This window comes from Aquabacter sp. DMC10 (assembly GCF_056314145.1).
In genome coordinates, this window is the sequence record NZ_JBQUYX010000003.1 from 453,185 (window position 1) to 568,527 (window position 115,343).

A 115,343-nucleotide genomic window follows, 5' to 3' on the forward strand; every position below is an offset into this window, starting at 1 on the left:
CCCACCTTCATCATCAAGACCATGGTGGTGCAGGCCGCCTGGCCCGGCGCCTCGGTGGAAGAGACGCTGAAGCAGGTGACCGAGCGCCTGGAGCGCAAGCTCCAGGAGGTGCCCAAGCTCGACTTCCTGCGCTCCTATACCAGCGCCGGCATGACCACCATCTTCGTCAACCTGAAGGGGTCCGCCACCGGCGCCGAGGTGCCGGACATCTGGTACCAGGTGCGCAAGTCCATCGGCGACATCCGGCACACCTTGCCGGCCGGCGTCATCGGGCCGGGCTTCAATGACGAGTTCGGCGACACCTTCGGCATCATCTATGGCTTCACCGCCGACGGCTTCACCCAGCGCGAATTGCGCGACTATGTGGAGGACATCCGCTCCAAGCTGCTCAACGTGCCCGACGTCTCCAAGATCGAGGTGATGGGCGCGCAGGACGAGCGGATCTTCATCGAGTTCAACGTCCAGGAGCTGGCGAGCCTGGGCATTGACCGCAGCGCCGTCATCGCCGCGCTCCAGGCGCAGAATGTGGTGCAGCCGGCGGGCACCATGGAGACCGGCGACGAGATCATCTCGCTGCGCGTCTCCGGCGGCTTTGCCAGCGAGCAGGACATTGCCGACGTGAATTTCGTCGCCAATGGCCGCCTGCTGCGCCTGCGCGACATCGCCACCGTCCGGCGGGGCTTTGCCGACCCGCCCCAGCCCTTGTTCCGCGTCAATGGCGTGCCCGCCATCGGACTTGGTATCGCCATGCGCGATGGCGGCGACATCCTGGCGCTGGGCCGCAACATCACCAAGGCCATGGCGGAGATCACCGCCGACCTGCCCATTGGCATCGAGCCGACGCTCGTGGCCGACCAGGCGGTGACGGTGGATGACTCCATCGCCGACTTCATGTCCTCCCTCTGGCAGGCGGTGGGCATCATCCTGGTCATCAGCTTCCTGAGTCTCGGCGTTCGGCCGGGCCTGGTGGTGGCGCTGTCCATCCCGCTCACGCTCGCTGTGGTGTTCGCGGTGATGGACCTCGTGAACATCGACATGCAGCGCATCTCGCTGGGCGCGCTCATCATCGCCCTGGCGCTGATGGTGGACGATGCCATGACCACCACGGACGCCATGCTGAACCGGCTCGCCGCCGGCGACAGCAAGGAGGCGGCGGCCACGTTCGCCTTCCGCACCTATGCCATCGCCATGCTGGCGGGCACCTTCGTCACCGTGGCGGGCTTCGTGCCCATCGGTTTTGCCGCCAGCTCGGCGGGCGAATACACCTTCTCCCTGTTCGCGGTGGTGACCATCGCGCTGCTGGTCTCCTGGGTGGTGGCGACCTTGTTCGCGCCGCTCCTGGGGGTGGCCATTCTCAAGGCGCCGAAGGCGGCAAAGCCCGTGGAGGGGCCGCCGGGGGGCCTGATGGGCCTCTATGCCCGCCTGCTCGACCTCGCGTTGCGCTTCCGCGTGGTGACGGTGGGCGGCACGGTGGCGCTCTTCGTCCTCTCCGTGCTGGCCTTGCCGTTGGTGCCGCGCCAGTTCTTCCCCTCGTCCGACCGACCGGAACTGCTGGTGGACCTCCGCCTGCCGCAGAACGCCTCCATCTATGCCAGCCAGACGCTGGCGGAGAAGTTCGACGAGATCCTGGAAGGCGACCCGGACGTGGAGCGCTGGAGCACCTATGTGGGGCGCGGCGCCATCCGCTTCTACCTGCCCCTCAATGTGCAATTGCCCAACGACTTCTTCGCCCAGGCGGTGATCGTGGCGAAGGACGTGGAGTCGCGCGAGCGCCTGCGCACCAAGCTGGAACGGGTGCTCGACACCGACTTCCCGCAGGTGGTGGGCCGCGTCTATCCGCTGGAACTGGGCCCGCCCGTGGGCTGGCCGGTGCAGTACCGGGTGAGCGGGCCGGACATCGAGAAGGTGCGCGCCATCTCGTTTGACCTTGCCCGCGTCATCGCCTCCGAGCCGCGCGCGGAGCGGGTGAATTACGACTGGATCGAGCCCACCCGCGAGGTGCGCATCGTGGTGGATCAGGACCAGGCCCGCATTCTCGGCCTCAACACCCAGGCGCTGGCGGGCGTGCTCAACACCGTCATGTCCGGCCGCCCGGTCACGCAGGTGCGCGACGACATCTATCTGGTGGACGTGGTGCTGCGCGCCACCGACGAGCAGCGCGTGTCGCTGGCCAACCTCTCCACCCTCCAGGTGCCCTTGCCCAGCGGGCGGACGGTGCCGCTCAGCCAGCTCGCCAGCTTTGAATATGTGCAGGACTATCCGGTGGTCTGGCGGCGCGACCGGGTGCCCACCCTCACCGTCCAGGCGGACGTGGTGCCCGGCGCCTTGCCCGACGAGGTGGTGGCGGCGCTTGCCGGAAAGATCGAAGGCCTGCAACGGAACCTGCCGCGCGGCTACCACATCGTGGTGGGCGGCACGGTGGAGGAGAGCGCCAAGTCGCAGGCGTCCGTGGTGGCGGTGGTGCCGCTGATGATCTTCATCATGCTCACCGTGCTCATGTTCCAGCTGAAAGGGTTCCAGCGCCTCGTCCTGGTGCTGTCGGTGGCTCCGCTGGGCCTCATCGGCGTGGTGGCGGCGCTGCTGGCCTCCGGCAAGCCCTTGGGCTTCGTGGCCATATTGGGCGTGCTGGCGCTGGTGGGCATGATCACCAAGAATGCGGTGATCCTGATCGGCCAGATCGAGGCGGAACGGGCCGCAGGCAAGAGCGTGCGGGAGGCGGTGACGGCGGCCAGCTGCTCCCGCTTCCGGCCCATCCTGCTCACCGCCGTGTCCACGGTGCTGGGCATGATCCCCATCGCGCCCACGGTGTTCTGGGGGCCCATGGCGTTTGCCATCATGGGCGGCCTGCTGGTGGGCACGCTGCTGACCCTGATCTTCCTGCCGGCCTTCTATGTGCTGTGGTTCGGCCCCGACCGGGGGCCAGACCAGGCGACGGATCCCGCGCCGGCCGGCGCCTGACGCGCGGGCGGCGGCGCCCTGAAGTGTGCCGCCGCAGTTCGGCTCAGGCCGTGACCGCGCTCAGGGCGATGCCGGCGACAATCAGCACCGAGCCGAGAATCTGGAAGGGGGACAGGCTCTCGCGCAGCAGGACGACGCTCGCCAGCGGAACGAGGGCGAAGGTCAGGGCCATGAAGGGATAGGCCATGGTGAGCGGCATGCGCTCGATGGCCAGCGCCCAGGACACGCTCGCCCCCACCGCGCAGGCGAACACGGACAGGACCCAGGGGTCCGTATACATGCTGATGAGATAGGCGATCCGGCCCCCACCCGTCGTGGGCGCCAGAGACAAGGCGCGCCATTTCATCATGATCTGGGCGTAGACGGTCAGCGCCAGCGTGGCGCCGATGAAGAAATACTTGTCCATATATCTCTCCGGGACGGCGCCAAATGTCTTTCCGGGGTGGCGCCATGCGCCGCACCGGATGCACTCTTGCCGCTCCCGCTGGCCGGTGACAAGGGCGCCCGCGCCCGCCGCCGGTGGTGCCGCGGCCATCCCGAGTGTCCTCCCGGGCCCTCGCCTGCCACGAAGGAACGGACATGAAGGAGATCGTGATCTTCGGTGCCGGCGAGATCGCGGCCCTGGCGGACTTCTATTTCACCCACGACTCGCCCCGGCGCGTGGCGGCCTTCACCGTGGACGCCGCCTTCGTGACCGGCGCCACCTATCTCGACCGCCCGCTGGTGCCGTTCGAGGAGGTGGCGAGCCACTATCCGCCGGAGCGCTTCGATCTCTTCGTGGCGGTGAGCTATGCCAAGCTGAATGGCGTGCGCAGCGCAAAGGTCGCCGCCGCCGGCGCCATGGGATACGAGCTGGCCAGCTATGTGAGCAGCCGGGCCACGGTCTTTCCCGACCTCGCGCATGGCCCGAACTGTTTCATCCTGGAAAACAACGTCATCCAGCCCTTCGCCCGCATCGGTGCCAATGTCACCCTTTGGAGCGGCAACCATATCGGCCACCATTCGACCATTGAGGACCATGTCTTCATGGCGTCCCACGTGGTGGTGTCCGGCGGGGTCCGCGTGGGCGAGGCGAGTTTTGTCGGGGTGAACGTGACGGTGCGCGACCATGTCATCATCGGCGCGCGCTGCGTGCTCGGTGCCGGGGCGCTGGTGCTGGAAGACCTGCCCCCCGGCAGCGTCGTCGCCCCCCGGGGCACGGAAGTGTCGCCGGTGCCGAGCCACCGACTGCGGAGGCTGTGATGGGAGAGCGAGCGGGCGTCTGGCGCAAGCTCGGGCAGATTGTTTCCGGTCCCGCCGGCGGTCATCCCGCGCTCGTCACGCATGCCGCGCTGCCCGTTCCCTATTCCTTGGGCGGGGACCTGGTGCGCATCTTCTACAGCGGCCGGGACGCGGCCAACCGCTCGTCGGTGGGCACGCTCATCCTGCGGCTGGGCGAAGAGCCTCGCCTGGAGGACCATTGCGCCGCCCCGGTGCTGACGCCGGGGAGCCGCGGTGCCTTCGACGATGCCGGCATCGGCGTGGGCTGCATCGTCCCGGGGGAGGATGAGGACCGACTTTATTACATGGGCTGGAACGTGGGCGGCGCCGTGCCCTGGCGCAACGCCATCGGCCTTGCGGTCGGCAGCGCGCGGGAGGGCCGGTTCGAGCGGGCCTTCCAGGGGCCGATCCTGGATCGCGGGCCGCTCGATCCCTTCAGCCTGTCCTATCCCTTTGTGCTGCGGCGCGGCCCTCAGGACTGGCGCATGTGGTACGGCACCCATCTCACATGGGGCGCCAGCCAGGCGGACATGAGCCACGCCATCCGCGCCGCCAGTTCCACCGACGGGCTCCATTGGCGCCCGGACCCGCAGATCTGCGTGCCGCCGCAGGGCGAGGAGATCGCCACCGTCCGCCCCACCGTGTTCCCGTCGGAGGATGGCGGCTTCCAGATGTATTTCGCGGCCCGCGGCCTGGATACGCCTTATGCCATCCGCCGCGCCCGGAGCCTGGACGGGCTGGCCTGGGACCGCTGCCCGGCCGGGATCGACGCCGATCCGGCGGGCTGGGAGGGCGGCGCCCTGACCTATCCGGCGGTGTTCGCGCAGGCGGGCCGGCTGTGGATGCTGTTCAACGGCCAGGGCTATGGCGCGGCAGGCTTCGGCCTTGCGGTGTGGGAGGGAGCCTGAACCTCTCGTCGCTTTCGCGCCTGTCCCTTATGTGCGTCCCGCTGCGCCCGGACATGTCAGGGCCGGCGCACCAGAACGGTGAACTCCCACAGCCCATAGTCCTGCAGCAGCGCCACATGGCGCCCGTAGCGGCGCATGCAATCCCCCAGCACGGCGGCGGGGTCGCCATAGAACAGGTCGGCGCGCCGCCGCTCGGGATCCGAGGCGAGGCTCAGCATGTTGAAGCCGAAGCCGCGTCGGCCGGCGGCATGCAGGGCGGCGATGGTGGCCTCCACATGATCCGCCCACTGTTCGGGCGTCGCCCCCCGGATGACGTTGAGGATGCCGCTGGCAATGGCATAGTCGGCGGCCCCTTCCGGCGCCGTGCCCACCACGAAGCGATGATCCTCCCCCTCGCCATGGAGCCGGCGCGCCGCCTCCACCATGGGCGCGGCCACATCGCAGCCCAGATAGGGGCCACGATGACCGGCGGCCCGCAGGACGGGCAGGAAGTCGCCATAGCCGCAGCCCACGTCCAGCACGCTGGCGTCGGGGTCTCCTCCGATCAGGCGCAGGAACTGATGATGGCGCAGGTGCTGGCCGGCGGCGTCCTTCCAGTCCACCCCGCGCGGCGTCGGACCGTGCGCGGCGAGCGTGCCGCTATAATAGTCGGCGATGGCCGGGATGATGGCCGGCGCGAGGCTCATGGCTCCCCCTCCTCGTCCGCCGGGATCTCCCGTGTGCGCTGCCCGGTGGCCGGGTCCACCCGGTAGAGGGCGCGCAGATGAGTGTAGGGTCGCCGCTTCACCTCCGAGAGGATATTGGCGATGTAGATGCCGAGGATGCCGAGGATCAGGGCCATCGCGCCGCCGAAGAACCACACGGACACCATCAGCGACGTGTAGCCGCTCACCCCGATGCCGTGGCTGAGATAGCGCACCACCAGATAGAGGATGAAGGCCACCGAGACCGTGCACACGGACAGGCCGAAATACAGAATGAGATAGAGCAGCCGGCTGGAGGTGGTGGTGATGTGCTTCACCGCCATGTCGATCTTGCGGCGCAGCGAATAGGTGCTGGGGGAAAGCGACAACTTGTCGATTTGCAGCGCGTGCTGGCGGAACCCGGTCAGCACCCACAAATGGGAAATCTGCATTTCCCGATCCCGATGCCGGACGAGGGCGCGCACATAGTCCCGCCGCATCAGCCGGGCGGTGACCACGTTGCGCGGCAGGGCCTGATCGCTCAGGGCCTCCACCAGGCTGAAATAGGCCGCCCCGGACACACGCTCGAACAGCCCGCCCCGCCGGCTGGCCTGGACGCCGAACACCACGTCCCAGCCGCCGGAGACCAGTTCGGCGTGAAAGCGCGTGAGCAGCTCTGGCGGCTCTTCCAGGTCGCAGTCGATGAGGAAGACCAGGTCGCCCCTGGCATGGGCAAGGCCCGTCATCATGGCCTTGTGGTGGCCGAAGTTCCGGGCAAGGTCGAGCACCACGACGCGTGGGTCGCCAGCCTGGATCTCCAAGGCGCGGGCGAGGCTGTCGTCGGGGGAGCCGTCATTCACGAAGATGAGTTCCACCGCGTCCGCAAATCCGGCGGCCGCCATGGCGCGGGCGTGAAACGCCGCCATGGCATCGGACGAGCGATAAAGCGTTGTGACAATGGAAAGCATCATGCCGTCGTACCGATCGACTTACGCAAGGTCGCCTGGCGTCTGGGTCCGGTCGCAGGGAGCCGCCTCGGCTGCGGTTTGCCGGCGGCTGCGGGCGCGACCATCGCCCGCACCCGGTCAGGCGGCCGGGGGGCGGCGCACATAGGTGGCGGCGTCATCGCCCATGTTGAGCAGCAGGTCGACGATGGAGACCCGCGGCTCGAAGGCGCCCCAGAGCTGCGGATAATCCAGGTAGCCGTCATAGGACATCCAGTGGACGCCAATGCCCCGCGCCTCGAAGGCCTCGGGCTTGAGATAGGCCTTCGCCGCCGGTCCGCTGAGATAGCCTGTGGCGCCCGCCGCCTCCGCCAGCCGCACCAGCCGCTCGGTGGGGTCCATCTGGTGCATGAGGTCGCGGTCGATCAGGTCGGTGCAGCGGCGGATGGGCATGGTGAAGCCCAGACGCGCGCAGATGGCCCGCAGGAGCATCTCGTTGATCTCGGACAGCAGGGGCGCGCGGGCGGCGCGGGCCAGCAGGTCGTCCAGCCAGCCGAAGACCGCGCCGTGGTGGGCCGCCCGCCGGTAGGCCAGGTCGATGCTGCGCCGGTGGGCGTCCGCCCATGCGGGGTCGGAGACCCGCGTCTCGTCGATGGCCTGGTGATAGAGGCCGCGCACCTCCACCGGCACGGTGAGCCAGATGGCGCCCGAGGCGGTCTTGATCTTGTTGCGATTGCGCCAGTCGCGCCGGGTATATTGGACGCTGTCCAGCAGAATGACCTCGTCGGCCATCCCCAGCATGTCGAAATAGCCGCGCCACGGCAGATAGTTGGATTGGGTGATGACGACCATGCGGTCCGGCTTGCCGCCGGCCCCGGCCTGCCCCGCGACAGGCCTATCCATGAAGCACCTCCGCCACCGCTGCCACCACCCGATCCTGGGCCTGCGCATCCAGTTGGGGATGCAGGGGCAGGCGGATCAGCCGCGCGGACAGGTCGTCGGTGTGCGGCAGCGCGCGGGGCGTGCGGCCGAGCCGCAGGCCGGCGGGGGAGGAATGCAGGGGCACGTAATGCATCACCGCATTGATGCCGCGCGCCGCCAGCCCCTCCAGCGCCGGGTCCCGATCCCCCGCGCGGGGGACCAGGATATAGTAGATGTGGCCATTGTGGGTGCACTCGTCCGGTACGATCGGCCGCCGCAGACGGCCCGCCTGTTCAAGCGGGGCCAGGGCGTCGTGGTAGCGATGCCAGCAGGCGAGGCGGGCGGCGGTGATGGCTGGCCCCGCCTCCAGCTGCGCCATGAGGAAGGCGGCGGTCAGGTCGCTGGGCAAGTAGGACGAGCCGATATCCACCCAGGTGTATTTGGCCACTTCGCCGCGCTGGAACTGCGCCCGGTTCGTGCCCTTCTCCCAGATGATCTCGGCCCGCTGCACCGCCTCGGGCCGGTTCACCACCAACGCGCCGCCTTCACCGGCGATCACATTCTTGGTCTCATGGAAGCTGAACGCGGCGAAGGCGCCGAACGTGCCCAGCGGCTGGCCGCGAAAGGCCGCGTGCATGGCCTGCGCCGCATCCTCCAGCACCACCAGGCCATGGTGTCGGGCGAGGTCCAGGATGCGATCCATCTGCGCCGCGACGCCCGCGTAATGGACGACGAAAATGGCCCGTGTGCGCGCGGTGATCGCGGCTTCCAGCGCGGCTTCATCCAGGTTCAGCGTATCCGGGCGGATGTCCACGAACACCGGCACGCCGCCCTTCAGCACCACCGCATTGGCCGTGCTGCTGAAGGTGAAGGAGGGCATGATGACTTCGTCGCCCGGCCCGATGCCCGCCAGGATCACCGACATTTCCAAGGCCGCCGTGCAGGAATGGGTCAGGAGGACGCGGGCGGCGTGCAATTGCGTTTCCAGAAGCGCCTGGCAGCGGCGGGTGAAGGCCCCGTTTCCCGACAGGTGCGCCCGTTCGAGCGCGCTCTGAATGAAGGCAAACTCATCGCCAACCAGCGTCGGGCGATTGAAGCTGACCGGAACTGCGTTTGCGTCGTGCAAGGCGCCCTCTTGATGGAGCGGAATGGCAGGTGCGTGGGCTTTGCCAGGTTGGCGTCGCAAAGCTACCGCACGTTGTACCAGTCTCTCCGCCCGGGCGGAATGGGCATGCACCGTGTAGATGACGATAATGCAGTTCAAACAATAACAATTACAATGAAGTGCATAATCGTTCGCGTATGTATTTTATAAGGTCATATGAACCTCATTTATCACAAATCGGAAATTGTGGAGATGTGGCGCCGTTGTTGCGATGTCGTTTCGGGCGGGTTGTAAGACGTCTGTGCGCCTATTTTTGGGTTGTGGCGGGGCATTTGCCTCACGGCCGAGCTTGCGCTGGCTTCGCGCCTGGAGCTTGGCTGGCATCATACACGTATACATTGCCGGCGTGATATGTTGCTCGTGAGCCATCCCGGTCCCAGGCGGGCAGGTTCGGCGCCACCATGACATACCATCGCACCCCACGCGCCTTCAGGAGGGCGAAGGCGTCCGTGATCTGCGCCGCCCCGTCCACCGCTGCGATGTCGGCGGCCCGGGCCTTGACCTCCGCCACGATGTCCGGGGCGCGCATCTCCAGGGCCTGGTCGATCCGGCCCGCATAGCAGGGCAGGTCGGTCATGCTCACCAGTTCCAAGGCCGGGCCGCGGAGCGGGGACAGGGCCGTGCCGCCGCCCGCCATCATCCGATCGCCCGGCGCCGCGTGGGCGCGCAGGAAGCTGGCGGCGGGCGGGATTCCGGGGTCCACGCGCGGGCCGTAGAAGGCATCGGCCCAGGCCATGGCGGGGCTCGGGCGCGCCGGGTCCACATGGCCATAGGCGAACAGGGTGGCGATTGTCGCCGCGCCCACGGCCAACGCGGCCCGCCGCGCCGGCCAGCCCGAAAAGAGCCCCGCCGCCCCGACCAGCCCCAGCAGGCGCACGGCGGTCCAGGTCGCCACCACCGCATACAGCAGCACGAAGTGGCGATGCTTATATTCGCTGAGATTGTTGTTGGCCGCCATCGGCGCCCAGAAGATCAGCACCAGATAGACCAGGCACATCAAGGCGGGCACATGGTCCGCCGCCCGCAGGCGACCGGCCCGCGCTTCGGCCCACATGGCGGCCGGGAGGGCCAGGGTCCACAAGCCCAGCGTGGCGGGCAGGAGCAGCGCACCGCCCATCAGCGTGCCGGCGACCGGGCCGAGGGCGACGATCTCCGCCGCGATGGCCGGCGGACCATTGGCGAAGGCGCTCGTGATGTAGGGAATCGGCTGGGCGAAGTTCAGCAGCCCCGGGCCGAGCCACCCCGCCACCAAGGCCACCGTCAGCCCGGCCGCCCCGGCGATGCCGCCCCAAAGGAGCCAACGGCCCTGGCGGGGCGGCAGCACCTCCAGCACGACGGCGGCCACCAGGCTCGGCGCCAGCAGAAGGAACATATGGGCGCGCACCATGACCAGCATCAGCGTCAGCAGGCCGGCCAGGAGCAAATGGCCCATGCGACGGTGCGCGAACCAGCCCAGCGCGCAGGCATAGGCCACCGCCGCCGTGCCGATGGCATAGGCCGAGCCGGGGGCGGTGAAGACCAGCCAGTGAAAGCCCAGGAAGCCGTTGGCCCCCCCATAATGCGAGGCATCGGGCAGAAAGATCACCAGCCAGACCGCCACCAGCGCGATGCCGATGCCTGCCAGCTCCGCCGCCAGCGCAACGAGCCCGCACAGGCCCACATACAGGCCGAGGGGCAGGAGGATCGCGGTCGCCAGCGCCAGGCCCGAAAGTCCGCTGACCTCGCTGAGCGCGGCGGGCAGCATGAACGGCCCGTAATGATAGAAAACCCGCGCCACCCCCGGCAGCATGATGTCCCCCGCCGAGACGGCCAAGGGGCTGCCGAAGGAGGCGATCACCGTGCCGTGGGCGAAATAATCCAGCCAGGTGGGCAACAGGCCCGTGCGCACCAGGGTGGGCTCGGCCTGGGCAAAGTCCCGGCAGAAGAAGGCGACCACCAGGGCCAGCGGGAGGGCTAGGGCGCCATCGGACCAGGACAAGGCGGGCGCCTGCCACCAGCGGCGGCCATGGACGAGCGCGGCCAGCAGGACCACCCCGCCCCATGCCAGGAAAGCGGATTGCGCCGACCATTGGAGCAGCATCGTCGGCACCAGCATGGCAAGGCTGGTGAGCGTCGTCCCCGCCACGAAGGCCGCCGGCAGCCAGGCCGCCAGCCGTCGGACGCCGAACGCCAGGAACAGCATCTCGCCCGCCAGCGTCAGGACGGCCGCGGCGAGCGGCGGGATCACCAGCACGCCCACCGTCAGGCGCGCGCCCGCCAGAAGCAACAAGGTGTCGATGAAGACCCCTGTGATGAGGGCGAAGACCACCCGGTGCCGTATCATTCCGCTTCCCATCTGCGCGGCCGGGCATCGCCAGCGTGCCGGTCTGTCCCGCGGCCGAACATGCCTTACCGCCTTGGCGCGGCGGTGCGGAAGAGGGGTTTTGCCGGATCATGGACGCGCCGCCCCAAGCTCCGCCCGAAGCCCCCCGGGGCGCCGCCCAAGGCGCCGCCCCAAGCGCTGCTCTAGCCGCCCCGTCACGCCCGTTCCGCCCTCTCGGCGGAGCGGCTGTACCCCCTAACCTCTGGCGGCGCCGGCAAAATTGCGGCGTGGGCGCATGGGGCTGCAGGACACGGAGCCGGCCGGCCCATTGTGCGCCACAAAGCCGCTCCCCGCCCCGGCGGGAATGGCACGCCGGGCTGCCTCCTTGGTAGCCCGGATGGAAAATTTATGGCTTAGCTGCTCGCCGATGAGTCTGGACAGAGCAGGGGGCGGGCGCCGCGCCGGCCGGCACCTGATCCAAGCCACGAGGCCGGCAATGTCCGGTGGGGGAACGACCGGGACCGCGAGGGCAGGGGGGAAGGCGGGGCCGGGATCGGCCGCGCCAACGCCGGGAAGGGGTTCGACATGCCAGACGCCTATATTTTCAGCCCGCCGCTGGACCGGCCGCCGGCCGTGGTCTCCCTGGCGCTCCAGGGCGGCGGCTCGCACGGGGCCTTCACCTGGGGCGTGCTGGATCGCCTGCTGGAGGAGCCGTGGCTGAGCTTCGACGGCATTTCCGGCACCTCCGCCGGGGCCATGAATGCGGCGGTGATGGCGGACGGCTTTGCCGCCGGCGGCGCGGAGGGCGCCCGCGCGGCGCTGGAGCGCTATTGGCGACGGGTGGCCGAGGCGGCGCGCTTCAGCCCGTTCCAGCGCACCCCGATGGACGTGGCCATGGGCCGCTGGACGCTGGACAATTCCCCGCTCTTCATCGCCATGGACATGATGTCCCGGCTGTTCTCCCCCTATGACCTCAATCCGGGCGGCACCAATCCGCTGCGGGCCATATTGGAGGAGATGATCGACTTCGAGCGGGTGAAGGCCGCGCCCTTGAAGCTCTTCATTACCGCCACCAATGTGCGCACCGGCCGGGTGCGCCTGTTCCGCAACGCGGACCTGACCCCCGAGGCGCTGCTGGCCTCCGCCTGCCTGCCCACCCTGTTCCAGGCGGTGGAGATCGACGGCGAGAGCTATTGGGATGGGGGCTATTCGGGCAATCCGACGCTGACCCCCCTGGTGCGGGAATGCCATTCGCCGGACACGCTCATCATCCCCATCAATCCCATCGAGCGGCCCGGCACGCCCCAGACCGCGCGGGACATCCTGAACCGCCTCAACGAGGTGTCGTTCAATTCCGTGGCGCTGAAGGAATTGCGCATGGCGGCCTTGCTGCGCAAGGCGGCGGACCCCGGCAGCGACGAGGGGCGCTGGTGGGCGGCGCTGCGCATCCACATGGTGCGCAACGACATCATGGGCACGCTCGGCTATTCCTCCAAGCTGAACGCGGAATGGGCCTTCCTGTCCATGCTGAAGGAAGAGGGACGGCGGGCGGCGGACACCTTCCTGCGCACCTTCGGCATGGATGTGGGCGTGCGCTCGACCCTGGACATCGACCAGTTGCTGGAAGGGGTGTGAGCGTGGGACTTCTGGGCATTCTGGCCGGCCTCGGCCTTCTCATCTTCCTGGCCTTCCGGGGCTGGAGCATCCTTCTCCTGGCGCCCATCGCGGGGCTTGTGGCGGCGGCCTTTTCGGGCGAACCGCTGCTCGCCTCCTGGACCCAGACCTTCATGCTGAACGCGGCGGGCTTTGTGGCCCAGTTCATGCCGCTGTTCCTGCTGGGCGCCCTGTTCGGCAAGCTGATGGAGGATTCCGGCTCGGTCGCCTCCATCGCCACCTATATGACGCGCACGCTCGGGCCGGAGCGGGCGATCCTCGCCGTGGTGCTGGCCGGGGCGGTGGTGACCTATGGCGGCGTCAGCCTGTTCGTCGCCTTCTTCGTGCTGGCGCCCATGGCCACCGCCCTGTTCCGTTCGGCGGGCGTGCCGCGCCGCCTGATGCCGGCGGCCATCGCGCTCGGCACTTCCACCTTCACCATGTCGGCCATGCCCGGCACGCCGTCCATCCAGAACGCCATTCCCATGCCCTTCTTCGGCACCACGCCGTTCGCGGCGCCGGGGCTCGGCATCATTGCTTCGGCCGTGATGCTGGCCTTCGGCATGTGGTGGCTGAAGCGGGCGGAAAATGTCGCCCGCGCCAAGGGCGAGGGCTTCGGCCCCACGGCGCTGGCCCCCGACGATGCCGCCGCCGAGCGGGCGGTGGAGGACCCCATCATTCGCGAACGCGCCACCACGGCGCGGGAGTTCGATCCCTCCGAGATCCACGCCTCCGACCACGCCTTGAAGGAGCCGCCCATCCTGTTCGCGGCCCTGCCCATCGTCGTGGTGATCGTGGTCAACCTGCTCATGTCCTTCGTCATCCTGCCGCGCCTGGATGTGGACTTCCTGCTCCAGGAGCGCTGGGGTGCCACCACCTTGTCGGCGGTGGGGGGCGTGTGGTCGGTTATGGTGGCGCTGCTGTGCGCCATCGTGGTGGTGGTGGCGCTGAACTTCCGCTCGGTGCCGGAATTGCGGGCCACCATGAGCGCGGGCGCCAACGCCTCCGTGCTGCCCATCTTCTCGGTGGCGAGCCTGGTGGGCTTCGGCGCCATCGTCGCCGCCTTGCCGGCCTTCGCCGATGTGCGGGACTGGGTGCTGTCCATTGGCGGCGGGCCGCTGGTGTCGCTGGCGGTGGCCACCAACATCCTGGCCGCGCTCACCGGCTCGGCCTCCGGCGGCCTGACCATCGCGCTGGATGCCCTCGGCCCCACTTATATGAAGCTGGCCGCCGCCATCGGCATGGACCCCTCCCTGCTGCACCGGGTGGCGGTGATCGGCTCGGGCACGCTGGACAGCCTGCCCCATAATGGCGCGGTGGTGACGCTGCTTTCCGTGTGCGGGGTCTCCCACAAGGAGGGCTATCTCGACATCGTCATGGCCGCCATCGTGGGCGCGGTGCTGGCGCTGGCGGTGGTGATCGGGCTCGGCACGGTGTTCGGCAGCTTCTGAGCGGACGGGGAGGGGGCCATGCGCAAGCTGATCGTGCGGCTGGTGCTGCTGAGCCGCTGGGCCATGGTGCCGCTCTTTGTCGGCCTCATCGCCGGGCTCGTCCTGCTGGTGGCGGCCTTCGCCATCCAGCTCTGGCAGTTCGCGTGGGCCTTGCCGTCCCTGACGGACACGCAGGTCATCATGGCCCTGCTCACCCTCATCGACCTCGCTTTGGTGGGCGGGCTGCTGGTGATCGTCATCTCCTCGGGCTACGAGAATTTCGTCGAGAAGATCGAGCAGGACGATGCCACCGGCTGGCCGGACTGGATGACCCGCATCACCTTTTCCGGCCTGAAGCTGAAGCTGTTCGCTTCCCTCATGGCCATCACCTCCATCACCCTGCTCAAAGCCATGATGCGGCTGGAAACCTCTGTCAGCGAGACGCAGGTCAAATGGCTGGTGGTGGCCAATATGGTCTTCATCGCCGGCTATGCGGTGCTGGCGCTGACCGACCGCTTCACCCGCGGCGGGGAGCAGGGATGAAGACGCTGTTCCTGCCCGGCGCCTCCGGGAGCGCGTCCTTCTGGCGTCCGGCCGCCGAGGCGGCGGGGGTGGAGGGGGTGTTCCTCTCCTGGCCGGGGCTGGGCGCCGAGCCGCCCGCGCCGGGGATTGAGGGGATTGATGACCTCGTCGCCCTGGCGGCGCGGGAGATCACCGAGCCGGTATTTCTGGTCGCCCAGTCCATGGGCGGGGTGGTGGCCATCCAGCTGGCGCTCGCCTTTCCCCATTTGGTGAAGGGCCTGGTGCTGGCGGTGACCTCCGGCGGCGTGCCGGTGGCCGATGTCGGCGGCTCGGACTGGCGCCCGGCCTATTTCGCCGCCTTTCCCGATGCGGCCCGCTGGATCGCCGATCCGGTGCCGGACCTGTCCGCGCAAATCCCCGCCATCACGGCGCCGGCCTTGCTCCTGTGGGGCGATGCCGATCACATCAGCCCGGTGGCGGTGGGCGCGCGGCTGGCGGCGCTCCTGCCGCAGGCGCGCCTGCGGGTGCTCTCGGGCGGCGGTCATGATCTGGCCTTGACCCATGCGGGCGAGGTGGGGAGGGAGATCAAGGCGCACCTCATGGCGGCGTTGCGTCCCCCCGGATTGGTCACGGGCGCCGATTGCGGCTAAGGGAGAGGCGTTGGCAGCACAAAGAGGGGCGACATGCCGGTCATTCTAGAGGTGTCGGGCCTCCTCACCTTCACGCTGGCCATCGTGGTCTATTTCCTCGGCGCCGGGCTCAACAAGGCGATCAAGCCACTCCAGCGCTGGAACATTCCCGAGGCGGTGACCGGCGGCCTCCTGGTGGCCGTGGCGACTTTGCTCGCCTATCGCGTGCTGGGCGTGGCTGTGACCTTCGACCTCGACGCCCGCGACATGCTGCTGCTCTACTTCTTCACCGGCATCGGCCTCAACGCCCGCTTTGCGGACCTCATTGCCGGCGGGCGGCCGCTGGTGATCCTGCTGCTGCTCACCCTCGTCTATCTCGGGCTCCAGAACGCCACGGCGCTCGGCGCCTCCGCCGTGCTGGGCCTGCCGGAAGGGGTGGCGCCGCTCTTGGGCTCGGTGTCGCTCATTGGCGGCCACGGCACCACCATCGCCTGGGCGCCGCTGCTCACAGAGCGTTTCGGCCTCACCAATGCGCTGGAGATCGGCATTGCCAGCGCCACGCTGGGCCTCGTCCTGGCGAGCCTCGTGGGCGGCCCCATTGCCGGCTTCCTCATCACCCGCTTCCGTCTGAAGGGCGAGGACAATGGCGGCCCCGAGGGCGGCCCGGTCATGGGCCTGTCGACGGAAAAGGCCGCGCCCAAGCCGCCCATCACCCATGTGGACGTGCTGAGCACGCTCTTGGTGCTCAACGTCGCCATCCTCATCGCCTTCGCGCTGGAGGAGGCAGTGCTCGCCACCGGGCTGAAGCTGCCTTTGTTCGTGGTGTGCCTGCTGGTGGCCATCGTGCTCACCAACCTCGTCCCCCGCGCCCTGCCGCGTCTGCCCTGGCCGACCCGCACGGCGGCCCTGGCGCTCATCTCCGACCTGTCGCTGAACGTGTTCCTGGCCATGTCGCTCATGAGCCTGCAATTGTGGACCCTGAGCGGGCTGGGCCTTGCGCTGGTGCTGGTGCTGGGCCTGCAGACCCTCGTGTCGGTGGTCTATATTCTCCTGGTGGTGTTCCCCGCCATGGGGCGGAATTATCAGGCGGCGGTGATCGCGGCGGGCTTCACCGGCATCAGCCTCGGCGCCACCCCCACCGCCATCGCCAACATGACGGCGGTGACCAAGGTGCACGGCCCCGCGCCCACCGCCTTCATCATCCTGCCTTTGGTGTCGGCCTTCTTCATCGACATCGCCAACGCGCTCGCCATCGGCTTCATGGTGCGCTGAGGCTGGGGACGGGATGCGCCCGCGCCCCGGATCGGCCCGATTTTGCCCGCACCTCCCCTTTGGGGCATAAGACATGCCCCTTTGTGAGAGGTTTCCATGGCCGCAGAACCCGTCCAGATCGCCCGCACCATCGCTCAGGAGATCGGCGCCACGCCGGCCCAGGTGAATGCGGCGGTGGGGCTCTTGGACGAGGGCGCCACCGTGCCCTTCATCGCCCGCTACCGCAAGGAAGTCACCGGCGGGCTCGACGACACCCAGCTGCGCACCCTGGAGGAGCGCCTCGCCTATCTGCGCGAACTGGAGGCGCGGCGGGCGAGCGTGCGCAATTCCATCGACAGCCAGGGCAAGCTCACCGACGATCTGGCCGCCCGCATCGCTGGCGCCACCACCAAGGCGGAGCTGGAGGACCTCTATCTCCCCTTCAAGCCCAAGCGCCGCACCAAGGCGCAGATCGCCCGCGAGCGCGGCCTGGAGCCGCTGGCCGATGCCATCCTCGCCGACCGCGCCAAGGTGCCGGCGGATCTGGCCTCAGCCTATCTCTCCGAGGAGGTGGCGGACGCCAAGGCGGCGCTGGAGGGCGCCCGCGATATCCTGGTGGAGCGCTTTTCGGAGAATGCCGACCTGGTGGGCCGCTTGCGCGCCCATATGAAGGCCAAGGCCGTGCTGCGCGCCAAGGTGATCGCCGGCAAGGAAGAGGCGGGCGCCAAGTTCCGCGACTATTTCGACCATTCCGAGCGCTGGTCCAGTGTCCCCAGCCACCGGGCGCTGGCCATGCTGCGCGGGCGCAATGAGGAGATGCTCACCCTCGATCTGGAGGTGGATGCGGACGATCCCTCGCCCGTGAAGCCGGTGGAGCGCATCATCGCCCAGGTGGTGGGCATCGCCCCCGCCGGCGGGCCGGGCGATGCCTTCCTGCGCGATGTGGCCCGCTGGGCCTGGCGGGTGAAGCTCTCCCTGCATCTGTCGGTCGAACTCATGGGCGAGATGACCGAGCGGGCGGAAGAGGAGGCCATCCGCGTCTTTGCCCGCAACCTGAAGGATTTGCTGCTGGCGGCCCCCGCCGGCTCGCGCGCCACCATGGGCCTTGATCCCGGCATCCGCACCGGCGTGAAGGTGGCGGTGGTGGATGGCACCGGCAAGCTGGTGGCCACCTCCACCATCTATCCCTTCCAGCCGCGCAACGATGTGGAGGGCGCGCAGGCGGAACTGGTGCGGCTCATCCGCGCCCATAATGTGGAGCTGATCGCCATCGGCAACGGCACCGCCAGCCGCGAGACCGAAAAGCTCACCGCCGACCTGCTCGGCCTGCTCCCCCCGCCCAAGCCGTTGAAGGTGGTGGTGAGCGAGGCCGGCGCCTCCGTCTATTCCGCCTCCGCCGTGGCGGCGGCGGAAATGCCGGACATTGACGTGTCGCTGCGCGGCGCCGTCTCCATCGCCCGCCGCCTCCAGGACCCGCTGGCGGAATTGGTGAAGATCGAGCCGAAATCCATCGGGGTCGGCCAATACCAGCACGACGTGGACCAGTCCCGCCTCGCCAAGGCGCTGGACGCCGTGGTGGAGGACGCGGTGAATGCGGTGGGCGTCGACCTCAACACCGCCTCGGCCTCTTTGCTGGCGCGCATTTCCGGCCTCGGCACGGCGCTGGCGGAGGCCATCGTCGCCCATCGCAACGCCAATGGCCCGTTCCGCACCCGCAAGCAATTGATGGACGTGCCGCGCTTGGGCGCCCGCACGTTCGAATTGTCCGCCGGCTTCCTGCGCATTCCCGATGGCGCCGAGCCGCTGGATGCCTCGTCCGTCCATCCCGAAGCCTATGGCCTCGCCAAGAAGATCGTCGCCGCCTGCGGGCGGGATTTGCGCACGCTCATGGGCGATGCCTCCACCCTCCAGGCGCTGGACCCTGCCGTCTTCGTGGACGACCGTTTCGGCCTGCCCACGGTGAAGGACATCCTGCGCGAACTGGAAAAGCCCGGCCGCGACCCGCGCCCGCAATTCAAGACCGCCACCTTCGCCGAGGGGGTGGAGAAGATTTCCGATCTGCGCCCCGGCATGGTGCTGGAAGGCACGGTGACGAACGTCGCCGCCTTCGGCGCCTTCGTGGACATCGGCGTCCATCAGGACGGGCTGGTGCACATTTCGGCGCTGGCGGACCGGTTCGTGAAGGACCCCCACGAGGTGGTGAAGGCCGGCGACGTGGTGAAGGTGCGCGTGGTGGAGGTGGATGCGCAGCGAAAGCGCATCGCCTTGTCCATGCGCAAGGAGGACGGCACCCGTCCCACTCCCGGCGGCGCGCGCACAGGCGAGCGGCCCATGCCGGCGAAGGGTGGTTCGGGCGGCCCCTCCGGCGGGCCCGGCAAGGGCCGTCCGCCTGCGGGTGCGCCGGGTCGGGGCGCGGAACCGGCGGGCGGGGCGCTCGCGGCCGCGCTGGCCGAAGCCATGAAGCGCCGGCAGAAATAGCCCTGCCGGTGGCCCGGTGGGGCGGGGGCGTTCGCAGCGCCCCGCGCCCCGATTCGCGGTCCGAGCAGGGCTGCCCCCCGCCGGCGGCGCCTTGACGGCGCGGCGGCGGACGGGCACACGGAGCGCAACCCAAACGTTCCCGGCTGCCGCATGCGGCCTTCGCCCGCGTCCGCGGCAGGAAAAGCACATGATCCGCACTCCGCTCATCACCGTCATGGTCCAGGCCGTCCGCAAGGCCGGCCGCGCCCTCGTCCGCGACTTCGGCGAGGTGGAGAATCTCCAGGTCTCCGCCAAGGGTCCCGCCAATTTCGTCTCCGCCGCCGACCGCAAGGCCGAGGACACGCTCTATGCGGAACTCTCCCGCGCCCGCCCCGGCTATGGCTTCCTCATGGAGGAGCGCGGCCGGGTGGAGGGCACGGACCCCATGAATGAGTGGGTCATCGACCCCCTCGACGGCACCACCAACTTCCTTCACGGCATTCCGCTCTTCGCCATCTCCGTGGCGCTGGTGCGCAATGGCGTTCCCTATGCGGGCGTCATCTTCAACCCCGTCACCGACGAGCTCTACATCGCCGAGAAGGGCCAGGGCGCCTATCTCAACGATCGCCGCCTGCGGGTGGCGGGGCGTCGGCTGCTGCGGGAATCGGTGGTGTGCTGCGGCCTGCCGCATCTGGGGCGCGGCGATCACCGCCAGTTCAACCGGGAACTGGCCGCCGTGCAGACGCAAGTGGCGGGCCTGCGCCGCACCGGCGCGGCCGCTTTGGATCTGGCCTGGGTGGCCTCCGGCCGCTTCGATGCCTTCTGGGAGCGCGACCTCTCCCCCTGGGACATGGCGGCCGGCATGATCCTGGTGCGCGAGGCGGGCGGCTATGTCTATGACCTCGACGGCGGCGACAAGGTGCTGGAAAAGGGCAGCGTGATCGCCGGCAACGAGGTGATCCACCGCGACCTGCTGGCCCTCCTCAAGGCCGCCTGAGGCGGATCGCCGGGCGCCTTCGCCCGGCGCCCGCCGTCTTTATCGGCGTTCCAAAGCGGCGCCGCATCCCGCGTCCATGCGCCCGCCACGGGTTCCTTTTGGGGCCGCGTGTGCCATAGTCCCTCCCGAACATGATCGTCCCGGGTCCAGGTTCCCCCGTCGCGGGCGGAACCTTGGCCGCCCTCCGGCCTTATGGACGGGAGGGAAAGTCCGGCCCCGCCGCGCGCCTTGCGCCGGTGGCGCGCGGGCCGGGATTTCAGGACCGGAAGGACGCGGGAGCATCCATGGCGCGCAACGTCGATCCTTTCCTCAAGGTCTCCTCCCCGCGCATCTTCCTGGTGCGCATCCTGATCTTCCTGGCGCTCTGCGTGGCCTTGGCGGCGGTGCTCTACCGGCAGATCCTCGACGCCTTCCTGAACAATCCCGGCCTCAACGGCGTGATTTTCGGCGTGCTGGCCATCGGCATCATCCTGGCCATCCGGCAGGTGGCGCGGCTGTTCCCGGAAGTGGAATGGGTGAATTCCTTCCGCCTCGCCGACCCCGGGCTGGCCGTCTCCCGCGCGCCCACCTTGCTCGCGCCCATGGCGGCGCTGCTCGGCGACCGCATGGGCCGCATGGCCATTTCCCAGGCCACCATGCGCTCCATTCTGGATTCCATCGGCACCCGCCTCGACGAGGCGCGGGACACGGCGCGCTATCTGACTGGCCTGCTCGTTTTCCTCGGCCTGCTCGGCACCTTCTGGGGCTTGCTGGAGACGGTATCCTCCATTGGCGGGGTGATCGGCGCGCTGGAGATCCAGCCGGACAGCGGCTCGGTGTTCGAGGAGATCAAGCGGGGCCTTGCCGCGCCCTTGGGCGGCATGGGCATTTCCTTCTCGTCCTCGCTCTTCGGCCTTGCCGGCTCGCTGGTGCTGGGCTTCCTGGACCTCCAGGCGGGCCAGGCGCAGAACCGCTTCTATACGGACCTGGAGGACTGGCTCTCCACCACCGTGCGCGACATTGGCGATGGCCCCGCCGGCCCGCCCGCGCCGGTGCCGGTAGCGCGGCACGCCGTGATCGCCCATCCCGAACTGCCCACTCTCGCTTTGCCGCCGCCGCCCGCCCTCGATGTGGAGCCGCTCGTGGTGGCCATCGAGCGGCTGGAGCGCACCATGACGGAGGCCGGTTCCCAGCGGGTGACCACCGCCATGGCGCATCTGGCCGAGAGCCTCCAGGGCCTCGTCACCCATATGCGCTCCGAACAGGCGCTCTTGAAGCAGATGATCGAGGTGCAGGGCGCCCAACAGCAGGAATTGCGCCGGGTGGTGGACCGGCTGGACCAGAGCATGGAGGCGTTCGAGAACGAGACCCACGGCAACAGGGGGGGCTGAGCCATGGCGCTCGGACGGCGCGGCCGCGACCGCACCATCGATTATTGGCCCGGCTTCGTGGACGCCCTGTCCACCCTGCTGCTGGTCTTCATCTTCCTGCTCTCCGTCTTCATGATCACCCAGTTCTTCCTGACGCAGGAAATGTCGGGCAAGGACACGGTGCTCCAGCGCCTGCAATCCCAGATCCGGCAATTGACCGAGCTTTTGTCCCTGGAGCGGGCCGCCAGCCAGGGCGCGGAAGGGGAATTGAGCACGCTGCGCGCGAACCTTGCCGCCACCGAGGCGGAGCGCGACCGGCTGCGCGGCCAGATCGCCACCGCCCCCGGCGCGCCCGACCCCTCCCGCGAGCAGGCGCTCTCCCGCGAGGTGGACATGCAGCGCGACGCGGCGGCGCGCGCGCTCTCCCAGGTGGAGCTTCTCAACCAGCAGATCGCCGCCTTGCGCCGGCAGATGGCGGCGCTGGAGGAGGCGCTCAACGTCGCCGAGAAGCGCGACCAGGAAAGCCAGGCCAAGGTCGCCGATCTCGGCCGCCGCCTGAATGTGGCGCTGGCCCAAAGGGTGCAGGAGCTGAGCCGCTTCCGCTCGGAATTCTTCGGCCGGCTGCGGGAGATCCTTGGCAACCGCCCGGATGTGCGCATCGTCGGCGACCGCTTCGTGTTCCAGTCGGAAATCTTCTTCGATCGCGGCTCGGCCACCTTGCGCCCGGAGGCGCTGGCCGCCCTCGATCCCCTGGCCTCGGCCATTCTTGAGCTGGAAAAGAAGATCCCCCCCGACATCAACTGGGCGCTTCGGGTGGACGGCCACACCGACAGCCGCCCCATCTCCACCCCGCAATTCCCCTCCAACTGGGAATTGTCCGCTGCCCGCGCCATCGCGGTGGTGCAATATCTCATCTCCAAGGGCATCCAGCCCCAACACCTCATCGCCGCCGGCTTCGGCGAATACCAGCCCCTCGACAGCGGCACCACCGACGACGCGCTCTCGCGCAACCGAAGGATTGAGCTGAAGCTGACGGAGCGGTGAGGGGATTGTCCCAGGGGAAGAGGTGCGCTTAGCTTGTGCTTGGCGCAATCCTGGGTTGGGCGGTGGATCATCTGTTCGTCGGGCTGGTGGACGACTTGGCTGCCGCGAAGCAGCGGTGTGGCTTTGATCGCCCGTCTGATCCTTATGGCCTCACGCCCTATGAGCGGCTGGCTTTGTGGGTCTGGTCCGCATCCGCTCATCCTGTCGGGGCGATGAATGCGCGCCTGCGGAAGGGACTTCCGATCCCGGAGACCGAGCGCGGCTTCTGCCGGCTTCTGATGGACGGCCTGGAGAAAATCCCGCCCATCCAAAAGCGCGTTTATCGCGGCGTTTGGGATGATGGTGTGTTGGGTCCAGTGCCGGAGCGTTTCGCACAAGGAACCGCGCACAGATTGGAATCGTTCACCAGCACCTCGCTCGATATCCAGGCGGCATATGCTGGCAACGTTTTGATGCTGATATCGTCCCTGACCGGCCGGCCGATCATGATGTACTCGGATGATCCTTTGGAACAGGAAGTCCTCTTCCTGCCGCGTACGCGTTTCGTGAGCGAGGGCGGTTGGGTCGGCGAGAAGGGCTATGTGATCGTCTTGCGAGAAGTGCTATGAAGGCGCGCATGGAACCGCATCGTCAGCAGCCCCGGAAGGCGGGGGCCGGTGAAGGGGAAGCAACCTCCCAGGCCCGCGTGAAGGCTGGCCACGCGGTTGTGGGCCTGGAGGCCACTGCTTACAAGCAGGCGGCCAAGCCCGCCCCCTCTGATCCCGTCCTCACGCCAGAGGAAGAAACCATCGCCCGCCGTTTCCTGGCCGAAGGCGGGGGCGAGGCCAAGACGCGCCTTCACAAGAAGATGCAAAGCGGCTTCTGAGCCGCACCCCATCACAGGCGCTTGCGCGCGCCTCTCCCAAATTGTGCCCGGCTCCAGAAGGGCGTAAACGCGAGGGCACGGCCCCGTGCCGCCCACCGTCTCGCAGGTTTCCCTTGAGCGCCGATCCCGCCCCCGCCCGCCCCGATGCGCTGCGTGATGCGCGGTTTCGCGCCTATCTCGCGGGACGGCTCGGCAGCAATCTGGTCACCCGCATGCAGGCGGTGGTGGTGGGCTGGCACATCTACGAGTTTTCCGGCGACCCGGTGGCGCTCGGTTATGTGGGCCTTGCCATGTTCGTGCCCATGGTGCTGCTGGGCCTCGTCATCGGCGATTGGGCGGACCGGGTGAGCCGCTCGCGCCTGCTCACCGTCTCCTCCATCATCATGTGCGGCGCCTCCTTCGGCTTCCTGCTGCTGGGGCTTCAAGGGGTGGAGCGGGTGGCGCCCTATATCGGGCTCACCGCTTTGTTTGGCGTGGGCGCGGCCTTCAACCGGGTGGCGCTGCCCGCCTTGCTGCCCCAGATCCTGCCACCCGAGCAATTGGCGGGCGGCGTGGCCTGGGCCTCCACCATCAGCCAGTTCGCGGTGATCGCCGGGCCGGCGGCGGCGGGGCTGCTGCTGCTGGCCGGGCGGGACGTGGCCTATGGCACGGTGGCGCTCCTCGGTCTCGGCTCGGCGCTGGTATGGGCGCGTATGCACATTCCCCCGGCCATTCCCAGCGAGACCGGCCTTCACGGCGTCACCATGGCCGCCCGCGTCCTCGCCGGCATCGCCTTCGTGCGCAGCCAGCCGCTGATTCTCGGCGCCATCCTGCTGGATCTGTTCGCGGTGCTGCTGGGCGGGGTGGTGGCGCTGCTGCCGGTGTTCGCCAAGGACATCCTTCATGCCGGCCCGGTGGGGCTCGGCCTGCTGCGGGCGGCACCCGCCGTGGGGGCGGTGATTGTGGCGCTGCTGCTCGCCCGCCGGCCGCTGGCGCGCCATGCGGGGCCCATCTTCTTCGCGGCGGTGGCGCTGCATGGCGTGGCGATCCTCGCCTTCGGCCTGTCGACGAATCTGGCGCTCTCCTGCCTCGCTCTGGCGGTGGCGGGGGCGACCGACATGGTGAGTGTGGTGGTGCGCACCACCGTGGTCCAATTGGCCACCCCCAACGCCATGCAGGGCCGCGTGAATGCGGTGAATCAGGTCATCATCAGCGCCTCCAATGAGTTGGGCGATTTCCGCGCCGGCCTCATGGGCGGGCTGATGGGCGCGGTGCCGGCGGTGGCGGCGGGCGGGCTATTTATCCTGGGCGTGACTGTCGCAGGCTTTCTCCTGTGCCCGCCCTTGCGGCGCCTGGATCGCATGGAGGACGTGGCCCACCGGGAGGGCACGGGCGCGGCGGGAGCGGCTTGACTCCCGCGCCGGCTTTCGGAATCTATAAGAACAAATAGAGAACACACAAGCAGCACTGGCCGGATGATGGCTCCTTCGGACGCAATGGAGATTGCGGGCCTGCGGCAGCGCATTGCCGCGCTCGAGCGGGGTGGCGCCCAGACCCACCCGGGGTCCAACCGCCCCACCTCCCGGGAGGGGCTGAGCGCCCCGGCCGGGGAGGTATGCCTGCCGCTGGGCGTGCCGGAGGTGGATGCGTGCCTCGGCGGCGGGCTCACGCTCGGCGCCCTGCACGAGGCGTCCGTGCGCGCGCCGCGGGGGGAGGGGGCGCTCATGGCCTTCGCCCTGGCGGTGGCTGCCCGGGCCGGGCGGCAGCTGCGGCGACCGGTCCTGGTGGTCCAGCAGGACCTTGCCATGCTTGAGGCCGGCACCCTCTACGGGCCGGGCCTTGCCGAACGGGGGCTGCCGGAAGGCAGCCTCATCCTGGTGCGCGTGCGCAAGGCGCAGGATGCCTTGCTGGTGATGGAGGAGGCTCTGAAATGCGCGGGATTGTCAGCCATTCTGGGCGAGGTGGCCTCCCCCCTGCCGGAGGCCCTCACCGCCACCCGGCGCCTGGCGCTCGCCGCGCAGGCGGGGGGCACGCTCGGCCTGCTGCTGCGCTCCGTGCGCAGCCCCGAGCCCTGCGCCGCCCGCACCCGCTGGACGCTCGCCCCCGCCCCGAGCCGGCCGGATGCCTATGGCGGGCTCGGGCCGCCTTGTCTCTCCGCCGCCCTGGTGCGCAACCGCATGGGCCCGCCCGGCGCCTGGACGCTGGAAGTGAATGCCGCCGGCTTCCGTCTCGCCGGGCCGGACGGGGAGGCGCGGCATGACCACCCCGCGTCCGTCCTCCCCCGCGAGCCCGTCCCCCGGCCGGCGCTATCTGGCGCTCTGGCTGGAGCGCCTGCCCACGGATCGCCTGGAACGGCCTCTGTCGCCTGACCAGCGCGCCCTGCCACGGGTGACCGTGAGCATGGAAAAAAGCGCCCTGCGCCTGGCCGCCCTCAACGCGCCCGCCGCCGCGCTCGGCCTTGGCGCCGGCCTCTCCTTGGCCGATGCCCGCGCCCGCTATCCTGACCTGGTGGTGGAGCCGCACGCCCCGGAAGCCGACCAGAAGATCCTGGAGGACCTCGCCGAGGCCTGCGCCCGCTATACGCCTTTGGTGGCGCTGGACGGGCCGGACGGGCTGATCCTGGATATTTCCGGCTGCGCCCATCTGTTTGGCGGCGAGGCGGGGCTGGCGCGCGATCTGCTCGCCCGCGTGGCCATGGTGGGCTTTTCCGCCCGCGCCGCCATCGCCACCACGCCCGATGCCGCCGCCGCGCTCGCTCGCTTCGGCGGCCGCCGCAGCCTCATCGTGCCGGAGGGAACGGAGCTTGGGCCCCTCCTCGCGCCCTTGCCGCTCGCCGCCTTGCGCCTGGCGCCGGCCTTGCTGGCGAGCCTCGCGCGCCTGGGCCTCACCCGCATCGGCGACCTCCTGGACAAGCCCCGCGCCCCGCTCGCCGCCCGCTTCGGCGCCGACCTCATGGACCGGCTGGACGGCGCGCTCATCAGCGGGCGGGCGGCGCTCACCTATCGCTTTCCCCCGCCGCGCTTCAGCGTGGACAAGGCGCTGGCCGAGCCGGTGGAGCGGGTGGAGGACGTGCTGGGCCTCGCCCGCCATTTGGCCGGCTCGCTCGCCGGCCTCCTGGAGCGCCACGGCCTTGGCGCCCGGCGGCTGGAACTGGCCTTGTTCCGCGTGGACGGCAAGGTGACGCGCCTCCACGTGGGCACCGGCCGGCCGCTGCGCGACCCCGCCCTCGTCCAGCGCCTGTTCGCCGAGAAGGTGGCCCAGCTTTCCAGCCTCGATGCCGGCTTCGGCTTCGACCTCATCCGCCTGTCCGCCCCGCTCGCCGAGCCCATGGACGCCCGGCAGGACGGGTTCGATGCGCAGCGGGCGGCGGAGGAGGCGGTGGACCGGCTGCTGGATCGCCTCGCCGCCCGCTTCGGCCGCGCCCAGATTCTGGTGCCCACCTGCGCCGACGCCCACATGCCCGAGGCCGCCGGCCGCCTCGTCCCCGCCCAGGACTATGCCCGGCAAGCCGGCCCCGCCCGCGCCTTCCGCGCCCCGCCCGCGTCGGCGGAGGACGTCCTCACCGTGGGGCTCGGCCGGCCCGAGCCGGGAAGGGCGAAGGGGAATGGCGCGGCGCCCGCCGCTGGGGATGGGGCGGGGCCGGGGGGAGTTCAAGGGGGAGGGCAAGGACAAGGGCAAGGGCAAGGGCAAGGGGGGCTGCACGCCCGCTCGGAAGATGCCGCTCCCGCTCACCCTTCCACTCCCGCTCCCGCTCCCGCTCCCGCCTTCCGCCCGCCGTCCGGTCGGGGAGGGACGGCCTCTCCTGTCGCCCTCCGCCCGCTGTCCGGGCGAGGAGGGGCGGCACCCTCTCCCTCTCTCCACCCGCTATCCGGGCCGGGGGAGGCCGCATCCCTTCTCACATCCAGCACCGGCCCATCGGTCCCCGCGCGCCCTTCCGCTCCCGCTCCGCCCCCTCTGTCCGGGCGAGGGGGGACGGCCTCTCCTATCTCCCTCCGCCCGCCGCCTGGGTCCGGGGAGATGGCGCGCTCTCCCTCACTCCGCTCGCCGTCCGGTTCGGAGGAGGCGGCCTCTCCTCTCCCCTCCAACGCGAGCCTGCCGAGCCCCGGGCGCAACGCGGGAACCCCGGCGTTCGCCCATCCCCATGGGGACCTTCACGCGGGGCCGACGCCGCGCCCGGAGAGGGCGCCGTCCTCTCTCGCCCTCCGTCCGCTACCCAGGGTGGGAGACGCGGCATTCCCGCTTGCATCTGGCGCCGACCCATCGGCTCACGGCCGCAGCGAGGGAACCGTAGCCCTCGCCCCGCCCCGCCCCGCCTTTCACGTCGGGCTGACGGAGAGCCTTGAGAATAGCCCGCCCGCTCTCGTCGTCCCCCCGCCGCCCGGGCCGGGCGAGACGGCCTTTCCGCTGGCGTCCACCACCGGCCTGCCGGGTCACGGCCGCGACGGTGGCGGAACGACGATCGCCCCGCCCCACGCCCGCCTTCATGCGGGGCGGACAGCGCCACCGGCTGAAACGCCGTCCCCTCCCGCCCTGCGCTTGCCGTCCGGGCCGGGAGAGGCGGCCTCTTCTCTCGCCCTCCGCCCGCGAGAGACGCCATCCCCTCTCACGTCCCGCGCCGGCCCATCGGCCCACGGGCGCAGCGAGGGAACAACGGCCCTCGCCCCGCCCCGCGCCCACCTTCACGCCGGGCTGACGATGCGTCCGGAGGGAACGCCGGATGCGGCCCGCGCCGATCTTTCTGGCCCCGCCCGCCCCTTGCGGCTTCTCGATTATCCCGAGCCGGCGGAAGCGGTGGCGGAGGTGCCGGACGGGCCGCCCCTGCGCTTCCGCTGGCGCCGGGTCACGCACCTGGTGCTGCGGGCGGAAGGTCCCGAGCGCATCGCCGCACCCTGGTGGCGGGAGGATGGCCTCTCCCCCACGCGCGATTATTTTCGCGTGGAAACGGTGGAGGGGCACCGTTTCTGGCTGTTCCGCGCCGGCCTCTACGGCACCGGCCCGAATCTGCCGGCCTGGTATGTGCATGGCCAGTTCGGCTGAGGTGCGGCCGTGGTCCCCTTTCGCCCGTCCGCGTATCGGGCGCCCGTTGTCGGTCGACCTCAAGGGGCCGGCCCCCACTCGGCCGTGCCCTCGCCCCCGGCCCGTTCCATGTCCAGCGCCCCCGCCTCGCCCGGTGTCCTGTGCGAGGAGGCCGGCGAGCGCTCGCCCCCGCCGACATGGCGGTACAGGCGGGCGGCTCGGGCATTCCGGGCGGCCCGGTCCCAGCCGCCGCGCGGCTTCCGGCTGGCGCACCGGCCGTTGCCGCTCGCCTCCCGGTCCGCTCCCCTCCTTCCCGCTTTTTCTCTCCCCCGTTGCGCCCGGCCTATCGCCCGGTGGTCCCGGGCCGTCTCTGCTCCGCTCCCCGGTCGTCCCCTTCCGAAAGCTTGCCGCGCGCCGAAGACCGCCTGCGCGCCAAGCCTTCGGCACGCTGTCCCGTCCCGGCATCTTGCGCGCCGCATGGTCCCTTTTCGCCCAAGGGCGGGCGGCGGAGCGGCTCCGCGTCCCCGAAGAGCGCCGCGCCTCCCCTTGGGTCCGTCCGAGGGAGGCGTCCCATGAGTCCCCATCCCGCGCCGCCGCCTTATGTGGAGCTGGCCATCACCACCAATTTCTCCTTCCTGCGGGGCGGTTCGCACCCGGAGGAATATGTGGTGGCGGCGCAGGCGCTGGGGCATGCGGGCCTCGGCATTGCCGATCGCAACACCCTGGCCGGCGTCGTGCGCGCTTATGCCCAGGCCAAGGCGGTGGGCCTGCCGCTGGCGGTGGGGGCGCGGCTCGCCTTTGCCGACGGCACGCCGGATATCCTCGCTTATCCCACCGACCGGGCCGCCTATGGCCGGCTCTGCCGCCTGCTCACCGCCGGCAACATGCGGGCGGACAAGGGCGATTGCCTCCTCACCCTGGCCGATCTCCTGGACTGGCAGGAGGGGATGTGCCTGGCCGTGCTGCCACCCCGCCGGCTGCCGGAGGCCTTTCCCGGCTTTCTCGCCGGCCTGAAAGAGGCGGCGCCGGACCGGCTCTGGCTCGCCGCCACCATGCCGCGCCTCGGCGATGACGGCCGGCGCCTCGCCCGCCTGGCGGAGACCGGGCACCGGGCGGGCCTGCCGCTGCTGGCGGTGGGCGATGCGCTCTATCATGCGGCCGACCGCCGGCCCTTGCAGGACGTGCTCGCCTGCATCCGCGCCCATGTGACCCTGGAGGGGGCGGGCCGGCTGCTGGAGCCCAATGGCGAGCGCCACCTCAAGCCGCCGCGCGAGATGGCCCGCCTGTTTCGCGCGGCGCCGGAGGCGGTGGCCGAAACCTTCGCCTTCTTCTCCCGCCTGGATTTCTCGCTGGACCAGTTGAAGCCCACCTATCCGCGCGAGGCGCGGGAGGGCTTTGCCAGCCCCCAGGCGGCGCTGGCCGCGCTCGCTTGGCGGGGCGCCGAACAGCGCTATCCGGACGGGGTGCCGGAGAAGGTGCGCCGGCTGCTCGCCCATGAGCTCGGCCTTATCGGCCAATTGGGCTATGCGCCCTATTTTCTCACCGTGAACGAGATTGTCGGCTTTGCCCGCAGCCGGGACATTCTGTGCCAGGGGCGGGGATCGGCCGCCAATTCCGCGGTGTGCTTCTGCCTCGGCCTCACCGAGGTGGACCCCATGAAGAGTTCGCTCCTGTTCGAGCGCTTCATTTCCGCCGACCGCAACGAGCCGCCGGACATTGACGTGGATTTCGAGCACGAGCGGCGCGGCGAGGTGCTCCAATTCATCTATGAGCGCTACGGCGCCGCCCATGCGGGGCTGGCCGCCACCACCACCACCTATCGCACCCGCTCGGCGGTGCGCGAGGTGGGCAAGGTGTTCGGCCTGTCGGAGGACACGGTGGGCGCGCTGGCGGGCACCGTGTGGGGCTGGTCCTCCGGCGGGGTGAGCGCGGAGGAGACCCGGCGGCTCGGCTTCGACCCCACCGATCCGCGCCTTGCCCAGGCGCTGGCCCTTTCCCGCGAACTGAACGGCTTTCCCCGCCACCTCTCCCAGCATGTGGGTGGCATGGTGGTGACCCATGACCGGCTGGACGAGACCGTGCCGCTCACCCGCTCGGCCATGGAGGAGCGGCCCATCATCGAATGGAACAAGGACGATCTGGAGCAGGTGGGCCTGCTGAAGGTGGACATATTGGCGCTGGGCATGCTCACGGCATTGCGCAAGTGCTTTGCCCTGCTGGACCAGCGCTATGGCCGGCATTTCGCCCGCATCAGCGACGTGCCGTGGGCGGACGGGCGGGTCTATGCCATGCTGAAGCGGGCGGATTCGGTGGGCGTGTTCCAGGTGGAAAGCCGGGCCCAGCAGACCATGCTGCCGCGCCTGAAGCCGGAAAAGTTCGAGGATTTGGTGGTGGAGGTGGCCATCGTGCGGCCCGGCCCCATCCAGGGCGGCATGGTGCACCCCTATCTGCGCCGCCGGCAGGGGCTGGACCCTGTCTCCTACCCCTCACAGGAATTGCGGGAGGTGCTGGAGCCGACCCTGGGCGTGCCCTTGTTCCAGGAACAGGCCATGCAGATCGCCATCGTCGCCGCCGGCTTCACCCCCGGCGAGGCCGACCAGCTGCGCCGCGCCATGGCCACCTTCAAGCGCGTGGGCACCATCGGCACCTTCCACGACAAGCTCATCGCCGGCATGGCCGCCAAGGGCTATTCCCGGGATTTCGCCGAGAGCCTGTGGAAGCAGATCGAGGGCTTCGGCTCCTATGGCTTCCCGCGCTCCCATGCGGAAAGCTTCGCCTTGCTGGTCTATGCCTCGGCCTGGATCAAGTGCCACTATCCCGATGTGTTCCTGGCCGGCATGCTCAATGCTTGGCCGCTCGGCTTCTACGCCCCCGCCCAATTGGTGCGCGATGCCCAGGAACATGGCGTCGCCGTGCGCCCGGTGGATGTGAACGCCTCCGCCTGGGACCATGGCCTGGAGCGGGAAGCGGGGGATGAACCGGCCGCCGCTCTGCCGGCCCGCGCCCGCCTCCATCCCCGCCATGGAGACATGCGCGGCGACCTCAATGCCGCCCATGCGGTGCGGCTCGGCCTGCGGCAGGTGGAGGGCTTGAGGGAAGCGGACGGGCGCCGCGTGGCCGAGCGGCGGGGGCGCGGCTATGACAGCGTGCGCGACCTGTGGCTGCGCACCGGCCTGCCCCCTTCAAGCCTGGAGCGGCTGGCGGAGGCGGATGCCTTCCGCTCGCTGGGGCTCGACCGGCGCTCCGCGCTCTGGGCGGTGCGGGGCCTGCGCCGCTCCGGCGACAAGGACGACCTGCCCTTGTTCCGCGCCGCCTCCACCCCCCGCGAGCCGGACGTGGACCTGCCCATCCTGCCGCCGGGCGGGCAGGTGGTGGCGGATTATCGCCATCTCAAGCTCTCCTTGAAGGCGCACCCGGTCTCCTTCCTGCGCCCGCGCCTCACCGAGCGGGGCGTCACCCCCTGCGACCGCCTGCCGGAGCTGCGCTCGGGCCGCCGGCTCACCCTCTCCGGCCTCGTTCTGGTGCGCCAGCGGCCGGGCACCGCCAGCGGCGTCATCTTCATGACCATCGAGGATGAGGGCGGCTGGGCCAACATCATCATCTGGCCCCGGGTGTTCGAGACCTTCCGGCCGCAGGTCATGGGCGCCCGCCTGGTGGGGGTGCAGGGCCGGCTCCAGAACGAAGGGGGGGTGATCCACCTGGTGGCCGACAAGGTGGAGGACTGGAGCCCCTTGCTGGAAGAGGTGGGCAGCGAGAGCGCCCGCATCGCCCCCCTCATGCCCTCCGACGAACTGGGCAAGGCCCGGGGCGGCCGGGCCCCGGGCGGGCGGGCGGCGGAGATCCGGGCGCGGATGGACGGGATGCGGGCGGGCGGGCAGGACCGCCTGCCGGAGGCCTCCGGCGGGGCCCGCGCAGGGGCACCGGAGCCCGATTCCGTGGGCGCCGCCATGCCCAAGGGGAGGAACTTCCATTAAGGCGGTCGGTTCGACCGAGATCTGCTGTGCTCAAGGGCCACTTCACCGCAGTTCCGGTCGCCCGGAAAGCATTGACTTGGCCGTCGCCGTCCGCCTTAACTTGGCCATGACCTACCTCCTCCTGTTCATCGCCATCTGCGCGGAAGTGATCGCCACCTCGGCCCTGAAGGCGTCCGAAGGCTTCACCAAGCTGTGGCCGTCGGTGATTGTCGGGGTCGGCTATATCATTGCTTTTTATTGCCTTTCCCTCACCTTGCGGACCCTGTCGGTGGGGGTGGCCTATGCCATCTGGTCGGGGGTTGGCATCGTCCTGGTGGCGGGGGCGGGGGCCATTCTGTATGGCCAGAAGCTGGATCTGGCCGCCATCGTGGGCATGGGGCTGATTATTGCTGGCGTCCTGGTGGTCAATCTGCTGTCTACCAGCGTAACGCACTGACCTCTTTCGGTCTTCATCAGTGTTTTGAACGGCGGCAGCGCGTTTGGAGCCTTGAGTCTGCCCAATTTTTCACCGCACGGACTCTGAACAGCTTTCCCTAACCGCGCTCTGCCGAAGTAAAGCGCGCAGAGGCTGGGAAGATGCCCCCGCTTTTACGCTCGCATGCGTCTTTCTGATTGCCGTTCAACCGAACCGACCTTCCACATAAGCCTGGGTCCGGGCGTTGCGGGGGGTGTTGAAGAGCTCCATGGTGGGGCCGAACTCCCCGACCTCCCCCAGATACATGAAGGCCGTATAATCGGCCACCCGCGCCGCCTGCTGCAAATTGTGGGTGACGATGACGATTGTATATTCCCTCTTCAAGTCGTCGATCAGGTCTTCGATCTTCGCGGTTGTGATGGGGTCGAGCGCGGAACACGGCTCGTCGAGAAGAATGACTTCCGGCCGTACGGCGATGGTGCGGGCGATACATAGCCGTTGCTGCTGTCCGCCCGACAGGCTGGTTCCGCTTTTCTTGAGGCAGTCCTTCACCTCTTCCCACAGGGCCGCCCGCCGCAGGGCATCTTCCACCCGCCCCTCCAGCTCCGACTTGGACAGGTCATTGGCCACCCGGATCCCCATGGCCACATTGTCGAAGATCGACATGGGGAAAGGCGTAGGCTTTTGAAAAACCATGCCAATCCGAGCGCGCAACGCGATCGGGTCGGTCTGCCGCCCCAGGATGTCCACCCCGTCCATGAAGACATGTCCGGTGGTCTGCTGGTCCGGGTAGAGATCATACATCCTGTTGAAAACGCGCAGCAAAGTGGACTTGCCGCACCCCGAGGGGCCGATGAAGGCGGTCACTTGCCGGTCATAGACCGGCAAGGTCACGTCCTTCAGCGCGGGCTTGGTGCCATACTGGAAGCCCACATGGCTCACATCCAGCTTGACCGCGAGCGCCGGTGTCGCGGGAAGGGCGACCGGCGCCTCCGGCGCGCCTCCGGCGACCCCCGCCGGGACCGGCCCGGGATTTGAAAAAGCGGGGCTGTGCAAGGACATAAGGAGAGGCTCCGTGAGCAGTGGGAGCCACCATAAACCCATATGACGCAAGGATCTTTGCGCCATGTCCGTCACCGAACCGTCATCTGGTGCAGTGCAGCAGCCATGCCGGACGACAGCGGGAGAGGCGGGGTCCCGCAGCGCTTTCCCCTTGGCCCGCCGGGGCGTCCGGCGCAGTTTGGGCCCATGACCGGCCTGATTCGCATTCTTGGACTTGACCCGGGCCTTCGCCGCACCGGCTGGGGGGTGGTGGAGGCGGAGGGATCGCGTCTCTCCTACGTGGCCTGCGGCACCATCCTGCCCCCGGAAGACGCCCCCATGGCGGAGCGTCTGGCCTGTCTTTACAAGGGCTTGGCGGAGGTGCTCGATCGCTATCGCCCGGATGAGGCGGCGGTGGAAGAGACCTTCGTCAACATGAATCCGTCCTCCACCTTGAAGCTCGGCCAGGCCCGCGGCGTCGTCCTCCTCGCCCCGGCGCTCGCCGGCGTCTCGGTGGCCGAATATGCCGCCTTGCTGGTCAAAAAGACCGTGGTGGGCACCGGCCGGGGCGAAAAAGCCCAGATTCGCATGATGATCGGCGTCCTCCTGCCGAAGGCGGACCCCAAGACCGAGGACGCCGCCGACGCCTTGGCGGTCGCGATCACCCACGCCCATCATCGCGGCGCGGCTGCGCTTCTGCGCGCGGCAAGGTAGGATGATGGCCGGGTCTGGTGCGCGAGGGATCGTTCATGCTGTGGGGCCATCTGGCTTTGGTGGTGTCGGCCGTGTTCACGGGCGCGGCCTTCTACATCAATGTGGCCGAGCAACCCGCCCGGCTGATGCTGGAGCCCGCCGGGCAGTTGCGGCAATGGAAACCTGCCTACAAAAGAGGTTTCGCCATGCAGGCGAGCCTGGCAGTGCTTGGCTGTCTTCTGGCAGCGACCGCTTTTTCCTTGACCCGCGACTGGGCATTTCTGGCGGGATCGGTGCTTCTGATCGCCAATTGGCCCTTCACCCTCATCGGCATCATGCCCACCAACCGCCAGCTCCTGGCGCTCGGCGAGGAGAAGGCCGATGCCCACAGCCAGCGGCTGATCGAGAATTGGGGCCAATTGCACATGGTGCGCACCGGGCTCGGCGCGGTGGCGACCCTCGTTCTTCTGTGGGCCTGCTTGAAATGACTGGATTTTCCGGCGCCCTGACGGTTGGAGAGAGGGCATGATCGGGAAATTGAAGGGCGTCGTGGACGGCCTTGCAGATGACCATGTGCTGCTTGATGTGCATGGCGTCGGCTATGAGGTCCATTGCTCCAGCCGCACCTTGCAGGCCTTGCCGCGCCTCGGCGAAGCAACGGTTTTGTTCATCGAGATGATGGTCCGGGAAGACCTGATCCGGCTCTATGGCTTTGCCAGCGAAGCGGAACGGGAGTGGTTCCGCCTGCTCCAGGGCATCCAGGGCATCGGCTCGAAGACCGCGCTGGCGGTGCTTTCCACCCTGCGCCCCTCGGAATTGGCCGAAGCCATCGCCCGAGGCGACAAGGCGGCGCTGGCCCGGGCGCCCGGCGTCGGCCCCCGCGTCGCCACCCGCATCGTCACGGAACTGAAGGACAAGGGTCCGGCCTTGGGCGGCTTCGAGCCGATCCTTCCCGGCGGGGCGGGCCTGGCCGATGCCCCGGCCGGCCTGCCGAGTGCCGTCAGCGACGCCATTTCCGCCCTCACCAATCTGGGCTATCCCCCCGCCCAGGCCTCAGCCGCGATCGCCGCTGCCGTCCGCGCGGCGGGGGAGGGGGCGACGACCGAGACGCTGATCCGCCTGGGCCTCAAGGAAATGGCCAAATAGGCGCCCTTTGGCGCCAGGCCGCCAAGGCGTTAGATTCCGACGACTCGCAAGCCAAGGACCTCCATGACCCGCCTCATTGCCGGCGAAAAGCGTGCCGAAGACGAAGCCGACGCCACCTTGCGTCCGCAGCGGCTCGCCGATTTCGTCGGCCAGGCCCAGGCGCGCGCGAACCTTGAAATCTTCATCAAGGCCGCCCGCGCCCGCCAGGAGGCGCTGGACCATGTGCTGTTCGTGGGGCCGCCCGGCCTCGGCAAGACCACGCTCGCCCAGATCATGTCGCGGGAAATGGGGGTCGGCTTCCGCTCCACCTCCGGCCCGGTCATCGCCAAGGCGGGCGACCTCGCGGCCATCCTGACCAATCTGGAAGAGCGCGACGTGCTCTTCATCGACGAGATCCATCGTCTCTCGCCAGCGGTGGAGGAAATCCTCTATCCGGCCATGGAGGATTATGAGCTGGACCTGGTCATCGGCGAGGGGCCGGCAGCGCGCTCGGTGAAGATTTCCCTGCCCAAATTCACCCTGGTGGGGGCCACCACCCGCTCGGGCCTGCTCACCACGCCGCTGCGGGACCGGTTCGGCATCCCTGTCCGGCTGAGCTTCTACACCATTGACGAGCTTGAATTTATCGTCACCCGCGGCGCCCGCGTGTTCGGCATCGGCATCGCGCCGGACGGGGCCCGCGAGATCGCCAAGCGCGCCCGGGGCACCCCGCGCATCGCCGGCCGCCTGCTGCGCCGGGTGCGCGATTTCGCCCTGGTGGCGGGCTCCGACATCATCGACCGGGCCATCGCCGACCGGGCGCTCTCGGCGCTGGAAGTGGACGATGCCGGACTCGATGCCATGGACCGGCGCTATCTCACGGTCATCGCCAGCCATTATGGCGGCGGCCCGGTGGGGGTGGAGACGCTGGCCGCCGCCTTGTCCGAGCCGCGCGACGCCATCGAGGAAATCGTCGAGCCCTTCCTGGTGCAGCAGGGCTTCATCCAACGCACCCCGCGCGGGCGCATGCTCACCGCCGGCGCCTTCCGGCATCTGGGCCTCCCCGAGCCGGTGCGCCCGCCATCGAGCTTGCCTCTGTTCGATGAGGGGGAGTAGGTGCTGCTCCAATCGTACCGTCGTCCCATGGGGGCGCGCGAAGCCGCGAGAGAGTTTGCATGAAGAACGACATCAGCGGGGAGCGGGCGACCGCGCCGGGCGAGCTTGAAGCCCATCCCCATCTGGCCGGCCGCCTCATTCCCGGCGGGCATAGCCTGACGCTGCGGGTCTATTATGAGGACACCGACTTCTCGGGCATCGTCTACCACGCCAATTATCTGAAATTCATGGAGCGTGGTCGCTCCGACTATATGCGCCTGCTCGGCGTGGTGCAGGGCGCGCTGTTCGCGGAAGCCGCGAACGAGGCGCCGGGCTTTCACTTCGTCGTGCGTTCCATGCAGATCGATTTCCTGAAGCCCGCGCGCATCGACGACGTGCTGGAGGTTGTGACGCTCTCGAAGGAAGTGGCCGGCGCGTCCATCATGCTGGCCCAGAGTGTCCGCCGGAATGGCGAGGCGCTGGTGAACGCCAATGTGCGCGTGGCCTTTGTGTCGCAGGGCCGCGCGCGACGGATTCCCGATGCGCTGCGCAAGGCGACGCTGGAGGATGCCCTTGCGGTGGGCAACGGCGAAGGAGCCGCATCCTGACAGGTTGCAAGGCGCTGTGTTGCATTGCAGCGATAACGGTGCCTTAACCTTGTTGGTGTGAATTGCGGGGAGGCAGCCATGCTGCTTCGCCGTAAGAATCGTCAAAGTTTGGACAGAGTCAGCCTGGAAAGAGCCGACGGCCGGCGGGCCCTCGTCCTGCCCGACCCAACGCCGCGTTTGCGCGCGCGGCCTTTCGAATCCGAGGATGTTCGATGAACCCTGCCGACGTGGCACAGAGCGCGCTTGCCGCCCCGGCGGCGGACATTTCCCTCATCGGCCTCTTCCTCCAGGCCCATTTCGTGGTCAAGCTGGTGATGCTGGGCCTGCTCGCTGCTTCCGTGTGGGTGTGGGCCATCATCGTCGACAAGACCTTGCTGTTCGCCCGCAACCGCAAGGAAATGGACCGCTTCGAGCAGGTCTTCTGGTCGGGCCAGAGCCTGGAGGACCTCTACCGGTCCCTGGCGGGTCGCCCCAACCAGGCCATGGCCGCCATCTTTGTCGCCGCCATGCGGGAGTGGAAGCGCACCTATGAAAGTGGTGCCCGCTCCTTTGCCGGCCTCAATCAGCGCATCGAGAAGGTAATGGACGTGACCATCGCCCGCGAGGTGGAGCGGCTGGAAAGTCGGCTCCTGGTGCTGGCGACGGTGGGCTCGGCCGGGCCCTTCATCGGCCTGTTCGGCACGGTCTGGGGCATCATGACCTCGTTCCAGTCCATCGCCGCGTCCAAGAATACCAGCCTTGCGGTGGTGGCGCCGGGTATTGCCGAGGCGCTGTTCGCGACTGCGATCGGCCTCATTGCGGCCATTCCCGCGACCATCTTCTACAACAAGTTCATCACCCAGGCGGGGCGCCAGGCCCAGCGCCTGGAGGGATTTGCGGACGAATTCTCCGCGATCCTCTCGCGGCAGATCGACGAGCGGAGCTGACGCCATGGGCATGTCCGCAGGCGGCGCGGGACGGCAGGGGCGTCAGGGACGGCGCGGGCGCCATCGCGGCGGCGCGCCGGTGATGGCCGACATCAATGTGACGCCCATGGTGGACGTCATGCTGGTGCTGCTCATCATCTTCATGGTGTCGGCGCCGCTGATGACGGTGGGCGTGCCCATCGACCTGCCTCAGACCGCCGCCAAGTCCATGGATCAGAGCAAGGACCCCATCACGGTGTCCCTGAACGACAAAGGCCAGATCTTCATCGGCGAGAGCGAGGTGAAGTACGAGGATCTCATCACCAAGATCCAGGCCGTCACCAAGGGCAATTATGACGAGCGCATCTTCGTGCGCGGCGACAAGAAAGTGGATTACGGCGCGGTGATGCGCGTCATGGGGCGCCTGTCGGGCGCGGGATTCAAGAAGGTCGCCCTGGTGACCGAGGCTGAGCAGGGGAGCTGAGCGGGTCGGGATGCGGGTCGGACTTACGGCATCGACCATTGTTCACGGGGCGATCCTCGTCCTGGCCTTGGTGTCCTTCGCGACGCCGAGGCCCTTTGACGTGCCGCCCGAAGCCATCCCCGTGGAGGTGGTGAGCGCATCCGACGTGTCCAAGCTCACCAAGGGCAATGAAAAGGGCAAGAAGGACGAGCCGCCCAAGGTCATGGCCGAGAAGGTGGACGTTGAAAAGCCCACCCCCGACCCCAATCTGAAGGTGACCGAGAAGGAAGAGGTGGCCCCCACCCAGGCGAGCGCCCCGCCTCCGGCCCCCACCCCCCCGCCGGAGCCGGCGCCCAAGCCGCCCGAGCCGCAGCAGCAGCCCAAGGCCGAGCCTCCGCCCCCCAAGGCGGATGAGGCGCTGAAAGCGCAGCAGAAGCCGGACGAGGCCAAGCAGACGCCGCCCACGCCCTTGCCGCCCAAGAAGCCGGCACCGCCCAAGGACCCGCCCAAGCAGCAGGCGGACGCCAAGACGCAGAACAATCAGAAGTTCGACGCCGACCAGATCGCCGCTTTGCTGGACAAGCGCACGCCCCAGCGCCAGGCGGCGACCGGCGCGACGCAATCGCAGATCTCGTCGCTCGGCGCGCCGAAGGGCGATGCGCCGGCGCTCAGCCTGACCGAGCTCGACGCCTTCCGCGAGAAGGTCAAGCAATGCTGGAAGATGCCGCACATTTCCGATGACAAGATCTATGTGTACATCCTCCTGCGCCTCAATCGGGACGGCACCCTGGCACAGCCTCCGGTCATCACCGACGGGCAGATGAATCCAGACCAGAAGGCGGTGTTCGATGCCTTCGCGCTGAGCGCCCAGCGGGCGCTGATCCAGTGCCAGCCCTATACGATGTTCAAGGCCGAGAAGTATGATTCCTGGAAGGAGCTGGAACCCCGCTTCTTCCCCAACATGTTTGGTGGCTAGGCCTCCGGCCGGCCCGCGACGCGGGCCGGGTGGGTGGGGGCAGGGCGCCATAAGGTCATGACAGCGGCCGAAAGGCCTGCGCGAGGAGGCGGACCCGGACGGGTGCCGCCTTGTGGTGGGACAAGAGGCCAGGCCGGCGGGACGGGGTTCCCCGGTGGTTCGGGAGGCCGATACAGAAGGCGAGGGTCGACGTGCCGAACGACAAGGATTTCCATTTCTTCCGCCCCAGCCGCCGGCAAGTGGTGCTTGGCGGTGCCGTGGCCGCGGGATCGGTCGGCCTGCTCTCCCGCCCGCTCATGGCTGCCCCGCGCATCGACATCCAGTCCGGCGCGCCCCAGCCCATTCCCATCGCCATCACCGATTTCGTGGGCGACACCGAGCAGGGCCGCGCCATCTCCGGCGTGGTCTCCGCCGATCTCAAGCGCTCGGGCCTGTTCACGCCACTGGACCCCAAGACCTTCCTTGAGGTGATCCAGAACCCGGATCTCGCCCCCCGTTTTCCCGACTGGCGGTCCATCAATGCCCAGGCGCTGGTCTCCGGTCGCGTCACCCGGCAGGGCGACGGGCGGCTGAAGGTGGAGTTCCGCCTGTGGGACGTGTTCGCCGGCCAGCAATTGCTCGGCCAGCAATATTTCACCCAGCCGGAGAACTGGCGCCGCGTCGCCCACATCATCGCCGATGCCATCTATGAGCGGCTCACCGGCGAGAAGGGCTATTTCGACACCCGCATCGTCTATGTGGACGAAAGCGGCGCCAAGGACCGCCGGGTGAAGCGCCTCGCCATCATGGACCAGGACGGGGCAAACGTGACCTACCTGACCCGGGGCGACGAACTGGTGCTCACTCCGCGCTTCTCCCCGACCAGCCAGGAAATCACCTACATGTCCTACGGGCGGGGCGACCCGCGCGTGCTGCTGCTCAATATCGAGACCGGCCAGCGCGAAGTGGTGGGCAATTTCCCCGGCATGAGCTTCTCCCCCCGCTTCTCGCCCGATGGCCAGAAGGTGATCATGAGCCTTCAGCAGGGGGGCAATGCCAACATCTTCGTGATGGACCTGCGCTCCAAGGCCACCACGCGCCTCACCGACACCAATGCCATCGACACCGCCCCCTGCTACTCTCCGGACGGGCGCCAGATCTGCTTCGAGAGCGACAGGGGCGGCACCTCGCAGATCTATGTCATGAATGCGGACGGCTCGGGGGCTCGCCGCATTTCCTTTGGCAATGCCCGCTACAACACGCCGGTCTGGTCGCCCCGCGGCGATGTCATCGCCTTCACCCGGCAGGCGGAAGGCAAGTTCGCCATCGGCATCATGAAGCCGGACGGTTCGGGCGAGCGCGTCCTGACCGAGGGCTATCACAATGAAGGCCCCACTTTCGCGCCCAACGGCCGGGTCATCATGTTCTTCCGCGATCCCGTCGGAGCGGGCGGACCGAACCTCTTCACGGTGGATGTGACCGGCTATAACGAGCTGAAGGTGCCGACCCCCGGCTATGGGTCGGACCCCGCCTGGTCGCCGCTGCGGTCATGAGCACCAAGGGTGTTGCCCCATGGCCACACCTGACGGCGGAGGCGCATTCCGCAGCGATCATCCCGTTTGGTCCCGGTTTCTGCCATGAAGACGCCATCAGCGGTGCGCACCTCAGGGCAGGCGGGATTGCCTGACGCACCCCGTCGCGGACGGGTCCCCATGCGGGTCCCGCCTTCACTTTTTCGCTTCGGCCAGGCCCTGCCTGGACGGAGTGTCGTTGGCTCCGGTCTCCGGGGCGGCTCGTAAACCCATTGCAAACCATGACGTACGGTTGTCTTTCCGGCAGCCGGCGCAGGATCGCTTCCCCAGTGTGTTGAGGCAGGTGCGGAACCTTCGCTTAACCTTGCCGCTGCTACAGGGAAACTCCGGTCCGAGTTGAGAAGGGAGTCCACCGGATGCTCAGTTTTGGTTCCGCCCGCGGCTTCCGGTTCGCCGCTCTGTTCGGGTTCGCGCTTGCGCTGGCCGCGTGCGCCAATACCCCGGATCCGAACGCCGCCGGTGCAGGAGCGGGCGCCGCCGGCCCGCCCGGCTCGCCGCAGGAATTCGTGGTCGCCGTGGGTGACCGGGTGTTCTTCGATACCGACCAGACCGACCTGTCGCCCCAGGCCCAGTCGACCCTGGATCGCCAGGCCCAGTGGCTGCAGCAGTACAACCGCTACACCTTCACCATTGAGGGCCATGCGGACGAACGCGGCACCCGCGAATACAACATCGCCCTTGGCGCCAAGCGCGCGCAGAGTGTGCGCGACTATCTCGTGTCGAAGGGCATCGATGCGGCGCGCATGCGCACCATCTCCTACGGCAAGGAGCGGCCGGTGGCGGTGTGCAACGACATCTCCTGCTGGTCGCAGAACCGCCGTGCGGTGACGGTGCTAAACACCGGCGGGGCGTCCTGACGCAGGCCCTCCCGTCCGGAGCGGGTTTCGGAACGGGCCGCCGCGCGCTACCGTTGCCGGGTCACACTTTGGACGTGATCCGAAGCTAGAGAACCGAACCGATCGGCCGCTTGGCGTCCGGTCGGTTTAATGTTCTCCATCAGAGTGTTAGAGCTTGCCGTGCCGGTCCGTCTCCGTGACCGGCAGCATGGCTGGCGCTGCTCTTCAGGTGAAGGGCCCTCGCTTCGCCGCAAGGGCGTTCTGGAATGCCGCGGGAATCTGACCGGTTGAAGTCTCCGTCCCAGGCGGGAGTGGCAAGCTTGGCACATCCCCTGTTCCGGGCGATGCAAGGTCTCCCCTTGAGCGCAGCGCGTGGCGCCGCGACACGGCTTTGCGCAGTTGCCATCTTTGGTGCGGTTGCAGGTCTGGGCGCGGGGGCGATGATCTCTCCCGCCCAGGCGCAGAATTCCAACGGCAACCTCTTCGGCGACCTGTTCAAACCGCCCGGCACTGTCCAACAGGCCGACACCATTACCGAAGCACAGGCGGAGCTGACCGTTCGGGTGGACCGGCTGGAGAACCAGCTGCGCCAGATGACCGGCCAGATCGAGCAGCTCCAGTTCCGCAATCAGCAGCTGGAGCAGCAGCTGCGGGCCCTCACCGAGGGGGGCGCGCGCCCCACGGGTGGGACCGGCGCCGTCTCCCCGCAAGTGCCGGCCGTGACGGCGCCTGCGCGCGGCGTGGCGCCCGTGGGCGCCGGCACCGCCTCCGGCCGTCGGTCGGACGCCTTCGACCCCGGCGAGACACCCGGTGCGCCCGGTGCGCCCCAGCCTCTGGGCTCGCCCGCCAGCAGCTCGGCGGGGCTGGCCCGCGCCACCGCGTCCTCGGCCGAGCTTGGCGGAACAGGAACACCCCAGCCCGTGGGCGGGGGGACGCAGGTCGCGACCTTGCCGCCCTCCGGCAGCGCGCGGGACATGTTCGACCTGGCCGCCGGCTATATGCAGCGGCAGGATTATGCGGCCGCCGATCCGGCCTTGCGCCAGTTCCTGCAGACCCATCCCACCGACCGCCTGGTGCCCGAGGCCACCTATCTTCTCGGGGAAAGCCTGTTCCAGCGGCAGGACTACAAGGACGCGGCGGAGAATTTCCTCCAGGTGTCCACCAAATTCCCCAATGCGCCGCGCGCCCCCGAGGCACTGCTGCGGCTCGGCCAGTCCCTGGCGGCCCTGAACGAGCGCGAGGCCGCGTGCGCGACCTTGGGCGAGGTGGATCGAAAGTATCCGCGCGCCGCTTCCACCATCCGACAGGCGGTGGAGCGGGAGCAGAAGCGTGTCGGCTGCTGAGCGCCCCTTGCCGTTCGACGCCGCCGAACTGCGGCAGGTGTTTGCGTCTTTTCTCGACCATCCCGGCATCGTCCTGGCCGTTTCCGGCGGGCCGGATTCCACGGCGCTGATGCTGCTGGCGCGGGCCTGGCGCTATGGTCTGCTGGACGGGCCCAGCTTTCTGGTGGCCACCGTCGACCACGGCCTGCGCTCCGAATCGCGCGCCGAGGCGGACAAGGTGGCGGCGCTGTGTGCCAATCTGGGCCTGCGCCATGAGATTCTGACCTGGGAAGGGGAAAAGCCGCGCTCCCGGCTGCAGGAGGCGGCGCGCATTGCCCGCTACCGCCTTTTGTCCCAGCTCGCCCGCGCTCGCGGCGCCACGGCCATCGCTCTCGCCCACACCATGGACGATCAGGCCGAGACGGTGCTGCTGCGCCTTGCCCGCGGCTCCGGCCTCACCGGCTTGTGCGCCATGCGCCCGGTCTCTCACACCGGCGACCTTGCGTTGCTCCGCCCGTTCCTGGACATTTCCAAGTCCCGCCTCGTGGCGGTGGTGGAGGAGGCCGGGATCGATTATGTGCGCGATCCCTCCAACGCAGACCCCCGCTTTGCCCGGCCGCGCCTGCGCAGCCTCGCGCCTGGCTTGGCGCGAGAGGGGCTCGATGCGGCGCGACTCGCCTTGTTCGCCCAGCGCCTGTCACGGGCCGAGGCGGCCCTGAATGCGGCGGCGGAAGGGGCGCGTGGATCGGTGAGCGACGGGCCCTGGGAAGAGGGGGAGGTGCGGCTCAAGGCACTCCCCTTCCTGGACCTGCCGGAGGAAATCTCGCTGCGGCTCCTGATCCAGGCCATCGACCATTGCGCCACGGAGGGGCCGACGGAACTGGGCAAGGCGGAGGACCTCCACCAGGCCCTGCGCGCCGCGGGAACCGGCGGCCTGGCCTTGCGCCGGACCCTCGCGGGGGCGCTCGTCACCTTGCGCAAGGGGCGCATCCATATCACGCCCGCCCCCCCCCGCCGGCCGCCCCCACAGCGCCGCGCAAGGTCGGTCGCGGCAAATTCACCCTGAGTTTGAGGAACCGTCCTTGGCAAGGAAGGGCCCGGCTCCTAGATTAGAGGGCGGACGCAACGGGAGCGACATCGGACGGGTGGCCATTGGCCCGTCTCGGTCGAAGGCGCAGCCGATGTGGACCCCGTGAGGGATCAATGAACGCCAATCTGAGAAATTTCGCCCTTTGGGTGATTATCGTCCTGCTGCTTCTGGCGCTGTTCTCGCTCTTCCAGAGCCCCGGCCAGCGCTCCAGCGCGAACGACATTTCCTTCTCCCAGCTGCTGTCCGACGTGGACCAGGGGCGGGTGCGTGACGTTGTGATCGAAGGGCCGAATATCTCCGGCACCTTCACCGACGGCCGCAACTTCCAGACCTACGCGCCGAACGACCCCTCGCTGGTGCAGCGTCTGTACGGCAAGGGCGTGTCCATTACCGCCCGGCCGCCGTCCGACAACGTGCCGTGGTTCGTGAGCCTGCTGGTCTCCTGGCTGCCCTTCATCGCCCTGATCGGCGTGTGGATCTTCCTGTCGCGCCAGATGCAGGGCGCCGGCGGCAAGGCCATGGGCTTCGGAAAGAGCCGCGCCAAGCTGCTGACGGAGGCCCATGGCCGCGTGACCTTCGAGGACGTGGCCGGCATCGACGAGGCCAAGAGCGACCTGACCGAGATCGTGGAATTCCTGCGCGACCCGCAGAAGTTCCAGCGCCTGGGCGGTCGCATCCCGCGCGGCGTGCTCCTGGTGGGCCCGCCCGGCACGGGTAAGACCCTGCTCGCCCGCGCCATCGCCGGCGAAGCCAACGTGCCCTTCTTCACCATTTCCGGCTCGGACTTCGTGGAAATGTTCGTGGGCGTCGGCGCCAGCCGCGTGCGCGACATGTTCGAGCAGGCCAAGAAGAATGCGCCCTGCATCATCTTCATCGACGAGATCGACGCGGTGGGTCGCCACCGCGGTGCCGGCCTCGGCGGCGGCAATGACGAGCGCGAGCAGACCCTCAACCAGCTGCTGGTGGAGATGGACGGCTTCGAGGCCAATGAGGGCATCATCCTCATCGCCGCCACCAACCGTCCCGACGTGCTCGATCCGGCCCTGCTGCGTCCCGGCCGTTTCGACCGCCAGGTGATCGTGCCCAACCCGGACGTGGTCGGCCGCGAGCAAATCCTGAAGGTGCACGCCCGCAAGATCCCCGTGGCGCCCGACGTGAACCTGAAGGTGATCGCCCGCGGCACCCCCGGCTTCTCCGGCGCGGACCTCGCGAACCTGTGCAACGAAGCGGCGCTCATGGCGGCCCGGCGCAACAAGCGCATGGTCACCATGTCCGACTTCGAGGATGCCAAGGACAAGGTCATGATGGGCGCCGAGCGGCGTTCGCTGGTCATGACCGAGGAAGAGAAGATGCTGACCGCCTATCATGAAGGTGGGCATGCCATCGTCGCCCTCAATGTCCCGGCCACCGACCCCGTGCACAAGGCCACCATCATCCCGCGCGGCCGCGCGCTGGGCATGGTCATGCAGCTGCCCGAGCGGGACAAGCTCTCCATGTCCTACGAGCAGATGACCTCGCGCCTCGCCATCATGATGGGCGGCCGCGTGGCGGAAGAGCTGGTGTTCGGCCACGACAAGGTGACCTCCGGCGCCGCATCGGACATCGAGCAGGCGACTCGCCTCGCCAAGATGATGGTCACCCGCTGGGGCTTCTCCGACCTGCTCGGCCAGGTGGCCTATGGCGAGAACCAGGACGAGGTGTTCCTGGGCATGTCCATGCAGCGCCACCAGAACATCTCCGAGGCGACCGCCCAGACCATTGACAAGGAGGTGCGCCGCCTTGTGGATGAGGGCTATGCCGAGGCCACCCGCATCCTCACGGAGCGGCGTGAGGACCTGGAGGCTCTGGCCCGGGGCCTGCTGGAATACGAGACCCTTTCGGGCGACGAGATCGTGGACCTGCTGGACGGTAAGCCGCCGGTGCGTGACACCGTGATCGAACCGTCCAATCCCCGTGGCTCGGCTGTGCCGACGGCCGGCAAGAATCGGCCTCGGTCCGGCGGTCCGGCGGGAAGCATCGAGCCGCAGCCCCAGGCCTGAGGCGCGTCTCTCCCAAGGTTGATGGCGGGCGCCAGTGGCGCCCGCCTTTTGTTTTGCCGTTTCCATCGGGGGTTGTCCTAGGGTAATCTTCCCTTATGTTTTCTTGGCTTGAACCGATCCTTCGCACGTGCGAAGAGGCTGAGATTCTTGTTGCAGTGCCATAGGGTTTGTCCCGCAGCGCGGGTGGCGGCCTCGGTCTGAGCGAGACTTCAAACGCAGGAGGCGGCTGCGATGCACGGCGAAGCGATGAGCCAATCCCCTGCTTCCGTCCTGGCGGGCCTGGCCCGCGCGCATGTGCTCGCCGAGCCGGTGCTTCTCCCCTCTTCGCCAGACATGGCCGCTCGCCTTCCCCTCGTCTTCTGGCTGGCGGGCGAGCTCCTGCCGCGGCTGACATTGGACCTCGCCGCCCCCGATGGCGCCTATGCGGCCGGCGTCGCTCAGACCCTGATCGCCCTGGAAATGCCGGGCGAGGTGCTTTTCGCGCCTGCCCAGCCCGCACCGGCTGTTCCGCCCTCCCTTTCGGCTCGGATGCGTCCGCTCGCCGGCCCCCCCGACCAGGCGGTCGAGGACATCAGCGCCGGGGCCATTGACCTGCTTTTCCTGGACGGCCGGTGCGGCTCAACGGCCTTCGATGTCTTCCAGGCCTGGCGGCCCAAGCTCTCGGCGCGCGCCGTGCTGGTCCTGGGTGGGACGCGGCTCGCCGTGGGAGAGGGGGAGGCCGGGCGGCTGTTCCTCGCTCTGAGCGCCAGCCTGCCTTCCTGCGAGCTTTCGGACCAGGGCGGCACCGGTGTGGTGTTCATCGGCAGCGACATGCCGGCGGGCTTGCAGCCGCTGCTGTCCCTGCCGGGCGATGGTGCCAGTGCCGATGCTTTAGGGGAGGCGCGGGCCTTCTGGACCCGGGCGGGACGCCTCATGGCGGCAGCTGCGGCCCCCGCGGAAGTGGCGGCCGGACCCGCGGAGGATGGGCATTCGGACAGCCTTTCTGTGCGCCTGGAAGCCCTTGCGGACGAGCTGGAGCGCGAGCGCCGGGCCGGCGCGGCGGTGGCGAAGAACCTCCACACGGCTGCGGCGGCTGCCTCCGAGCGCCACGCGCAGCAGATTGCCGACCTGATTGAACGGCTGACGGCTGCCGATCGTGACCTGGCCGGCGCCCTCGGTCAGTTGCGGGCGGTGGCGCCCCATGCCGCTCGTGCCGAGGAACTGGAACGCGATCTTGCTGCCGAGCGCATGCGCCTGGCCGGGCTGATGCGCGACCATGCAGGTGCCGTCGCGGAGCTGGAGCGCCAGCATTCCGCTTATGCCGGCGCCTTGGCGGACCAGGTTGCGGCCGCGCGGGCCGACCTGTCGGTGGAACGGCTGCGTGGCCAGCGCCTCGCCGAGCACGGCGCCGGGGCCGAGCGGCGGGTGATGCGCCTGCAGGAAGACCTGTCGGATTTGTCCCGACGCCTCGACACCCTCGCCCTGGACGTGGAGATGGAACGCGCCCGTCGGCGATCGCTGGCGGGGTTGGTGGCCGGGCGCTATGTCGCTGCCCGGCGCGGCGTACGAGGCATCATCGGCATGATGATGCGCCGGTTCTCGCCCGGCGAACTGCCCCGGCGCTGCCGGATGCTGTCCGATTCCGGCCTTTTCGACCGCGATTTCTATGTGCGCGAATATCCCGAGGCGGGCGGGCGGCGCGTCGAGCCCGTGGTCGACTTCCTGATCCGCGGCGGCTTCGAGGGGTGCCGTCCCAACCCCGTGTTCGACCCGGCCTTTTATCTCAGCACCTATGCGGATGTCCGCCATGCCGGGATCAACCCGCTTTGGCACTATGCTCTTTACGGCGAGGCGGAGGGTCGCCTGCCGAGCCGGCTCTTCGACCCGGCGGAATATCGTGCCGCCCATCCCGAGCTGAAGCCCGGCCAGTCCGCGCTCGCGGCCTATCTTGAGGCCCATTTTCCCAGTCATTCCGGCTCCGGGTCCAAGCGGACGCCGGGGGCCAAGCTGCGGCAGGCCTTGCGGGGGCTCCGGCGCGCCCTGGGTCTGCGGGGGCAGCGGCGCATTTCGGGAGGGCAGGGGGGAAGCAGCACCCGGGCGGAGGCCCGCTTCATCGCATTCCGCCCCTCGCCGGACCGGCCGGGCGGAGAGCATCTGACGGCGCTCGAAACCGGCGCCTATGAATGGGCCCAGCAAAGCCCGGGCTACACCTATCTGGCGCCCCGCCGCCCGTCGGATCTGGCAGACCAGATTGCCGCGCTGGAGCCGGCGCCGCTCTTTTCCATCCTGGTTCCGCTTTACAACACGCCGCCGTCTTTGCTGCGCGCCATGGTCCGCTCGGTTCAGACCCAATGGTATCCCCACTGGGAACTGATCCTGGTGGACGACAAAAGCCCCGACCCGCAGGTGCGTGCCGCACTGGCGGAGATCGAAGACCCGCGCATCAAAATCCACCTGAGCGAGCGCAACCAAGGAATTTCGGGCGCCACCAACCAGGCGCTCCAGATGGCAAAGGGCGATTTCGTCGTCTTCCTCGACCATGACGACGAGCTGACGCAGGACTGCCTGTTCGAGCTGGCGCTGTGCATCGCGCAAGAGGGGGCCGACTTCGTCTATTCCGACGAGGACAAGATCGGACCCGACGGGCGGCTGGTGGACCCGTTCTTCAAGCCCGGCTGGTCGCCGGACATGTTGATGAGCCTAATGTACATCTGCCATGTCTCCTGCGTGAGGCGGACGCTGGCGCTGGAGGTGGGCGGGTTCAGGTCCGACTATGACGGGTCGCAGGACTGGGACTTTGTGCTGCGCGTGACCGAGCGGACGGACCGCATCGCCCATGTCCCGAAGGTGCTGTATCACTGGCGGATGATACCGGGTTCCACGGCGGCCGACTTCAATGCCAAGCCGAAAGCCCTGGAAGCGGCGGTGCGCCTGCGGCTGGATGCGCTGGAGAGGCGCGGCCTGGCGGGCGAGTGCGAAGCGGTGGAAGGCCTGCCGGCCTATCAAAGGGTGCGCTACCACGTGCCGGGAGCGCCCCGGGCGTCCATCATCATTCCCTCGAAGGACAATGGCGACACCCTGCGCAATTGCGTCACGTCCATCCATGAGCGCAGCAGCTACAGGAATGTGGACATCGTCGTCGTCGACAACGGATCGTCGGTGCCCGATACGCTGGCCTATCTGGAGGAACTGACCCTTTCCGGCAAGGCAAAGGTCCTCCGCCAGGACGTGCCGTTCAATTTCTCGCAGCTGTGCAATGTGGGCGCACGGGCCGCGACCGGCGACTTCCTGCTCTTTCTCAATGATGACACCGAGGTCATCTCCCCGGACTGGCTGGAGCGCATGCTCGGCTATGCGCATTTGAGACATGTGGGTGCGGTCGGGGCGAAGCTGCTTTATCCCCAGACGCTGCGGGTTCAGCATTCCGGTGTCATCTGCCTCGCGGACGGCCCCAGCCACGCCTTCCTCGGCGCCAACGGGAACGATCCCTGCTACTATGCGCGCAATGTGCTGGAGAGCAATTGGATCGCCGTGACCGGCGCGTGCCTGCTGGTGGAGCGGTTGAAGTTTGACCGGATCGGGGGCTTCGACGAGAGCTTCCCGGTTGCCTATAACGATGTGGAATTGTGCTACCGGCTTGTGGAGGCCGGCTATTTCAACGTGGTCTGCCCGGCAGCGCAATTGCTGCATTATGAATCCATGACCCGCGGCCTCGATCATCAGAGCGCGGAGAAGATGGCCCGTCTGCGGGCCGACAAGCGACGGCTCGATGCCCTCCACCCGCGCTTCTTCATCAATGATCCCTTCTTCAGCCCGAACCTTCATCCCTCCGACGTCATGTTCTCCGTTCCGGTCTGAGCGGGGCGCCATGGCGATGGGTTGAAGCTCCCTGCGAGGCCTTGCGCCGTTGCGTCGCCTCCGGAGAAGGCTTCAGTGTGTTTTAGGGGTACAAGCGGGCCGCTGCGTCCGAAAGTTGCGGTCACGAGAGTGCCTTGTGGGTGCATTATTCAAGCGCCTCCAAGCCGGTAGCGTTAGGAACAAAAGGGCGCGCGCGGCGTCTTGTGTTTCGGGGGGTTTCACCGCGCGGGTCGATGAGGCGGGAGCAAGGGTTGTCGGGGGGCGTTGATCTCTTGGATCCATTCAGCCGGGTACCGGTGGATATCGACTTCGTTTCGTTCGATCTGTTCGAGACGTTGTTTGTATCCCCCCTGCCCGAGCCCGCCCGCGTCTGGGACATGGTTGGCAACAGCATCGGCATGCCGGACTTCGCCCGCCAGCGGGCCGCCGCCGAGGTGGAGGCGCGCCGTCGCGCCGAGGGCGGGGGCGCAGCGCCGCTTTCCCATGATGCAATCTATGACTGCCTCGATCTTCCACCGGCTCCCCGGGAATTCGCCAAGCGCACGGAGCTGCTCTACGAATCGGCGCTTTGGCAGCCCCATCCGCACTTGCGCGCGCTCTATGTGCGTTCCGCGGAGGCGGGCCAGGCCGTAATCGTGGCCGACACGCCGCTGAGTTCCGCCTTCGTGGCCGGGCTCCTGGCGCGTCATGGCTTGCCGGAAGCGCCGCTCTTCCTGTCCTGCGAACTGGGCACCACCAGCTCTGACGGCCGCCTGTTCGTGCAGGCTGCGGAGCGGCTGGCGGTCTCGCCGGATCGCATCCTTCATCTGAGCGGCCGGGCGGAAGACCTCGCGCTTGCGGCATCCGCGGGATTCAAGACCCAGCATGTGGAGGTGCCCGCCCCCGTGTCCCATGACGGGAGCGGCGCGGCGGCCTTGAGCTACGGCCTGCGCCGGCTGGCGCCCGATGCGCAGCAGGCGCCGCTGGCATGGGTGGGCTTCTCGCTGCTGGGGCCGCTTTATTGTGGCTTCCTGCGCTGGATGGAATGGCAGGCGCGCATCAATTCCATCGACCTCCTGCTGTTCCTGCCCGGCATCGGCCATGGGCTGGAACGCGTGGCGCGCCATACGGGCGCCCTCTCGTCCCTCCGCTACGCCTATCTGAAGACGTCGCCGCTGGCCCTCATGCTCGCCGGGATCACCGATCGGACGTTCGACGAGAAAGTGGGCTTTCTCATCCGCGAAGCCGATGGGCATACGCTGAGCGCGGCGCTCGGGCGGCTCGGCATCCCCGTGCCCGCCGAGCCGGTTCTGGAGGGCCTGGGGCTTGGAGATGACCTTGTCATCACAGCCGAGCATCATCCCCTGGTCCGCCGCTTCTTCTCCGCCTTTCGGTGGCAGGTCCTGGGCGTCGCGCACCGCAACCGCAGAGCGCTGTTTCGCACCTTGCTGGAGCTTGGCGTGACACCCGGTGCCCGCGTCGCGCTGGTTGCGGCCGACTGGGACGGCAGCCTTCAGGAGACGTTCGAGCATGCCGTGGCGGGCGTCGTGGAGGTGGAGGTCTACGGCTATTCCCTCTGCCTGCTCGACCTGCCGGAGGTGCGTCGGCGCCAGGCCTGGACCCATCTGAAAGCCATGCTGGGCCGGGAAAGTGTGAGCGGCGCGGTGCTGGATCTCCTGGCCCGCCGGCGCGAGGACGCAGAGGCGCTGTTCGTGCCGCCCCACGGTGCCGTGATTGGCTACGCAGAGAGCTCACGAGGGGTGAGGGCACAGGAGGCGGGCACGGCGGCGGAGCGCAAGCGCCAGGCCGCCGTGGCTGAAGGTCTCGCGGAAGGGGCCGAGGCGTTTGCGCGCCTCTTCGGCAGCTTTGTCGCCGCCACCGGCTATGAGCCGGAGCCGCTGGATATTGCAGCGCCTTTCCTGGACGGGCTGGCCGATGTGCAGGCCGCCGCGGACCTGGTGCAGGCGCAGCTCGGATCCCCCGCCGTCCGTTCGCAGGACTGACGTTCCCAGTTCTTACCCGCCGCAAGGGCCGCTCGGCACGTCCTCGTCCGCCGGCCCTGGACGGCGCCTTTGGGGCCGGACGCCTTGCCAAGCGTCAGGGCGTGCGGATCACCCAGTGCTTGCGCATGGGCTCGATCACCTGCCAGGTGCCGGTGAAGCCCGGCTCGATCACGAACGAATCGCCCGGTCCCGCCTTGACGATGCTGCCGTCGTCGCCCGTCACGACGCAGCGGCCGGACACCACGAGGCAATATTCCCATTCCTCGTAATTGACCCGCCAAGTACCTTCGGTGGCTTCCCACTCCCCGGTGCACAGGCGCTCGGTGGGGGCGTCATAGGTCACCCAGACACGGGTTTCGGGCGTGCCCTCGATCAAGACGGCGGTGTCCACCGGCCCGATGATGGGTTCGATCAGCTCTCTCTTCAGCGCATGCAAGGTCATGGTCGTGCTCCCCGCTATCGCTCTAAACAGTGCGGGAGAAAGGTTCAACGGCTGCGGGGCGGGCCGACCCGCCCGCGTCAGGCGGCGTCCTGACGCAAGGCGCTCTCCAGGCGGTTGCCGGCCGCATCCATGGACAGGATCTGCAGCGCCTTTTCGGCGATGATCCGCGCCGCCTCGCCAGGGGGCAGGCCGCCCTCATGGATGTTGGAAATCACCGTATATTCGTAGCGGATGTTCGGGTTGCCGCTGTAGGCCGCCGCGCGGGTCCGCGTCTCCCCGTCGACGATGCGGTAGGCCAGATAGGCCGAGAGCGAACGGGAGGCCTGCGCATCGCCGCCCGGCCGTTCGCCGATCAGCGTGATGACAAGGCGCGCCTGCAGCGCATCTCCCACCGGCTCGGACACCTTCACCCGCCCGAACGGCAGCAGCAGGGGGGCGCCCAGGCTCGCGCCGGCGGCCTCCAGCCGTTGCAGAAGTTCGGGCAGGAGATGGGGCACGTTGGCATGCACCGCCTCGGCGCTGAGGCCATCGGAGACCACCACCTGCACGTCCTTGAACTCCGCAGCGAGCGCGGCAAGGGCCTGCGCATCCAGGTCCGCCCCGATGTCGGGATGGCTGAGATGGGCGTCCCGGCTGTCCGCCCGGGAGGCAATGCGGCGGAATGCGATGCCCTCCAGCCGGGCCGGGTCGAGGTCCGCATAGATGGCTTCGCGGGCGATGGCGAGGTTGGCCTTGATGGTCCGCGAAATGCGGTCGGCCGGGCGGGGGCCGGCATTCTCGAAGCCGGGCATGGCTGGCGTGCGGGCGAGGAGCGCCGCGCGTGTCTCCGGCTCCGGGCAGAAGAGGGAGGGGTCGCCCCAGCGCGGGCCGCGCTGGACGCTGCCGTCGTCATCGCGCGCGAAGATGCCCTTCTCCATCCCCCAGGCCAGATAGTCGGCCTCCGGGGCGAGGCCATGGACCTCACGCAAGGTCTGGTCGTCGTGGCCGGACGTGTCGAAATAGGCCAGCATCCGATCGGTGGACAGATAGACGTCCATGAAGAAATTGGCCCCGGCGGCGGCAAGCAATTGCGTCGCCACCTGCTGGCCTTCCATGGTGATCTGCGAATGCAGCGTGTAGCAGGGCGCCATGCCCATGGGCAGGCCGAGGATCTTGCCCATGAAGTGATCCTGGAGATTGGACAGGATCATCTCGAAATTGTCGCGATGGGTCTCCGGGCCGATGAAGCCAGTGACATTATTGACCATGAACGGGTCGTAGCGCCGCGCGAGGCCGTAGCACAGGGCCTCGCAAGTGGTCATGTCGAGGCCGTCATGCTTGCCATAGGTCAGCTCGCTGCCTTGCCCGGTTTCGAAATACATGAACTGGCAATCCGGCCCCAGCGGGCCCCGCGCGGCCATCAGGTCATAGGCCTCGTCGAGGAGGGCGATGGTGACGTCGAACTCCTCGGTCAAGGTGCGCTCGGTGCCGGCGAGGCTCTGGAACATGATCTCCACCGGCGCGCCGCGTTTCAGGGCCGCCATCTGCGTCTTGATATGGGAGAGGACGCAGATCTGGGTGGGGGCGCCCGTCTGGCGCCGGAGCAGGTCGGCATGGGCGAGGAGGGCGGAGACGTTTTCCAGCGTGTCCACTGCGGGGTTGATGCCGATCAGGGCATCGCCCGTGCCCATGGAGAGCCCCGTATAGATCAGGGCTGAGACGGCCGACAGATCGTCCGTGGGGTGGTTGGGCTGGAGGCGCGAGGACAGGGTGCCGGGCGCGCCCACCAAGGTGCGGGCACGCGCCCCGCGCTTGGCCTTCTTGGCTACGAGCACGAGCTCGTGCACGTCCATGACCTTTGCCAGCGCGGCAGCCATGACCCCGGTGAGGGCGGGAGCGAGCCGGCGCACCTGCGCAGGCGGCGCGCGCAGCAGAAGGTCCTTCAGGGCACCGACCGTCAGCGGGGCGATGGTGGCGAAGACAGCGTGGTCGATGTCGTAATTGACCCGCATCACGTCATCGATGCGGCCGGCGGCATCGGTGAGGGGGGTGTCGTAGAGATGCTGGAGGGTGAGCCCGGACAGAAGGCTCCGCGCCGCCTCCCGCGCCACCTCATCCGATGCCGCAAGGCCGGCATTCCGGTCGCCGGCCTTGGAATGGTCGGCCGCCCCAAGCAGCGCCTTGAGGCCGACAAAGGCAAAGGAGCGGTCGAGCAGCGTGATTTCGTAGCGCGTTTCGGGCGCCGGCTGCGGAACGGGGATGGCGGCAAGAGGGGTGACTGAGCGCATGGAGCCTCCGGGGATGCGTGCGCGACCCGCCTGAAGAGGGCGAACGGCTGCCCGCCCTCCTGACCTCCTCTGATATTCCCTTAGGGAAAATCTTTTGCCAATCCCATTTTGCGCCGCCCGGTGGATCAGGCTTCCTTGAAGCCGTATTCCGGCGTGCCCTGCTCGGCGCCGTAATATTTGTAGGGCAGGAACTTGCCGGTGAAGGTCATCTTCACCCGGTCGCCCTTGGGGTTTTCCTGGCGGGAGATGTCGATGTCGAAATCGATGGCGGACATGATGCCGTCGCCGAATTCTTCTTCGATCAGCGCCTTCCAGGCCGGGCCGTTGACCATGACCATTTCATAGAAGCGGTAGATGAGCGGGTCGGTGGGGGGCATGGGCATGCCGCGATAGGGCACCTCGTTCAGCATGCGCTCCTCCACCTCGCTGAGGCCGAACAGCTCGGCGGCAGCCTTGGCCAGCGGCTTGACCAGCTTCATCTGGCCAAGCAGCGCGCCCACCACCAGGACCGGCGACATGCCGCCGATCTCATCGGTGATGTATTTCCAGGTCCATCCCTTCTCGCGCTTGATGTCGAGGATCTTCTCGGTGAGCTGTTCGCGCTTCATGGGTTCACTCCTTGAGGTCTTGAAGGTCGTGAGGGGTCAGGCTGCGGCGATGTCGCCGCCGGAAGGGGGCAGGGGAGCGGAGACCGGGCGCACCACGGGCGGGGTGCGGTGGTCGTAGCCGGGGGGCAGCGCCGACTTGAAGGTCTTGGAGCGCTCCACCAGGAAATCGATTAGGTGGTTGCGCACCGCGTAGAAGTCCGGCTGCTTGTGGATGTCGAGCCGCCGACGGTCGCGCGGCAGCGGGTTCTCCACGATCTCCGCCACGACAGCCTCAGGGCCGTTGGTCATCAGCACGATGCGGTCGGCCAGATAAATGGCCTCGTCCACGTCGTGGGTGATCATGAAGACGGTCTGCCCGGTCTCCAGGCATATGCGGCGCACCTCGTCCTGGAGCGTGCCGCGGGTCAAGGCGTCGAGGGCCGAGAAGGGTTCGTCCATCAGCAGCATCTTGGGCTCGATGGAGAGCGCCCGGGCGATGCCCACCCGCTGTTTCATGCCGCCCGACAATTCCGCCGGACGCTTCAGCTCGGACCCCTTCAGGCCCACCACCTCGATGAAGCGCAGCGCATGGGCGCGCACCTGCTCCCGGCTCCAGCCGGGATGGCGGGAGGAGACGGCATAGGAGACATTGCCCAGCACGGTGCGCCAGGGCAGCAGCGCATGGCTCTGGAAGATCACCGCCCGGTCGAGCGCGGGTCCTTCGATGGCTCGGCCATCCACCACCGCCGCGCCGGAATCGGGCAGATCGAGGCCGGCGAGGATGTTGAGCACCGTGGTCTTGCCGCAGCCGGAATGGCCGATGATGCAGGCAAAGTCGCCCTTGTTCATGGAGAACCAGAGGTCGTCGAACACCGTGGTGGTGCGCCCGCCGGCGGCCTTGTAGCGGCGGGAAATGCCTTCGATGGAGACATAGCGGCTGGTCATCGCCTCACTCCGGATAGGTCACGAGGCGGGCGATGGCGGCAAGGATCTGGTCGAGACCCATGCCCACCACGCCGATCACCAGGATGGAGACGATCACATTGGTGATGGAGAGGTTGTTCCACTCATTCCAGACGAAGTAGCCAATGCCCGTTCCGCCAACCAGCATCTCCGCCGCCACGATGACGAGCCAGGCGATGCCGATGGAAATGCGCATGCCGGTGAGGATGGTGGGCGCGGCCGCCGGCAGGATGACGGTGAAGGCCCGGCGCAAGGGGCCGACCTCCAGCGTGCGGGCGACGTTCAGCCATTCCTTGCGCACATTGGCGACGCCAAAGGCGGTGTTGATCAGCATCGGCCAGAGCGAACAGATGAAGATCACGAAGATGGAGGAGAGCGTGGAATCCTTGATGGTGTAGAGCGCGAGGGGCATCCAGGCCAGCGGCGAGATGGGTTTCAGCACCTGGATGAAGGGATCGAGCGCCTTGTTCATCAAGGGCGACATGCCGATGAGAAAGCCCAGCGGGATCGCCACCAGAGCGGCGATGAGATAGCCCGTCATCACCCGCGCCACGGAATAGGCGAGCTGGATCCCCAGGCCCTTGTCGTTGGGGCCGTTGTCGTAGAAGGGGTTGGCGAGATGCTTCCATAGCGTCTCGCCAACCGCCAGCGGTCCCGGCATGGCGGACTTGCCGCTGGTGGCGGCGGCGCCCATGAGCTTGGCATATTCCGGGTCCATGCCGGTCGCCTCCTGGCCTCCCCGCACGGCGAGCTGCCAGGCGAGGAGGAAGGCGGCGAAGATCAGGACCGAGACGACCAGGGCGCGACCCCTCAGGCTCAGCGACATGGATCAGCTCCGGCGGATGGCGAAGCTCGCCACATAGTCTTCGGGCTTGGAGGGGTCGAACGGCTTGCCCATGACCACAATGGTCTTGGACGAGGTGGGCGGGGTCTGGCCCAGCTCCTTCATGAGGCTGGCGGTCTGGGTTTCCAGGAACACCTTGCGGGCGATGCCGGCATAATCCACGTCGCCCTTGATCTGCCCCCAGCGCTTCATCTGGGTGAGGATCCACACGGCAAACGCCTGGTAGGGGAAGGGATCGAAGGCGATGCGGTTCGGCACCTTCTCCACCTGCCCAAGCCCGTTGGCGAAGGTGCCGGTGAGCACCTGCTCCACCACGATGGGCGGCTGGTTCAAATAATTGGCCGGCGCGATGGCCTCGGCAATTTCCTTCCGGTTCTCGGTCTTCTGGGCGTAGCCGGTGGCGTCGATGATGGCCTTGGTGAGGGCGCGGAAAGTGTTGGGCGCCTTGGTGGCCAATTCTTCGCTGGCGGCGAAGGAGCAGCAGGGATGCCCGTCCCACAGCTTCAGCGAGAGGATGTGGATGAAGCCCACCCCGTCATAGACCGCGCGCTGGTTGAAGGGGTCGGGGCCGAGATAGCCATCGATATTGTCCGCCCGCAGGTTCGCCACCATCTCGGGCGGCGGCACGGCGCGGATCTGCACGTCCTTGTCCGGGTCGAGGCCATGCTCGGCCAGATAATAGCGCAACAGGTAATTGTGCATGGAATAGTCGAACGGGACGGCGAACTTGAAGCCCTTCCAGTCCTTCGGGTCGCGCTTGTCCTTGTGCTTCATGGCCAAAGTGATGGCCTGGCCGTTGATGTTCTCGATGGCCGGGATGGTATAGGGCGTCACGGGCGAGCCGATGCCCATGGAGATGGCGAGGGGCATGGGCGCCAGCATGTGGGCGGCGTCATATTCCCCGTTCAGCGTCTTGTCGCGGATCACCGCCCAGCCGGCGGTCTTGATGACCTCCACATTCAGGCCATAGCGGGAATAGAAGCCGAGCGGATGCGCCATGATGATGGGGGTGGCGCAGGTGATCGGGATGAAGCCGATCTTCAGGTCTTTCTTTTCCAGCGCGCCCGCGGTCTGGGCGAAGGCGTCGGTGATCTGGCCCAGCGGCAGGAATTGCGAGATGGCTGCCAGCGCCGTGGAGGCGCCCACCGCCTTCAGGAAGGCGCGGCGGGCGGGCGCCTCGGGAATGAGCGCCCGCATGACGGTCGCCTCGACGGCGCTGGCATAGCGCTCCTCCTCGCCGCCGGTGGCGACGCAGGAGAGGTCATGCTCGTCCTGCGAGGCATGCTGCCCGCACGAACAGCCGGACGAAAAGAAACGGGAACCGCGCCGGAAGGGATCGAAGCTCGCCATGGATCGCCTCGCGTGATGGGGCCGGGAGAGGCCTCGGGAAGGTGCCTTCCTCTACGCAAGGCGTGTGCCAGACGGGAGCGCGGGACTTTTGCGAGCATTCCCAAGGGCGAGCGGCAGAAGGGGAATTTACGAATTTTCGCGAATGACGAAATATCGTGATAGACTTACGAAATTACGTAAGTCTCGGAGCCGCGCATGAGCCAGGCTGTTGCCGAACCGGTCTCCCATTTCGGCCCCTTTGGGCCCGCCTTCGATACGGCCATCGAAGCCCAGTTGGCCGTAGACCTGGAGACCGGCGCCATTCTCGACGCCAACAGCGCGGCCGCCCAGCTGCTCGGCTATGAGCGGGGCCGGCTGAAAGCCATGCAGATCTTCGACCTTCATCCGGGCCAGGCGCCCGCGCTCATCGCCTTCACACAGGCGGTGGAGGCGCGCGGGACCTATTGGGCGCGCACCCTCTCCCCCCGGAGGGCCGATGGCACGGGGGTGCGCGTGGAGACGGGCGGCGTGCTGGTGCGCACCCCGCGCGGCCGACGCCTTTTGATGACCTTGTGCGACCTCGATGCCCGCCAACGCCGGGACATCGATGCCGCCGCCGACACCTTCATGCGGGAGGGAGTCGCCGAGTGGCAGCGGGTGGACCGCGCCTTCCGCGACATTGAGCGGGAGAACCGCCTCATCCTGAGGGCGGTGGGCGAGGGCATTTATGGGGTGAATGCGGAGGGTAAGACCACCTTCGTCAATCCCGCCGCCGAACAGATCCTGGGCTGGACCGCCGAGGAAATGATCGGCCGCGACATGCATGTGATGGTTCATCACCATCACCCCGACGGCTCCCATTATCCCCACGAGCATTGCCCCATCTTTGCGGCCTTCCGGGACGGGGCGGTGCATCAGGTGGAAAACGAGGTGTTCTGGCATCGCTCGGGCAAGCCGGTCTGGGTGGAATATACCTCAACCCCCCTGCGCGACCGGGGTGTGCTCATCGGCGCGGTTGTTGTGTTTCGAGACGTCACCCAGAAGCGAGAGGCCAACGAGCAATTGCGGGCGGCGCTGGCCGAGGTGGACAGCCTGCGCGAGCGGCTGGAACTGGAGAATGCCTATCTCCAGGAGGAAATCCGGGCCGAGGGCAGCCATCGCGGCATCATCGGCCGCTCGGAGGCGATCCAGAAGGTGCTGCGGCAGGTGGAGCTGGTCGCCCCCACCGATGCCACCGTGCTGGTGACGGGGGAATCGGGCACTGGCAAGGAATTGATCGCCCGCGCCATCCATGAGGCGAGCGAACGCCATGAGCGGCCGCTCATCCGCGTCAATTGCGCGGCCATTCCGCGCGAACTGTTCGAGAGCGAGTTCTTCGGGCATGTGCGGGGCGCCTTCACCGGCGCCCTGCGCGACCGCATCGGCCGCTTCGAGCTGGCGGACAGGGGTACGCTGTTCCTGGACGAGGTGGGCGAGATTCCCCTGGAGCTGCAGAGCAAGCTCCTGCGCGTGCTGCAGGAGGGCCAGTTCGAGCGGGTGGGGGAGGAGCGCACGCGACAGGTGGATGTGCGCATCATCGCCGCCACCAATCGCGACCTGCGGGGCGAAGTGAAGGCGGGGCGCTTCCGCGAGGACCTGTTCTACCGGCTCAATGTCATGCCCATTGAATCCGTGCCCCTGCGGGAGCGGCGGGAGGACATCCCATTGCTCGCCCTGCATTTCCTGTCCGCCAGCCGCAAGCCGGCCGACCGCTCGCTGCAATTGAGCGAGGGGGATATGCGCCGCCTCTCCGCCTATGATTGGCCGGGCAATGTGCGCGAGCTTCAGAATGTGATCGAGCGCGGCATCATCCTGGCGAGGCACGGCCGGCTGACCATCGACCTGCCGGGGGCGGAGCGTCGCGTCGCCGTGCCCGCCGCGCCCGTGGCCGCCAGCCTGCCGGAGACGGAGGAGGAACGCCGCGCGCGGCTGCGGGACAGCATTCTCAGGGCACTGGAGGCGGCGGGGGGCAAGGTCTCGGGCGCCGGTGGCGCGGCCGAGCGGCTCGGCCTCAAGCCGACCACCCTGGCCTCGCGGATGAAGGCCATGGGCATCGCCCCGCCCCGTTCCCGATAAGGTCCGTCGGCCTCAGTAGTCCCACTGGGCGCCGATGCCCACCGAGGCGTTGCCGTCGGCGCCCGTGGCGCCCTGGAGGCGGATGTTGCGGGAGAGGTCCAGGTCGATGGTGGCCTGCGAGGAATTGGGCGTCGTGCCTTGCCGGATGCCCAGATAAAGCCGGTCATTGATGCGCCGGCCGATGCCGATCTCGCCGCCCGTGCCGGCCGCATTGGTGCCGACGCTCAGGCTGTCCACGCCGAGCGAGCGGCGCAGATTGCCCAGCAGCGCATTCCCCTGGCCGGACAGGGCGGTGACCGCCTGCGCCACCTGGAGGGCCTGGCCGGCGGAGAGCTGGCCGGCGGACCGCCCGAACAGGAGCCGCGCCACCACTTCGTCCTGCGGCAGTTCCGGCGTGGACGTGAAGGTGATTTCCGGCTGGGACGCGCGGCCGGAGACGATGATGCGCGCGGTGACGTCGTTGGCCGCGCTTTCGGCGATGAAATCGAGATCGGGATCGGTGTCGCCGTTGAAGGTCAGGCGGCCCCGGGTGAAGTCGAGGCGCCGGCCGATGATCTCCAGCCGTCCGCGTAGCAATTCAAACCCGCCAATGGTCTGCGGCATGGCACTGGTGCCGCGCACCTGGAAACTGCCCGCCAGTTCAGCATCCACGCCCATGCCGCGCACAAACACCCGGTTGGGGGCGTTGATGGTCAGGTCGAGCGTGGCGAGGAAGGGACGGGGCGCGCCGGGGCCCGGCCGCTGGGGCGGCTTGCGCAGGCTGGCAGGCGCGGGGCTGCCGGGCGGCAGATTGACGTGGCGCACATTGAGCGCCTTCACCCCGCCGGGCAGGCGATCGGGAATGTTCACGTCCAGCTCGCGCACGTCGATGGTGCCGGACACGGTGGGCGTGTGCACCAGCGCGCCAGACAGGGCGATGCGTCCGCCAGCCACCAGGCGGATCAACTCGCTGTTGGCCATCTGGGCATTGGTGAGGGTGAGGTCGATGCGACCGGGAAAGCCGGCGGCCGGGTCGAGGGCAATGGTGCCCTGGCCCTGGATGTTGCCGCCATTGGGGGTGAAGGCCTGGAAGGACGAGACGGTGAGGCTGCGGTCCGTGCCGGTCACCACCGCCTGGATGCGCTCCAGGGTGACGCCGGTGACGGCATCCTCATAGCGCCCGCCGCTGACGCGGATGGTGCCGCCGGCCCGCGGCTCGGCAAGGGTGCCGCGCAAGGTCAGGTCCAGCGCCGCCGTGCCGCTCGCCCGCGCGCCGGAGGTGGCGAGCAGGGCATTGGCGATGGCCAGCGACACCGAGCCGCGAATGGTCAGGTCCAGCGCCCCGTCGGCCACGGGCACGGACCCATTGATGGTCATGCCCGACAGGGACGGTCCCGCCAGGGTCGACGCGATGGTGGCCCGCCCCCCGGCGAGCGTGCCGTTGGCGCGAAAATCGAACGGCCCCGCCCCGGCGGCGGTGATCTGGGGCAGAGTGGCGCGGGAGAGGGTCAAGTCATAGCGGCCCGTGGGCGCGGATGGCGTGCCGGTGATGCGGGCATTGGCGGCCAGCGTGCCGCTGGGCGAAAGGGTGGGGTCCACCAGGGCCGCGAGGGCAAGGGGTACCGCGCGGGCTTCGAGCGTCAGGTCCAGCGTATCGCCAGCGCGGCCCTGCGCCGTCAGGCTGCCGCCGCCGGACAAGGCGAGCGCAAAACGGTCGACGCTGGTGGTGCCGCCGCCATAGGTGAAAGTGGCGGGGGCGCTGAGGGTGGCGGTGGTGCGGTCCCGCACCACGCGCAGCGTGTCGAGCCGCAGCGTCTGCGCCTCCCCCTTCATGGCAAGGAGGCCGCGGCCGGCAAGGTTCGCGCCTTGCGCGTCGGCATCCAGGCCAAGGCGCGTACCGGCGCCCTCCGGCTGGGCGGTGAGCCGTGCGCGCGTGATGGTCAGGCTGCCCGATTGGATCCCCGCCGCGTCCACCGATCCCTGGATGGCGGCCGAGACCCGCGGGTCGGTGACCGACAGATCGATGCGCGCATTGGCCACCCGCTGACCGGAGGCCAGGAGATTGGCGAGCGTGCCGCGCACCGCGACGCGCTGGACGCCATTGGGCGTGTCGAGGGTGAGGGTACCCTCGGCGCGCCCGGCCAGCTCGGTGAGGGTCAAAGCGGAGATGTCGGCGAGGTCGCCGGCCGCCAAGGCCAGGTCGCCGGTGGCAAGCCCGGTGGGGGCGAGCGTGAGGGCCCCCCGCGCGGTGACGCTGCCCACCGCCAGGTCCAGGCCAGTGAGCGCCCGCGATCCATCCGCGCCGGTGCTGAAGGCAAGGTTGCCGCGCGACGGCTTGCCGCCGATCCGCCCCTGCAGCCCGCCGGTCCCGGACACCTGGCCCGTGAGGTCCTTGGCGGCCACATCGAGGGTCAGTCCCTCGATGGGATGCCCCATGGCCTTGCCGTTGGGAATGGTCGCCTGCGCGGTCATGTCGAGCGCGGCGAGCCGGCCGGAGAAGGCGGCCTTGGCCTGCGCGGCGCCTTCCAGCCGGGCATCGAGCCGCTTCAGATCGGGGAAGGTCGCCTGGGCCGTGAGAGTGGCGGTGGTCGCATCGATGCGGCCGTTGACGGCGAGGGCGGCGCCGGGGGCATCAATGGTGAAATTGTCCACCGCCACCGCGCCGTCCGGGGCCACCGACAGGCCGCCCTTGAAGCGCGAGGCCCCGCCTGCAAGGCCGTCCAGGGTGGCATCGCCCGTCGACACGTCCTGCGCCGTGCCGTTGAGGGCGAGGTCGAGGGCGCCGGCCGCGCTGCTGCGCTTCACGTCGGCGGTGAAGGCAAGCAGGCCCGCGAGGGGACGCCCGGCCAGGGGCGAGAGGGCGGCAAGATCGAGTCGTGCCACATCCAGGCGCCCGTTGATGGCGGCAAGGTCCGCCTTGCCGGAGAACCGCAGGTCCACGCCTGTCAGGCGCACCGTGGCCTCCGTGAGCACGGGGTCCTCGCCCCGCAGCCGGACACCGCGCACGGCGAGGGTGCCCGCCTTGCCGAGCGCCGCAGCCACCTTGGGGTCGCTGGCGGACAGGCCTTCTCCGGTGGCATCGGCCTTCAGCGCGAACGCGCCGCTGGCATCGGGTTCGGCGCTTGCCGTGGCCTTCAGCAGGCCGACGCCATAGCCGAACGCCGACACCTTGGTGGCGTTCACCCCGACCTGCATGCGCGGCGCCAGGACCGTGCCGGAAATGCCCCCTTCAAGCCGCGCCTCGTCCCACGCGAGGCCCGGCAGCAGGGCGGAATAGCGCTCGGCGGCGCCGGTCCGGGCCTGGAAGGTGAGGGTGATCGGACCATTGGCCGGCACCCCGCCCCGGGCCGAGAAGCTGAACCCGGCGGACCGCAGGTCCAGCGCGTCCACCTGGAAGCCGCCGTCCTCGGCCATGACAATGCGGCTCGACAGATTGCTCTCGCCCTCGAACAGGCGGGAATAGGTCTGCGGCAGCGCGCGCCCCACGTCGCCGCGGGCCGTGAACTGCACCACGCGGGCATTGGCCTGGGCGCGGACCGAGGCGGCACCCTCCAGATGGGCGAGCGTGCCGGCATTGGCCTGCAGCGTGCCGGACCAGGCATCCAGTGTCCCTGCGCCCTTCACTTGCGCGTCAAAGGCCGGCAGGCCTTCAAGGCCGGCGAGGCGCGCGAAGATGCCGCCCTCCGGCTCCCGTGCGGTGATGTCCACGTCGAGGGCGGCCGTCTCCGGTGCAAAACGCACGGTTCCGGCGGCAAATCCTTCGGCATCCCGGCGGTCCAGCTTGAAATTGAGCGACAGGCCCTGGCCGGGGCCGTCGATCCTGAGGCCTCCCTCAAAGCCGAACAGGGCCTTCTGCCCGAGCACCGGCTCGCCCAGTTCCACGGCCGGCGCCTCGATGTGGTCCACCATCACCCGCAGATTGCGTCCAAAGCCTGAGCCGGAGGCCGTCTGCGCCGGGCGGGGCGGCAGGTCTGGCTTGCGCTGGACCATAACCCGGTCGGCGCGCACCAAGCCCACATTCACGCTGCCCGACAACAAGGCGAGCGGGCTCCAGGACACCTGCAGCCCCTCGACCCGGGCGAACGGGCCTTGGGGATCGGACAGGTCGATGCTGGCCACCCGCATGTCCGAGGGGATGAAGCCGGACAGGCCCTCCACCTGAACGCCGAGCCCGTCGGCCGACGCGATCCGGCTGATGAGCGAGGCCACCATGGCGCGGCCCGGCGGTGTCTGGATCAGGCCGAAGCCCGCCAGCAGGAAGCCCACCAGGAAGATGGCCAGATAGATAAGGGCACGGGAGACCGCGTGAAGCGCGCGCATCAGAAGGACTGCCCCAGGCTCACATAGAGCCCGTAATGGGTGCCGGCCACCGTGGGATCGCCGGGGAAGGCGAGGTCGAGGCGGATGGGGCCGATGGCGGTGTAGTAGCGCAGGCCGATGCCGTAGGAATATTGCAGGTTGTTGAAGTCCGGCACGTCGGACGCGAAGGCCGCGCCGAGATCGAAGAAGGGCACGATGCCGATGGTGTCGGTGATGCGGATGCGCGCCTCGGCGGAGGCGGTGAAGAAGCTCAAGCCACCGACAATGACGCCCTGCGCATTGCGGGGGCTGGCCGACTGGTATTCGTAGCCGCGCAAGGTGCCTCCGCCGCCCACGTAGAACAGCCGCTGCGGCGGGGCGTTCTCGTACGGGACCCCGAAGATGGAGCCCGCCGCCACCTTGCCCGCCAGGATGATGCGGTTGTCCTCGTCTAGCGCCTTATAGGTGGAGATCGAGGCTTTCATGAGAACGGGACCTGCGCCTTGGTCGCCGAAATAGGCGAAGGGCTCCACCGTGGCGCTGGCGCGCACGCCGCGCGAAGGGTCCAGCAGGCTGTTGGTATTGTCGAAATTGAAGTCCACCGGCACGCCGGCAATTGGATAGTCGCGCCAGCCCGTGCTGTCCTCCACCTTGGAGGCTTCCAGGTCCAGCCCGATCTGCAGGCTCATATAATCGTCGAACCGGTGCCGCACGCCGCCAAGGAAGGTCACGGCCTCCCGCACATAGGCGTTGGTGATCTCCCGCAGCACCGCCGCCTGGGCAACGAGGTCGTCATTGGGGGTGAAGATGCCAGGCTTCATGAAGGTGGCGGACATCTTGTAGCCGAAGGGATCGGCGTCGGGCACCGCATCCGACTTCTGTCCGAACCAGGAGGCCTGCGCATCGAGCCGCAAGGTCTCGCCGCCGCCAAACAGGTTCCGATGGCCCCAGAAGGCATTGGCGCTGGAGCCGTCGGTGCTCGAATAATTGGCCGAGAAGCCCACATAATTCGGCTTGCGCTCGCCCACCTGCACCTCGATGGGCAATTCGCCGCGCGCATTCAGCTGGGACGCCTCGATGAAGCGCACGGAGCCGATCATTTCATAGGTCAGAAGGCGTCGCCGCAGCCGTTCCAGGCGGTCCGGCGAGAACGGCTCGCCGGGCTTGATGTCGATGCGGTCGCTGACGAAATTGGGCGGCAGGCTCGGCGCGCCGCTGACCGTGAAGGGGCCGAACGTGGCCAGCGGACCCGGAGCCACCAGGAACGTGACATTGAGGGTGTTGGTGGCATGGTCGGCCACCACGTCCTTGGCCGTGACCTTGGCGAAGGGGCGCCCCTCGTCCCGCAGCCGCGCCACGATCCGCCCCTCCGCCGCAATGACGGCGGTGGAGCGGGCAGGTTCGCCGGCCACAAGATTCATGCTCCGCAGGGTCGGCATGGAAGGCAGCGGCTTGCGGGTGGCGGCATCGAGAATGAGAACCGTGCCGAAGGTAAAGCGCGGCCCGGTTTCCACCTGCACCACCACCGGCACCGGGCCATCCTTGCGGGCGGCATCCACGGCGGCGAACACGTCGGGGGCATCGGGCGGCCGGCCGGCCACCGTGATTTTCAGGCGGCCGCCATAATAGCCCTGGCCGAAAAGCGCGGCGACGATGCGGTCATGGTCCGCCAGCGCCCGGCGCACGAGGCCCGCGGCGCCCGAGGGAGGCGCCCGCCGCAGGGTTTCCAGGTTGGAGGCCTGCGTCACCGCCGAGCGGGCGTCATTGTCTCCGGTCACCTCGAAGGTCACCGCATAGGGCACCGCATCAGGCGCCGGCGCCTCTTTCTGCGCCCCGTCGGGATTGAACCAGGCCATGGCCTGGTCAAAGAAGGTGGGGTCCTCGGCCCGGGCGGGCGACACGCACAACAGGCCGATCGCTCCCGCAGCCGCGAGGGAGACGTAAGACGGGCGGACGAAGACCTCGCCGGAAGTGCTGCGTGACGTCAGACGCCGGGGGGTAGGTCGCAACGATGCTCCGCCTCGGTGGAAATCCAGGGTTTTGCGATCTTAGCCGCCGCGCCCCCGCCCGTCCATGCGCGCCGCGCCGCGTCGTTAAGGGAGTGTAAGGCTAAGCCCCTGATTTCCCGACGGCAGGTGGGGGGATCCGGCGCAAGCGGCTGTCGCGCAAGGACAGCGGTCGCGCCTGCCTCCTGCGGCCCGATGGGTCGAAAAACCGGCGCTTGGCCGCTGCCTTGCCCAGAACAGATGCTCGACACATTTCTGCCGAAATGCGAGGGTGGCGCCAAAGGGGAGCTGTTTGAAAACTCATTGCTTCACCGTCGCTTGGGGGATTGCCCGCTGCCCGGATGGGCGTGGTGGGACCCTCGTGACGGGCCACATGCCTCCCGGGGACCCGTCCTGCGATGTTCCCCTCACGGCACGATGGCGACGGACGCAGGCCCCCGGGCCGAGTTTTCACGCACGCAGAACTGACGGGGGACCAGAGTGAAGCACAGGCTGACATTGTATATCGTCATCGCCCTCATCCTGGGCGTGTTGGTCGGATATGCCAACCACCTCCTCTGGCCCGATCCCAAGGTGGCCGAGAACATCGCCAACCACATCTCGCTGATTACCGAGATTTTCCTGCGCCTCGTGAAGATGATTATTGGCCCGCTGGTCTTCACCTCGCTGGTGGCGGGCGTGGCCCATATGGGAGACATGAAGACCATCGGCCGCGTGGGCGGAAAGGCCATGCTGTGGTTCATCACGGCGTCGCTGGTGTCGCTCTTCATCGGCATGGTGATGGTGAATCTGCTGGCGCCCGGCAAGGACCTCAACATGCCCCTGCCGCCGGTGGATGCGGCGTCCGGCATCCATGCGGGCTCTTTCTCCCTCGACGAATTCATCAAGCACGCCGTGCCCAGCAGCGCGGTGGGGGCCCTCGCCAATAACGAGGTGCTCCAGATCGTCATCTTCTCCATCTTCTTCGGCGTGGCCGCGGCCTCGGTGGGGCACAAGGCGCGCGTGCTGGTGGCGCTGATCGAGGAGGCCTCGCACGTGATCCTCAAGATCACGGGCTATGTCATGTCCCTGGCACCGCTCGCGGTGTTCGCGGCCATCGCCTCCATCGTGACGGAGCATGGGCCGGGCATTCTCATCACCTACGGCAAGTATATGGCCTCCTTCTATCTGAGCCTGGCCATCCTGTGGTGCGTCATGTTCGGGGCCGGATTCCTGTTCCTGGGCAAGACGGCGATCCGGGTGGTCTCGCTGCTGCGGGCGCCCTTCATCGTCGCCTTCACCACCGCCTCCAGCGAGGCGGCATACCCCTCCATGATGCGCCAGCTGGAGCGGGTGCCGGTGAGCGAGAAGATCGTCAGCTTCGTGCTGCCGCTCGGCTATTCGTTCAACCTGGACGGCTCCATGATGTATTGCACTTTCGCGGTGCTCTTCATCGCCCAGGCCTATGGCATCGAATTGAGCTGGAGCCAGCAGATCGTCATGCTGCTCGCCCTCATGGTGACCTCCAAGGGCATGGGGGCGGTGCCCCGCGGCTCTCTGGTGGTGGTGGCGGCGACACTGGAAATGTTCAAGCTGCCCTCCGCCGGCCTGCTGCTGGTTCTAGGTGTCGACCAGTTCCTGGACATGGGGCGCTCGGCCACCAATGTCATCGGCAATGGCCTGGCCACCACCGTGGTCGCCAAGTGGGAAGGCGAGAATGTGGATGTGGGCAAGGATGACGACGATGAGGAATTGGCCATAGCGGCCTGATCCAAGCGCCCCGCGCCCGGAAGCGGGGCGCCTCGTCCTGCCGGCGGGGATGGTCCCCGCCGCCCCGATCTTCCTCAATCGCAGCGATAATTGCCCTTCAGGCCCGCGCCCCCGCCACTGGCCATGCCGATGGCGGGGCCATCCAGGCTTCCCTTCACGGTGAAATTGTAGCCGGCGGCGCCATTGAGGGCGGTGAGCGGGCGCGGGACCATGTAAAGGTCCACGGTGTTGCGGACCAGGTTGATGGTGCCGCGGCCCAGGGCCTGCACCGCATCGGTTTCGATCACGATGACCGGGTCGGTCCGGCCCACGCCGTTGTTGAAGCGAAGCGGGACCTTCACGCAGCGCAGCGGGCTCTCCCCCTTCATGACGTTGGGGTTGAACATGCCCCCGAGGACGCCCAGCCCGGCCAGATCCAGCATGCCGGTGCCCAGGCGGCCATTGCGCACCCGCGCGGTGGCGGTGCCGTCGAGGGTGCGCAGCAGGTCCGTGTCCACCCCGAGCTTCGCCGTCAGGTCGAAATCAAGCCGAACGGTGCCAGAGGCGCTCACGCCGCCCTTGCCGCCGCGCATGAGGGAGGAGAGCGGCCAGCCCTGGCCATTGCCCTTGGCGCGCAGGACCTGTTCCCCTTCATTGGTCACCACCGCCTCGATCACCCCGCCGCCATAGCCCACCCGCACGGGGTCGCCCCGCAGCACGCCGTTATCCAGCCGAATCCGGGCCTCGATGCCGCTCGCCCCTTCCACGGAGCCATCGAGGCGATCGGCGCTGACCTGCACGTCCGCATCGGTGGAGGCGATCACATCCAGTTGGCTGCCGCCAACGGGCGCGCTCGCTCCGACAATGGCGATGCGCGGGATGGGGGGGGCGTCGTCGTCGCGCTGGAACACCTGGCGCAACTCGTCCACATAGAGGATGGGGGAGTGGATCTGCCCGGAGACGAAGCTGCGGTCCCCGCGCGCCTGCGAGGTCAGGTCGCCCTCGATCCGGGTGCGGCCGAGCTGCACCTTGCCATCGGCCTTCAGGCTGTCCGTCGTGCCGCTGATGTCGCCGGCAAAGCTGGCCGGGCCGCTGAAGTCGCTGGACACCCCGAGGGCACGGGCGAACCGGTCCCAGCGGGGGACCTGAATGTCGGCGGTAAACTGCGTCGGCTGGGGCCCCTTGGTGCGGGGTAGGTCGTCCAGGATGAGGGCGAGCTTGGCGGAAATCAGCTCGCTGTCCTGCAGCTCCGCCGTGAAGGCATTGATGCCCAGGGTGCCGTCGGCATCGGAAATGGCGATGTTGCCCACCATGCGCCCCAGGTCCCCCGGCGCGCCACCGGGCAGCAGGAGCACATCCGACACCGCCATGTCGATGCTGCCGGCCAGTTCCACCTCAGAAAAGTCGAGCACGTCGCCAATGCTGCCGGTGAGCCGGAAGATGGGCTTGTCCTCGGGGCCGGCAATGACGGAAATGCCGCGCAGGGCCACCTGCCCGTCGGGACCCCGCTGCACCCGGGCCACCTCGATGGGCCCGATCTCCCGCAAGCTCTCCGCGAAGGCATTGGTGCCGATGTGGATATTGTTGAGCATCAGGCCACGGCGGCCGTTCATGAAATGGCCGGACAGGCGGGTGACGGTGATGTCGCGGATGGAGACGGCGGGCCGGGCGTCCGGGTCGATATCCGCAATCGCGTTCAGCGCGATGCCCTTGCCGTGCAGCGCATCGTCGATCTTGCCGTCGAGGGTCACGCGCGCCCCGTCGGGAAGGGTGAAGTCCACATTCAGCTTGGGGGCGGAAAGCGCATGTGTCTCGATGCCCAGTTGCGCCGAGATGTGTCCCGAGCCGCCGCCGATGGGAGCGATGCGGGCGAGCGCCAGCAGGTCATCCAGGTTGGTGGTGCGCGCGGTCAGGCTCGCCACCATGTCGCTCTCGAATTCCAGGCTGGGCGCGCGGACCATAAGGCTGCCGTTCAGCCCCTGCGAACCAAACTGGATCTTGGCGCCATAGGGGCGGACGCCGCCGGCGTCGAATTCCGGCTGTTCCTTCTCGCGGTCGAACACGAACTGCAGGTCCAGCGGGCGCCCGTTGAGCTTGCCCTGGGCGATGCCCTTCTCGCGTCCGTCCTCGGGGAAGGTGCGCAGCCGGTCCACCTCCAGCAGGAATTGCCAGCCGCGCTCGAGATCGTTGAAATCGATGGCCACCCCGTCGAGCCTGAGGTGGGGCAGGTGGCGCAGCAGCAGCACCGGGGAGGAGAGGATGGAGCCCGGCGAGGGATTCAGGCGCTTGTGAATCTGGATGTTGAACCGGGCATCCGCCAGCGTGAAGCCGAAGAAGGGGCTATCCGGGCGCAATTGCGCATAGGGGGCGAGCGCGAGCACCAGCTCGCCGATCTCGGCCTGTTCCCCGGTCAGCGATGAGGTGACCTGCCGGGCATGAACCGCCAGGCGCGGACGGAAGGTGATGGACACCTCCCCCTTCACCTCAACCTTCTGCCCCCAGATTTGCGTCAGGCCGCGCTCCACGAGGCTGCGCCGCAGGGGCTCAGCGGAGGGGAGGCGGGCCAGCAGGAGGAACGCACCGGCCAGGAGCCCGACCAGCACGCCGGCTGCCAGAACCACCCGCAACGCCCATCGGACCATCACGCCATTCCTTGCCGGATGCCGGCATGCTCCGCGCCGCCCCGCCGGAACGAGCCGGGCCGCTTCCCTATGGTGCGGCGAGGAATGCACGCCGGGCGAGAGCCTGTAAAGCGCACAGGAGTGGGGGCTTACAGGCGCAGCACGCAGGCCCCGCCGGTCAGTCCCGCCCCCGCCGCGCTCAGCAGCAGCGTCTGGCCGGCGCGGAAGGGGGCCTTTTCATGGGCGAGCGAGAGTGTGAGCGGGATGGTGGCGGCGGAGGAATTGCCGAACCGTGCCACCGAACTCAGCATCCGTTCGGGCGGAATGACAAGGTTGTGAGCCACCGCCTGCATGAGCCGGGCATTGGCCTGGTGCGGGGCGAAGTGGTCGATGTCCGCCGCCGTCATGCCGGCACGGGCGAGCGCCCGGCGGGCGCTTTCGGTCATCAGCCGCACCGCCTCCACGAACACCGCCTGCCCGTCGGCGATGGTCATCCGGGTGTCCTCCACCGGCAGGTCCGGCGCAAAGGGACGGCTGGACCCGCCGGCAGGCACCTGGATGAGGCCGTATCCAGACCCGTCCGAGGACAGATGCGCCGCGAGCACCCCTGCTTCGGGCCGTGGGCTCGGCGCCACCACCACCGCCCCGGCGGCATCCGCGAACAGCACGCAACTGCCCCGCTCCCCCGGGTTGATTCGCCGGCTCAGGAAATTGGCCGCGACCACCAGGGCCGGCGCGCCGGAGGTCCGTACGAAGGCCTCGGCCATCACCAGGGCGTAGAGGAAGCCGCCGCACGCGCCGGCAAGATCCGCCGCGCCGCAGCCGGAAAGGCCCAGTTTGTGCGCCACCAGGGGCGCGGAGGGGGGAAGCAGATGGTCGGGGGTCGAGGTGGCGAGCAGGGTGAGGCCGAGGGTGGCGCGGTCGAGGCCATGGCTTTCGGCCTCGGCAAGGGCCATGCGGCCGGCTGCCGCCGCAAGATCGGAAAGCGTGTCCTCCGGCGCCGCCCAGCGGCGCTCCAATATGCCCGTGCGCCGCTCGATCCAGCCGGGTCCTAGGCCGAGCCGCTCCTCGATTTCCCCATTCGGTACCCGGCGTTCGGGTACCGAATGGCCGAAGCCGAGAATGCAGGTTCCCGCTGTCACGCCGCCACACCGAACTGCCGGCCAGCCTCGGCCATGGCGTCATAGACCCGGTCGAGCTCAGCCTCGGTGACGCAATAGGGGGGCATCACATAGAGCACGTTGCCGAGCGGGCGCACCAGCAGGTCCCGCTCCAGGAAGAAGGCGCGCATGCGCGGGCCCGCGTCCGCCAGATAGCCGCCATCGGGCACGTTGAGGTCGATGGCGGCGATGGTGCCGCACTGGCGCGGCGACGAGAAATGGGCGTCCTGCGCCAGCCGGAACAGACGCTCCTCCTGCATGCGGGCGAGATGGGCGAGGCGCGCCGCCACCGGTTCGTCCCGCCAGACCCGCACATTGGCGAGTCCGGCGGCGCAGGCGATGGGATTGGCGGTATAGGAGGAGGAGTGGAAGAAGGTGTGCCGCCGGTCGGTGGAATAATGGGCCGCGAAGATCTCGTCCGTCGCAAGCGTCGCGGCGAGCGGCACGGCGCCGCCGGTGAGGCCCTTGGAGGTGCACAAAATGTCCGGGCGGATGGCCGCCTGCTGGCAGGCGAACAGGGTGCCCGTGCGGCCCCAGCCGGTCATCACCTCGTCCAGGATGAAGAGGGTGCCGTGGGTCTGCGCGATGGCGTGCAGGTCCCGCAGCACGGAGGGCGGATACATGCGCATGCCGCCTGATCCCAGGACCAGCGGTTCCAGGATGAGCGCGGCAGCCTCCCCCCTTCGGGCCACCGCCTCGAAGGCGTCGAGCGTCTCCTGCTCGCGGCCGGCGGCGGGGAAGGGAATGCGGTCCACGTCGAACAGGATGGGCTCATAGGCGGCATTGAACACGCCCCGCGCGCCCACGCTCATGGTGCCGATGGTATCGCCGTGATAGCTGTCCTCCATCACCACGATGCGGGTCCGCCGTTCGCCGCGATTGCGGAAGGTGCCGAGCGCCATCTTCAGCGCCACTTCCACGCAGGTGGAGCCGGAATCGGAAAAGAAGACGTGATCGAGCCCGGCCGGGGCGAGCTTCACCAGTTCGCGCGCCAGGGCCTCGGCGGGTTCGTGGGTGAAGCCGGCGAAGATGATCTGGTCGAGGCTTTCGCTCGCCTCCCGGATGGCGGCCATGATGACGGGATGGCGGTGGCCATGGGTGATAACCCACCAGGACGAGATGCAATCCAGAATACGGCGGCCGTCCTCGCTCTCCAGATAGGCGCCCTGCGTGCGCACGATGCGCGGCGGCGCCGGCTCCGTGGCGTGCTGCGTGAAGGGGTGCCAGACGGGGGAGGGCGACAGCATCAGGCAAAGTCCCGCAGGTCGAAATGGGCGGCAAAGGCGGCGGCGAGCCGCTCCGGGTCGATCACATCCAGCACCGGCAGCCGGCCCAGGATCTTTACCCCCGAAAACTCTCCGATGACACGGGCATTGTCCGGCATGTCCGGGCCGATGAAGGCGATGCCGTGGAGGGGCATGTTCCGCCGCCGCAGCGCCTCGATGGACAGCAAGGTGTGGTTGATGGTGCCGAGCGTGGTGCGCGCGCACAGGATGACCGGCAGGCTCCAGCGGGCGAACAGGTCGATGGTCAGCAGGGTCCGGGTGAGCGGCACCAGCAGCCCACCGGCACCCTCGATCACCAGCGGACCCTCCCCCTCCGGCGGCACCAGGGCGTCGGGATCGATGGCGACGCCTTCCGCTTCCGCCGAGAGATGGGGCGAGGCGGGAAGCTTCAGGCGATAGGCCTCGGGCAGGATGCGCTCCGCCGGCACCTGGCCGAGACGGGCGACGACGGCGCTGTCGGTTTCTTCCTCAAGGCCCGATTGCACCGGCTTCCAATAGCGCGCGCCCAAGGCCCCGGTCAGGGCGGCGCTGAAGATGGTCTTGCCGATGCCGGTGTCGGTGCCGGTGACGATGAAGGCGGGCATGCTGGTTCCCCGGACGCGTGCGCTCAGGCGGCCGCGTCTTGAAGCGCGAACGCGATGGCGTCCACCAGGCCGTCCACGGTTGCCGCATCCACGTTCAGGGTGAGCGAGATGCGCAGGCGCGCTGTGCCCTCGGGCACCGTGGGCGGGCGGATGGCGCGGCAGTCGAAGCCCGCCGCCTGGACCCGCCGCGCCACCTCCATGGCCCGGGCGTTGGAGCCGATCATCACCGGGATGATCTGCGAGCCGCTGGCGGGCACGCCGAGGCGGGAGGCCAGCTGCCTTTCCGCATGGCGCACCAGCGCGGAAAGACGGTCCCGCCGCTCCGGCTCGTCGGCGCACATGCGCAGGGCCTCGCGCACGGTGGCGGCCATCAATGGCGAGGGCGCGGTGGCATAGATGAAGGGCCGCGCGCGATTGATGAGAAAGGAGATGAGGCTCGGGTGGGCGCTCACCAAAGCGCCGGAAACGCCCAGCCCCTTGCCGCAGGTGTGCAGGCTGACGAGGCATTCGCGCCCCTCGAAGGGAGCGCCAAGGCCGCGCCCCTGGTCGCCGAACACGCCGGTGGCGTGGGCCTCGTCCACCACCAAGAAGCCATCATGGCGTTCCGCCACAGCCACGAGATCCGCCAGCGGCGCGGCATCGCCATCCATGGAATAGATGCTCTCCACCGCGAGCCAGGGCGTGCCTCGCCCGCCTTCGGCGCGCCAGGCGCGGATGGCATCCTCGAAGGACTGGGCATCATTGTGCGCGGCGGAGACCACCTTCGCCTTGCTCGCCGCCATGCCGGAATGAACGCTGGCATGGATCAGCGCGTCATGGACCACCAAATCCTCGCGTCGGGGCAAGGTGGAGAAGAGGGCGAGATTGGCGTCGAACCCACTGCCGAAGAACAGGCAGGCCGGCGCGCCAAAGAAAGCCGCGGCCTCCGCCTCCAAGGCCTCGTGCTCGGGATGATTGCCGCGCAGAAGGCGCGAGCCCGCCGCGCCCACCGGCACGCCGCGCGCGATCGCCGCCTGCACCGCCGCGGCGAGGCGGGGGGAGCTGGCAAGGCCGATATAGTCGTTGGAGGCGAAATCATGCCCCTCGCGCCCCTGGAGCGAACGCCCCCGGGCGCGGCCCTTCAGGCCCGCCAGGGTGGTCTCGAACCGCGCGAGCCGCGCACCGCTCATTGGCGGGTTTCCGCCTCCGCCGGCGGGAGGTCTTCGCCGGTGATGCCCAGGCGGCGGAACAAAGCGGTGTCGTGGTCCTCGCCGGGATTGTCGGCGGTCAGCAGGCAATCGCCCACGAAGATGGAATTGGCGCCGGCAAAGAAGCACATGGCCTGCAGTTCGTCGCTCATCTCGGTGCGGCCGGCGGACAGGCGCACATGGGAGGTGGGCATGAGGATGCGGGCGAGCGCGATGGTGCGCACGAACTCGAACGGGTCCACCGGCTTGGCATTGGCGAGCCGCGAGCCAGGAATGGGAATGAGCATGTTGATGGGCACGCTCTCCGGCGGCACGTCCATGTTGGCGAGCGTCAGGAGCATGTCGATCCGGTCATCGCCGGTCTCGCCCATGCCCAGGATGCCCCCCGCGCAGACCTTGATGCCGGCGTCGCGCACATTGGAGAGTGTCTCTAGGCGGTCGGCGAAGGTGCGGGTGGTGATGATCTCGCTGTAATAGCGCTCGGACGTGTCGAGGTTGTGGTTGTAATAATCGAGCCCGGCCACGGACAGGCGCCCGGCCTGGTCCGGGGTGAGCATGCCCAATGTCATGCAGGTTTCCATGCCGAGGGCTTTCACGCCCTCCACCATGGCCACCACCATGTCCATGTCCCGCTCCTTGGGCGAACGCCAGGCGGCGCCCATGCAATAGCGGGTGGCGCCGCCTTCCTTGGCCTTGCGGGCCTCGGCGATGACGCGCTCCACTTCCATGAGCTTGGAGGCCTTCAGCCCCGTGGGCGCATGGGCGGACTGGCTGCAATAGCCGCAATCCTCGGGGCAGCCACCGGTCTTGATGGACAGCAGCCGGCTCATCTGCACCTTGTTGGGGTCGAAATGCCGGCGATGGACACTTTGGGCTTCAAACAGCAGGTCGTTGAGCGGCAGCTCATAGAGACGGCGCGCCTCTTCCCGGCTCCAGCGGTTGGTCATTTCGGTGCGGGTTTCCTGCGGAACCGCCGTCGCCACTGACATGTCGCCATCCTGCATCTGACTTTGCCCGAGCAACTATACCCGAATGCGACAGGGACCAAGTCGAAAGCGTGAAGGGAAGCCGAAAGGCGCCGGCTAAATGTCTGGATGATGACTGTTGCAGTGCAGCGAAAAACGCCCGTCACGCCTTGGTGCATCGGTGTTCGGAAGATTTGGAAACTGGAGTTTTTTGGCCCTAACCCGCTGGCGTGCATGGAAAAAATATACAACCTGGCGCGTTCGGTGCTTGACCTGCGCGCGCCGCCCGCACATCGTAAATGCCGTGGTGCGATAATAAGGGTCGGTTGGAGCCGCGCTCCTGGGGTCCCTTCGCCAGTCGATAGGAAGGCCGGGGACGGATGGACGAGGACGGGGCCGGTCCAAGCGCGAGGGCGACAGAGGACCCGCACGATGGTCCTGCCTACCTCGGTCTCGGGGTAGTGCCCTTCGTCTGCACCGTCATACGCGACGAGATCCGGTTTTCCCGCGTCGATGCCGCTGTGGATGAGGTGTTCGGGATTCAGGCCGAGGATCTCTATCACACCCCCGACCTCCTCTTTGCCCGCTTTCCCCGCCAGACCCTGAAGGCGCTTCAGGCCGATGAGCGCCGGCATGCCGCCGCTTTGTCGCCGTGGCAGGGCGTCTATGTCATGCGCCATCCCGAGCGGGGCACGCGCAGCCTGCTCATTCGCGCCCGTCCCACAGCGTCCGGCGGCGGCGTCCTGTGGCGCGGGCTGGCGGAAGATGTGACCTGCGTCACCGCCTGGCAGAGGCGGCGTCATGCCCAGGCCGAACGGCTGCGTCAGGTTCTGGACGCGACGCGCGACCACCCCTGGGAACTGGACCTGACCGCCACCGGCGAGATCGTCGGCGGCACGGTCAGCTGCCCGCTTTACTCCCTCGCCAGCTGGCGCCAGCTCATCCACCCCGACGATGCCGGCCGCGTCATGCCGGACATGCTGAACCAGCTGATGCGCGATGGGCGCTGCCGCGTGGAATTCCGGCGCGCGCTGCCTGGCGGCGGCTGGACCTGGGTGGTGGTGCGCGGGCGCGTCACCCGGCGCGAGAACGGCCGCCCGGTGCGCGCCATGGGCTTGCGCACCGACATCGCCGCATGGCCGATCCACCAGCTGTCCGTGGTGCGGAACGAGGGCATGCTCCAGGCCCTGTTCGACCACGCGCCCATCGGCATGGCCCGCAACGCCCTTGATGGCATGTTCCTGGATGTGAACCGCGCGTTCCAGGCCATGACCGGATATGCCCGTGATGATCTGCTGAAGCTCAGCTATTGGGATCTGACGCCCACCACCTATGCGGCGAGCGAGGTCAATCAGCTCCAAGCCATTGATATAGACCAGCGCTACGGGCCCTATGTGAAGGAGTTCATCCATGCCAGCGGCCGCCGCATTCCGGTGCGGCTGAATGGCGTCTTGGTCACCCCGGATACGGGGGCTCCCTACATCTGGTCCATGATCGAAGACCTGTCCGGGCAGGACGAGCATGCCGCCCGCGACGAAAGCGCCTTCGATGCCATCACCGGCCTGCCCAGCCGCCGCCATTTCGGCCTGCGCCTGGAAGCGGCCATCGAGGATGCCCGGCGCGACGGCCAGCCGCTCGCGGTGCTGACGGTGGATCTCGACCGTTTCGCCCCGGTCAATGCCGCCTTCGGGCACAAGGCCGGCGACCTGGTCCTGCAGGAGGTCAGCCACCGCCTGTCCGCCCTGGCGAAGGGCAGCGGAACGCTGGCCCGGACCGGCGGCGACGAATTCTCCATCATCGTGCCCGGCGTCGCCGATCATGATGAATTGGCCGGCCTCAGTGCCCGGATCGTGCTGGAGATGGCGCGACCCTTCGCCGTGGAGGGGCGCGATCTGCGCCTTGGGGCGAGCCTCGGCATCGCCTGTTTCCCCGCCGACGGCGGCGACGCCGCCACCATCTCGCTGCGCTCGGACCTGGCTTTGTCCCTGGCCAAGTCGGCGGGGGGCGGCACCTTCCGCTTCTTCATTCCCTCCCTCTCCCGCCGGGCCGGTCACCTCATGGAGATCGAGACCGCCCTGCACCGGGCGGTGGCGCAGGACGAGTTGGAAATCCACTACCAGCCCAAGATCGATCTCAAGACCCGGCGGGTGCGGGGCTTTGAGGGGCTGATGCGCTGGCGCATGCCCGATGGGCACTTGGCCATGCCGGACTTCTTCATCCCGGTGGCGGAAACCTCCCACCTCATCCACGCCCTGGGCGACTTCGCGCTGCACCGGGTGTGCCGCGACATCGTCGACCTGCGGGCGCGCGGGCTGGTCAGCGGTCGCCTCTCGGTGAATGTCTCGGCCCATCAATTCTCGGACGGGTCCCTGCCCGACCGCATCCGCGACATCCTGGCGGCGAGCGGTGCCGGTGCCGGCGATCTGGAGGTGGAGCTCACCGAATCCACCATCATGGCCGACACCTCCCGCGCCATTGATGCCTTGCGCCGCATCCGGTCCCTGGGCGTTGCCGTGTCGGTGGACGATTTCGGGACCGGCCATTCCAGCCTTGCCTATCTGCGGCGGCTGCCGGTGACGGGCGTGAAGATCGACCGCTCCTTCCTGGAGGGGCTGCGCCCCAACACCAGTGAGGCCCGCATCGCCGAGGCGATCGTGCGCCTCGGACGGGAGCTGGCGCTGGAGGTCACCGCGGAAGGGGTGGAGACGGAGGCGCAGGAATCGCTCCTGCGCACCATCGGCTGCGACGTGGCGCAGGGCTATCTTTACGCGCGCGCCATGGCCTTGCCGGATCTGCTGACCTGGCTTCAGGACTATTCCGCGCAGCGCCCGCTCCAGGAGGTCGGCCCCGCCGACTGAGGCTGGCGGCCCCGGTTCAGCCGCCAGCTTCCTCGCGCAGGATCTCCAGGCGCAGCCATTCCTCCTCGGCCGCGTCCAGTTCGCCCTGTGCCTTGGCCAGGGCATTCGAGGTGCGCTCGAACTTGGCCGGGTCCTTGGCATAGAGCTGGGGATCGGCCAGCAGGGCGCCGAGCCTGGTGATCTCGGCCTGCAGCTTTTCCATGGTCTGGGGCAGGGTTTTCAGGGCGTGCTGCTCGTGGAAGGTCAGGCGGCGCTTCTTGTCCGCCTCCGGCCGGGGTGCTGACTTTTCCCCCCGCGGCTCGCCCTTGGTGGCGGGGCGGCCTTCGCTCTTGCCCTCGCTCTTGCCCTTGGTCTCCACGCCCCGGCCGCGCTGGGTCACCATGTCCGAATAGCCGCCGGCATATTCGCGGAAGACGCCTTCGCCCTCGGCCACGATGATGGAGGACACCGTGCGATCCAGGAAGTCGCGGTCGTGGCTGACCAGGAGCACGGTGCCGGGATAGTCGGCCACCATCTCCTGGAGCAGATCGAGGGTTTCAAGGTCGAGATCGTTGGTGGGCTCGTCCAGCACCAGCATGTTGGAGGGCAAGGCGAGCGCGCGCGCGAGCATGAGGCGGGCGCGTTCCCCGCCCGAGAGCACCCGCAAGGGGGAGTTGGCCTGTTCGGGCGTGAACAGGAAGTCCTTCAGATAGCCCATCACGTGCTTGGGCACGCCCCCCACCATCACCTGGTCGGAACCGCCGCCGGTCAAGGCGTCGCGCAAGGTGGCGTCGGGGTCGAGGGCGGTGCGGCGCTGGTCGAGGGAGACGATGTCCAGATTGGCGCCGAGCTTCACCGAGCCGGTATCCGGCTTCAGGTCGCCGATCAGCATTTTCAGAAGCGTGGTCTTGCCGGCGCCATTGGGACCGACGATGCCGACCCGGTCGCCGCGCAGGATGCGGGTGGAGAACTCCTTCACCACCGGCACGTCGCCGAAGGTCTTGGAAATGCCCTTGGCCTCGATCACCAGCTTGCCGGAGGCATCCGCCTCGCTGACCGTGATCTTCACATTGCCCTGGGAGCGGCGTTCCTCGCGCCGGTCCTTGCGCATGGAGTGCAACTCGCCGAGGCGGCGGACATTGCGCTTGCGCCGGGCTGTGACGCCATAGCGCAGCCAGTCCAGCTCGGCGACGATCTTCCGGTCCAGCTTGTGGCGGTCGACTTCTTCCTGCTCCAGCACGTCGTCGCGCCAGGCCTCGAACTTGCCGAAGCCCTGGTCAAGGCGCCGGGTGGAGCCCCGGTCAAGCCAGACCGTGGCCCGGGACAGGGTTTCCAGGAAGCGGCGGTCATGGCTGATAATCACAAGCGCTGAACGCAGCGACTTCAATTCGCTTTCCAGCCATTCGATGGCCGGCAGGTCCAGATGGTTGGTGGGCTCGTCCAGGAGGAGCACGTCGGGCTCTGGCGCCAGCACGCGGGCAAGCGCCGCGCGCCGCGCCTCGCCGCCGGACAGGCGGCCGGGCTCTTCCTCGCCGGTGAGGCCCAATTGCTCAAGCAGGTACCGGGCGCGATAGAGGTCATCGCCCGGCCCGAGGCCGGCTTCCACATAGGCCAGCGTAGTCGCAACGCCGGAAAAGTCCGGCTCCTGCGGCAGATAGCGCACCGTGGCGCCCGGCTGGAAGAAGCGCGTCCCCGAATCAGGCTCGATGAGGCCAGCGGCCACTTTCAGCAAGGTGGACTTGCCGGAGCCATTGCGCCCGACGAGGCACAATCTGTCTTCCGGCGAGACCGCAAGGTCCGCGCCGTCGAGCAGAGGGGTCGCGCCGAAGCGCAGGTGGATGTCCTGAAGCTGGATGAGCGGAGGAGCCATGGCGCCCGATTAAAGGGATTTGGGCACGGATGGAACACTCGCGCGCAAACTTCCGACCAGATCCAGCGGTCCGCGGGGCGAAGGTGTTGCAGGACTTGCCCCGTATGCCGCCGGATTTCGGTGGAAGTGAGCCCCGACATCCGCTCCGGTTTCGCTTCTCACGATGCAGGCGCTTCCGCCAGCATCGCGAAAAGTCCTTTCAGCCGGAACGCAAGTGAGGGTGCGTCAATGTACGGTGCTGTTGCCTCTCAGCCGAGTAATCTGGTCCTTGAGCACCAGCTTCTTGCGCTTCAGTTCGGCGATCCGCGTCGGATCAGTGGCCGGGCGCTGGAGTTCTCGGCTGAGTTCCGTGTCGAGAGCTGCGTGACGACGTTCAAGCTCTGCAATGTGCGACTGGACGGACATGCTTTCGTCTCTCCCTGTCTGCAACGGACATCAGTCTGTCATGGAGGCGGCGAAGAGTCGATGCCCCTCTTATGCCGCGCTGCAGCAAACCCGGGCGCGCGGGGGATCCGTGCGGCGCCGTCGGTCTTGCAGGCGCGCGTCCCCGTGCGATATTCGCAAGGGACAGCCTTTTCCGGGCGCGGCGGATTCTTGCATGACCAGTGACGAGGAACGGGATCTTAAGCTGCTGCTGGAGCGTCTGCGGCAGGAGCATCGCGACCTGGATGTGGCCATCGACGCCCTGACCGCCGTGGCGGGCTCGGATGTCCTTCAGATCCAACGGCTGAAGAAGCGCAAGCTCCAGCTCAAGGACAAGATCAGCCACCTGGAGGACCAGCTGTTCCCCGACATCATCGCCTGACGGGAGAGGCGAGCGCCCGCCGGCGGAAACCGGCGGACGCAGGCGCGATCAAATCTGGTCGAGCATGGTCTGGGCGCTGGACACGTCCGCCTTGGAGGGCACGTCCTCCACATTGAGCGCCTTCACCACGCCGTCTTCCACCAGCATGGAGAAGCGCTTGGCGCGGATGCCGAGGCCGGCCATGCCGCCGTCGAACGTCAGGTCGATGGCCTTGGCGAAGTCGGCATTGCCATCCGAGAGGAACAGCACCTTGCCGTCGGCGCCGGAGGCCTTTTCCCAGGCGCTCATGACGAAGGGATCATTCACCGCCACCACGGCGATGGTGTCGATGCCCTTGGCCTTGATCTCGCCGGCGCGCGCCACGTAGCCCGGCAGGTGATTCTTATGGCAGGTGGGAGTGAAGGCGCCGGGCACCGCGAACAGCACCACGCGCTTGCCCTTGAAGATTTCCTCGGTGGTCTTCGGCACCGGCCCGTCTTCGGTGCCGACGCGGAAAGTCACGGACGGGAGGGTGTCGCCAACTTGGATGGGCATTTCTTGCTCCGCTGATGGGTCTCCGGTCCTGCGTGGCCGGACGGTATGCCGCGCGGCGGATGGGCCGCGCGCGCCGCGCGCAGGATAGGGACATTTACGGAGGAGGAAAGCGCAGATCGTGGGCGCCGGGCTGTACCACGGTCGGTTGGAGCCGCCCGCGATCCGGTCCCCGCGCGGCATGCCCCGCCTGGCCCGGCGGGGGGGCACGCCCCCCCGGTCTGGGAGGCCTCAGGCGGGCGCCAGGCGGCTTCAGGGTCGCGGGAGCGCAGCCTCGGTTTCGATGGCCTTGCCCTGGTCGGACAAGGTCAGGCGCAGCCGGGCCTCGGGCCAGGCGGCATCCTTGGGCAGGCCGTCCAGGGCGAAGCGGAAGATCAGCGCGCCGCTGCCCGCCTCTTCCCGGCTCGGCAAAGGCAAGGCCCAGGCTTCCGTGGGACCCTCGGCAAACAGGTCCGCCTTGGCGCCGCCGCGCGCCTTGACCACCACCACCGGCGGGGTCTGGCCGGTATCCACCGATACCGCCTCGATGCCGAGCGGGCCGGGGGCGCCGAGCGGCACCTTCACCGGCAGCGCGTCCGCCGCGGCGGCCAGGGAGGGCTCGTCGCTTCCCCCCGCCGGAACGTCGAGGGAGACCTGCACATGGGCCGGCACGCACAAGGCGTCGCAGACCGCAAAGTCCAGGGACAAGTCCATGCGGGTGGCCCTGGCGGGGTCGGCGAGCACCACCCGCACGGGCAGTGTCACCGTCCCCTTGTAGCCGATGGAAAAGCCGCCGCCGCCATCGGAGAAGCGGCGGGGCGCGGGGAATGCCACATGGGCGCCAGCCACATTGCTGGAGTTCGACCAGTCGAAACGGGGGGGTATGCCGCTGTCGCCGGGATAGCGCCAATAGGTCTTCCAGCCGGGGGCGAGGCGGATCTCGATCCCCGCTTCCAGGGTCCCGTCCTTCACCGTGCCCGCCAGAAGGCGCACCTCCGCGCCCTGGGTGCGCGCATAGGGCGTTTCCAGCGCCTGGGCGGCTGGAGCGGACAGGACCAGGGCGACCGCAAGGCCGAGCCCGCGGGCGGCGAAAGGAGAGGCAAAGGTCATGCACAAGCCCCTAACGCGGCTCCGCCGGCCATGCAAAGGGGGCACGTGCACTTTCCCGTGACGGGTGCGGCGAAACGGCATGCCCGGATCGTTGCGGGGCGCTTCGGCGTTTGCAAACGCGCCCCTCCGCGCTAGGCTTTCCCTTATGACGGACGATTTGAAGATGATCTCGCCTGACCGCCCGCGGGACTATCTCGACGGGAAGATGCTGATCGCCATGCCCTCCATGGAGGATGAGCGCTTCTCCCGGACCTTGATCTATCTGTGTGCCCATTCGGAAGAGGGGGCCATGGGGATCGTCGTGAACCAGCCCGCCCCCAATATCGATTTCCGCGACCTCCTGGTGCAGCTGGACGTGGTGCCCGCCGCCGAACGCATCCTCCTGCCCAAGACGGTGGGGGATGTGCGGGTGCTGCGCGGCGGGCCGGTGGAAACCGGGCGGGGCTTTGTGCTCCACAGCGCCGATTTCTTCATCGAAAACTCGACCTTGCCCATTGATGGCGGCATCTGCCTGACGGCCACGCTGGACATTCTGAAGGCCATTGCCGGCGGGCGCGGGCCCTCCAATGCGGTGCTGGCGCTCGGCTATGCGGGATGGGCGCCGGGGCAGCTGGAGACCGAGATCCAGGCCAATGGCTGGCTGCATTGCCCGGCCGACCCTGACCTGGTGTTCGGCGCCAGCATCGAGACCAAATACGATCTGGCGCTGCGCAAGCTCGGCATCGACCTGGCCATGCTCTCCTCGGAGGCCGGGCACGCCTGAGGGCGGCCCGTCCGTCCCGATCAGCCGGCGCTGCGGCGGCGGCGCGGCTCGCTGCGCACTGGCTCGAACAGGGCGCGGCACTCTTCCGCCGTCAGCGGCTCGCCGAACAGGATGCCCTGGGCATATTCGGCCCCGAAATGGGTCATCTCCCCGGCCTCTTCCTCCCGCTCCAGGCCTTCTGCCACCACGTCCATGCCCAGATGGTGGGCAAGGTCGATGATGGAGCCGACGATGATGGGACGCGCCGCCCGGGCTGGACCCTTGGCACTGTCGCGGACGAAGCGCTGGTCGATCTTGATGCTGTCGAACGGGAAGCGCTGGAGATAGGCCAGCGCCGATTGGCCGGTGCCGAAGTCATCGAGGCACAGGCCCGCGCCCAGTTCCCGCATGCGCGCCAGCATGACGGCGGCATATTCGGGGTTTTCCATCACCAGGGCCTCGGTGATCTCCAGCTTGAGGGAGCCGGCCGCCACCACGTTGCGGGCGAGCACCGCTTTTAGGTCCTGGATCAGGTCATGCCGCAGCAATTGCCGCGACGAGACGTTCACATGCATGAAGAGCGGCGGGTCGACCCGCACCAGGCGCTGCCATTGGCCGAGCTGGCGGGCCGCCTTTTCCAGGGCGAACAGGCCGAGGTCGAGAATGAGGCCGGTCTCCTCCGCCAGCGGCAGGAATTCGGCGGCAGGCAATTCGCCGAGGGTCGGATGGCGCCAGCGCAGGAAGGCCTCGAAGCCGCCAATGGCCCGGTCGTCCAGCCGCACGATGGGTTGGTAGCGCACCAGGATCTCGTCGCGCTCCAGAGCGCGGCGCAGATCGTCCTCCAGCGCCACCCGGTCGGTCTTCTGCTGGCGCATGGCCGGGCGGAACACCTCGATGCGGTCGCCGCCGATGCGCTTGGCGAAATACATGGCCAGTTCCGCATCCTTCAGCACGTCGGTGCGCTTGGCCTGGTCGCCGCCGGACAGCACGAGCCCGATGGAGGCGGTGATGAAGACTTCCCGGTCGGCGAAGGTGATGGGCGCGCGCAGCGAGCGGCGCAGGGTGTCGGCGAAGGTGGTGATGCGCTCGGGATCGCGCTCGGACATGAGGATGAGGCCGAACTGATCGCCGGAGATGCGCGCCAGCGTGTCCTGCGGCTTCAAGAGGCGCATCATGCGCCGGGCAACGGTCAGCAGGATGGAATCGGCCATGGCCATGCCCACCGACACATTCACCTGTTTGAACCGATCCAAATCGATGACCATCACCGTGGGCTTCAGCGTGTCGTCGAGCCGGGTGAAGGTCAGCGCCTGATCCAGGCGATCCAGGAACAATTCGCGATTGGGCAGGCCGGTGAGATTGTCGCGCACTGCATCATGCAGCAGGCGCTCGGCGGCGATGCGTTCGCCGGTCACGTCCACCAGGGTGCCGATGCAGCGGACCACCTCGCCATCGGCGCCCACCACGGGGCGGGCACGCAGGTTGAAGGTGAGATAATGCCCGTCGATGGCGCGCAGGCGGAAGTCCTGGTCGATGCGCCCGCGCCGCTGGTCGATGATGCCGTCGAGGGTGGCGCGGAAGCGGTCGCGGTCGGCGGGGTGCAGCACTTCCAGCCAGCCGGCGGCTTCGGTTTCCAGCGAGCGGCGTTTCAGGCCGAGGGCGTCTTCCACCTCGGGCGAGGTGTAGATGCGGTCGCTGTCCACGTCCCAGTCCCACACCAGATGGCCGGAGCCGGCGAGCGCCAAAGCGCGGCGCTCCAGGTCAGAGGTGGAGCCCTGCACCGCGCCGAGGCCGGCAAAGGCGTGCTGCATCACCGTGAAGCCGATGAGCATGACGATGAGCACCAGGCCGCCGGACAGGGCCGGAGCCACCAGGTCGTTGGTCACCACGGCTTCGACGGTCAGGCCGGCCATGACCACCCAGGCCAACAGCAGGAGCCAAGTGGGGATGATGAGCACGGCACGGTCATAGCCGTGCTGGGACAGCCAGATGACGATGCCGAGCCCGGCTACGGCCACGGCGAACAGGGACAGTCGGGCAATGCCGGCGGCGACGGGGGCATCCAGCAGGGCCACCACCACCAGGGCGGCAAGAAAGACCAGCCAGCCGGCGGCCACGTGCACATAGCGCACATGCCAGCGGTTGAGGTTGAGATAGGCAAACAGGAAGACCAGCAAGGTGGCGGTGAGGATCGCCTCGCCCGCCGCTCGCCAGAATTGCTCAGCAATGGGGGAGAGGCCGAACACCTTCGACCAGAAGGAGAAATCAAGCCCGATATAGCCCAGCACCGCCCAGGCGAGCGCTGCCGCCGCCGGGAACATGACCGAGCCTTTCACCACGAACAGGATGGTCAGGAACAGCGCCAGGAGGCCGGCAATGCCGATGACGATGCCATGGTACAAGGTGAAGCTGTTCACCTTGTCCTTGAAGGCGTCGGGCTCCCACAGATAGAGCTGCGGCAGCTTCTCGCCGGTCAGTTCGGCGACGAAGGTGACGGTGCTGCCGGGATCCAGGGTCACCAGGAACACGTCCGAATCCGGCGCGCTCTGGCGCTCGGGCTTGAAGCCCTGGCTCGGGGTCAGGTTCAGGATGCGCCGGTTGCCCAGGTCCGGCCAGAACAGGCCCGATCCCACCATGCGGTAGAAGGGCGCGACGATGAGGCGGTCCACCTGCTCGTCGGTATTGTTGGACAGGGCGAAGACCACCCAATGGGCCTTGGCCTCGCCATCGGAGGCACGCACCTCGATCCGGCGCACGATGCCGTCGGTGCCGGGCACCGTGGAAATCTGTAATCGGTCGGTGTCGGTATTATAGTGCTCGACCGCCGGCAGGAGGTCGGTGACCTTGGCATCAAGACGCACGGCCACGGCCTCGACAGCGCCGGCAGGACGCACGGGAAGCAGGGCGGCAAGGAGAAGGACCAAAAGAACCAGGACAGAACGCAACGGCGAGCCTCCGCACCCGGTGAACCGGGGGAAGGTGTCATCACTAGCGCCCACCTTTGGCCGGAGCAAGGCGAAGGCCCGGCTGACGCAGCAGGAGGTGGCGGAAACCGCCGTGGGGCGGCGGCTTCCGCCAGGGCGCATCACGCCACCTCGAGCACGATCTTGCCCACATGCGCGCTGGATTCCATCCGGGCATGGGCAGCCGCGGCCTCGGCGAGCGGGAAGGTGCGATCGATGAGCGGGCGGATGGCGCCCTGGGCCAGCAGCGGCCAGACCTTCTCCTGAAGCGCGTCGGCGATGGCGGCCTTGTCGGCCACCGGGCGGGCGCGCAGGGTCGAGCCGGTGTGGGTGAGGCGCTTCAGCATCAGGCGCATGAAGTCGATCTGCACCTTGGACCCGTCCTGGAAGGCGATCTGCACGATGCGCCCTTCGACGGCGGCGGCCTCGTAATTGCGCTGGATGTAGGAGCCGCCCACCATGTCCAGGATCACATGGGCGCCCTTGCCGCCGGTGGCGCTTTTCACCACGGCGACGAAATCCTCGCTCTTATAGTCGATGGCCACGTCGGCCCCGAGGCGCCGGCAGGCCTCGCACTTTTCCGGCGAGCCGGCGGTCACGATCACGCGGGCACCGAAGGCCTTGCCCAGCTGAATGGCCGTGGTGCCGATGCCGGAGGTGCCGCCATGGACCAGCAGCGTCTCGCCCGCCTGCAGCCGTGCGCGGTCGAAGACATTGCTCCAGACGGTGAAGAAAGTCTCCGGCAGGGCGGCCGCTTCCACCATGGAGAAGCCCGCGGGCACCGGCAAGGTGGTGGCCTCGGGGGCCGTGCAATAGGCGGCATAGCCGCCCCCCGCCGCCAGCGCACAGACCTCGTCCCCCAGCTTGTGGCGCGTCACGCCGGCGCCGAGCGCCACCACCGTGCCGGAAATCTCCAGACCCGGCAGGTCCGAGGCGCCGGGAGGGGCAGGATAGAGGCCGCGCCGCTGCACCACGTCCGGCCGGTTGACCCCTGCCGCCGCCACCTTGATGAGCACTTCGCCGGCGGCGGGCACGGGCATGGGGCGCTCGCACGGCACGAGCACCTCCGGCCCGCCGGGCGCGGAAATGCAGATGGCGGACATGGTGGCGGGCAGGTCGGTCATGGCACGGTTCCGTTCTGGAGCGGTGAAGGGGAGGGACATCCCCCGTCCGTGACGGTGCGGGGTGGGCGGCACGGGCCGCAATCGATGGCCCTCTAGTAACCCATGCGGCGTGGCGCGAAAATGGCGTCGCGCCCGGCGCGTCGTGGGCGAAGATCCGGCTGCCCCAAAGGCAAGGTCAGGATACGGGCGCTTTGATCGGAGGTTGACCCATGGATGATGACCGTCCCGCTCCCCCACCCTCGCCCATTCAGCCCGGCGCCGACGTGTCGCGGCTGTCCGAGAATGAGCTTCTGGATCGCATCGCCCTGCTGAAGGCGGAGATCGTGCGCCTGGAGGGGGCGCTGGCCGCCAAAAAGGCCTCGCGCAGTGCCGCCGATGCCTTCTTCAAGCTGTAACCGTTCAGCCCTTGTTAAGCCCCATCTGCCATCCTGGCGGTGTTCCGATGGAAGGCCCTTCGCTCTCTCCCGGCCTTCCCGGACATCTGGCGTCCTCCCGTCGACCTGAGCCGCCGCAAGGCGGCTCTTCTGTGAGCGCGCCTCATCCCCGTAATTTTGCCTTAACGGACCGGCCCGGCCTGGATTCCGCCGCAACACGGGTGCACTCTGGTGCCTTACGCTTGGACGCGCCCCCCTTGGACGCGCCCCTTGGCCGTCGGGAGGCGCAGATGGACCGGAGCATTGCGACCCTGGGCGTGCCGGGCAATGGGCCCTTTTCCCATCTTTATCGCGACGGAATGGCGCTCTTGGAGCGGGTCAGCGCCTATCTGGGCGGCCCCGGCCGGTTTGAGGCGGCCCAGCTCTCCGACGAGGCCAATACCGCCTATCACGCAGAATCGCGGGCGCTGACCACCTTGCTGCTGCAGATCGCCGCCTGGCTCCTGATGGAACGGGCGGTGGCGGAAGGCGAGATTTCCATGGATGTGGTGCGCCTGCAGGCGAGCCGCACTGATCTGAAGGCGCCCGCGCCGGTGCCCTCTGCCGATCACCCGGATGGTCTGAAAGCCCTGCGGGCGGAGGCCGAGGCGCTGCGTTCAGCGGTCTGCGCGCGGGCCGAGCATCTTCTGGCGGCCGCCAATGCCAATGGCGAGCGGCCCGCGCCCATCGGCCGGCCCCATCTTCAACTGGTCCGCAGCGGGCCGGAATAGGCCGGTCGCGGCCACCGCTGCCTCGTCACGCCCGGCTTGGCGCCTCCCCCCGGGCATATCTGCACCCCCCGCTTTTCGGCACCTGGCCGCCCCATGGCAGCTGGCGCGGCCGCACGCTTGGCCAATGTCCGGCTTCCGGCATGCAGACGCACAAAAACACCGGGGCCGGACAGGGCCTATCCATCGCGGATCAGGTCCTTCCAGCCCAGGCGTTGGTCCAAACGAGGTCCAAGCTGGGGTGCGACCATGGCGCGCAGGCCGTGAGTGCCTGCGCCGCCGGACGCGCCTCTCGGATCAGCCCTTGAGCAGGCCGCCGAACTTGTTCTTGAACCGGGACACGCGGCCGCCGCGGTCCATGAGCTGCTGGGTGCCGCCGGTCCACGCGGGGTGGGTGCGGGGGTCGATGTCCAGCTGAAGGGTGTCACCCTCCTTGCCGTAGGTCGACCGCGTCGTGTACTCGGTGCCGTCCGTCATAACCACCTTGATGAAGTGGTAGTCGGGGTGAATTTCGCTCTTCATGGGTCACGTCCTTCTCGCCGCGCCAGAGACCAGCCGAACGGCGACGGTATGAATTCGTTTCCTGACGGAAGTGGCGGGTCTATAAACGAGAGCATGCGTTGACACAAGCCGACACCTCAGCGGATCGTCCGCAACTTCCGCCAAACCCCGCTTCCCAAGCGCCTTCCCAAGGGGCATCCGGGCGGCGGCGTTCGCTCGGCCCGCTCCTGTCCTTGCTGCCGCACCTGCTGCGCTATCGGGCGCGGGTGGCGGCGGCACTTGTCGCCCTGGTGGTGGCGGCGGTGGCGACGCTGGCCATGCCCATCGCGGTCCGGCGGATGATCGACCACGGCTTCACCGCCCCCGAGGCCGGTCTCATCGACCGCTATTTCATGATGCTGCTGGTGGTGGTGGGCGTTCTCGCGGCGGCCTCCGCCGTCCGCTATTATCTCGTCACCACGCTGGGCGAGCGGGTCGTTGCGGATCTGCGCGATGCCGTCTTTGCCCGCCTCACGCTGCTGGACGGGGCCTTCTATGACACCGCCCGCGCGGGGGAGCTGACCTCGCGACTGACCGCCGACACCACCCAGATCAAGGTGGTGGTGGCGACCTCGGCTTCCATCGCCCTGCGCAATTTCGCCCTGTGCGTCGGCTCGGTGGTGATGATGGTGGTGACGAGCCCGCGCCTGTCCGCGCTGGTATTGGTGGCCATTCCGCTCATTGTGCTGCCGCTGGTGGCCTCCGGGCGCCGGGTGCGCAAGCGCTCGCGCCTGGCGCAGGATACGCTGGCGGATGCCTCGGCCTATGCGGCGGAAGCCATTTCCGCCATGCGGGCCGTGCAGGCATCGAGCGCCGAGGGCGCCGCCCGGACGCGCTTCGGGGCAGCCGTGGAGCGGGCCTTCGTCGCCGCGCGGGACGCCACCAAGGCGCGAGCGGCTCTGACCGGGGTGGGCATTTTCCTTGTGTTCGCCAGCGTGGTGGGCGTGCTCTGGGCGGGCGCCCAGTCCGTGATTGCGGGCACCATGACGGCGGGTGACCTCAGCCAGTTCGTGCTGTTCGCCGTGCTGGCGGCGAGCGGTCTTGGCGAATTGTCCCAGACCTGGGGCGAGGTCGCCTCCGCCACGGGCGCGGCCGAGCGCATCGGTGAATTGCTGCGCGAAACGCCGCAGGTGAAGGCGCCCGCACGCCCGAAGGTGCTGCCCGCCCGCCTCTCGGGTGCCATCCAGTTCGATGAGGTGTCCTTCGCCTATCCCACCCGGCCGGATGGGCGGGCGTTGCACGGCGTGTCCTTCACGGTGCGGCCCGGCGAGCGGGTGGCGCTGGTGGGGCCGTCGGGGGCAGGCAAGAGCACGGTGTTCCAGTTGCTGGAGCGCTTCTATGATCCGCAGGCCGGCCAGATCCGGCTCGACGGCCTGGACATTGCCGATTGCGATCCGGTGGCGGTGCGTCGTCAGCTCGCCCTGGTGCCGCAGGATGTCGCCATTTTTGCCGATACGGTGCGGGAGAACATCCGCATCGCCCGGCCCGAGGCCACCGACGCCGAGGTGGAGCAGGCCGGCCACGCCGCCTTGGTGGACGAGTTCGTGGCCCGCCTGCCGCAGGGCTGGGAAACCCAAGTGGGAGAGCGGGGCGTGATGCTCTCCGGCGGGCAGCGCCAGCGCATCGTGATCGCCCGCGCCATTCTGCGCGCCGCGCCCATCCTGCTGCTGGACGAAGCCACGTCCGCCCTCGATGCGGAAAGCGAGACGCTGGTGCAGACGGCGCTGGAGCGCTCCATGACCGGGCGCACCACCCTCGTCATCGCCCACCGCCTCGCCACCGTGCTGTCCGCCGACCGCATCCTGGTGATGGAAGGCGGTCGCATCGTGGATGAGGGCACGCACGGGGAATTGGTGGCCAAGGGCGGGCTTTATGCCCGGCTGGCGGCGCTTCAGTTCAACGGCACCGCCTGACGGGCCTGGCAACCGGGCTTCTGCTCCAAGGGAAAGGCTTGGCGCTCGTACCTGTGTCAGTCTGCGCGGACCAGGTCGCCGGGCTTCCATTCCATGCGCCAGATGGCGCGCCCGGACAGTGGATTGCGCCCTTCCCGCGCGATGGCGAAGCCCAGGCGCCGGTAGAAGGCGACCGCGCGGGGATTGTCCTGGTTCACATCCAGGGCAATGCCCGCCGGGGAGATGGCGCGCGCCGCCGCCATCAACGCCTCCGCCGCCCCCTGGCCCCAAAAGGCGGGGGCAACTGCCAGCTGGTCCAGATAGCCGGTGGCGGGGGCAATGGCGACGAAGCCGGCGGGCTCTGCCTCCCGCCCCATGGGACACGCCACCAGAAACTCCGCGCCAGTCGTGCGCAGCGTCTGGACATGGCCGAGGAACCAGGGGCGCCGTGCCTCGAAATCGATGTCCGGCATGGTCTTCGCCCAGCTGGCCACCCAGAGGTCCGCCAGCCCATCGCGCATCTCGTCCGTATAGGGCACCACATCGAATGCCGCAGCGGCATCTCCTGGCATGGCGGTGATCCTCACGTTACGGACGGTGGATGTCGAGCATAACGACCTGAGAGTGTTTAAGAAACCCTGAGAAGGGAGCTGTAGCTGGGCCGTGGGTTTTGCTAAAAGCGCGGGAGCGACCCAAAAGGGCTTCGATGTTTCGTCTCATCCTCCTGCTTCTCGGCACCGAGACCGTTCGCGGCGAGTGGCGCTGGCTTGCCGGCGTCGGGATGATCTGGGTCCTGCTCGGTCTCTTCATCATGGTGGACATGGGGGGCGCGGGTTCCGCGCTGGCCACCCAGATGCTGGGCTTTCTGATCCTGGCGGACGGCGTCCTGGTGCTGCTGCTCCAGATCGGGCTTCACTCCTATCGCCGCCGCTTCTTTCTGGCCCGGGCCGTCATCACCATGGGGGTGGGGCTACTGATCCTGGGCATGAGCCTGCCGCAGGACCGGGCGGCGGCCTGCATCCTGTTCGGGGCGATCTATTTCTGCGATGGCCTCATCCGCCTCCTCGCCTCGGTGGTGGTGCGCTACGCGGCATGGCCGGTGACGGCGGTGGGGGCGGTGTTCGAGATCGGGCTGGCGCTGATGGCGCTCCTGGACCGGCCCTTGCCCTACGAGCGGATCGTGCCGCTCTGCGTGGGCCTCGCCACGCTGTTGAGCGGCGTCACGGTGAGTGCATTTGCCTGGCGCCTGCGACACCTGCCGCTCGACCGCTCGCTCACCTCCCTTTCATGGTTCCGGGCGCCCAAATGGTATGCGCGGAGCCCCCGCGCCGAGCATCATCCCCGGCCGCTCCGGGAGCCGCCAGCGGCCCCGCTGCTGTTGCGCATCTGGCTGCCCAAGCCGGGCGAGAATGCCTTCCGCCCGCCGGTGTTCGACCGCTACATCGCCCAGTTCGCCAAGGACGGCTATCCCTATCCCGGACATGCGGCGCTGGAGCATGCCACCGGCCTCTATATCAGCCACGTGGCGGTGAAGCGCATCGAGGTCACCAGCCTGGTGCGCATCTCCAATGCCTCGGCGGAGAACGACCACGAGGGCAATTTCCTCGACACCTACGCCTATGAAAGCTCCTACCGGGGGCCCTCCGAGGTCATCATCCGCTTCCGCCTGTTCAATCTGGCCCAGCTTGAGGAATTCTGGGCGCAGTACCGGGTGGACAAGACCTACAATGTGGCCAACCGCTCGTGCTCCATTGCCGCTGCCCTGGCGCTCGATGCGGCGCTGGAAGGGGTGCTGGCAGGGCCGCAGGCGCGGCGGCGCATGCTCTCTCTCATGATGAACCCGGACGTGTGGACGGCGGCCGCCTTGCGGTCCTATGCGGACAGCATCACCTGGACGCCGGGCCTGCTCCATGACTACGCCCAGGCCCTGCGCCGGGTTCTGGATCAGGAGCGGCTGGGCTGGCGCCCGCAGATCCGGCATGCCCTGGCAGCCTACCGCCTGCTCGGCCGGGCCTTCCTGCAGCGCCTGTTTCCCCGCCACCGTCCGACGGTGCCCGGCCAAGGGGCGCCGACCGCCTGAGGTCGCGCGCGGGCCTCAGTCCGGCACCACCAGACGACCTTGCCCGTCGAACGGGAAATAGGGGTTGTGGGCGACCTCCCAGACGTGCCCGTCGGGATCGGCGAAATAGCCCATGTAGCCGCCCCAGAAGACAGGCTGCGCCGGCCGCAGGACCCGGGCGCCCAGGGTGGCAGCCCGCGCCATCAGCGCGTCCACCTCGGCCTCCGTGGCGGTGTTGCAGGCCAGCGTGATGCCGCGAAAGGCGTCGGGTCCGTCGAGGTCCGTGACCTCCGCGTCCCGCGCCAGCGCGTCCGAGGGATAAAGGGACAAGATCACGCCGCCGGCCTCGAAGAAGGCCACATTGGCGTGCGTCTGGCCCCGGCGCACCAGGCCGAACGCGGCATAGAAGGCGGCCGCGCGCGGCAGGTCCGCGACCCCCAGCGTGACGAGATGGAGGCCAGGGCGCGGCGCGGTGTCGGGCGCGGCTTCAGGAGAGGGCATGATGGGCCACCTTGGCGCGGCAGGGAGGGGTCAGAACAGGGACAATTGCTCGCCCGGCTGGGGCGGCCGGCGAAAATGCTCGGTGGTCAGCTTCAGGCCGCGGCCCACCAGCCCGAGGCGCCCGGCGGCGATCTCGAAGCGCCGGCCGATGGTCCAGGCGTAAGGCCCGGTACCCCGCCCGCGTGTGCCGAAGGTGGAATCATAGTCCCGCCCCCCGTGCATCTCCCGCACCAGGGAGAGAACGTGGCGGGCCTTGTCGGGGAAATGGGTGACCAGCCATTCCCGGAACAGGTCGGCGATTTCCAGCGGCAGGCGCAAGGTCACATAGCCGGCCTCCGTTGCCCCGGCGGCCTTGGCGGAATCCAGGATGCGCTCGATCTCCATGTCGTTGAGCGCGGGGATGAGCGGCGCCGTCAGCACGGCGGTGGGGATACCGGCGTCCGTCAGGCGCCGGATGGTCTCCAGCCGGCGCATGGGCGAGGCGGCCCGCGGCTCCATGAGACGGGAGAGCTTGTGGTCCAGCGTGGTGATGGAGATGGCCACCTTCACCAGACCCCGCTCGGCCATGGGTTTGAGGATGTCGATGTCCCGCGCCACCAGGCCGGACTTGGTGACGATGCCCACCGGGTGGCCGAAATCATTCAGCACCCCCAGGAGCTTGCGGGTGATCTCCCAGCGCCGCTCAATGGGCTGGTAGGGGTCCGTATTGGTGCCCATGGCGATGGTGCGCGGCTTGTAGGACGGGTGCGCCAGCTCGCGCGCCAGCAATTCCGGCGCATCCGGCTTCACGAACAGCTGCGTCTCGAAATCGATCCCCGCCGAGAGGCCCTGATAGGCGTGGGTGGGGCGGGCGAAGCAATAGATGCAGCCATGCTCGCAGCCCCGATAGGCGTTGATTGACCGGTCGAACGCGATGTCCGGCGACTGGTTGCGCGTGATGACGGTGCGCGCCCGCTCCTCGGTCACCTGCGTAAGGAAGGGCGGCAGGTCCTCCAGGCTGTCCCAGCCATCGTCGAAGGGGATGCGCGCCGCCGGCTCGAACCGGCCGGTGGCATTGGAGACGGCGCCCCTGCCGCGCCGCCGGTCCGCATCGATGGTGCAGGGCAGCGTCTCGCTGGCAAAGGGACCGGCCGCCTCCTGGGCCGCCTCCAGGGAAGCCTCCATCGCGGCCTGCTGGGCGGCCAGCTGGGCGGACTGCCGGTCCTGCATGAGGCGCCCGACAATCCGTTCCGGGTGCGGCGTTTTTTTCTTTCGTGGCCGGGCAGCGGAATCGCCGCCCGGAGCGTCTGCGGAGCGCATGACCCCGCCGTGGCGGCCGAAGCTGCCGCTAGGGACGGAAGCTGTTGAGTCGTGGCGTAAATCCATGCCTGCAGGCTAACGCGAGACATAGAACAGAACAAGAACAAACACGATCACATTCTCATGTGATGGGGCTGGTCAGGTCTTGATATATGGAATACTGTATATCACGCGCAGTTGCCACAAACGCCCTTTCCAGGTTAAAGGGCAAAGTCCAAAAAAGCGCGCTAGGGGGAGTGACATGGCCGATCACGGCTCGGTGGAATATGCCACCGCGGCAGGCAACGATTATGCCGAGCATCAGCGGACGTACGCTCTGTTCACGGGCCTCGCCAAATGGGGCACCGTAGGCGTCGCCGTGCTCATGGTCCTCATGTGGATTTTCCTGCTCTGAGTTGAACACTCGGACATCGGAGACGTTTCAGATGAAAATCGCTGTCCCCGCCGAGGTTGATCTCGGCGAGCCGCGGGTCGCTGCGACCCCGGATACGGTCAAGCGCTTGTCCGCCCTCGGCGCCACTTTCGCGGTGCAGAGCGGGGCAGGCTTGAATTCCGGCATCGTCGATGCCGATTACGAGGCCATGGGCGCTACCATTGTTCCCACCGCCGCCGACGCTGTGGCCGGTGCCGACGTGGTGCTCAAGGTGCGCCGTCCCACCGAGGCCGAGCTGTCCGCCTACCCGCGCGGCGCGCTGGTGCTGGCCATCATGGACCCCTATGGCAACGATGCTGCGCTGAAGGCCATGGCCGACGCGGGCGTCTCCGCCTTCTCCATGGAGCTGATGCCGCGCATTACCCGTGCGCAGGTGATGGATGTGCTGTCCTCGCAGGCGAACCTCGCCGGCTATCGCGCCGTGATCGATGCCGCCGAGCAGTTCGGCCGCGCGCTGCCGATGATGATGACCGCCGCGGGCACCGTTCCCGCCGCGCGCTGCTTCGTCATGGGCGCGGGCGTCGCCGGTCTCCAGGCCATCGCCACCGCCCGCCGCCTCGGCGCCGTGGTGACCGCCACCGACGTGCGCCCCGCCGCCAAGGAACAGGTCGAGTCTCTCGGCGCCAAGTTCATCGCGGTGGAGGACGAGGAGTTCAAGCAGGCCGAGACCGCTGCGGGCTATGCCAAGCCCATGTCGGCGGAATACCAGGCCAAGCAGGCGGCCCTCGTCGCCGAGCACATCAAGAAGCAGGACCTGGTGATCACCACCGCCCTCATTCCCGGCCGGGCCGCGCCCCGCCTGGTGACGGCGGCCATGGTGGCCTCCATGAAGCCCGGCTCGGTGATCGTGGATCTCGCGGTCGAGCGCGGCGGCAATGTGGAAGGCTCGCAGGCCGGCTACATCACCAATGTGAACGGCGTGAAGATCGTCGGCTACCTCAACGTGCCCGGCCGGGTCGCCGCGTCCGCCTCCCAGCTTTATGCGAAGAACCTCTTCGCATTCCTTGAGACCATGATCGACAAGGGCTCCAAGGCCCTGGCGGTGAAGTGGGACGACGAGCTCGTGAAGGCGACGCTCCTCACCCGCGACGGCGCCGTCGTCCATCCCAGCTTCGCCCCCAAGGTTGAGGGAGCCGTCCAATGAGCAATGTTGCATCGCAGACGGCCGTGGATGCCGCCTCCCAGGCGCGCGCCGCCGCCGAGGTGGCCCGCCAGGCGGCCGAAGTTGCCCAGGCCTACGCGGACCAGGCGGCCACCGCCCTTGGCGCCGCCGCCCATGCCGCCACCGGCGGGGCCATCGACCCCTTCGTCTTCCGCCTGTCCATCTTCGTGCTGGCGGTGTTCGTGGGCTATTACGTGGTGTGGTCGGTGACCCCGGCGCTTCACACGCCCCTGATGTCCGTCACCAACGCCATCTCCTCGGTGATCGTGGTGGGCGCCCTCCTGGCGGTGGGTGTCTCGACGGTCGGCGATGTCGGCCATTCCTGGGGCGCGCGCCTGTTCGGCTTCATCGCGCTCATCTTCGCCTCGGTGAACATTTTCGGCGGGTTCCTCGTGACCAGCCGCATGCTCGCCATGTACCAGAAGAAGAAGTGAGGATCTGAGCGATGAACGCCAATATCGCCGCCCTCCTTTACCTGGTCTCGGGCATCCTGTTCATCCTGGCGCTGCGCGGCCTGTCGCATCCCACCACCTCCCGGCAGGGAAACCTGTTCGGCATGGTCGGCATGGGCATTGCGGTCCTGACCACGCTGGCCCTCTCCCCGCCCGCCGACGCCATCGGCTGGGTGCTGGTGATCGCCGGCATCGGCATCGGTGGTGGCATCGGCGCGGTGGTCGCCCGCCGCATCGCCATGACCGCCATGCCGCAGCTGGTGGCGGCCTTCCACTCGCTGGTCGGCCTTGCCGCAGTGCTGGTGGCGGCCGCCGCGCTCTATGCGCCCGCCGCCTTCGGCATCGGTGACCCCGGCCATCTCCATGGCGCGAGCCTGGTGGAAATGTCGCTGGGCGTGGCCATCGGCGCCATCACCTTCACCGGCTCCATCATCGCCTTCGCCAAGCTGAACGGAAACATGTCGGGCAAGCCCATCATGCTGCCGTTCCGCCACCTGGTGAATGCGGGCCTCGCCATCCTGCTGGTGGTGCTGATCGTCGCCTTCGTGATGACCGGCTCCATCACCCTGTTCTGGATCATCACCATCATCTCGCTGGTGCTGGGCGGCCTGCTCATCATCCCGATCGGCGGCGCGGACATGCCGGTGGTGGTGTCCATGCTCAACTCCTATTCGGGTTGGGCGGCGGCCGGCATCGGCTTCACCCTGGGCAATACGGCGCTGATCATCACCGGCGCGCTGGTGGGTTCCTCGGGTGCGATCCTGTCCTACATCATGTGTAAGGGCATGAACCGCTCCTTCATCTCCGTCATCCTGGGCGGCTTCGGCGGCGAGACGGCCGGCGGACCGGCCGGCGCGGTGGAAGCCCGGCCGATCAAGCAGGGCTCGGCGGATGATGCGGCCTACATCATGAAGAACGCCCAGAAAGTCATCATCGTGCCGGGCTACGGCATGGCGGTGGCCCAGGCCCAGCACGCGCTGCGCGAAATGGCCGATATCCTCAAGGAAGAGGGTGTCGAGGTGAAGTACGCCATCCATCCGGTGGCGGGCCGCATGCCCGGGCACATGAACGTGCTGCTGGCGGAAGCCCAGGTGCCCTATGACGAGGTGTTTGAGCTGGAGGACATCAACTCCGAGTTCGCCCAGGCGGACGTTGCCTTCGTCATCGGCGCCAACGACGTGACCAACCCGGCGGCCAAGACCGACCCGGCTTCTCCCATCTTCGGCATGCCGATCCTGGACGTGGAGAAGGCCAAGACCGTGCTCTTCATCAAGCGCGGCATGGGCTCGGGCTATGCCGGCGTGGAGAACGAGTTGTTCTTCCGCGACAACACCATGATGCTGTTCGGCGACGCCAAGAAGGTCACCGAGGAAGTGGTCAAGAACCTCTGACCCTTCCGGCACAGCGCAAGAGAAAGGGGCCGCCGGGCGATCCGGCGGCCCCTTTTTTATGCCTCAGAGCCGGATCCGGGCACATTGAATCGCATCGCGATCCAATGTGCGCGGTGGATCCGCCTCTGCTCAATAAGTTAGAGGGCGATTCACCGGCCATTTGGAACCGTGTCGCGGTTCCATATGGCCGGATCGCGCTCTAGGCGGCGGTCTTGAGGGTCTTCTCCACATAGCGGCTTTCCTGCGTGCGCCCGCCATAGCCATAGGCGTCGGCCTTCACCTCGCGCACCAGCACATAGCTCTCCGGATGCAGCGGCCCCAGCGCCTGCGTCATGGCGGCGAAGGTGGCGGCGATGAAGGCGGCCTTCTCGTCCTTGGTGTTGGTGCCATCCACCACCGCGATGTCCAGCCAGAAGGAGGCCAGCCCCGCTTCCGCCAAGCTCTCGCCGGCGACGAACCACTGGTCCGCCGGCAGGAAGGTGACGGCCACCGAGGTGAGCGTTTCATCCTTGCGCAGGATGCGGGCGGACAGGCCGGACAGGGTCGCGGCAACGGCGCGCGCCCGGGCGGGATCAGGGGCGCCGGACAGGGTGACTTGAAGGATGGGCATCGAAGGCCTCCATCGCTTGAGGGGATGGAGGGAAGATAGGTCGGCACGTCACATGAGAAAAATTGAATTATCAAAATCATCAATTTCGATATGCTCATATTACGGTGTCCGCCTCCCCCCCGCCGTTCCCCAAGCGAGGCACCGCGCGACCGAGGGAAGCCCCGCCATGATCCGCAATCTCGACCTGGACTTGCTCCGCTCCTTCGCGGCGGTGGCGGAGCTGGGCTCCATCTCGGCGGCGGCACAGCGGGTGGGGCGCACGCAGTCGGCGGTGAGCCTCCAGATGGACCGGTTGTCTGAGCAGGTGGGCTTCCCGGTGATCGAGCGGAAAGGCCGGGGCGTCATGCTCACCGCCCGCGGCGGCGCCTTCCTGGACGATGCCCGCCACCTGCTGGATCTCAACGACCGCATCCTCGCCCAGCATGTGCTTGGCACCTTTGCCCAGCCCTTGCGGCTCGGCTTCGTGCAGGATGTGGGCGAGACGGCCATGCAGCGCATCCTGGCGCGCCTGGCCGCCCAGTTTCCCCAGGCGCCCATCACCGTGCGGGTGTGCTCCACCCAGACCTTGCTGGATCGGCTGAACGTGGCGGACCTGGATCTGGCGGTGGGCTTTCGGCGCGACAGCGATTTGCCGGCCCGCGTGGTGGCGCGCGAGCCCATGCATTGGTATGCCGCGCGGCACTTCCGGCTGGACCCGGGAAGCCCGGTGCCGCTGCTCCTGTTCGAGCAGCCTTGCGTGTTCCGCGCGGCGGCCATCTCGGCGCTGACCGCGGCGGGGCGTCCCTTCCGGGTGGCCTTCACCAGCCCGAGCCTGCCGGGCCTCATGGCGGCGGTGGGGGCGGGCATGGGCGTGACCGTGCGCTCGCCCCGCGCCATGCGGGCGGATCTGGTGGCGGTGACGGATCTCGTCACCGCGCCGCTGCCGGAAGTGGAGTTCGTGCTCTATGGCCGCAGCGAGGCGGCGCAGCCCGCCTTGCAGCAGGTGGAGGCCGTCATCCGCGAGGAAGTGCGCTGCGAGCGCCCGCTTTTTGCGGCGGCGTGAAGGGCGCCCGAACCGTTCGGGCGCCCGTTGGCGTCAGTGCTTATGGTCCATGCCCGACATGCCGCCGGACGCGGGCGGCGCCCCGGCGCCGGCGCCGATGGAACGCACCTGGAAGGTCACGTCCACCTTGCCGGCTTTCTCGAACACCAGCGTGCCCTTGACGGTGTCGCCGTCCTTCAGCTGCTGGGCGAGGTCCATGAACATGAGGTGGTAGCCGCCGGGCGCCAGCGTGACGCTGCCGCCGGGAGGAATGACCAGGCCGTCCTTGAGCGGACGCATGGTCATCACCCCATCCTTCACCGCCATTTCATGAATCTCCACCCGCCCGGAGGCGGCGAAGGTGCCGGAGACCAGCGTGTCGGGCGTGGTGCCCGCATTGGTGATCTTCAGGAAGCCGCCGGCCACCTTGGCGCCGCCGGGGGTGGCGCGCGACCAGGGCTGCTCCACCACCAGAGACCCCACCTTGAACACGTCGGCGGCGGCGGGCTGGGCGGCGGCGGCCACCTTCAGCGCCGGTGCCGGGCGCGGCGGGCGGGGGCCGCCGGCGGCGGGGATTTCCGCCCAATCGGTGCTGGCGGTGCCGCAGCTCTGCAGCACGGGGAAATAGAGGGTCGCCGGGTTCGCCTGCGGCGCCAGATAGGCCACGAAGGTGAACTCGTCATAATAGGCGTCCGGCAGTTCGCCGCCGGACCAGGTGATGGTCTTCACGCCCTTGGAGACGGGCGGGCCGTGCATCACCTCGTAGGAGCGGCCGTAATCGCCGGTCTGCGTGGCCAGCGTCCAGCCGGCCTTGGGCTGGGGCTTCACCGAAATGACGCCCTCGGGAAGGGTCACCTGGATGGCGGTGGTGGCGGCGCCGTCACAGCCGTGGGGCACCTTCAGCGTGCCCTTGAAGGAGCGGCCGGATTGGGCCTCGGCGGGTTCCAGCGTCACATGGGCAAAGGCGGGCACTGCGACGGCCGGCAGGGCGGCAACGGCGAGGAAAGCGGCGGTCCAGCCGCGCGCGAGAAAGCGGGACATGAAATATCTCCGATGACAGGACAGAATCGAGCGGCGTCAGGCGCGCGCCGGAGGGCCTGTGGCATCGAAAGGAGAGAGGGACGCCTGCGCGACGGGCGGGCCGGCGCGCGGCCTGGCCATGTGCAGCGGAACGGAAAGGCGCGGCGCAAGGCCCGCCACCGGCACGGCGCCAAGCGCCGCCGGCACATGGGCGGCGGCGCAGCCCATGAGGCAGCACAGAGCGTCGTGGTGGTCGGGGCTATCAGGTGCGGGAGCCGGATCGGCGGCGAGCACCTTGCTCGGCAGGCAGAGCCCGTCGTTTGCCAAGGCTGCGCCCGGCCCGTGCCGTGCCCCGGCGGCAAATCCAAGGACCGTCTGCAGCACCAGCAGATAGGCGAGGGCCACCGCGCCGAGCCAGCGGGCGGCCATCCTCAGTCCATCCGCCTGTCCGGCTGCGTTCATGAACGCGTGTCCCTGTTCCAGCTTAGGCCGGCTTCCCCCTGCCAATAGGGCGAGACGGCGCCGGGCGCAAGGCGCGGCTCGGGTGGTTCGCCGGCGCCAGGATGTGAACCGGAAGCGCGGCCAATGCGTTATGATAGAGGCGCGGCATGCCGGCCGGATGCGACGCGCCGGCGAGGAGACGGTGGGAGAAGATGGTCTTCTGGGTTCCGATCCTCACCTGGGTCCTGGCGCTCGCCTGCGCGGGCCTCGCCATCGCCCGTGCGCCCGTGCCCCGTCCGCCGGGCTTGGTCTTTGATCGCCTGCTGCGCTATATCCTGCTCTTCCCCGTCGGGCTGGAAAGCCTGTGGGCGGCGCTGGGACATATCGTCTTCGCCGCCCAGGCGGCCGCCTCCATCGGCTGGGCGCCGAGCCCGTTCCAGTTCGAGGTGGGCGTGGCCAATCTCGGCATCGGCCTTGCCGGCGTGGTGGGGGCCTTCCTCTCCAGCTGGCATTACCGGCTGGCGGTGGCGATCATGACCACCGGCTTTCTCGGCGGCGCGGCGGCCGGACACGTGGTGCAGATTGCTGCGACCGGGAACCTTGCGGCGGGCAATGCCGGCCCCATTCTCTATACCGATGTCCTCACGCCCCTCTCCCTCCTGGTGCTTCTGGCGCTCTCCTGGCGCCGGGCTCGCACCTGACCCGCGCGCGTGCGGACCTGACATGTCCCAAAAGGTGCTCCATGGCCGATGATGCCGAACGCAATCGCTTCTCCGCGCGGGCGGCGCGCTATGCCCGGGTGGGGGCCAATGTGGGCGGGGTGGCCGCGCGCATCGCCGGCACGCGCCTTCTCGGCCTCGACAAGGCGGGCGAGACCAATGCGGCGGCGCTGGCCTCCGCTCTGGGCGGGTTGAAGGGGCCGCTCATGAAGGTGGCCCAATTGATGGCCACCGTGCCGGACCTCCTGCCCCCCGATTATGCCAGCGAGTTGCAGAAGCTCCAGTCGGATGCCCCGCCCATGGGCTGGGCCTTTGTGCGCCGGCGCATGATGGCGGAGCTGGGCCGCGACTGGGAGACGCGCTTCGCCAGTTTCGAGCACCAGTCCGCCGCCGCCGCCTCGCTTGGCCAGGTGCACAAGGCGGTGACGCTGGATGGGGAGTCCGTGGCCTGCAAGCTGCAATATCCCGACATGCAGGCGGCGGTGGAGGCGGATCTCAGCCAACTGGACGTGCTGTTCGCCCTCCACCGGCGGATGACCTCGGTCATCGACACGCGGGAGATCGCGCGGGAGATCGGCGAGCGGGTGCGCGAGGAGCTGGACTATCGGCGCGAGGCCAAGAATGTGGCGCTCTATCGCCACATGCTGGCGGACAGCGACCTGGTGCGGGTGCCCGGCGTGCGGGAGGACCTCTCCACCGGACGCCTGCTGACGCTCTCATGGCTGGAAGGGCGCAAGATCCTCACCTTCGTCGACCACCCGCTGGAGGAACGCAACGGGCTCGCCCGCGCCATGTTCACCGCCTGGTGGCTGCCCTTCAGCCGGTTCGGCGTCATCCATGGCGACCCGCATCTGGGCAATTACACCGTCTTCATGGACGAGGCGGAGCGGCCAGCGGGCATCAACCTACTGGACTATGGCTGCATCCGCATCTTCCCGCCCACCTTCGTGGCGGGCGTGGTGGACCTTTATCGCGGCCTCCTGGAGGGCGACGAGGCCCGGGTGGTCCATGCCTATGAGACCTGGGGCTTCCGCGGCTTGAAGCGGGAGCTGATCGACGTGCTCAACATCTGGGCGCGCTTCATCTATGGGCCGCTGATGGACGACCGCGTCCGCACCATCGCCGATGGCGTCGCGCCGGGGCAATATGGTCGGCGCGAGGCCTTCCAGGTGCACACCGCCCTGAAGGAGCTGGGGCCAGTGACCGTGCCCCGCGAATTCGTCTTCATGGACCGCGCCGCCATCGGGCTCGGCGCTGTCTTCCTGCATCTGAAGGCGGAGCTGAACTTCCACGCCCTGTTCGAGGAGGCCATTACCGGCTTCTCGGAGGCGGGTGTTGCCGCCCGCCAGGGCGAGGCGTTGGCGGCGGCCGGGCTCGCCTGACGCGGTAGGCCCGGCTTCGGCCTCAGTTGGTCCCGCGCGAGAGCACGGAGGCGCTGCCGGCGGACACGTCGCCAGGGGTGGCCGTGCCGGCGGCGGGCGTGCGGGTCGCGGGGGCTTGCGCCGCAGGAGATGCCGCAGGAGACGGGCTGGCAGGTGTCGCCTGAGCGGGCGCGGCAGATTTCGCCGGCGTGGTGGCAGGCTGGGCGCTGGCCGGCGCCGCCTGGGGAGTGGAGGATTGGGCCGGCTGGGATTGTGCTGGCGGAATGGGCTGGCCGGGGGCCGAGGCTGCGTCGGAAGCGGAACTGCCCTTGGATTGGCTCCCCTGCGCCGGCTGTGCGGCGGAGGGCGAGGCTGCGGGCGTGGCGGCCGGCGTGGCCGCAGCAGATCCGTCCGCCCCGCTGGCCCCTTGAGGCGTCGCGGCGGGCGTGCTGCCGCCCGAAGTGGCCGGCGTGGAAGAGCCGGACGCGGGCGGGATGGGCACCCCCACGTCGGAGGGCTTGGCCGTCTGCACGCCCGAGGGGCGGCGCTTGGGCGCGGGCTGGGCGGGCTGGGATGCGGGCGGCGTGCGGGACACCTGGTTCGACCGCTGGGACGGCGGGGGCGCATAGCTCGCCGGAGGCGGGCCATAGGTGGGCCCGGAGACGGTGGTCAGCGGGCTGACGCGCCCCGTGAAGGCGTCCACCGCCAGCCAGACCTGTCCGCCGTCGCCGATGGCACTCACCACATAGGCGCGGCCCTGGAGCGAGGGTTGGCTGACCTGCCAATAGCCAAGGTTGCGCACGATGGCGCGGATTTGACCAGGAGGCAGAATGGCATAGGCCGGCGCGCCATAGGCGGGGGCGCCATAAGCCGGCGCGGGCACATAGACGGTGCCGGGCTGCGGGGCGGGGTAATAATAATATTGTGCCTGCACGCTCCCGCCCGCCAGGCCGGACAGCAGGGCCCCGGCGAGGGCGCTCGACAGCGAAAGGCGGGCAAGGGGAAACGTCATGGAGCACCCGGTGGTGGAATCGTGAGCGTTAATAATCCCTGACTTTGCGGCGGCTGTGGGACGGCGGGAAGGCCGCCGCGGGGTGGGCGGTCTGACCTGCCGTCGCAACACCATTGCGCGAAATGCATGTGCGCCGTAGCGTTCTTGCGCAGAGCGCCTGTTGTGCGCAATAAGCCCAGCCTTGGGGCCTCCTTGGAACCATATCAGACCTTGTGGCGTCGCCGCTTTTCTGTCATGGTCCGGGAGATAGGGCAGTCGTGCTGCCCTATCAATCGCGCTTTGCACTGACCGATGGCGTGCGTCTTGTCTGGGCGTGCGCCTTTTTGCGCGGTGCGCCACCGCTGGTGCGAGAGTTGCATGGTGCCGGATCCACATCCGGGCAAAGGAGAGGGCGGAGAGATGTCGACGGATCGCGAGCAGGGATTGAGCGGAAGCGTGGCTATGGGTGCCGCCGCCGTCAAAACCAATGCGATTGTCGGGCGTCCCCCGGCATCCGGCCTGTTCGACCCGGCCCATGAGCGCGACGCCTGCGGCGTCGGCTTCATCGCCGACATCAAGGGCCGCAAGTCCCACAAGATCATCGAGGATGGCATCTCCATCCTGCTCAACCTGGAGCATCGCGGCGCCGTGGGCGCGGACCCGCGCGCAGGCGACGGCGCGGGCATGCTGGTGCAGATCCCCCATCGCTTCTTCGCCAAGGAAGCCGCGCGTCTCGGCTTCACCTTGCCGGAGCCCGGCCAGTATGCGGTCGGCCACATCTTCCTGCCCCGCGACAAGGAAGGCGCCGAGATCGTGCGCTCGGCCTATGAGCGCGTGGTGGCCGAAGAGGGCCTGAGCCTGCTCGGCTGGCGCGACGTGCCCACCGACAATTCCTCGCTGGGCGAAAGCGTGCTGCCCACCGAGCCCGACCATGCCCAGATCTTCATCGGCCGGCCGGAGAGCATCACCGACGAAGACACCTTCGAGCGGCGCCTGTTCGTGCTGCGCAAGGTCATCTCCAACTGCGTCTACAATGCCAACGACCCGCGCACCGCCGGCTACTACCCGGTGTCGCTGTCGTGCCGGACGCTGGTCTATAAGGGCATGTTCCTGGCCGACCAGCTGGGCGCCTATTATCCCGACCTGCACGACCCGGACTTCGAGAGCGCGCTCGCCCTGGTGCACCAGCGCTTCTCCACCAACACCTTCCCCGCCTGGCCGCTGGCCCACCCCTATCGCATGGTGGCCCATAACGGCGAGATCAACACGCTGCGCGGCAACGTGAACTGGATGGCGGCCCGGCAGGCCTCGGTGGACAGTGACCTGTTCGGCGCCGACATCTCCAAGCTCTGGCCCATCTCCTATGAAGGCCAGTCGGACACCGCCTGCTTCGACAACGCGCTGGAATTCCTGGTCCAGGGCGGCTACTCGCTGCCGCACGCGGCCATGATGCTGGTGCCCGAGGCCTGGGCGGGCAACCCGCTCATGGATGAGGAGCGGCGCGCCTTCTACGAGTATCACGCCTCCCTCATGGAGCCGTGGGACGGCCCGGCGGCCATCGTCGCCACCGACGGCCGGCAGATCGTGGCCACCCTCGACCGCAACGGCCTGCGCCCCGCCCGCTACATGGTGACGAGCGACGACACCATCGTGCTCGCCTCCGAAATGGGCGTGCTGACCCTGCCGGAGGAGAAGATCGTCACCAAGTGGCGCCTCCAGCCCGGCAAGATGCTTCTGGTGGACCTGGAGGAAGGCCGCCTCGTCCCCGACGAGGAGGTGAAGACCTCGCTTGCCAAGGCGCACCCCTACAAGGACTGGCTGAAGCACACCCAGCTGGTGCTGGAGGACCTGCGTCCCGTGGAGGCGCGCGAGGTGCGCACCGACGTGTCGCTGCTCGATCGCCAGCAGGCCTTCGGCTACACCCAGGAAGACCTCAAGCTCCTGCTTCCCCCCATGGCCGTCACCGGCCAGGAGGCGGTGGGCTCCATGGGCACCGACACGCCGGTGTCCGTGCTGTCCGACAAGTCGAAGCTGCTCTACACCTATTTCAAGCAGAACTTCGCCCAGGTGACGAACCCGCCCATCGACCCGATCCGCGAGGAGCTGGTCATGAGCCTCGTCTCCTTCATCGGGCCGCGGCCGAACATCTTCGACCTGGAGGGCAATGCCCGCCGCAAGCGGCTTGAGGTGCGCCAGCCCATCCTCACCAATGAGGATCTGGAGAAGATCCGCTCCATCGGCTTCATGGAAGAGCGGTTCGACACCCGCACCCTCGACATCACCTATGCTTCCGACAAGGGGGCAGCCGGTCTTGAAGGCGCCCTTGAGCGCCTGTGCGAGCGGGCCGAGGCGGCCGTCCATGGCGGCTACAACATCATCATCCTGTCCGACCGCATGACCGGGCCGGATCGCATCCCGATCCCCGCCCTGCTGGCCACCGCCGCCGTGCATCACCACCTGATCCGCAAGGGGCTGCGCACCTCCGTGGGCCTGGTGGTGGAGACGGGCGAAGCGCGCGAGATCCATCACTTCGCCTGCCTCGCCGGCTATGGCGCCGAGGCCATCAACCCCTATCTCGCCTTCGAGACCCTGGTCGCCATGCGCGACGAGATCCCGGAGGAGGTGGACGACTACGAGATCGTCAAGCGCTACATCAAGTCCATCGACAAGGGGCTGCTGAAGGTGATGTCCAAGATGGGCATCTCCACCTACCAGTCCTATTGCGGCGCCCAGATCTTCGACGCGGTGGGCCTGTCCTCCGAGCTGGTGTCCAAGTATTTCTTCGGCACCGCCTCCACCATCGAGGGCGTGGGCCTCGCCGAGATCGCCGAGGAGACGGTGCGCCGTCACCGCCTCGCCTTCTCCGACGCGCCGGTCTATCGCATGGCGCTGGACGTGGGCGGTGAGTATGCCTATCGCATGCGCGGTGAGGACCATGCCTGGTCGCCCGACAGCGTCGCCACGCTCCAGCATGCGGTGCGCGGCAATGCCCGCGACCGGTATCGCGAATTCGCGGCCATGATGGACGACCAGGACAAGAAGCTCCTGACCGTCCGCGCCTTGTTCCGCATCCGCGATGCCCATGAGTTCGGCCATGCTCCCGTCCCGCTGGACGAGGTGGAGAGCGCCGCCGACATCGTGAAGCGCTTCGCCACCGGCGCCATGTCGTTCGGCTCCATCTCCCGCGAGGCGCACACCACGCTGGCCATCGCCATGAACCGGATCGGCGGCAAGTCGAACACCGGCGAGGGCGGCGAGGAGCCGGAGCGCTTCAAGCCGCTGCCGAACGGCGATTCCATGCGCTCGGCCATCAAGCAGGTGGCTTCGGGCCGGTTCGGCGTGACGGCGGAATATCTCGTCAATTCCGACGTGATGCAGATCAAGGTCGCGCAGGGCGCCAAGCCCGGCGAAGGTGGCCAATTGCCCGGCCACAAGGTGGATGCGGTGATCGCCAAGGTGCGCCACTCCACCCCGGGCGTCGGCCTCATCTCCCCGCCGCCACACCATGACATCTATTCCATCGAGGACCTGGCGCAGCTCATCTACGACCTCAAGAACGTCAATCCCGAGGCGGATGTCTCGGTGAAGCTCGTCTCCGAGGTGGGCGTGGGCACGGTGGCCGCCGGCGTCGCCAAGGCGCGCGCGGACCACATCACCATCTCCGGCTTCGAAGGCGGCACGGGCGCATCCCCGCTCACCTCCATCAAGCATGCGGGCTCGCCTTGGGAGATGGGCCTGGCCGAGACCCAGCAGACCCTGGTGGCCAACCGTCTGCGCTCCCGCGTCGCCCTCCAGGTGGATGGTGGCCTGCGCACCGGCCGGGACGTCATCATCGGCGCGCTGCTCGGTGCCGACGAGTTCGGCTTCTCCACCGCGCCGCTCATCGCGGCCGGCTGCATCATGATGCGCAAGTGCCACCTGAACACCTGCCCCGTCGGCGTGGCGACGCAGGACCCGGTGCTGCGCAAGCGCTTCAAGGGCACGCCCGAGCACGTCATCAACTACTTCTTCTTCGTCGCCGAGGAAGTGCGCGAGCTGATGGCCCAGCTGGGCTTCCGCAAGTTCGAGGACATGGTCGGCCGCTCCGACATTCTCGACCAGCAGGCGGCCATCGACCATTGGAAGGCCAAGGGGCTCGACTTCTCGCGCCTGTTCGCCAAGCCCGACGTGCCCGCCAATGTGGGCGTGCGCCACACCGAGCGCCAGCATCACCCCATCGAGAAGGTGCTCGACCGCACCCTCATCGAGAAGGCCAAGCCCGCTCTGGAACATGGCGCGGCGGTGGTCATCGACAGCCCGATCCGCTCGGTGGACCGCTCCGCGGGCGCCATGCTCTCGGGCGCGGTGGCCAAGCGCTATGGCGGCGCCGGCCTGCCCGACGACACCATCACCGTGAACCTCACCGGCACGGCCGGCCAGGCCTTCGGCGCCTTCCTGGCGGCGGGTGTCACGCTGAACCTGGTGGGCGAGGCCAACGACTATGTGGGCAAGGGCCTGTCCGGCGGCCGCATCATCGTGCGTCCCCCGGCCCACAGCGCCATCGTCCCCGAGCACTCCATCATCGTCGGCAACACCGTCATGTATGGCGCCATCTCGGGCGAGTGCTACTTCCGGGGCGTGGCCGGCGAGCGGTTCGCGGTGCGCAATTCGGGGGCAATCGCCGTCGTGGAAGGCACCGGCGACCATGGCTGCGAATATATGACCGGCGGCATCGTGGTCGTGCTCGGCCCCACCGGCCGCAATTTCGCGGCCGGCATGTCCGGCGGCGTCGCCTATGTGCTGGACGAGGACAAGACCTTCGCCAAGCGCTGCAACCTGTCCATGGTGGACATCGAGCCGGTGGAAGAGGAGGAAGACCTCCTGGAACGCCTGCACCACCATGGCGGCGACCTTGAGTTCAAGGGCCGCATCGACGTGCAGGGCGACATGTCCCGCCACGACGAGGAGCGTCTCCACCAGCTCATCGTCAAGCATCTCCACCACACCGGCTCGACCCGGGCCCAGACCATCCTGGACCATTGGGCCGACTACCGGAGCAAGTTCGTGAAGGTGATGCCGGTGGAATACCGCCGCGCCCTGCGCGAGATGGAGAAACTGCGCGGCCTTCAGGCGGCCGAGTAAGGCCGGAGCCCTTCAGGCCGGGCCTGTCCCGGCCTGCTTCCCCCTTCCTCCTGATCGCGGCTCCGGGCCGCGCGCGTCAGGGGCGGGGAAGGCCAAGAGGACGGCGGGTCGCCTGCGACCCGCCAGGGGCGGTGCCTGCGCCGCCCCACATGGCGAACGATGAGTCCTCAAGCTGGAACAATTCTTGTAATGGAGCAGACGGCGCTTGGCGTGCGACGCGGCTCCCGGAGGGGTAGGCATGGGTAAGGTCACGGGTTTTCTTGAGATCGATCGGCGCGAGCAGAAGTACCAGCCTGCGTCCGACCGCATCCGCCATTTCCGCGAATTCACCTTGCCCTTGCCGGATTCCGAGGTGGCCAACCAGGCCTCCCGCTGCATGGATTGCGGCATCCCCTTCTGCCATGGGCCCACCGGCTGCCCGGTCCATAACCAGATCCCCGACTGGAACGACCTCGTCTACCAGGGCGACTGGGAGGAGGCGGCGCGCAACCTGCACTCCACCAACAACTTCCCCGAATTCACCGGCCGCGTCTGCCCCGCCCCCTGCGAGGAAGCCTGCACCCTGAATCTTGAGGACGTGCCTGTCACCATCAAGACGGTGGAACAGGCCATCGCCGACAAGGCGTGGAAGTCCGGCTGGATCAAGCCCGAGCCGGCGGCGCAGCGCACCGGGCGCTCGGTGGCCGTGGTGGGGTCCGGGCCGGCTGGCCTTGCCGCCGCCCAGCAGCTCGCCCGCGCGGGTCATGATGTCCATGTGTTCGAGCGCGAGCCCAAGGCCGGCGGCCTGCTGCGCTACGGCATCCCGGACTTCAAGATGGAAAAGAAGCACATCGATCGCCGGGTCGAGCAGATGGAAGGAGAGGGCGTCACCTTCCATTACGGCGTGAACGTGGGCGTGACCAAGCCGCTGCAGGAATTGCTCGACACCTATGATGCCGTGCTGCTGGCGGGAGGGGCCGAGAATCCCCGCGATCCCGTGCTGCCCGGCCAGGAGTTCGAGGGCGTGCATTTCGCCATGCCCTATCTGGTGCAGCAGAACCGACGGGGCGGTGGCGAGGATGTGAGCCGCGAGCTGCCGCTGCTGGCCGCCGGCAAGCATGTGGTGGTGGTGGGCGGCGGCGACACCGCCTCCGACTGCGTGGGCACCGCCTTCCGCCAGGGCGCCCTCTCGGTCACCCAGTTGGACATCCGCCCGGTGCCGCCGGTGAAGGAAGACAAGCTGGCCGTGTGGCCCTTCTGGCCCACCAAGTTCCGCACCTCTTCCTCCCAGGCCGAGGGCGCCGAGCGCGAATTCGCCTGCGCCACCCTTGGCATCGAGGGCCGCAACGGCCGCGTCACCGGCGTGAAGTGCGCCCGCGTGGACCAGAAGCGCCAGCCCATCGCCGGCACGGAATTCGTGCTGCGCGCCGACCTCGTCTTCCTGGCCATCGGCTTCGCCGGCCCACTGCGCGCGGGGCTGCTGGAGCAGTCCGGCGCCGATCTCGACAAGCGCGGCAACCTGAAGGCCGACGAGACCGCCTATCTGACCTCCGTGCCGAAGCTCTATGCGGCTGGCGACATGCGGCGCGGCCAGTCCCTGGTGGTCTGGGCCATCCGTGAGGGCCGGCAGGCGGCGCACGCCATCGACAAGGACCTGATGGGCGCGACGACTTTGCCGCGCTGACCCGCCGCGCGCACCTGACCTCTGAAAACAAGAACGCCCGGCCTGAACAGGCCGGGCGTTCTTTGTTTGCGCAGGCTTTGGTTCAGAACAGATAGACCGCCGCCACCAGCCCGATGACCACCACCGCGAACAGGCCGAGCGTGACCAGCCCCAGCCGCTTCTCGATGAAGTTGCGCGCCGCCGGGCCGAAATAGCGCAGCAGCGCCGCCAGCAGGAAGAAGCGGGCGCCGCGCGTGATGAGGGAGAGCACCACGAACCAGAACAGGCTGTAGTCGGCAAAGCCCGAGGTGATGGTCACCAGCTTGTAGGGGATGGGGGTGAGGCCCTTCAGCAGGATCACCCAGTGGCCATATTGGGCGTAAGCGTGGCGGAAGGTCTCCACCTTGCTGCCATAGCCGTAAAGATTGATCAGGAAGAGGCCGACGCTGTCATAGAGCAGCGCGCCGATGGCATAGCCCACCAGGCCCCCGGCCACCGAGGAGAGCGTGGCGATGAGCGCATAGGTCCAGGCCTTCTCCGGCCGCGCCAGGGTCATGGGCACCTGGAGCACGTCGGGCGGAATGGGGAAGACCGAGCTTTCCGCGAAGGACACCACGCCCAGGGCCCAAGGCGCCGACGGGCGCGAGGAATAGGCAATCACCCAGTCGTAGAGCTTGCGCAGCATGCGGGGGGTCTCGTGTGAGCTGTGTTGGCCCATCCTCTAGAGTCTCGCGCCGCTTCGGAAAAGCGGCGGGGCGGAGACCTCGGGCGGGGCGGCTCTTATTCCGGCGGGCGAGACATATTTGCAACCGCCCTTGTGTCATCGTTATTGGCGCGGGATTGGGAGGTAAAATGGAGTGGATTTTCTCCCGCCTCCCCCCTTTGGGCGGCTCGACAGGAGGGGAAGGCCTGGGCTATCCCGTGCACTGCAATTGCTGCGGTGCGATCGGTGGAACCGGAGGCGGCGCGGCGCATTAACTGTGTCGGGAGAAGACAGTGTCGGTGTCCGGCCGGTGCGGTCCGATCTTAACCTCTTGAGAACCCTTTAGGCGACACCGTGGCGGTGCGTACGTGGCCCGTGCGAGATCGTCCTTCGTCCAGATGACATGAGATTTTCCATGTTGAAGCGCATTGCCGTCTTCGCTGCCCTGGTTCTCGGCTACGCCATCACCGGCGTGGCCCTCAGCACCGGCGCGACCACCGCCGCCGGCCCGAGCGTGACCCTCGCGGACGAGTGATCTGTCCCGGAGGCGCTGTCCCGGCGGCGCCGCCAGAGCCAAAATGAAAAGGGACCCGCGCCGGCTGGCGCGGGTCCCTTTTTTGTTCGGCGCGGGGCCGGTCAATGCTTGGTGGCGGCCGGCGGCAGGCTGGCGGCGGTGAGCGGCGGCGCGGAGAGGTGATCGCCGAGGCCCGCCATGGCGGCGCGCTGGCGCACCAGGGCCAGCACCACGTCGAGGGTAGGGGTGGGCATCTCCAGGAGGCGCCCCATTTCCTGCACCACGGTCACCAGCGGGTCGATTTCCATGGGCCGGCTGCGCTCCAGGTCCTGGAGCATGGAGGTCTTGTGGGCGCCCACGGCGCCGGCGCCATTGATGCGCCGTTCCACATCCACCCGGAAATTGACGCCCAGTCGGCTCGCGATCGCCTGGGCCTCCAGCATCATGGAGCGGGCGACCGCGCGAGTGTCCGGGTCGGCGGCAATCACATCCAGGGTGGCGTGGGTGAGGGCGCTGATGGGGTTGAAGCACAGATTGCCCCACAGCTTCAGCCACAGTTCGTCGCGGATATTGTCCATGACCGGCGCGCGCAGGCCGGACGCGTTCATCATGGCCGCCAGCCGCTCCACCCGCTCGGACCGCTCGCCGGAGGGTTCGCCGAGGGGGAATTTGTCGCCATAGACGTGCTGGATGACGCCGGGCGCCACCACTTCGGTGGCGGGATAGACGATGCAGCCGATGGCGCGCTCGGGCTTCAGCACGTCCCACTGGCGTCCGCCCGGATCGATGCTCTCCAGCGTGCGGCCCTCGAGGGCGCCACCATGCTTGTAGAAATACCAATAGGGCACGCCGTTCACGGCCGTGACCACCGAGGTGTCATTGCCGAGCAGGGGGCGCATGCGATCCACCACGCCGGGCACGGAATGGGCCTTCAGGGCGATGATGACATAGTCCTGCGGTCCCAGCGTCGTGGGATCATCGGTGGCATTGACCTGGGCGACGCGCTCCTCGCCGCCGATCAGCAGCTTCACGCCGTTCTGGCGCATGGCTTCCAGGTGCGCCCCGCGCGCCACCAGGCTCACCTGCGCGCCAGCCAGCGCCAGCTGCACGCCCATATATCCACCGATGGCGCCCGCCCCATAGATGCAAACCTTCATTGGCGCACCCCTCCCGTATCGATGATGAAGTATTTTGTATGCCAGATTTTTAGCGAAGCCTGGCCGCGTGCTCAAGTCCAAAATTTAGTCTTTTGAGAAAAATTTCCAAAAGGTGGAAAATTGACGCAGCGTCGCCCAAAGCCCCTCGGGACGCCCTGGCGGCGGCGCGCGGATCGCCTATGCTGCGGCCATGGACCCCCACCCATGTGGGCGTTGCGGAGGCGGGCGAGATGGAAGATCAGGTTCTCATGCCCCGCCGCCGGGGCCGCCCGGCCTCGCCTGCGGCCGAGGGCGGCGAAGTCCAGTCCCTGGACCGCGCCATTGCTCTGCTGCGCGTCCTCTCTGAAGCCGATGGCATGACGCTGTCGGACGTGGCGCGGCGGGCCGATCTGCCGGCCTCCACCGTCCACCGTCTCCTGGCGACCTTGCAGAAGCGCCAGTTGGTCAGCCACGACCAGGAAAATGGGCTGTGGACCGTGGGGCTCGGCCTGTTCCGCATCGGCGCCGCCTATCTGCGCATCCGCAAGCTGCCCGAGATCGGCCGC

At 68.3% G+C, this 115,343-nt stretch carries 90 protein-coding genes (2 of these 90 running past the window's edge); 53 read left to right on the forward strand and 37 right to left on the reverse strand.

Going from position 1 to position 115,343, the window contains the following annotated elements; genetic code table 11:
• Positions 1–2,958, forward strand: the 3' portion of a protein-coding gene (locus ACT54L_RS10780; RefSeq protein WP_476085575.1) for an efflux RND transporter permease subunit. Its footprint begins 120 nt before the window's first position; the window shows 2,958 of its 3,078 coding nt (coding positions 121–3,078); the start codon falls outside the window, past its left edge; the stop codon is at positions 2,956–2,958.
• Positions 2,959–3,001: 43 nt separating this feature from the next.
• On the opposite strand, the gene ACT54L_RS10785 is transcribed toward ACT54L_RS10780, so the two are convergent.
• The gene (locus ACT54L_RS10785; RefSeq protein ID WP_476085576.1) at positions 3,002–3,364 is read right to left on the reverse strand and encodes an EamA family transporter; all 363 of its coding nucleotides are present in this window, start codon (positions 3,362–3,364) and stop codon (positions 3,002–3,004) included.
• A gap of 173 nt (positions 3,365–3,537) precedes the next feature.
• Here ACT54L_RS10785 and ACT54L_RS10790 point away from each other — a divergent pair, with 173 nt between their 5' ends.
• Both ACT54L_RS10790 and ACT54L_RS10795 read left to right on the forward strand, forming a co-directional pair.
• A complete protein-coding gene (locus ACT54L_RS10790; RefSeq protein ID WP_476085577.1) occupies positions 3,538–4,200 on the forward strand; it encodes an acetyltransferase in 663 nt (220 codons plus the stop codon).
• The gene (locus ACT54L_RS10795) at positions 4,200–5,126 is read left to right on the forward strand and encodes a hypothetical protein (RefSeq protein WP_476085578.1); all 927 of its coding nucleotides are present in this window, start codon (positions 4,200–4,202) and stop codon (positions 5,124–5,126) included. Before ACT54L_RS10790 ends, ACT54L_RS10795 begins: the two co-directional genes overlap by 1 nt.
• 56 nt (positions 5,127–5,182) lie before the next feature.
• Here ACT54L_RS10795 and ACT54L_RS10800 read toward each other — a convergent pair whose 3' ends face one another.
• The 5 genes from ACT54L_RS10800 to ACT54L_RS10820 form a co-directional block, all read right to left on the reverse strand.
• On the reverse strand, positions 5,183–5,812 hold the full coding sequence (locus tag ACT54L_RS10800; protein ID WP_476085579.1) for a class I SAM-dependent methyltransferase: 630 nt from the start codon (positions 5,810–5,812) through the stop codon (positions 5,183–5,185).
• Complete coding sequence (locus ACT54L_RS10805; RefSeq protein WP_476085580.1) at positions 5,809–6,780, reverse strand: glycosyltransferase family 2 protein; 972 nt, start codon at positions 6,778–6,780, stop codon at positions 5,809–5,811. Before ACT54L_RS10805 ends, ACT54L_RS10800 begins: the two co-directional genes overlap by 4 nt.
• Before the next feature lie 114 nt (positions 6,781–6,894).
• Entirely contained in the window at positions 6,895–7,656 is a 762-nt protein-coding gene (locus tag ACT54L_RS10810) for a WbqC family protein (protein ID WP_476085581.1), read from the reverse strand.
• Positions 7,649–8,800, reverse strand: a complete 1,152-nt coding sequence (gene rffA / locus ACT54L_RS10815) for a dTDP-4-amino-4,6-dideoxygalactose transaminase (protein ID WP_476085582.1) — start codon at positions 8,798–8,800, stop codon at positions 7,649–7,651. Before rffA ends, ACT54L_RS10810 begins: the two co-directional genes overlap by 8 nt.
• A 316-nt stretch (positions 8,801–9,116) precedes the next feature.
• Positions 9,117–11,162 carry a hypothetical protein gene (locus ACT54L_RS10820; protein WP_476085583.1) on the reverse strand — a complete coding sequence of 682 codons (2,046 nt, stop codon included), beginning with the start codon at positions 11,160–11,162 and terminating at the stop codon, positions 9,117–9,119.
• Positions 11,163–11,726: 564 nt separating this feature from the next.
• Between ACT54L_RS10820 and ACT54L_RS10825 the strand changes: the two genes are divergently transcribed.
• The 16 genes from ACT54L_RS10825 to ACT54L_RS10900 all read left to right on the forward strand — a co-directional run bounded on the left by ACT54L_RS10825 (position 11,727) and on the right by ACT54L_RS10900 (position 32,743).
• Positions 11,727–12,776, forward strand: a complete 1,050-nt coding sequence (locus tag ACT54L_RS10825; protein WP_476085584.1) for a patatin-like phospholipase family protein — start codon at positions 11,727–11,729, stop codon at positions 12,774–12,776.
• 2 nt (positions 12,777–12,778) lie between these two features.
• Complete coding sequence (locus tag ACT54L_RS10830; RefSeq protein ID WP_476085775.1) at positions 12,779–14,245, forward strand: GntP family permease; 1,467 nt, start codon at positions 12,779–12,781, stop codon at positions 14,243–14,245.
• Positions 14,246–14,263: 18 nt separating this feature from the next.
• Entirely contained in the window at positions 14,264–14,767 is a 504-nt protein-coding gene (locus ACT54L_RS10835) for a YqhA family protein (RefSeq protein ID WP_476085585.1), read from the forward strand.
• A complete protein-coding gene (locus ACT54L_RS10840) occupies positions 14,764–15,396 on the forward strand; it encodes an alpha/beta fold hydrolase (protein WP_476085586.1) in 633 nt (210 codons plus the stop codon). Before ACT54L_RS10835 ends, ACT54L_RS10840 begins: the two co-directional genes overlap by 4 nt.
• A gap of 33 nt (positions 15,397–15,429) precedes the next feature.
• On the forward strand, positions 15,430–16,647 hold the full coding sequence (gene gltS, locus ACT54L_RS10845; RefSeq protein WP_476085587.1) for a sodium/glutamate symporter: 1,218 nt from the start codon (positions 15,430–15,432) through the stop codon (positions 16,645–16,647).
• Between the two features lie 96 nt (positions 16,648–16,743).
• Positions 16,744–19,104: a Tex family protein gene (locus ACT54L_RS10850; protein ID WP_476085588.1), complete on the forward strand. Its 2,361-nt coding sequence runs from the start codon at positions 16,744–16,746 to the stop codon at positions 19,102–19,104.
• Between the two features lie 187 nt (positions 19,105–19,291).
• Entirely contained in the window at positions 19,292–20,080 is a 789-nt protein-coding gene (locus ACT54L_RS10855) for an inositol monophosphatase family protein (protein WP_209104057.1), read from the forward strand.
• 284 nt (positions 20,081–20,364) lie between these two features.
• Positions 20,365–21,450, forward strand: a complete 1,086-nt coding sequence (locus ACT54L_RS10860) for a flagellar motor protein MotA (protein ID WP_476085589.1) — start codon at positions 20,365–20,367, stop codon at positions 21,448–21,450.
• Positions 21,451–21,453: 3 nt separating this feature from the next.
• Complete coding sequence (locus ACT54L_RS10865) at positions 21,454–22,473, forward strand: peptidoglycan -binding protein (protein WP_476085590.1); 1,020 nt, start codon at positions 21,454–21,456, stop codon at positions 22,471–22,473.
• A 62-nt stretch (positions 22,474–22,535) separates the two neighbouring features.
• A complete protein-coding gene (locus ACT54L_RS10870) occupies positions 22,536–23,081 on the forward strand; it encodes an ADP-ribosyltransferase domain-containing protein (protein WP_476085591.1) in 546 nt (181 codons plus the stop codon).
• Between the two features lie 8 nt (positions 23,082–23,089).
• Positions 23,090–23,338 carry a hypothetical protein gene (locus ACT54L_RS10875; RefSeq protein ID WP_476085592.1) on the forward strand — a complete coding sequence of 83 codons (249 nt, stop codon included), beginning with the start codon at positions 23,090–23,092 and terminating at the stop codon, positions 23,336–23,338.
• A 113-nt stretch (positions 23,339–23,451) separates the two neighbouring features.
• Positions 23,452–24,729, forward strand: a complete 1,278-nt coding sequence (locus ACT54L_RS10880) for an MFS transporter (protein ID WP_476085593.1) — start codon at positions 23,452–23,454, stop codon at positions 24,727–24,729.
• Between the two features lie 84 nt (positions 24,730–24,813).
• Positions 24,814–25,686, forward strand: a complete 873-nt coding sequence (locus tag ACT54L_RS10885) for an ImuA family protein (RefSeq protein ID WP_476085594.1) — start codon at positions 24,814–24,816, stop codon at positions 25,684–25,686.
• Positions 25,574–28,354 (forward strand): Y-family DNA polymerase, encoded by a 2,781-nt coding sequence (locus ACT54L_RS10890; RefSeq protein WP_476085595.1) that lies wholly within the window; start codon positions 25,574–25,576, stop codon positions 28,352–28,354. The genes ACT54L_RS10885 and ACT54L_RS10890 overlap by 113 nt, the downstream gene beginning before the upstream one ends.
• 551 nt (positions 28,355–28,905) lie before the next feature.
• Positions 28,906–32,307 carry an error-prone DNA polymerase gene (locus tag ACT54L_RS10895; protein WP_476085596.1) on the forward strand — a complete coding sequence of 1,134 codons (3,402 nt, stop codon included), beginning with the start codon at positions 28,906–28,908 and terminating at the stop codon, positions 32,305–32,307.
• Between the two features lie 106 nt (positions 32,308–32,413).
• Positions 32,414–32,743, forward strand: coding sequence for a DMT family transporter (locus tag ACT54L_RS10900; protein ID WP_476085597.1), 330 nt, complete (start codon positions 32,414–32,416; stop codon positions 32,741–32,743).
• A gap of 183 nt (positions 32,744–32,926) precedes the next feature.
• Here ACT54L_RS10900 and pstB read toward each other — a convergent pair whose 3' ends face one another.
• On the reverse strand, positions 32,927–33,784 hold the full coding sequence (gene pstB, locus ACT54L_RS10905; RefSeq protein WP_476085598.1) for a phosphate ABC transporter ATP-binding protein PstB: 858 nt from the start codon (positions 33,782–33,784) through the stop codon (positions 32,927–32,929).
• Positions 33,785–33,970: 186 nt separating this feature from the next.
• On the opposite strand from pstB, the gene ruvC reads away from it, so the two are divergent.
• From ruvC to ACT54L_RS10980, 15 genes are all read left to right on the forward strand, one after another.
• On the forward strand, positions 33,971–34,477 hold the full coding sequence (gene ruvC / locus ACT54L_RS10910; protein ID WP_476085599.1) for a crossover junction endodeoxyribonuclease RuvC: 507 nt from the start codon (positions 33,971–33,973) through the stop codon (positions 34,475–34,477).
• A 38-nt stretch (positions 34,478–34,515) separates the two neighbouring features.
• Positions 34,516–34,944 carry an anthrone oxygenase family protein gene (locus ACT54L_RS10915; protein WP_476085776.1) on the forward strand — a complete coding sequence of 143 codons (429 nt, stop codon included), beginning with the start codon at positions 34,516–34,518 and terminating at the stop codon, positions 34,942–34,944.
• 37 nt (positions 34,945–34,981) lie between these two features.
• Positions 34,982–35,602, forward strand: a complete 621-nt coding sequence (gene ruvA, locus ACT54L_RS10920; RefSeq protein ID WP_476085600.1) for a Holliday junction branch migration protein RuvA — start codon at positions 34,982–34,984, stop codon at positions 35,600–35,602.
• Positions 35,603–35,665: 63 nt separating this feature from the next.
• Positions 35,666–36,697 carry a Holliday junction branch migration DNA helicase RuvB gene (gene ruvB, locus ACT54L_RS10925; RefSeq protein ID WP_476085601.1) on the forward strand — a complete coding sequence of 344 codons (1,032 nt, stop codon included), beginning with the start codon at positions 35,666–35,668 and terminating at the stop codon, positions 36,695–36,697.
• Between the two features lie 59 nt (positions 36,698–36,756).
• Positions 36,757–37,284, forward strand: a complete 528-nt coding sequence (ybgC, locus tag ACT54L_RS10930; protein WP_476085602.1) for a tol-pal system-associated acyl-CoA thioesterase — start codon at positions 36,757–36,759, stop codon at positions 37,282–37,284.
• Positions 37,285–37,496: 212 nt separating this feature from the next.
• On the forward strand, positions 37,497–38,210 hold the full coding sequence (gene tolQ, locus ACT54L_RS10935; RefSeq protein ID WP_274777783.1) for a protein TolQ: 714 nt from the start codon (positions 37,497–37,499) through the stop codon (positions 38,208–38,210).
• 4 nt (positions 38,211–38,214) lie between these two features.
• The gene (gene tolR / locus ACT54L_RS10940; protein WP_476085603.1) at positions 38,215–38,673 is read left to right on the forward strand and encodes a protein TolR; all 459 of its coding nucleotides are present in this window, start codon (positions 38,215–38,217) and stop codon (positions 38,671–38,673) included.
• Between the two features lie 10 nt (positions 38,674–38,683).
• The gene (locus ACT54L_RS10945) at positions 38,684–39,628 is read left to right on the forward strand and encodes a hypothetical protein (RefSeq protein ID WP_476085604.1); all 945 of its coding nucleotides are present in this window, start codon (positions 38,684–38,686) and stop codon (positions 39,626–39,628) included.
• A 191-nt stretch (positions 39,629–39,819) separates the two neighbouring features.
• Complete coding sequence (gene tolB, locus ACT54L_RS10950; RefSeq protein WP_476085605.1) at positions 39,820–41,160, forward strand: Tol-Pal system beta propeller repeat protein TolB; 1,341 nt, start codon at positions 39,820–39,822, stop codon at positions 41,158–41,160.
• Positions 41,161–41,555: 395 nt separating this feature from the next.
• A complete protein-coding gene (pal, locus tag ACT54L_RS10955; protein ID WP_476085606.1) occupies positions 41,556–42,056 on the forward strand; it encodes a peptidoglycan-associated lipoprotein Pal in 501 nt (166 codons plus the stop codon).
• A 419-nt stretch (positions 42,057–42,475) separates the two neighbouring features.
• Positions 42,476–43,378 (forward strand): tol-pal system protein YbgF, encoded by a 903-nt coding sequence (gene ybgF / locus ACT54L_RS10960; RefSeq protein ID WP_476085607.1) that lies wholly within the window; start codon positions 42,476–42,478, stop codon positions 43,376–43,378.
• On the forward strand, positions 43,365–44,423 hold the full coding sequence (tilS, locus tag ACT54L_RS10965) for a tRNA lysidine(34) synthetase TilS (protein WP_476085608.1): 1,059 nt from the start codon (positions 43,365–43,367) through the stop codon (positions 44,421–44,423). The genes ybgF and tilS overlap by 14 nt, the downstream gene beginning before the upstream one ends.
• Positions 44,424–44,560: 137 nt before the next feature.
• Positions 44,561–46,486: an ATP-dependent zinc metalloprotease FtsH gene (gene ftsH, locus ACT54L_RS10970; RefSeq protein ID WP_476085609.1), complete on the forward strand. Its 1,926-nt coding sequence runs from the start codon at positions 44,561–44,563 to the stop codon at positions 46,484–46,486.
• Positions 46,487–46,717: 231 nt separating this feature from the next.
• Positions 46,718–50,323 carry a glycosyltransferase gene (locus ACT54L_RS10975; RefSeq protein WP_476085610.1) on the forward strand — a complete coding sequence of 1,202 codons (3,606 nt, stop codon included), beginning with the start codon at positions 46,718–46,720 and terminating at the stop codon, positions 50,321–50,323.
• 272 nt (positions 50,324–50,595) lie between these two features.
• Positions 50,596–52,305: a hypothetical protein gene (locus ACT54L_RS10980; RefSeq protein ID WP_476085611.1), complete on the forward strand. Its 1,710-nt coding sequence runs from the start codon at positions 50,596–50,598 to the stop codon at positions 52,303–52,305.
• A 94-nt stretch (positions 52,306–52,399) separates the two neighbouring features.
• Here the strand turns inward: ACT54L_RS10980 and ACT54L_RS10985 are convergent, their stop codons facing one another.
• The 6 genes from ACT54L_RS10985 to ACT54L_RS11010 all read right to left on the reverse strand — a co-directional run bounded on the left by ACT54L_RS10985 (position 52,400) and on the right by ACT54L_RS11010 (position 58,758).
• Positions 52,400–52,747: a cupin domain-containing protein gene (locus ACT54L_RS10985; protein ID WP_476085612.1), complete on the reverse strand. Its 348-nt coding sequence runs from the start codon at positions 52,745–52,747 to the stop codon at positions 52,400–52,402.
• Between the two features lie 77 nt (positions 52,748–52,824).
• Positions 52,825–55,014, reverse strand: a complete 2,190-nt coding sequence (eutB, locus tag ACT54L_RS10990; RefSeq protein WP_476085613.1) for an ethanolamine ammonia-lyase subunit EutB — start codon at positions 55,012–55,014, stop codon at positions 52,825–52,827.
• 125 nt (positions 55,015–55,139) lie between these two features.
• The gene (gene cynS, locus ACT54L_RS10995) at positions 55,140–55,622 is read right to left on the reverse strand and encodes a cyanase (RefSeq protein WP_209104034.1); all 483 of its coding nucleotides are present in this window, start codon (positions 55,620–55,622) and stop codon (positions 55,140–55,142) included.
• A 36-nt stretch (positions 55,623–55,658) separates the two neighbouring features.
• Positions 55,659–56,546: an ABC transporter ATP-binding protein gene (locus tag ACT54L_RS11000; protein ID WP_476085614.1), complete on the reverse strand. Its 888-nt coding sequence runs from the start codon at positions 56,544–56,546 to the stop codon at positions 55,659–55,661.
• Between the two features lie 4 nt (positions 56,547–56,550).
• Complete coding sequence (gene ntrB, locus ACT54L_RS11005; protein ID WP_476085615.1) at positions 56,551–57,390, reverse strand: nitrate ABC transporter permease; 840 nt, start codon at positions 57,388–57,390, stop codon at positions 56,551–56,553.
• Between the two features lie 3 nt (positions 57,391–57,393).
• Positions 57,394–58,758, reverse strand: coding sequence for a CmpA/NrtA family ABC transporter substrate-binding protein (locus ACT54L_RS11010; RefSeq protein ID WP_476085616.1), 1,365 nt, complete (start codon positions 58,756–58,758; stop codon positions 57,394–57,396).
• A gap of 195 nt (positions 58,759–58,953) precedes the next feature.
• Here ACT54L_RS11010 and ACT54L_RS11015 point away from each other — a divergent pair, with 195 nt between their 5' ends.
• Positions 58,954–60,852 (forward strand): sigma 54-interacting transcriptional regulator, encoded by a 1,899-nt coding sequence (locus ACT54L_RS11015; protein WP_476085617.1) that lies wholly within the window; start codon positions 58,954–58,956, stop codon positions 60,850–60,852.
• Between the two features lie 12 nt (positions 60,853–60,864).
• Here the strand turns inward: ACT54L_RS11015 and ACT54L_RS11020 are convergent, their stop codons facing one another.
• Positions 60,865–65,151, reverse strand: coding sequence for a translocation/assembly module TamB domain-containing protein (locus ACT54L_RS11020; protein ID WP_476085618.1), 4,287 nt, complete (start codon positions 65,149–65,151; stop codon positions 60,865–60,867).
• Positions 65,151–67,031 (reverse strand): autotransporter assembly complex protein TamA, encoded by a 1,881-nt coding sequence (locus ACT54L_RS11025; RefSeq protein ID WP_476085777.1) that lies wholly within the window; start codon positions 67,029–67,031, stop codon positions 65,151–65,153. The genes ACT54L_RS11020 and ACT54L_RS11025 overlap by 1 nt, the downstream gene beginning before the upstream one ends.
• 585 nt (positions 67,032–67,616) lie before the next feature.
• On the opposite strand from ACT54L_RS11025, the gene ACT54L_RS11030 reads away from it, so the two are divergent.
• Positions 67,617–68,885, forward strand: a complete 1,269-nt coding sequence (locus ACT54L_RS11030; RefSeq protein ID WP_476085619.1) for a dicarboxylate/amino acid:cation symporter — start codon at positions 67,617–67,619, stop codon at positions 68,883–68,885.
• Positions 68,886–68,959: 74 nt separating this feature from the next.
• Here ACT54L_RS11030 and ACT54L_RS11035 read toward each other — a convergent pair whose 3' ends face one another.
• From ACT54L_RS11035 to bioB, 6 genes are all read right to left on the reverse strand, one after another.
• A complete protein-coding gene (locus ACT54L_RS11035; protein ID WP_476085620.1) occupies positions 68,960–71,506 on the reverse strand; it encodes an AsmA family protein in 2,547 nt (848 codons plus the stop codon).
• A 128-nt stretch (positions 71,507–71,634) separates the two neighbouring features.
• A complete protein-coding gene (locus tag ACT54L_RS11040) occupies positions 71,635–72,627 on the reverse strand; it encodes a beta-ketoacyl-ACP synthase III (protein ID WP_476085621.1) in 993 nt (330 codons plus the stop codon).
• Positions 72,624–73,889: an adenosylmethionine--8-amino-7-oxononanoate transaminase gene (locus ACT54L_RS11045; protein WP_476085778.1), complete on the reverse strand. Its 1,266-nt coding sequence runs from the start codon at positions 73,887–73,889 to the stop codon at positions 72,624–72,626. Before ACT54L_RS11045 ends, ACT54L_RS11040 begins: the two co-directional genes overlap by 4 nt.
• A 2-nt stretch (positions 73,890–73,891) precedes the next feature.
• Complete coding sequence (gene bioD / locus ACT54L_RS11050) at positions 73,892–74,515, reverse strand: dethiobiotin synthase (protein ID WP_476085622.1); 624 nt, start codon at positions 74,513–74,515, stop codon at positions 73,892–73,894.
• A 23-nt stretch (positions 74,516–74,538) separates the two neighbouring features.
• Positions 74,539–75,684, reverse strand: a complete 1,146-nt coding sequence (locus tag ACT54L_RS11055) for an 8-amino-7-oxononanoate synthase (RefSeq protein ID WP_476085623.1) — start codon at positions 75,682–75,684, stop codon at positions 74,539–74,541.
• Complete coding sequence (gene bioB, locus ACT54L_RS11060) at positions 75,681–76,691, reverse strand: biotin synthase BioB (RefSeq protein WP_476085624.1); 1,011 nt, start codon at positions 76,689–76,691, stop codon at positions 75,681–75,683. The genes ACT54L_RS11055 and bioB overlap by 4 nt, the downstream gene beginning before the upstream one ends.
• A gap of 437 nt (positions 76,692–77,128) precedes the next feature.
• Here bioB and ACT54L_RS11065 point away from each other — a divergent pair, with 437 nt between their 5' ends.
• On the forward strand, positions 77,129–79,525 hold the full coding sequence (locus tag ACT54L_RS11065; protein WP_476085625.1) for a putative bifunctional diguanylate cyclase/phosphodiesterase: 2,397 nt from the start codon (positions 77,129–77,131) through the stop codon (positions 79,523–79,525).
• A gap of 16 nt (positions 79,526–79,541) precedes the next feature.
• Here the strand turns inward: ACT54L_RS11065 and ACT54L_RS11070 are convergent, their stop codons facing one another.
• Together ACT54L_RS11070 and ACT54L_RS11075 are read right to left on the reverse strand one after the other, a co-directional pair.
• Positions 79,542–81,374: an ABC-F family ATP-binding cassette domain-containing protein gene (locus tag ACT54L_RS11070; RefSeq protein WP_476085626.1), complete on the reverse strand. Its 1,833-nt coding sequence runs from the start codon at positions 81,372–81,374 to the stop codon at positions 79,542–79,544.
• A 225-nt stretch (positions 81,375–81,599) separates the two neighbouring features.
• Positions 81,600–81,779, reverse strand: a complete 180-nt coding sequence (locus tag ACT54L_RS11075) for a YdcH family protein (protein WP_274777757.1) — start codon at positions 81,777–81,779, stop codon at positions 81,600–81,602.
• A gap of 193 nt (positions 81,780–81,972) precedes the next feature.
• On the opposite strand from ACT54L_RS11075, the gene ACT54L_RS11080 reads away from it, so the two are divergent.
• Entirely contained in the window at positions 81,973–82,179 is a 207-nt protein-coding gene (locus ACT54L_RS11080; RefSeq protein ID WP_476085627.1) for a YdcH family protein, read from the forward strand.
• Between the two features lie 48 nt (positions 82,180–82,227).
• Here the strand turns inward: ACT54L_RS11080 and ACT54L_RS11085 are convergent, their stop codons facing one another.
• Positions 82,228–82,713: a redoxin family protein gene (locus tag ACT54L_RS11085; protein WP_476085628.1), complete on the reverse strand. Its 486-nt coding sequence runs from the start codon at positions 82,711–82,713 to the stop codon at positions 82,228–82,230.
• A 249-nt stretch (positions 82,714–82,962) separates the two neighbouring features.
• Positions 82,963–83,799, reverse strand: a complete 837-nt coding sequence (locus tag ACT54L_RS11090) for a protein-disulfide reductase DsbD domain-containing protein (protein WP_476085629.1) — start codon at positions 83,797–83,799, stop codon at positions 82,963–82,965.
• A 163-nt stretch (positions 83,800–83,962) separates the two neighbouring features.
• On the opposite strand from ACT54L_RS11090, the gene ACT54L_RS11095 reads away from it, so the two are divergent.
• Complete coding sequence (locus ACT54L_RS11095; protein ID WP_476085630.1) at positions 83,963–84,562, forward strand: YqgE/AlgH family protein; 600 nt, start codon at positions 83,963–83,965, stop codon at positions 84,560–84,562.
• Between the two features lie 20 nt (positions 84,563–84,582).
• On the opposite strand, the gene ACT54L_RS11100 is transcribed toward ACT54L_RS11095, so the two are convergent.
• Positions 84,583–87,486, reverse strand: a complete 2,904-nt coding sequence (locus ACT54L_RS11100) for an EAL domain-containing protein (RefSeq protein WP_476085631.1) — start codon at positions 87,484–87,486, stop codon at positions 84,583–84,585.
• Between the two features lie 140 nt (positions 87,487–87,626).
• A complete protein-coding gene (locus ACT54L_RS11105) occupies positions 87,627–88,628 on the reverse strand; it encodes an NAD(P)H-quinone oxidoreductase (protein ID WP_476085632.1) in 1,002 nt (333 codons plus the stop codon).
• Positions 88,629–88,837: 209 nt separating this feature from the next.
• Between ACT54L_RS11105 and ACT54L_RS11110 the strand changes: the two genes are divergently transcribed.
• Together ACT54L_RS11110 and ACT54L_RS11115 are read left to right on the forward strand one after the other, a co-directional pair.
• On the forward strand, positions 88,838–89,023 hold the full coding sequence (locus ACT54L_RS11110; protein ID WP_476085633.1) for a DUF1192 family protein: 186 nt from the start codon (positions 88,838–88,840) through the stop codon (positions 89,021–89,023).
• A gap of 269 nt (positions 89,024–89,292) precedes the next feature.
• A complete protein-coding gene (locus tag ACT54L_RS11115) occupies positions 89,293–89,772 on the forward strand; it encodes a DUF1465 family protein (RefSeq protein ID WP_476085634.1) in 480 nt (159 codons plus the stop codon).
• A 294-nt stretch (positions 89,773–90,066) separates the two neighbouring features.
• Here ACT54L_RS11115 and rpmE read toward each other — a convergent pair whose 3' ends face one another.
• Positions 90,067–90,291: a 50S ribosomal protein L31 gene (rpmE, locus tag ACT54L_RS11120; RefSeq protein WP_274777750.1), complete on the reverse strand. Its 225-nt coding sequence runs from the start codon at positions 90,289–90,291 to the stop codon at positions 90,067–90,069.
• Positions 90,292–90,389: 98 nt separating this feature from the next.
• Between rpmE and ACT54L_RS11125 the strand changes: the two genes are divergently transcribed.
• Positions 90,390–92,222 carry an ABC transporter transmembrane domain-containing protein gene (locus ACT54L_RS11125; RefSeq protein WP_476085635.1) on the forward strand — a complete coding sequence of 611 codons (1,833 nt, stop codon included), beginning with the start codon at positions 90,390–90,392 and terminating at the stop codon, positions 92,220–92,222.
• Between the two features lie 56 nt (positions 92,223–92,278).
• On the opposite strand, the gene ACT54L_RS11130 is transcribed toward ACT54L_RS11125, so the two are convergent.
• Positions 92,279–92,773, reverse strand: a complete 495-nt coding sequence (locus ACT54L_RS11130; RefSeq protein ID WP_476085636.1) for a GNAT family N-acetyltransferase — start codon at positions 92,771–92,773, stop codon at positions 92,279–92,281.
• Between the two features lie 134 nt (positions 92,774–92,907).
• Between ACT54L_RS11130 and ACT54L_RS11135 the strand changes: the two genes are divergently transcribed.
• Complete coding sequence (locus ACT54L_RS11135; RefSeq protein WP_476085637.1) at positions 92,908–94,281, forward strand: HdeD family acid-resistance protein; 1,374 nt, start codon at positions 92,908–92,910, stop codon at positions 94,279–94,281.
• Positions 94,282–94,296: 15 nt separating this feature from the next.
• Here ACT54L_RS11135 and ACT54L_RS11140 read toward each other — a convergent pair whose 3' ends face one another.
• Both ACT54L_RS11140 and ACT54L_RS11145 read right to left on the reverse strand, forming a co-directional pair.
• Positions 94,297–94,761 (reverse strand): VOC family protein, encoded by a 465-nt coding sequence (locus ACT54L_RS11140; RefSeq protein ID WP_476085638.1) that lies wholly within the window; start codon positions 94,759–94,761, stop codon positions 94,297–94,299.
• 30 nt (positions 94,762–94,791) lie between these two features.
• Positions 94,792–95,925, reverse strand: a complete 1,134-nt coding sequence (locus ACT54L_RS11145; RefSeq protein WP_476085779.1) for a PA0069 family radical SAM protein — start codon at positions 95,923–95,925, stop codon at positions 94,792–94,794.
• A gap of 376 nt (positions 95,926–96,301) precedes the next feature.
• On the opposite strand from ACT54L_RS11145, the gene ACT54L_RS11150 reads away from it, so the two are divergent.
• Genes ACT54L_RS11150 through ACT54L_RS11165 form a run of 4 tightly spaced genes read left to right on the forward strand, consistent with a single transcriptional unit; the run spans position 96,302 to position 99,498 of the window.
• Positions 96,302–96,454: an aa3-type cytochrome c oxidase subunit IV gene (locus ACT54L_RS11150; RefSeq protein ID WP_209104008.1), complete on the forward strand. Its 153-nt coding sequence runs from the start codon at positions 96,302–96,304 to the stop codon at positions 96,452–96,454.
• Between the two features lie 31 nt (positions 96,455–96,485).
• Positions 96,486–97,637 (forward strand): Re/Si-specific NAD(P)(+) transhydrogenase subunit alpha, encoded by a 1,152-nt coding sequence (locus tag ACT54L_RS11155; RefSeq protein ID WP_476085639.1) that lies wholly within the window; start codon positions 96,486–96,488, stop codon positions 97,635–97,637.
• Positions 97,634–98,089, forward strand: coding sequence for a proton-translocating transhydrogenase family protein (locus ACT54L_RS11160; protein ID WP_476085640.1), 456 nt, complete (start codon positions 97,634–97,636; stop codon positions 98,087–98,089). Before ACT54L_RS11155 ends, ACT54L_RS11160 begins: the two co-directional genes overlap by 4 nt.
• An 11-nt stretch (positions 98,090–98,100) precedes the next feature.
• Positions 98,101–99,498, forward strand: coding sequence for an NAD(P)(+) transhydrogenase (Re/Si-specific) subunit beta (locus ACT54L_RS11165; RefSeq protein WP_476085641.1), 1,398 nt, complete (start codon positions 98,101–98,103; stop codon positions 99,496–99,498).
• Positions 99,499–99,697: 199 nt separating this feature from the next.
• On the opposite strand, the gene ACT54L_RS11170 is transcribed toward ACT54L_RS11165, so the two are convergent.
• Complete coding sequence (locus ACT54L_RS11170; protein WP_476085642.1) at positions 99,698–100,108, reverse strand: tautomerase family protein; 411 nt, start codon at positions 100,106–100,108, stop codon at positions 99,698–99,700.
• Between the two features lie 166 nt (positions 100,109–100,274).
• Here ACT54L_RS11170 and ACT54L_RS11175 point away from each other — a divergent pair, with 166 nt between their 5' ends.
• A complete protein-coding gene (locus ACT54L_RS11175; RefSeq protein WP_476085643.1) occupies positions 100,275–101,150 on the forward strand; it encodes a LysR substrate-binding domain-containing protein in 876 nt (291 codons plus the stop codon).
• 33 nt (positions 101,151–101,183) lie between these two features.
• Here ACT54L_RS11175 and ACT54L_RS11180 read toward each other — a convergent pair whose 3' ends face one another.
• Positions 101,184–102,170, reverse strand: coding sequence for a DUF1775 domain-containing protein (locus tag ACT54L_RS11180; RefSeq protein ID WP_476085644.1), 987 nt, complete (start codon positions 102,168–102,170; stop codon positions 101,184–101,186).
• 36 nt (positions 102,171–102,206) lie between these two features.
• On the reverse strand, positions 102,207–102,611 hold the full coding sequence (locus ACT54L_RS11185) for a hypothetical protein (protein ID WP_476085645.1): 405 nt from the start codon (positions 102,609–102,611) through the stop codon (positions 102,207–102,209).
• Positions 102,612–102,802: 191 nt separating this feature from the next.
• On the opposite strand from ACT54L_RS11185, the gene ACT54L_RS11190 reads away from it, so the two are divergent.
• Positions 102,803–103,291: a DUF6790 family protein gene (locus ACT54L_RS11190; protein ID WP_476085646.1), complete on the forward strand. Its 489-nt coding sequence runs from the start codon at positions 102,803–102,805 to the stop codon at positions 103,289–103,291.
• 41 nt (positions 103,292–103,332) lie between these two features.
• Complete coding sequence (locus ACT54L_RS11195) at positions 103,333–104,691, forward strand: ABC1 kinase family protein (RefSeq protein ID WP_476085647.1); 1,359 nt, start codon at positions 103,333–103,335, stop codon at positions 104,689–104,691.
• A 22-nt stretch (positions 104,692–104,713) separates the two neighbouring features.
• Here the strand turns inward: ACT54L_RS11195 and ACT54L_RS11200 are convergent, their stop codons facing one another.
• On the reverse strand, positions 104,714–105,682 hold the full coding sequence (locus tag ACT54L_RS11200; protein ID WP_476085648.1) for a hypothetical protein: 969 nt from the start codon (positions 105,680–105,682) through the stop codon (positions 104,714–104,716).
• A gap of 399 nt (positions 105,683–106,081) precedes the next feature.
• Between ACT54L_RS11200 and gltB the strand changes: the two genes are divergently transcribed.
• Positions 106,082–110,782, forward strand: a complete 4,701-nt coding sequence (gltB, locus tag ACT54L_RS11205) for a glutamate synthase large subunit (RefSeq protein ID WP_476085649.1) — start codon at positions 106,082–106,084, stop codon at positions 110,780–110,782.
• Between the two features lie 238 nt (positions 110,783–111,020).
• Complete coding sequence (locus tag ACT54L_RS11210) at positions 111,021–112,445, forward strand: glutamate synthase subunit beta (RefSeq protein ID WP_476085650.1); 1,425 nt, start codon at positions 111,021–111,023, stop codon at positions 112,443–112,445.
• A gap of 82 nt (positions 112,446–112,527) precedes the next feature.
• On the opposite strand, the gene ACT54L_RS11215 is transcribed toward ACT54L_RS11210, so the two are convergent.
• Both ACT54L_RS11215 and ACT54L_RS11220 read right to left on the reverse strand, forming a co-directional pair.
• The gene (locus ACT54L_RS11215; protein ID WP_476085651.1) at positions 112,528–113,109 is read right to left on the reverse strand and encodes a YqaA family protein; all 582 of its coding nucleotides are present in this window, start codon (positions 113,107–113,109) and stop codon (positions 112,528–112,530) included.
• A gap of 654 nt (positions 113,110–113,763) precedes the next feature.
• A complete protein-coding gene (locus ACT54L_RS11220) occupies positions 113,764–114,798 on the reverse strand; it encodes a 2-dehydropantoate 2-reductase (RefSeq protein ID WP_476085652.1) in 1,035 nt (344 codons plus the stop codon).
• 179 nt (positions 114,799–114,977) lie between these two features.
• On the opposite strand from ACT54L_RS11220, the gene ACT54L_RS11225 reads away from it, so the two are divergent.
• Positions 114,978–115,343, forward strand: the beginning of a protein-coding gene (locus tag ACT54L_RS11225; protein ID WP_476085653.1) for an IclR family transcriptional regulator. 534 nt of this gene lie beyond the right edge of the window; the window shows 366 of its 900 coding nt (coding positions 1–366); the start codon lies at positions 114,978–114,980; its stop codon lies beyond the right edge, outside the window.

Excerpts from the sequence above, each read along its gene's own strand:
- ACT54L_RS11080 (WP_476085627.1), top strand. The coding sequence starts at position 81,973 with ATGACCAGTGACGAGGAACGGGATCTTAAGCTGCTGCTGGAGCGTCTG.
- ACT54L_RS11180 (WP_476085644.1), bottom strand. The coding sequence starts at position 102,170 with ATGTCCCGCTTTCTCGCGCGCGGCTGGACCGCCGCTTTCCTCGCCGTT.
- tolR (WP_476085603.1), top strand. The coding sequence starts at position 38,215 with ATGGGCATGTCCGCAGGCGGCGCGGGACGGCAGGGGCGTCAGGGACGG.
- ACT54L_RS10975 (WP_476085610.1), top strand. The coding sequence starts at position 46,718 with ATGCACGGCGAAGCGATGAGCCAATCCCCTGCTTCCGTCCTGGCGGGC.
- ACT54L_RS10885 (WP_476085594.1), top strand. The coding sequence starts at position 24,814 with ATGGAGATTGCGGGCCTGCGGCAGCGCATTGCCGCGCTCGAGCGGGGT.
- ACT54L_RS11185 (WP_476085645.1), bottom strand. The coding sequence starts at position 102,611 with ATGAACGCAGCCGGACAGGCGGATGGACTGAGGATGGCCGCCCGCTGG.
- ACT54L_RS10875 (WP_476085592.1), top strand. The coding sequence starts at position 23,090 with ATGGAACCGCATCGTCAGCAGCCCCGGAAGGCGGGGGCCGGTGAAGGG.
- ACT54L_RS11010 (WP_476085616.1), bottom strand. The coding sequence starts at position 58,758 with ATGGCGAGCTTCGATCCCTTCCGGCGCGGTTCCCGTTTCTTTTCGTCC.
- ftsH (WP_476085609.1), top strand. The coding sequence starts at position 44,561 with ATGAACGCCAATCTGAGAAATTTCGCCCTTTGGGTGATTATCGTCCTG.
- bioD (WP_476085622.1), bottom strand. The coding sequence starts at position 74,515 with ATGCCCGCCTTCATCGTCACCGGCACCGACACCGGCATCGGCAAGACC.
- ACT54L_RS11160 (WP_476085640.1), top strand. The coding sequence starts at position 97,634 with ATGAGCAATGTTGCATCGCAGACGGCCGTGGATGCCGCCTCCCAGGCG.
- ACT54L_RS11095 (WP_476085630.1), top strand. The coding sequence starts at position 83,963 with ATGATCTCGCCTGACCGCCCGCGGGACTATCTCGACGGGAAGATGCTG.
- ACT54L_RS11200 (WP_476085648.1), bottom strand. The coding sequence starts at position 105,682 with ATGACGTTTCCCCTTGCCCGCCTTTCGCTGTCGAGCGCCCTCGCCGGG.
- ACT54L_RS11195 (WP_476085647.1), top strand. The coding sequence starts at position 103,333 with ATGGCCGATGATGCCGAACGCAATCGCTTCTCCGCGCGGGCGGCGCGC.
- ACT54L_RS10900 (WP_476085597.1), top strand. The coding sequence starts at position 32,414 with ATGACCTACCTCCTCCTGTTCATCGCCATCTGCGCGGAAGTGATCGCC.
- ruvB (WP_476085601.1), top strand. The coding sequence starts at position 35,666 with ATGACCCGCCTCATTGCCGGCGAAAAGCGTGCCGAAGACGAAGCCGAC.
- ACT54L_RS11105 (WP_476085632.1), bottom strand. The coding sequence starts at position 88,628 with ATGACCGACCTGCCCGCCACCATGTCCGCCATCTGCATTTCCGCGCCC.
- ACT54L_RS11090 (WP_476085629.1), bottom strand. The coding sequence starts at position 83,799 with ATGACCTTTGCCTCTCCTTTCGCCGCCCGCGGGCTCGGCCTTGCGGTC.
- ACT54L_RS10945 (WP_476085604.1), top strand. The coding sequence starts at position 38,684 with ATGCGGGTCGGACTTACGGCATCGACCATTGTTCACGGGGCGATCCTC.
- ACT54L_RS10895 (WP_476085596.1), top strand. The coding sequence starts at position 28,906 with ATGAGTCCCCATCCCGCGCCGCCGCCTTATGTGGAGCTGGCCATCACC.
- ACT54L_RS11020 (WP_476085618.1), bottom strand. The coding sequence starts at position 65,151 with ATGCGCGCGCTTCACGCGGTCTCCCGTGCCCTTATCTATCTGGCCATC.
- ybgF (WP_476085607.1), top strand. The coding sequence starts at position 42,476 with ATGATCTCTCCCGCCCAGGCGCAGAATTCCAACGGCAACCTCTTCGGC.
- ACT54L_RS11145 (WP_476085779.1), bottom strand. The coding sequence starts at position 95,925 with ATGGAGGCTTCCCTGGAGGCGGCCCAGGAGGCGGCCGGTCCCTTTGCC.
- ACT54L_RS11070 (WP_476085626.1), bottom strand. The coding sequence starts at position 81,374 with ATGGCTCCTCCGCTCATCCAGCTTCAGGACATCCACCTGCGCTTCGGC.
- rpmE (WP_274777750.1), bottom strand. The coding sequence starts at position 90,291 with ATGAAGAGCGAAATTCACCCCGACTACCACTTCATCAAGGTGGTTATG.
- ACT54L_RS10850 (WP_476085588.1), top strand. The coding sequence starts at position 16,744 with ATGGCCGCAGAACCCGTCCAGATCGCCCGCACCATCGCTCAGGAGATC.
- ACT54L_RS10890 (WP_476085595.1), top strand. The coding sequence starts at position 25,574 with ATGACCACCCCGCGTCCGTCCTCCCCCGCGAGCCCGTCCCCCGGCCGG.
- tolQ (WP_274777783.1), top strand. The coding sequence starts at position 37,497 with ATGAACCCTGCCGACGTGGCACAGAGCGCGCTTGCCGCCCCGGCGGCG.
- ACT54L_RS11140 (WP_476085638.1), bottom strand. The coding sequence starts at position 94,761 with ATGCCCTCTCCTGAAGCCGCGCCCGACACCGCGCCGCGCCCTGGCCTC.
- eutB (WP_476085613.1), bottom strand. The coding sequence starts at position 55,014 with ATGCGCTCAGTCACCCCTCTTGCCGCCATCCCCGTTCCGCAGCCGGCG.
- ACT54L_RS11015 (WP_476085617.1), top strand. The coding sequence starts at position 58,954 with ATGAGCCAGGCTGTTGCCGAACCGGTCTCCCATTTCGGCCCCTTTGGG.
- ACT54L_RS11215 (WP_476085651.1), bottom strand. The coding sequence starts at position 113,109 with ATGCTGCGCAAGCTCTACGACTGGGTGATTGCCTATTCCTCGCGCCCG.
- ACT54L_RS10860 (WP_476085589.1), top strand. The coding sequence starts at position 20,365 with ATGGCGCGCAACGTCGATCCTTTCCTCAAGGTCTCCTCCCCGCGCATC.
- ACT54L_RS11085 (WP_476085628.1), bottom strand. The coding sequence starts at position 82,713 with ATGCCCATCCAAGTTGGCGACACCCTCCCGTCCGTGACTTTCCGCGTC.
- ACT54L_RS11150 (WP_209104008.1), top strand. The coding sequence starts at position 96,302 with ATGGCCGATCACGGCTCGGTGGAATATGCCACCGCGGCAGGCAACGAT.
- ACT54L_RS10805 (WP_476085580.1), bottom strand. The coding sequence starts at position 6,780 with ATGATGCTTTCCATTGTCACAACGCTTTATCGCTCGTCCGATGCCATG.
- ACT54L_RS10810 (WP_476085581.1), bottom strand. The coding sequence starts at position 7,656 with ATGGATAGGCCTGTCGCGGGGCAGGCCGGGGCCGGCGGCAAGCCGGAC.
- pstB (WP_476085598.1), bottom strand. The coding sequence starts at position 33,784 with ATGTCCTTGCACAGCCCCGCTTTTTCAAATCCCGGGCCGGTCCCGGCG.
- ACT54L_RS11110 (WP_476085633.1), top strand. The coding sequence starts at position 88,838 with ATGGATGATGACCGTCCCGCTCCCCCACCCTCGCCCATTCAGCCCGGC.
- ACT54L_RS11175 (WP_476085643.1), top strand. The coding sequence starts at position 100,275 with ATGATCCGCAATCTCGACCTGGACTTGCTCCGCTCCTTCGCGGCGGTG.
- ruvA (WP_476085600.1), top strand. The coding sequence starts at position 34,982 with ATGATCGGGAAATTGAAGGGCGTCGTGGACGGCCTTGCAGATGACCAT.
- ACT54L_RS10825 (WP_476085584.1), top strand. The coding sequence starts at position 11,727 with ATGCCAGACGCCTATATTTTCAGCCCGCCGCTGGACCGGCCGCCGGCC.
- ACT54L_RS10985 (WP_476085612.1), bottom strand. The coding sequence starts at position 52,747 with ATGACCTTGCATGCGCTGAAGAGAGAGCTGATCGAACCCATCATCGGG.
- ACT54L_RS10840 (WP_476085586.1), top strand. The coding sequence starts at position 14,764 with ATGAAGACGCTGTTCCTGCCCGGCGCCTCCGGGAGCGCGTCCTTCTGG.
- bioB (WP_476085624.1), bottom strand. The coding sequence starts at position 76,691 with ATGTCAGTGGCGACGGCGGTTCCGCAGGAAACCCGCACCGAAATGACC.
- ACT54L_RS10865 (WP_476085590.1), top strand. The coding sequence starts at position 21,454 with ATGGCGCTCGGACGGCGCGGCCGCGACCGCACCATCGATTATTGGCCC.
- ACT54L_RS10785 (WP_476085576.1), bottom strand. The coding sequence starts at position 3,364 with ATGGACAAGTATTTCTTCATCGGCGCCACGCTGGCGCTGACCGTCTAC.
- ACT54L_RS11035 (WP_476085620.1), bottom strand. The coding sequence starts at position 71,506 with ATGGTCCGATGGGCGTTGCGGGTGGTTCTGGCAGCCGGCGTGCTGGTC.
- ACT54L_RS11075 (WP_274777757.1), bottom strand. The coding sequence starts at position 81,779 with ATGTCCGTCCAGTCGCACATTGCAGAGCTTGAACGTCGTCACGCAGCT.
- ACT54L_RS11115 (WP_476085634.1), top strand. The coding sequence starts at position 89,293 with ATGGACCGGAGCATTGCGACCCTGGGCGTGCCGGGCAATGGGCCCTTT.
- gltB (WP_476085649.1), top strand. The coding sequence starts at position 106,082 with ATGTCGACGGATCGCGAGCAGGGATTGAGCGGAAGCGTGGCTATGGGT.
- ACT54L_RS11000 (WP_476085614.1), bottom strand. The coding sequence starts at position 56,546 with ATGACCAGCCGCTATGTCTCCATCGAAGGCATTTCCCGCCGCTACAAG.
- pal (WP_476085606.1), top strand. The coding sequence starts at position 41,556 with ATGCTCAGTTTTGGTTCCGCCCGCGGCTTCCGGTTCGCCGCTCTGTTC.
- cynS (WP_209104034.1), bottom strand. The coding sequence starts at position 55,622 with ATGAAGCGCGAACAGCTCACCGAGAAGATCCTCGACATCAAGCGCGAG.
- ACT54L_RS11165 (WP_476085641.1), top strand. The coding sequence starts at position 98,101 with ATGAACGCCAATATCGCCGCCCTCCTTTACCTGGTCTCGGGCATCCTG.
- ACT54L_RS11220 (WP_476085652.1), bottom strand. The coding sequence starts at position 114,798 with ATGAAGGTTTGCATCTATGGGGCGGGCGCCATCGGTGGATATATGGGC.
- ntrB (WP_476085615.1), bottom strand. The coding sequence starts at position 57,390 with ATGTCGCTGAGCCTGAGGGGTCGCGCCCTGGTCGTCTCGGTCCTGATC.
- ACT54L_RS10795 (WP_476085578.1), top strand. The coding sequence starts at position 4,200 with ATGGGAGAGCGAGCGGGCGTCTGGCGCAAGCTCGGGCAGATTGTTTCC.
- ACT54L_RS10835 (WP_476085585.1), top strand. The coding sequence starts at position 14,264 with ATGCGCAAGCTGATCGTGCGGCTGGTGCTGCTGAGCCGCTGGGCCATG.
- ACT54L_RS10800 (WP_476085579.1), bottom strand. The coding sequence starts at position 5,812 with ATGAGCCTCGCGCCGGCCATCATCCCGGCCATCGCCGACTATTATAGC.
- ACT54L_RS11135 (WP_476085637.1), top strand. The coding sequence starts at position 92,908 with ATGTTTCGTCTCATCCTCCTGCTTCTCGGCACCGAGACCGTTCGCGGC.
- ACT54L_RS11210 (WP_476085650.1), top strand. The coding sequence starts at position 111,021 with ATGGGTAAGGTCACGGGTTTTCTTGAGATCGATCGGCGCGAGCAGAAG.
- ACT54L_RS11130 (WP_476085636.1), bottom strand. The coding sequence starts at position 92,773 with ATGCCAGGAGATGCCGCTGCGGCATTCGATGTGGTGCCCTATACGGAC.
- ACT54L_RS10790 (WP_476085577.1), top strand. The coding sequence starts at position 3,538 with ATGAAGGAGATCGTGATCTTCGGTGCCGGCGAGATCGCGGCCCTGGCG.
- ACT54L_RS11155 (WP_476085639.1), top strand. The coding sequence starts at position 96,486 with ATGAAAATCGCTGTCCCCGCCGAGGTTGATCTCGGCGAGCCGCGGGTC.
- ruvC (WP_476085599.1), top strand. The coding sequence starts at position 33,971 with ATGACCGGCCTGATTCGCATTCTTGGACTTGACCCGGGCCTTCGCCGC.
- ACT54L_RS11190 (WP_476085646.1), top strand. The coding sequence starts at position 102,803 with ATGGTCTTCTGGGTTCCGATCCTCACCTGGGTCCTGGCGCTCGCCTGC.
- ybgC (WP_476085602.1), top strand. The coding sequence starts at position 36,757 with ATGAAGAACGACATCAGCGGGGAGCGGGCGACCGCGCCGGGCGAGCTT.
- ACT54L_RS11055 (WP_476085623.1), bottom strand. The coding sequence starts at position 75,684 with ATGAGCGGTGCGCGGCTCGCGCGGTTCGAGACCACCCTGGCGGGCCTG.
- ACT54L_RS11170 (WP_476085642.1), bottom strand. The coding sequence starts at position 100,108 with ATGCCCATCCTTCAAGTCACCCTGTCCGGCGCCCCTGATCCCGCCCGG.
- ACT54L_RS10820 (WP_476085583.1), bottom strand. The coding sequence starts at position 11,162 with ATGATACGGCACCGGGTGGTCTTCGCCCTCATCACAGGGGTCTTCATC.
- gltS (WP_476085587.1), top strand. The coding sequence starts at position 15,430 with ATGCCGGTCATTCTAGAGGTGTCGGGCCTCCTCACCTTCACGCTGGCC.
- ACT54L_RS10855 (WP_209104057.1), top strand. The coding sequence starts at position 19,292 with ATGATCCGCACTCCGCTCATCACCGTCATGGTCCAGGCCGTCCGCAAG.